The sequence below is a fragment of the Aurantimonas sp. A3-2-R12 genome, from assembly GCF_036016755.1.
Taxonomy (GTDB): domain Bacteria; phylum Pseudomonadota; class Alphaproteobacteria; order Rhizobiales; family Rhizobiaceae; genus Aurantimonas; species Aurantimonas coralicida_A.
In genome coordinates, this window is sequence record NZ_JAYXIH010000019.1 from 1 (window position 1) to 88,733 (window position 88,733).

An 88,733-nucleotide genomic window follows, 5' to 3' on the forward strand; every position below is an offset into this window, starting at 1 on the left:
GATGTCTTTCACCACCCGCTCGGCAGGAGCCTTCGCAGGCAATTTCGGCTTGGAGGATTTGGGTCTCATCTTCGTTCCTTCGTCACTACGACGAGACCCAAATCCTCCTCAAATCACAACCTCAATTCTGGGCCATAGGCCCTGACGGCGGACATATCATTATGCAAGGCGCCGGCGCGCGCACGCGATGCCATGTCGAACGAGGTGTATAAATCGTCCACGCCCAATGCTGCTATGGTCGTTACGAGAACGGCAAGCGCGCAAGAGACCCATTCCAAGGCGCGGAGTCGGAGCCGAAGTGTCACATAGATCGCAGCTCCGATAGGCAATACATGCAGGGCCATTGCGAGAACCGGCGACCTGACGGTGCCGGCGGCAAATATGATGCCCAGCGTAACGACAACTCCTCCCGAAATGCTCCGGAAAAGGCGGCCCGTAGTATAGATAAGAAGCGGTATCGAAACGAATATCCAAGCCAAAATGAGATCGGAACGAGTGGGGCCCGCAGCCTGAAAAAATCCACCGACTACCAATATTCCGATGACGGAGAATAGGAAAATCGCGCAGACCAGATCGAAACCCGCACTGTCGAGTTCAGTGCTTTCCACCAATTGTTGACCGGGGACTGGTCGCTGCGGGCGGGACGGCAGGCGCGCCTCAGGATGTGGCATGCACCGCCTCCACGATCGTATCCACAACTTCGTCTTGTTGTTCGCGCGTAATCCCGATCCACAGCGGTAAACGGAGGAGCCGTTCCGCCGAGGACTCGGTGACCGTCATTGAACCATGCACGCGGCCCAGCCTCTGTCCAGCAGGGGAGTTATGAAGCGGTACGTAATGGAACACAGCGCCTATCGCCCGTTCTCTCAGGAATTCGAGGACGCGGCCGCGGGACAGGCCGTCGCTGAGCAGCACGTAGTACATGTGAGCGTTATGCTCACATCCGGTGGGTATGATCGGCCTGCGAAGCAAGCCTTGCTTGTCGGCTCCCTCCAGCGCGGTATGGTAACGAGCCCAACTCGCCAGTCGGGTTTCGGTTATCTCACTTGCTTTCTCAAGCTGCGCCCATAGAAAAGCGGCCACAAGTTCGCTCGGCAGAAATGAAGAACCCGGCTCCTGCCAAGTATACTTGTCGACTTCGCCCCGAAAAAATCGACTCCGATCCGTCCCTTTCTCGCGGATGATCTCTGCCCGTTGCTGGAAGGCGGGATCGTTTACCAGAAGCGCGCCGCCTTCGCCGCTGATCACGTTTTTCGTCTCGTGGAAGCTGTAGGCCCCGAGGCATCCGAGACTTCCCAGCGCCAGGCCGTGATACTTCGACATGACGCCCTGGGCGGCGTCCTCGACGATCGCGACGCCGTGCCGACGTCCGATCTCAACGATCTTGTTCATTTCACACGCGACGCCCGCATAGTGAACCGGAACTATCGCTCGTGTGCGCGACGTAATAGCATCTTCGATCAAATTTTCGTCGAGGTTCAACGTATCTTGGCGGATGTCAACGAACACCGGAACGGCACCACGTAAGACGAACGCGTTCGCCGTGGATACGAAGGTGAATGACGGCATGATGACTTCATCGCCGGGCTGGATTTCGAGAAGCAAGGCCGCCATCTCGAGCGCCGCCGTGCACGAATGGGTCAACCTCACCATTCCCGATCCCGACAGCGCCTCAAGCCAGGCATGGCAGTTTCGGGTGAATGGACCATCCCCAGCGAGATGGCCATGGTCGTGAGCTTCGGAGATGTAGTGGATTTCGCGGCCTGTCAGGTAAGGCCAATTGAACGGGATGCCACGTCGCTTTTGAATCATGTACGCTTCATTCTTTACTGGCGACCAATGTCAGGAGGAGAGGCGGTGGCCCTCACCCACAGGCAGCAAAAATATGCGACCTAGGCCGCTGCCCCGTAGGCCACTTTCCTAAACCGATCAATCTCGTTGGAAAAGGCCAGAGGACAGAGCAACTTGCGATCAGTGTGCAAATCCGGGCGGAAATCGCCGGGGATGCCGAACGTCACTGTTGCTTGACGTATCGCACGCTTCATCTTCCGCTCGAACTTTCGAAAGACGAATTCGGGCCACCCATCGTTGGCGTGGGCAGAAGCGAGTAGCCTGCCAGTCCAGTCGGGCGGGTCGATTTTTTTGCGGCGCGGAAGAAATTCGGCCGTTGCGGTTCATGTTGCGGGCCGCTGCCTATATGGTCTCGGATCAGAAGTACCGCGAAAGGTCGTTTTCGAGACCGCGGTGCAGGGCGTGATGGTTCGGAGGCAAAATGTGCGGCATATGCGGTGAAATCCGGTTCGACGGGCAAAAGGCCTCGGCCGAGCGGCTTCAGCGCATGGGCGATTGCCTGGCTCCACGCGGTCCGGACGGCTCCGGCCAAGTGATGCGCGGCCGGGTCGGCCTCGGCCACCGGCGACTGAAAATCATCGACCTTTCCGAAAAGGCCGAGCAGCCGATGGTCGACCCCGAACTCGGGCTCACCATCGCCTTCAACGGCTGCATCTACAACTATCCGGAGCTCCGCAAGGAGCTCGAAGGCAAGGGCTATCGCTTCTTCTCGCATGGCGACACGGAGGTCATCCTCAAGGCCTATCACGCCTGGGGGCGCGATTGCGTCAAGCGCTTTCACGGCATGTTCGCCTTCGCCATCCACGAGCGCGACTCTGGCCGGGTGCTGCTTGCTCGCGACCGCTTCGGCATCAAGCCGCTCTACCTGTCGCAGAACGCCGGGCGCCTCTATTTCGCCTCCTCGTTACCGGCGATTCTCAAGACCGGCGACGTCGATACCGCGATCGACCGCGAGGCGCTGCACCACTACATGACGTTCCACGCCGTGGTGCCGCCGCCGCTGACTATTCTCAAGGGCGTGCGCAAGCTCCCCCCCGCGACAACCCGGCTGATCGAGGCGGACGGCAGCTTCGACGACGACATGTTCTGGGCGCCCGAATTCGGACCACGCCCCGGCGACGACAAGCTGTCTTCCGACGACTGGCGCGACATGGTGCTGGAATCGCTCAAGACCGCGGTCGCCCGCCGCATGGTCGCCGACGTTCCGGTCGGGGTGCTTTTATCGGGCGGCGTCGATTCCTCGCTGATCGTCGGGCTTCTGGCCGAGGCCGGGCAGAAGGACCTCAACACCTTCTCGATCGGTTTCGAGGATGCCAATGGCGAGGTCGGCAACGAATTCGAGTTCTCCGACCTGATCGCCAATCACTACGGCACCGAGCACCACAAGATCTTCGTGCCCGGCTCGGAACTGATGGAGCATCTACCCGGCACCATCGCGGCGATGTCGGAGCCGATGGTCTCTTACGACAATGTCGGCTTCTACCTCTTGTCGCGCGAGGTCTCCAAGCACATCAAGGTGGTCCAGTCCGGCCAGGGCGCCGACGAAATCTTCGGCGGCTATCACTGGTATCCGCCGATGGTCGGCGCCAATGATTCGCTCGCCGCCTACAGCCATGCCTTCTTCGACCGCTCGCATGAGCGGCTGCTGAGCCACATTTCGCCGGAATGGCACACCGAAACCGACGTCAGCCGCGAATTCGTCGAGCGGCATTTCGCCATCCCGGGCGCGGAAAATCCCGTCGACAAGGCCCTGAGGATCGATGCCCACGTCATGCTGGTGGACGATCCCGTCAAGCGGGTCGACAACATGACCATGGCCTGGGGATTGGAAGCGCGGGTGCCCTTCCTCGACCACGAACTGGTGGAACTCGCGGCGCGCGTGCCGGCGGCCGAGAAGCTGAAGCAGGACGGCAAGGGTGTCCTCAAGGAAGTCGCGCGTCAGATCGTCCCGTCGGCGGTGATCGACCGCAAGAAGGGTTATTTCCCGGTTCCGCAGCTCAAATACATCTCCGGCCCCTATCTCGACATGGTGCGTGATACGCTGACCTCCGAAAGCGCCAAATCGCGCGGCTTGTTCCGCGGCGACTATCTCGAAACGCTGTTCGCCGATCCGGCCGCCCACATCACGCCGCTGCGCGGCTCGGAACTCTGGCAGGTCGCGCTTCTCGAATTGTGGCTCCAGCAGCAAGGGATCTAGCGCCGCTATGGCAGATCACCGGCCCAGGACCCAGCCCAATATCGACCACCGGCTGAAGCGGATGCGCACCGACGGCATCAAGGCGCCGATCGGCCGGCACGATCCGAATATGCCGGCGGCCGAGAAAAACGCCTATCTCGATTGCGGATGGGGACGGCTGGTCTTCGCCCAGACCTTCGAAGACCCGACGGAACTCGTGCGCAGCCTGCGCGAGGAAGGCCCCGATCGCCGCGATATCGCGTTCTACGCGCGCGACCCGCATGTGCTCTTGAGCCACGCGCCGCAGGAGCTGTTCCTCGACCCCTCGCACACCTACCGCCTCGATCTTTCGACCTATCGCAGCGATCCGCGCCGGCCGCGCGGCTACTTCATCCGCCGCCTGTCCTCCGAGCAGGACGCGACCGAGGTCAACCGCATCTACCAGAGCCGCGGCATGGTGCAGGTGCATCCGTCCTTCTTCTGGTCCAACCGCGACAACCGGGCGTTGACCTATTTCGTCGCCGAGGACGAAACCACCGGCGCAATTCTTGGCACGGTCACCGGCGTCCACAATCGCCGCGCCTTTGCCGATCCGGAGAACGGTTCCTCGCTCTGGTGCCTTGCGGTCGACCCCCAGGCCACGCATCCGGGCATCGGCGAGGCTCTTGTGCGCCGGCTGGCCGAGCATTTCCAGGCGCGTGGCTGCGCCTTCATGGATCTGTCGGTCATGCACGACAACGAACTGGCGATCGGGCTCTATGACAAGCTCGGCTTCTACCGGGTCCCGTATTTCGCCGTGAAGCGCAAGAACGAGATCAACGAGAAGCTGTTCACCGGCTCGGGCGCCGATTACGACAGCCTGAACCCTTACGCGCGTATCATCGTCGACGAGGCGCGGCGGCGGGGCATCCATACCGAGGTGACCGATGCGGCCGGTGGCTTCTTTCGTCTGACTCAGGGCGGCCGCACGATCCATTGCCGCGAAAGCCTGTCGGAACTGACCTCAGCCGTAGCGATGTCGATCTGCGACGAGAAGTCGGTGACCCGCCGCATGGTCGAGGCCGCCGGCGTCGCGGTCTCCGATCAGATCGATGCCGATATCGACGACGAGGCCCTTGCCGCGTTCATCGCCGAGCATGGCCAGATCGTCGTCAAGCCGGCGCGGGGCGAACAGGGACGTGGCATTGCCGTCGGCATCGAAACCGTCGAGGACGCCAAGCGCGCGATTGCCGCGGCGCGCGAGCAATCGGACCGGGTGCTGCTGGAATCCTGCTTCGCAGGCGATGATCTCAGGCTGATCGTCATCGACTATCGCCTGGTCGCCGCCGCCCTGCGCAAGCCGCCGCAGATCACCGGCGACGGCCGCTCCAGCGTGCGCGAACTGATCGAACATCTGTCCCGGCGGCGCGCGGCGGCGACCGCCGGCGAAAGCCGGGTGCCGCTCGACGCGGAGACCGAGCGCTGCGTCAGGAATGCCGGCCACGCCCTGGACGACATTCCGGCGAAGGGCGAGCGGATCACCGTTCGCAAGACCGCGAATCTTCATACCGGCGGCACCATTCACGACGTGACCGGCGAGGTGCATCCGGTTCTCGTCGATGCGGCCGTCGCCGCTGCCCGGGCGATCGAAATCCCGGTGACGGGGATCGACCTGATGGTCAAGGCGCCGCACTTGCCGGACTACGTCTTCATCGAGGCGAACGAACGGCCGGGGCTCGCCAATCACGAGCCGCAACCGACGGCGGAGCGGTTCATCGACCTCTTGTTTCCCCTGTCGATTCCGTTTTCAGTGCGCGCCGCCAGGTCTCACAAACGTAAATCCAGGAAGGACGACTAAGTGCCAAGGCTTGCCATCGATGCGCAGTATCTGACGGACCAGCTGAAGGCGCTTCTGGATATCCCCAGCCCCACCGGCTACACGGATACCGTCGTTCGCCATGTCGCCAAGGAACTGGAGCGACTCGGGCTGACCGTCGAACTGACCCGGCGCGGCGCGATTTCCGCGCTCCGGCAAGGCTCGCGCCGGGCCTCGGCGCGGGCGATCGTCAGCCATCTCGATACGCTGGGTGCCCAGGTCAAACGCCTGAAGGAGAACGGCCGCCTCGAACTCGTGCCGATCGGCCACTGGTCGGCACGCTTTGCCGAGGGCGCGCGCGCGACGCTGTTCACCGAATCCGGCACCTATCGCGGCACGATCCTGCCGCTGAAGGCCTCCGGCCATACCTACAACGACGAGATCGACACCATGCCGGTCGGTTGGGACTTCGTGGAGTTGCGGGTCGACGCGCTCGGCCGCGACGCGCGCGAGTTGCAGGCGCTCGGCATCGAGATCGGCGATACCGTTGCGATCGACCCGCAGCCGGAATTTCTCGACAACGGCTTCATCGTCTCGCGTCACCTCGACAACAAGGCGGGCGTCGCGGTCATGCTCGCCGCGATCGAGGCGATGGAGCGCGCCGAGGCATCGACGCCCGTCGACATGCACTGGCTGTTCACCATCGCCGAGGAGGTTGGCGTCGGCGCCGCCTCTATCCTGACGCCCGACGTCGCCTCGATGATCGCGGTCGACAACGGCACGTCGGCGCCAGGCCAGAATTCCTCCGAATTCGGCGTCACCATTGCCATGGCCGACCAGACCGGCCCGTTCGACTATCACCTGACCAAGAAACTCGTCCGGCTCTGCCAGGAAGAGGATATCCGCTACCAGAAGGATATCTTCCGCTTCTATCGTTCCGACTCCGCCTCCGCGATCGAGGCAGGGCACGACGTGCGCACTGCGCTGATCACCTTTGGCGTCGACGCCTCGCATGGCTATGAACGCATCCACATGCATGCGCTGCGCTCGCTCGCCGAACTCGTCACCGCCTACGCCACCTCGCCGGTCGAGATCGAGCGGGATCGCAACCAGCATGCAGGTATCCAGGGATTCACCCGGCAGCCGGCGGTCGAGGCGGAGCAGGCGCTCGCGGAGGATTCCGACCTCGCCGAGTAACGCCATGCCGTCCCGCCGGATCCAACGGGCGTCGAACCTCTCGCTGTTCATAAGATCGCGCGACCGCGATAATATCGAATACCGGGGTCCGGTGTGGCACCGCGTCGTCGACAACAGGGGATGACAGGCATGACGTCCGAAAAAATCCTGACGCTGGCCGAGGCGTGGTGGCGCGATATCGAGGCGACCGCCGCGGCCTATCCCTCCATCGCGATCATGGGTCTGATCCTCGCCCTCCTGTCGCTGCTCCTGTCGCGAAGCCTGTTTGTTTTCATCGCCGCTGCGTTCCTCGCCGTTGCCGCCGTGCTTGTCACGGAGCCGGTCGCGGACCCGCTCAAGCGCGAGGTCCTGATCGGCGGATTCTTCCTGGCGATCGTCCTCGTCTCCGTCGTAGTCATGATGCTGCGGCTGCGCCTGCGTCAGGCACGCATCGATCTGCGCCGCACGGCAGCGGAAGCGAGCGAATGGCAAGCCCTCTATCAGGATGAGGTGCGCTGGCGGCAGGCCGGCGGCGATGTACGGGACCGGCTGCCGCCGGGCGGCTGAGGTCAACCGAGGCGCCGAGACCCGCTGCCGTCGTCAGACCCCATTTTTGACGGAGGCCTCGGCGCGATCGATCGGATCCGCTGCATCGCGCGTCGCCGCGTCGGACTCCACCAGGGTCGTCGCCACCTTCGAGGACGCCTTGAGCGTGCGGTGAACCGGGCATTTGTCGGCGATTTCCAGGACCTTGGCTTCAAGCCCATCAGGCACACCGCCCTCGATGTGGATGCGGCGGGTGAACCAATCGATCTTGCCGTCGCGCGCCCGCTCGTCCTCGGCGCAGGACTCACAGTCCTTGAAGTGCACCTTTTGATGCGCGACATCGACCGTGATCCGGCCGAGATCGAGCTTCTTGCGATCGGCGTACATGCGCAGCGTCATCGAGGTGCAGCTGGCCAGCGCCGCCGACAGGAAGTCGTAGGGCGAGGGTCCGCTGTCGAGGCCGCCGACGCTTTCCGGCTCGTCGGCCGTAAGCCGGTGACGCCCCGCATGCACCGCGTTCTGGAACGTGCCGCCGAGGGTCTCGCGCACGCCGACATGCTCGATCGCGGTCTCGCCCTGGGGCTTTTCCTGCCCGATGTAACGGGTCGCCCAGCCGGCGACGACCTCGGCCGCGAACTCGGCGTCGGCGCGCTTGGTCAACAGGTGATCGGCGCCGTCCAGCGACACGAAGCTCTTGGGGTGGCGCGCCGCGGTGAAAATCGCACTGGCATTGTCGATGCCGACGAACTCGTCGACCGGCGAATGCATCACCATCAGCGCCTTGCGCATCGTCGCGATGCGATCCGTCAAGCGGGTGCCTCGGATGTCTTCCAGGAACTGCCGGCGGATGGTGAAGGGACGGCCAGCCAGTTTCACGGCGACCGCGCCCTCCGCCTCGATGTCATCAACATGGGCCGCGAACTGCTTTTCGACGTGGCTGGCTTCGGCGGGCGCCGCGATGGTGACCACCGCCTTGACCTCGGGAATGTCGCGGGCAACGGCAAGAACGGCGGCGCCTCCCAGCGAATGGCCGATCAGGATTTTCGGCGCCGCGAAATTGGTTCGAAGATAGTCGGCGGCGCTTTTCAGATCGGCGACGTTGGAGGAAAAGTTCGTCGAGGCGAATTCGCCCTCGCTGGAGCCAAGGCCGGTGAAATCGAAGCGCAACACGGCGATGCCCTGCCCGGCGAGGCAATTGGCGATGGTCCGCGCCGCCTGAAGGTCCTTGGAACAGGTGAAGCAGTGGGCAAAGAGCGCATAAGCCCGCACCGGGCCCAGCGGCATGTCGAGCCGAGCCGATAGGGCGTCGCCGGAATGGCCTTGGAAGTCGACGCGCAGGATCGAATCGCTCATGCCGCTGAGACTCCGATGTTCTGTTACGATGAGCTGGACGATAGCCGCTTTCGGCGCGCCCCGGCAGTTCCCGACGATCAAATGATTTGGAAGGCTAGTTTTCGCATGGGCCCTCCCGCGCAGCGAACACGATCAGATGCGCGTAACCACCGATCATCCCGCCTCCTCTATCAACGGCCGGCCGATGCACCTACATGGCTTCGGTCCGCACGAATATCTCCGATTGGAAGCCACAATGGTCCAGCCCGACGATCTCTCCCAGCTCGGCCGCGACGCCCGCCCGGCGGCCTCGCCCGACGAAGCGGTTCTCGAAACCGTGCCCTATCGGCGCGGCGAGGGCGCGCCGACCATTGTCCGGTTCACCTGTCCGGAATTCACCTCGCTCTGTCCGGTGACCGGGCAACCGGACTTCGCCCATCTGGTGATCGACTACGCGCCGGACGAACGGCTGGTGGAATCGAAATCGCTGAAGCTGTTCCTCACCAGCTTCCGCAACCACGGCGCCTTTCACGAAGACTGCACCGTCGCCGTCGCGCGGCGCATCGTCGAGGCGACGAAGCCGCTCTGGCTCAGGATCGGGGGCTACTGGTATCCGCGTGGCGGCATCCCGATCGACGTGTTCTGGCAGACCGGCCCGGCCCCCGAAGGCGTCTTCCTCCCCGACCAGGGCGTGCCGCCTTATCGCGGCCGCGGCTGACGCCCCGCCCCTCGCCATTGAACGGCGCGCCGCTTCGGCTTAGGACGCTTCAACGGATTGATTGGGGGCAAACATGGAACTGGACAGCATCGAGGACGCGATCGCCGCGATCGCGGCGGGGGAACCGGTCGTCGTCGTCGATGACACCGATCGGGAGAACGAAGGCGATTTGATCATGGCCGCATCGAAGGCGACGGCCGAGCGGATGGCCTTCATGATCCGCCACACCAGCGGAATCATCTGCGTGCCGATGACCGCGGAACGGGCCGACAAGCTGAATCTGCCGCCGATGGTCGCCAACAATCTCGATCCGATGCGTACCGCCTTCACCGTTTCGGTCGACTACAAGGTCGGCATGACGACGGGCATCTCGGCCGAGGAGCGGACCAACACCGTCCGCGCGCTGGCCAACGACAATTGTGCCGGCACCGACTTTCTGAGGCCCGGCCACATCTTCCCGCTGATCGCGCGGGACGGCGGCGTCTTGACCCGCTCCGGCCATACCGAAGCCGGTACCGATCTCGCCAAGCTTGCCGGGCTGGAGCCAGCCGGCGTGCTCGCCGAGGTCGTCAATGACGACGGCACCGTCAAGCGCCTGCCCGAACTCATCCCCTTCGCGCGCGAGCACGGCCTGAAGATCATCTCGATCGAGGATCTCATCTCCTATCGCATCCGCCGGGAATCCTTCGTGACCTGCGTCAAGGAGGAGGCGATGACCGTCGGCGGCATGGCCGCCCAGGTGCGGATTTACGAAACCCCGTTCGACCAGATGCAGCATGTCGTCGCCGTCTTTGGCGACGTGCGCGACGGCGAAAAGGTGCCGACCCGCATCCATCGCGAGCAGCCGGTGCTCGACCTGTTCGGCCGCACCCGCGAGGCGAAGACCTGGGTGGAGGTCGCCGTCGACCAGCTGAAAAGCCACGGGCGCGGAGTTTTAATGCTGCTCCGGACGCCGAATGTCGACGATTTCGAAGCCGGCGACGCTGTAGCGGATCACGCCGATGGCGAACGCCACGGCAGCGCGTTGAAACGCCAGCAGCGCTGGCGCGAGATCGGCGTCGGCGCCCAGATCCTGCGCGACCTCCACATCCGGTCGATCTCCGTGCTGGCGACGCATGAACGCGCCTATGTCGGCCTCACCGGCTTCGGCATCGAGGTCGCCGGCACCATCCTGGTCGAGGACTGACCGGCGCTGCCGAGGGGCGGCGAGCCGCGCCCGCGTAGGATAGCGCCGGGCGGCCATTCGCGTTCGGCAAGGGTCTCGGAGACCGCGGGTTGCGAGATATGCGGCACCAGTGTCACATAGTCGTTCCAGGTTTGATGAGGGCGGCATGGGCGGGCAGCGGGACGATGGCAAAGGCGGGACCGATCGCGAATACCCCGACCTGACCACCGAAGGCCCAACGCTGCTGGTCGCCGACGCGGCGGCCTGGCGCCCCCATCCCGTCAGCAAGGAACTCGAGGTGCATTCGATCCATCCCGGCGCGACGCGCGTGGCGATCGCCGCCAGCTGCGGCTGGGACGTGCGCTACGCCGAGAATGTCGAGGAAACCCCACCACCGACTGACACGGAGCTTCCCACGTTGCGGGCGCTTAAGGCGCGGACCGCCGACGCCCCCCGGCGGAGTGCCGCGTGAGACGGATGGAGCGCACCCGCGTCGCCATTATTGGCGGCGGACCGGCCGGGCTTCTGCTGGCGCTCATCCTTCACCGCGCCGGGATCGACAGCGTCGTCATCGAGCGCAGAAGCCGCGATTACGTCTTGTCGCGCATCCGCGCGGGCGTTCTGGAAAAGGGCACGACGGATATTCTGAGGACCGCCGGCGTCGGCGCGCGCCTTGACCGGGAGGGGCTCGTGCATGACGGGCTCGACATCGCCTGGCGCGGCGAAGTCCTGCATATCGGCCTGCGCGAGCTGACCGGTAAGACCGTCACCGTCTACGGCCAGACCGAGGTTACCCACGATCTTTACGACGCGCTCGACGAAGCCGGCGTACCGGTTATCCACGAGGCCGAGGACATCCATCTGTGGGACATCACGACCGACACGCCGTTCGTGACCTTCCATACGCAGGACGGCGAGCACAGCCTCGAATGCGATTACGTCGCCGGTTGCGACGGCTTCCACGGCGTCTGCCGCCAGACCATTCCGGCCGATCTGCTGCGGACCTTCGAACGGGTCTATCCGTTCGGCTGGCTCGGTATCCTCACCCGGACGCCGCCAATCCAGGACGAGCTGATCTACGCCCATCACGCGCGCGGCTTTGCGCTCTGCTCGCTCAGAAGTCCGCAATTGTCGCGCTACTACCTCCAGTGCGACGCCGCCGACGACGTCGCCAACTGGCCGGACGAGCGCTTCTTCGACGAGCTCGAGGCGCGACTGCCGCCTCGGGTCGCCGCCCATCTCAAGCGCGGTCCCTCGATCGAGAAATCGATCGCGCCGCTCAGATCCTTCGTCGCCGAGCCGATGTGCCACGGCCGGCTGTTCCTGGCCGGGGACGCGGCGCATATCGTGCCGCCGACCGGGGCCAAGGGGCTGAACCTCGCCGTCTCCGACGTCCATTACCTGTCGCGGGCGCTGATCGCCCATTACCGCGACAAGGACGACCACCTACTGGAAACCTATTCCGAGACGGCGCTCGCCCGGGTCTGGAAGGCCGAACGCTTTTCCTGGTGGTTCACCTCGATGATCCACATGTTCGAGGCGGATGGCGCCTTCTCCCAGCGCATCCAGGAAGCCGAATTCGACTATCTCGCCTCCTCGCAAGCGGCCCAGACGGCACTGGCGGAGAATTATGTCGGGCTGGCGTATTGAGGACCGCTGCACACGTCTATTTTCTAACGGGTTCAGAAAAGGTCACTGTGATTTTGTCCAAGATTGAAAATAGTATTTCCACCGAGTACCCTACAAGAAAGCTCAGCGCGATCGGCTCCAGGCTCCATTCCGGAATTTCATTGCGATAGACCCATCCTATCGCAACTCCGGCAATCGCACCGACACAAAGCCTTAATATAAGAAGCGGCATCGATACATTAGATATTGAATAATTATAGACACCTAACGATGTTCTCCTCAATATATATACGCATGACCCCAATACAGCAGCTATTATTGGTATTATATATCCACCCATTCTCTCTTGATCAACCTTTGCGATCCATATTATTCTATCTGCGACCTCCGTCTCTCCGCCTATTACTTCATTACGCAATCTGTTTACCGCAGCCTCTTCAATTTCACTAATATCTTCATTCTTTTTTTTCCCCAAACGCTGCCTAAGATAGGGCTCTATTACCGGGTCTACTTGTCCATCATACCGGCTGTAAAGCCAGTTCATTATACGCTGATAGTCTTCTTTTATCGCTATTTTCGTTAACTCAATTTTTTTACTTGCTGTCTTAACATCGCTTCCGGACAAGCGAGTTTGTTCTAAACTATTATTATCGAGCGCAATTCTCTCTCTTCTAAGCGAATCTTCCCTTTGCATCGCGGTATTCAGCGCGCTGGCGTCTTGCACGTAGTATATCAATGTAAAGAAAAATATCAATGTAATCGATGAAACAAATACAATAAATATCCTAACGTCTCTGAATATCCACGTCGCCAGGTAGTAACTACCCGACTTACTTTCATCTACGAGTGGCGCAAGAATTTTTAGACTTTCGATTCGTATTGGCTTCGCCATCTCCGCAAGTTCGGAAAACTCTCTCCAAAACATCGCTTCATCGAAAGAAGCGATATCCTCCTTCTGTAAATCAAAACCTTTAAATATTATTGACTGCGTCTCTGCTCCAACTCTATGACCTGATCTAGCTAGATGCTCAATTAGAAGATACGCATCTCTCGCGTTTCTACGTATTATTTGTGATTTATCTCTTTCCATATCATTTTCCGTCTATCACTTAACGAAAACGACATATCCTGGCGTGCCGCCACCTTCTATAGTACACGGGACCGTGGAGTGGCAGAGGACGTCGTCGCGCGTCAGAGCTTCTATTTGTATCTTGATATAGTACCGCCCAGGATCGCTCATTCCATTTTCTTTTTTTGCATAAGTACGCCAGTCAAAATATTTCGGCTCGTTGATTTCCTCACTTTCCTTGCGGAACTCTACCTGTAGCTTATCCAAATCGATACCGCTTTTTAAAGGAAAAGTCTCTATTTCTGAAACCCCCATTATGTCACTTTTATATATAGATACAAATATTTTTGCTTCTTTTATACCATTGTTTTGCCATTTAGTCACCAGCTCATTGCTTCCTTGAAGGCGGAACCATATATATACCGGGCTGTCTACATCGATATATTGATACGAAAATCTATAATTATCTCCTCCTTTTGGGCATCTTTCCCTCGGTTCTTCCTCGGAAATATTTATTTCTGTTACCGTTATTTGATATCTATCTCGGTCTGTTTCGTCTGTACTGAAGTATTTCTGCTGTGGGCAGCTTGGCTCAGATGCCCCATCAGCGGTAGCCATCAGAACGACCGCCCATGCCGCTACTGATTGGATAGGGAACCGCCTCTTCGCCAGACACTTTCGTAGGCGCTGCATTTTCCGAACTCCTATCCACCATGGGTGCGTACTAAACTCCTACTTCTTCCTCTTGGTCAAGATAGGGACCAGAACCCGGCCTTGTAAGGTTGGGAGATTTTCTGGTCTATACTCCTAGGCTGTTCCTGCTCAATTATATCGCGTGCCGCGCACCATGGAACTTGAATTCGCATGTTGAACCTCACCACTTCGGCGCTGGAGGAGTGCGCAAAATTTCATCTCGCCATGACGACCGATCACAATGTATGCAGGTATGAAGTGAACCACGAGGACGACTACATGGACGAGCGCCCGTTCATCCGCGACGACGACCGATCCGACGATGGGATCGGCAAGCGCGAGCCTTTGCGCCCGGGGCGGATGGGGGAACTCGCCAGCCTGCCGGTGTTCTTCGACCTCGGCACCAAGCGTGTCGTCATGGCCGGCGGCTCGGCGGGCGCAGCCTGGAAGGCGGAGCTGCTGGCCTCGGCCGGGGCGCAGGTCGACCTCTATGCGCCGGCCGACGACCTCGACGCGGAGATGGCCGAGCTTCTTGCGGTGCCGCCGGTTTCGGGCCGCATCCTTCATCACGATCGGCCGTGGTCGGCCGACATCTTCGCCGGTGCGGCGATCGCCGTCGCCGACGTCGCGACCGAGGCCGAGGCACAGGCCTTCTATTGCGCGGCCAAGGCCGCGGGCGTTCCGGTCAATGTCGTCGACAAGCCGGCCTTCTGCGATTTCCGCTTCGGCTCGATCGTCAACCGTTCGCCGGTCGTCATCGGCATTGCCACCGACGGCGCCGCGCCGATCCTCGGCCAGGCGATCCGCCGGCGCATCGAGACGCTGCTGCCACCGGCACTCGCGGGCTGGGCGGCGCTCGCCTCGAAAATCCGCGCGGATGTGATGGACCGGCTGGCGCCGGGGCCTCTGCGTCGTGCCTTCTGGGAGCGATTCGCCGACCGCGCCTTTACGACTCGCGCGCCAGACGCCAACGCCGAGAGCGACGCCCAGGACTTCGTCGCCGATCTTGCCCGCTCTCCGCAAGCCGGCGGGCGCGTGACGCTGGTCGGCGCCGGGCCCGGCGAAGCCGAGTTGTTGACGCTGAAGGCCGTGCGCGCCTTGCAGGCAGCCGACGTCATCCTGTTCGACGACCTCGTGTCCGACGACATTCTGGAGCTGGCTCGCCGCGAGGCCAAACGGATGCTGGTCGGCAAGCGCGCCGCCCGCGAGAGCTGCCGCCAGGAAGACATCAACCGGATGATGGTGCAGTTCGCCAAGGCGGGCAAACACGTCGTGCGGCTGAAATCCGGCGATGTCTCGGTGTTCGGCCGGGCCGGCGAGGAACTCGACGAACTGCATCGCGAGAACATCCCGGTCGCGATCGTGCCGGGCATCACCGCGGCCTCGGCGCTGGCCGCGACGTTCGGCGTTTCGCTGACCCACCGCGACCGCGCCCAACAGGTGCGCTTCGTCACCGGGCACTCCAAGCAGGGCGATCTGCCGGAGGATCTCGACTGGCGGGCGCTGGCCGACGATCACGCCACCACGATCTTCTACATGGGCGGCCGGATGGCGCCGAAGATCGCCGCGCGGCTGATCGCCAACGGTCTGCCGGAGACGACGCCGGTGGCGGTCGCGGCGAATCTCTCCCGCGACGACGAAACCAAGGCCGCCGGCACGCTCGCCGATCTCGGCGCGATCGTCGCTCAGATCGGCGTCGACCGGCCGATCCTCATCGGCGTCGGCCGGGTGTTCGCCGAGCACGCGCGCGCCGCCGCGACAGAACACACGGAAGCCGCTGAAGCGATGTCCGGCTGACCGGTCTCGCTCGTCCGCGCTTCACACCCCCGGATCGATCTGCACCGTCGAGCGATCGAGGACTTCGCGCAACGCGAAGGACGAGTTGATCCGCACGACATGCGGAAACGCCGACAGATGGGTCTTGTGGATGCGCTCGTAGTCCTCCAGATCGCGGGCCGCGATCCGCAGGAGATAGTCGTATTCGCCCGACATCAAAAAGCAGACGATCACGTTCGGGCAGCGCTTCGCCGCCGCCTCGAACTCGGCCAATTGGCGCTCGCTCTGGCCGGATAGCCCGATATGCACGAGGACGGTGATCGGATGGCCGAGCGCGCGATTGGACAGCCGGGCATGATAGCTAAGAATTGCGCCGGTCGCCTCCAGCCGGTCGAGCCGGCGGGAACAGGCCGACGGCGACAAGCCGACCCGTTCGGCGAGGGTGTTGTTGGTCAGTCGCCCTTCGCGCTCCAAAGCACGCATAATGGCAAGGTCAAATCGGTCCAAGGCGTCCATGCACGGGATTTTTGCGCCTAACACCAATGTGACGCAAGTTCGTTGTGCAACCTCCCGTCAAACGCCTCAATTTCGAAAGGACATTGCGACCGCTTCCGGCGAAATCTGCGAGATCGCCCAGAGGAGGACCATCATGCGCGTCGGCTGCCCGAAAGAGATCAAGAACCACGAATACCGCGTCGGCCTGACGCCGTCGGCGGCCCGCGAATACGTCGCCCAGGGCCATGAGGTGCTCATCGAGACCGGCGCCGGAGCGGGCATCGACGCCAGCGACGCCGATTACCAGGCTGCGGGCGCGACGATCGCCGCCGATGCCGCTGAAATCTTCAAGGCCGCCGACATGGTGGTGAAGGTCAAGGAGCCGCAGCCGAACGAGTGGGCGCAGCTGCGCGAGGGCCAGATCCTCTACACCTATCTCCACCTCGCGCCGGACCCGAAGCAGACCGAGGGATTGCTCGCTTCGGGCGTGACCGCGATCGCCTACGAGACCGTCACCGACGGGCGCGGCGGCTTGCCGCTGCTGGCGCCGATGTCGGAGGTCGCGGGCCGACTGTCGATCCAGGCCGCGGCCCGGGCTCTCGAAAAGGCCCATGGCGGGCGCGGCGTGTTGCTCGGCGGCGTCCCCGGCGTCGCCCCCGGCAAGATCGTCATCATCGGTGGCGGCGTCGTCGGCAAGGAAGCGGCCAAGATGGCGATCGGCCTCGGCGCCGACGTCACCATCCTCGACCGTTCGATCCAGCGTCTGCGCGACCTCGACGACCTCTTCGCCGGCCGCGTCCATACGCGCTATTCGACCAAGACGGCGATCGAGGAAGAAGTGTTCGCCGCCGACGCCGTGATCGGCGCGGTGCTCATCCCCGGAGCCTCGGCGCCAAAGCTCGTCACCCGCGAGATGCTCTCCGGTATGAAAAAGGGCGCGGTGCTGGTCGATGTCGCCATCGACCAGGGCGGCTGCTTCGAGACCTCGCACGCGACGACTCACGCCGAACCGACCTTCGAGATCGACGGCGTCGTGCATTACTGCGTCGCCAACATGCCGGGCGCCGTGCCGATCACCTCGGCGCACGCGCTCAACAACGCGACGCTGCCCTTCGGCCTGGCGCTGGCCAACCGCAGGCTCGAGGCGTTGTCGGCCGACCCACACCTGATGCACGGGCTCAATGTCCATCGTGGTCAGATCACCAACCGGGCCGTCGCCGAATCGCTCGGCCGGGCGATGATCGACGCCAACCAGGCGCTAGCCGCCTGAGGCAGCGCTAAGCGGTCAGTCGGCCGGTTCGCGCGCCGTCATCTGCCGCTGGCGCTCGCGCAGCGCCGCGGCTTTCTCCCCGGTGAGGCGGTCGATGCAATGCGGGCAGGAGACGCCGTCCTCGTAGGCCGGCGATGCCTGATCGTCGGGCGAGAGGGGTGCCCCGCAGCCGAAACACGCGGCCCAGTCGGTCGCCTCCAGCCCGTGGCCGACGGCGACCCGCCCGTCGAAGACGTAGCAATCGCCCCGCCAGCGGCTGTCGTCTTCCGGCACCTCCTCGAGATATTTCAGGATGCCGCCCCTGAGGTGGAAAACGCTCTCGAACCCCTTCGACAGCATGTAGGCCGAGGCCTTTTCGCAGCGGATGCCGCCCGTGCAGAACATCGCAACCTTTCGATGGGCCTTCGGGTCGAGGCTGGCCGCGACGAAATCCTTGAATTCGGTGAAATTGTCGATGCCGGGGTCGATCGCCCCCTCGAAGCCGCCGACCTTGGTCTCGTAACGGTTGCGGGTGTCGACGACGACCACCTCCGGATCGGCAATCAGCGCGTTCCAGTCCTGCGCTTCGACATAGGTGCCGACTTGCATCGACGGATTGGCCTCGGGCGCGCGCATGGTGATGATCTCGGGCCGGATGCGGATCTTCAGCCGCGCGAAAAGCCAGACATCGGCTTCGGAGAATTTGACCTCGCCGCGCCGGATGCCGCAGCGGCGGTCGAGTTCGTCGATGATCGCGGCGATCGCCGGCTTCGTTCCGGCGATGGTGCCGTTGACACCCTCGGGCGCGATCAGAATCGTACCGCGTGCCTCGCGCTCGGCGCAAAATCGCGCGAGCGCCGACTTGAGCGACGGCAGATCATCGAGCGGGACGAACCGGTAGAAGGCAGCGACGGTGAACGGCATGCCGCCTCATAGCGCCACGAGTCGCGCCTGACAAATGCGCGGTCGCGCCAGCGTTCCTCCAGCGGTGTCGGCCTGTGTCCGGGCGATCGGCGAATTTTCTCCCGCGTTGCGGTGACGGCCGACCGGAAGATGATAAGAGAGGGAAACGAATCCCGCCACCTGCTCGCAACCCTTCGGAGTTCCATCGCCCGTGCTCGACCGTGTCATCGGCGTCGTGCTGATCGTCACCGCCTTTGCCGTCCTCCTGCGCGAATGGACCGGCGACGCGACGGCGTCGATGGTCGGCTCGGCAGGGATCGTGGCATTTCTCGCGCTTGCCGCGCCCCGCGCGCGTCCGTCGCGGCAGGCTTTCGTCGCGGCCGGCCTCGGCCTTGTCGCGGCCGCCGTCATTTTCCGGCCCGACTGGCAAGACATCGCGCTTCGCGGACTCGCCCAGGGATCGTTCATCGCGGCATTCTTCATCGCCCTCGCCTCGCTGCGCAATCCTGCCTCGACCTCGCCGGCGATCGCGCGCTGCGGGCAGTATCTGGCGACGCAGCCGCCGGGCAAGCGCTATCTGGCCCTGACGATCGGCGGCCACCTGTTCGCGCTCATCCTCAATTACGGCGCGATCTCGCTGCTCGGCGGCCTGACGGAAAGCATCGCGAATCGGGAGACCAACGCGCAGATTCGCGAGATCCGCAACCGACGCATGCTTTTGGCCATCCAGCGCGGCTTCGTCGCCACCCTGGCGTGGTCGCCGCTCGCCTTTGCCATGGCGATCACCACCTCGATCATCCCGGGCTCCTCTTGGAGCGGCGCGGCGGGCTTCGCGATTCTCAACGCCGTCCTGGTGACCTTCGTCGGCTGGGCGCTGGATTCGCTCTACAAGCCAAAGCTCTCGCAGCCGCGCCCGGCACGCGCGAAGCCGATCGGCAGCTGGCGCGACCTGAAGCCGCTGCTGGCGCTGTTGCTGCTGCTGTTTTCCGGCGTGGCGGCGCTCGAGCTTTTGACCGGCCTGCGGATGATCGCGGTGGTCATGCTGCTGGTCCCGACGCTGGCCGTCGGCTGGCTGTTCGTCCAGACGCGGGGGCCGGAGGGTACCGCGCGGCGCTGGCTCACCCATCTGCGGAACTTTACGATCGCTGAGGTACCATCCTACCATTCGGAGCTCGTCCTCTTGGTCATGGCAGGGTTCATCGGCACGGTCGGCAGCGCGTTGCTGCAGCCATTGATGGAAAGCCAACCAGCCGGTCTTGCCGCGCTTCCTGGCCCGCTCGTCCTGGTCGCATTGGTCTGGTTCATCCCGCTGCTCGGCCAGATCGGCATGAACCCTCTGCTGTCGGTTTCGCTGCTCGCCCCGTTGCTTCCGTCCGCCGAAGCCCTGGGGGTCTCGCCGAACGCCATCATCGTCGCGCTGACCGCCGGCTGGGCGTTGACCGGCGCGTCGTCGCCCTTCACGGCGACGACCATGCTGGTCGGCCGGCTTGGCCATGCCAGCGCGCTCCATGTGGGCCTGGTGTGGAACCGCGGCTTCAACCTCGTCGCCGGACTGGCGCTTTCGCTGTCGGTGCTCGTTGCGGCGATGCTGTGACTATTCCACTTTGGCCCGGATAGACGGCAAGCGCTTTCCCGCACGCGGCGATTGCACTACTTCAAGCGGCGTCCTGCACGCCGACGCCCAACCCCTCCGGTCGAGACGAACGGCTCCATATTTTCCCGAAAGCTTTCTTGGCGATGGAATTTCTGACGGCAGAATCCCTGACGGCGCTGGCGCAGGTCATCATGATCGATCTGGTGCTCGCCGGCGACAATGCCGTGGTGATCGGTCTCGCCGCGGCCGGCCTGCCAGCCGCGCAACGCGGCAAGGCGATCCTCGTCGGCATCATCGCCGCCACGGTGCTGCGCATCGGCTTCGCCACGGTCACGACGCAGCTGATCGAGATCGTCGGCCTGCTTTTGGCCGGAGGGCTGCTGCTGCTCTGGGTGAGTTGGAAGATGTGGCAGGAGCTGCGGGTGCCGGACCCCGCCGCCGAAGCCGCGCTCTATGGCGACAGCGCAAGCCTGGCACCGCGCAAGTCGCTCAGCCAGGCGATCTGGCAGATCGTCCTCGCCGACGTCTCGATGTCGCTCGACAACGTGCTCGCCGTCGCCGGCGCGGCCCGCGAGCACCTCTGGGTACTTGTGCTCGGCCTGATCCTGTCGATCGCGCTGATGGGCCTCGCCGCGACGCTGATCGCGCGGCTGCTCGGCCGCTATCGCTGGATCGGCTATATCGGCCTGGTGATCATCCTCTATGTCGCGCTGAAGATGATCTACGAAGGCTGGCAGGAGACTGCGCCGTACCTGCTGGGCTGAAGCCGGCGACAGGCGAAAGCGAGGCGACGGTCGGGCGCCCGTGGTGGCGTTAGCGGGTCCTGCGAGGTGAGCCGCCGAGGCCGGAAAACATGGCTAATCCTGAATTAATTTGCCTTTAACGAATCATCCGGTTGAACGGCGCGACTCGATTCGGCGCGGTTTTGTTCGAATGATGTTCTTGTTTCATTCTCAAAACCATGCTTACCTTGAGGCATTCTTGGTCAAGGCGGCCGTCTCACCGCTGTGGGTACAGGCCGCCGGTTCGAGGGGTGACCCCATGGTGTCGCGCGTCAAGACCGTCGCGTTTCAGGGAATCGAGGCCGTCCCGGTCGACGTCCAGGTCATGGTCGCCCCCGGCAAGGTCGGCATCCAGATCGTCGGCCTGCCCGACAAGGCCGTCGCCGAAAGCCGGGAGCGAGTCCAGGCGGCGCTGCACGCCTCGGGCCTGTCGATGCCGCCCAAGAAGGTCACCGTCAACCTCGCGCCGGCCGACCTGCCCAAGGAGGGCAGCCACTACGACCTGCCGATCGCGCTCGGACTGATGGCGGCGCTCGGCGCGATCCCCTCCGACGCGCTCGCCGGCTACGTCGTTCTCGGCGAATTGTCGCTCGATGGCATGCTGACGGCGGTGGCCGGGACGCTGCCGGCGGCGATCGGGGCCAACGCCATCGGTCTCGGGCTGATCTGCCCGGCCGATTGTGGCGCGGAAGCCGCCTGGGCAAGCGGCGACATGGACATCATTGCCGCCCGCAGCCTGATCCAGATCGCCAATCATTTTCGCGGCACCCAGATCGTCGCGCGGCCGGAACCGGCGGTCAGGGCCGCGCCCGCCAACCTGCCGGACCTCTCCGAGATCAAGGGGCAGACGGTCGCCAAACGGGCGCTCGAAATCGCCGCCGCGGGCGGCCACAATCTCCTGATGGTCGGACCGCCCGGCTCCGGCAAGTCGATGCTCGCCCAGCGGCTGCCCTCGATCCTGCCGGCGCTGACCCCCAAGGAACTTCTCGAGGTCTCGATGATCGCCTCGATCGCCGGAGAACTTTCCGGCGGCAAGCTCTCCGACCGGCGCCCGTTCCGCGCGCCGCATCATTCCGCCTCCATGGCCGCGATGGTCGGCGGCGGCTTGCGCGCCCGGCCCGGCGAGGTGTCGCTCGCCCATCGCGGCGTCCTCTTCCTCGACGAGTTTCCCGAATTCTCGCCGGTGGTGCTCGACTCGCTGCGGCAGCCGCTCGAAGCGGGTGAAAGTGTCATCGCGCGAGCCAATCACCGGGTGACCTATCCGGCCAAGATGCAGCTGGTCGCGGCGATGAACCCCTGTCGCTGCGGCATGGCGGGCGAGCCCGGCCGCTCCTGCGCGCGTGGGGCCCGCTGCGCGGCCGATTATCAGGCGCGGATCTCAGGCCCGCTGATGGACCGGATCGATCTGCGCGTCGACGTGCCGGCGGTCACCGCCGCCGACATGATCCGGCCGCAACCGTCCGAGACGTCAGAGGCGGTCAAGGCTCGGGTGGCGGCGGCCCGCGCACTCCAGATCGAGCGTTACGAGGCCGTGGGCCTGTCCGGAGCGACGGTCAACGCCCATTGCTCGGCCGCCCTCATCGAGACGATCGCCGAGCCCGACGCCGAGGGCCTGAAGCTTCTGCGGGACGCCGCCGAGCAGATGAAGTTCTCGGCCCGCGCCTATCACCGCATCCTGAAGGTCGCCCGCACCCTCGCCGATCTCGACCAGAACGAAACCGTCAGGCGCATTCACCTTGCCGAGGCGATCTCCTACCGCGTCGCAGGCGAGCGGCTGGCGGCGGCGGCATGAGCGCGGAAGCGCCATCGCCGGCAGCCGCCGAGGCCGTTGCCCGGCGCAGTCGCGCGTCAGCCGCGCAGCGTGCCGCCGGTGACTTTTTCGACCTGGGCGACGATCCTGGCCGAGACCGCTTCCAAATCTTCGTCGGTCAGCGTTCGGTCGGCCGGATTGAGCGTCACCTCGATGGCGACGGACTTCTTGCCTTCGCCGAGCGCCGCGCCCGAAAAGACGTCGAAGACGCGCACCTCGCCGACCAGCTTCCTGTCGGCGCCCTCGGCGGCGCGCACGAGCTTCAGCGCCTCCACGCCGGCATCGACGACGAAGGCGAAGTCGCGGCGCACCGGCTGGAACGGCGACAGGGTCAGCACCGGCTTGGTGCGGGTGGCCTTGCGCTTGGGCTCGGGGATCGCGTCGAGGAACACCTCGAAGCCGCAGAACGCGCCGGCAGCGTCGATCTGCTTCAAGGTTTTGGGATGAAACTCGCCGAACTCGGCGAGGATCACTTTCGGGCCGAGCTTGATACGGCCGGACCGACCGGGATGAAACCAATCGCTCGCGGGCGCTTCGATCATCAGCCGGTCGACGGGCGCGCCGGCCGCTTCCAGCGCGGCGATGGCGTCAGCCTTGGCCTCAAAGACGAAGACGGCGGGGGCGTTGCCATCCCAGGACCGTCCCGCGCCGCTGTGCACGGCCGTCCCGCGCCGCACGCCGCCGGCGACGCGCATCTGGCCGTCCGGCTCGTCGGAGGCGTAGACCGCCGCCACCTCGAACAGGGCGGTGTCGCCATAGCCCCGGGCAGCGTTGCGGCTTGCGGCCGCGATCAGGCCCGGCAGCAGCGAAGGCCGCATGTCGGACATGTCCGCCGAGATCGGATTTTCCAGCTTCAGCGCCTCAGTGCCGCCGCCGAAAGCCATGGCGTGGTTCTCGGGAATGAAGCTGTAGTTCACGGTCTCGACCATGCCGCGCGCGGCCAGCGCCCGGCGGGCGGCACGGTCGCGGATCTGCGGAACGGTGAGGATGCGGGTGTTGACGGAAGCCGCGGCCGCCAGCGGCTGGGGTTCGATCGTCTCGACGCCGGTGAGGCGCATGATTTCCTCGACCAGGTCGGCCTTGCCGTCGATGTCGGGCCGCCAACTCGGAACCGTCACGCTCGCCGCCGCGTCGTCGCTCGACACACCGAAGCCGAGCCGCTTCAAGATGGCCACCTGCTCGTCCGGCGTGACGGTCAGCCCGGTCAGCCGCTCGACTTCGCCGAAGGGCAACGGGATCGACAGCGTCTCGCGCTCGGCTTCAGCGACGATTGTGCGCTTCGAGGGCGTGCCGCCGCAGATGTCGAGGACCAGACGCGTCGCAAGATCCAGCCCCGGCTCCATGAAGGCCGGGTCGACGCCGCGTTCGAAGCGGTAGCGGGCATCGGTGATGATGCCGAGCGTCCGGCCGGTGCGGGCGATGTCGACCGGCTCCCAGAGCGCCGATTCAATAAGGACGTTAGTGGTCGCCGCGTCGCAGCCGGACTGCTCGCCGCCCATGATGCCGGCGATCGATTCCACGCCGTTGTCGTCGGCGATGACGCACATGCCGTCGGCGAGTGTGTAGGTGCGGCCGTCCAGCGCCAGCACCGCCTCGCCGGCCCTGGCGTCGCGCACGGTGAGGTCGCCCGCCACCTTGGCCGCGTCGAAGACGTGCAGGGGCCGGCCGCGGTCGAAGGTGACGTAGTTGGTGATGTCGACGAGGGCGTTGATCGGGCGAAGTCCGATCGCCCGCAGACGCTTCTGCATCCACTGCGGCGAGGCGCCGTTGGCGACTCCCGCCACCTGGCGGAGCGCGAAGCCGGTGCAGGTGGCGCTCTCGACACGAACGGCGACCGGGCAGTCGCCTTCCCCTTCGATCCGCTCCGACGCCTTCGTCTTCAACGTTCCGAGGCCGGAGGCGGCGAGATCGCGCGCGATGCCGGCAACGCCGGTCGCGTCGGGGCGGTTCGGCGTCAAATTGATCTCGATGACCGGGTCGGCGAGATCGGCATAGTCGGCGAATTTGGCGCCGACTGGTGCGTCTTCCGCCAGATCGATGATCCCGTCATGGCTGTCGGAGAGTTCCAGTTCGCGCTCGGAACACATCATGCCGTGGGATTCGACGCCGCGAATCCGCCCGATCGACAGGGTCGTGTCGATGCCGGGCACATAGGTGCCGGGGATCGCGAGGACGCCGACCAGCCCGGCGCGCGCGTTCGGCGCACCGCAGACGATCTGCATCGGCTTGCCGCCGTTGATGTCGGGTCCGGCCTCGACGGTCAGCACCTTCAGCTTGTCGGCGTCAGGGTGCTTTTCGGCGGAGAGCACCCGCGCGATCCGGAACGGCGCGAACACGGCGCGGTCGTCGACGGCCTCGACCTCCAACCCGATCATCGTCAGGCGTTCGCAGATCTCGGCCAGCGACGCGTCGGTGTCGAGATGGTCCTTGAGCCAGGAGAGGGTGAATTTCATGGGAAGCGATCGTCGGTTGGGTTGCGAGCGGGCCTTGCGGCGCGAAGGATGGATGTCTCGAAGAACGGAGCCGGCGCTCGGCGCAAAACACGCGTCGGGCGCGGCCCTGCTGCGTAGGACGCGAAGGTTGTCCGCGTCAACGGAAAGGTCGCCGGTGGGAGACCACCGGCAACACTCGCCCTACGAGTTCGGGCCGTCGGAGGAAGTGATCTCGCCGGCCACACGACGGACGGCAGCGTTGGCGTGGACGAAGCGATAGGTGAACAGCGCGACGACGGCGAAAATCACATAAAGGAACAACAGCGTTCCCCAACTGAGCGGGGAGTCGAAGCCGAATTTGTCGAGGATTGCCGGCAGGCCGACGCCGGTGAAGAACGAAGCGAGCGCGGCCGGCGTCGGCGGCATCGAGCGATAGTAGAAGGCGAACAGGCCGACGGTCACCAGCGCCACCACGATGCGGCCGAGCGACGACAGCAGCGCGAAGAAGGCACCATCGGCGAACAGCCAGTGGAAAAAATCGACGACAAGCAAGCCGATGATCGCGCCGGCGACGACGGCGATCACTTCGAGGACGATCATGCGCGGGGACATGGCGGGGTTCCGTTGTTGCCTTGAAGGATGTCCATCTGCGGCATTGCGTCAGAAATCAAGGCCGCTCTACGCTGAACCGCCGATATCGCGGCAGGCCATCCTCGATCGCCGGAAAATCCAGCGCCTCGCACAGAAAGGCGTGATGGGTCGGCGGGTAGCATTGCGGCGCGTCCATCGCTCCGAGAACGAAGTAAATGCGATCAGCCAGCCGATCGTCGCGATAGGCGATCGGCGTCCCGCATTCCGGGCAGAAGGAGCGTCTGGCCGGACTGTCGCCATAGTCCTTCTCGCCCGCCGCCTCGAAGGTGACGTCATCGCGGCAGAAGCCTACGAAAGCCAGGACCGGCGCACCGGACGCCTTGCGGCAGTCACGGCAGTGGCAATAGCTGGTGAAAATTGGGTCGGCCGAGGCACGAAAGCGGACGCGTCCGCAACGGCAGCCGCCAGCGTGGCGGACATCAGGGGGCGCTCTTTCGCTCACCTTCCGGCGGCCTTCACATGTTCGGCCAGAACCGCGTTGATCCGCGACTGCCAGCCCGGACCGCCAGCGCGAAAATGATCGATCACCGAGCGGTCGAGCCTCAGGCCGACGCGCTCCTTGGTCGGCGCTTTCTGGGAGCCGCGTTGAGCCCGAAGCCTGGCGAAGGCATCCACGAGCTCGGGATGGACTTCGCGTGCCCGTTTAAAGTGGCGAAAATCCTCCGCCGTCAGTTCGCGGACCTCGCCGTCCTCGTCGGTCAGCGGCGGCCTATCGTCCGGCAGTCTGCTCATAGTCCTCGATCTCCCGGCTATTGGCCTTTCGGAACGAAATGATCCGGACGCAGTCCCGACGGTACGTATAACAGACGACACATACGCGACCGCGGAAATAACCGGTGGAGATCATCCGTGCCTCGCCATAGGGACGCCGATTGTCCTCAACGGTCGTTGCCGTTTCGAACTCGAACTCCACGACATCCGCAAAGTCGAGGCCGCGTTCCAAAAGCGTGCGCCGCCGTTTTTCTTCGTCCCATTCAAGCTCCAATGGCGGCGCCCGTCAATCAAATCGTGGCCACAATCCGATCCGTCAAGAGCTCAAGCCTCCGAACAGGGTTGGCATGTCGAGCGGCCGGAAGCCGTAATGCTCGAGCCAGCGGATGTCGGCGTCGAAGAAGGCGCGCAGATCCGGCATGCCGTATTTCAGCATGGCGAGACGATCGATGCCCATGCCCCAGGCAAAGCCCTGATATTCGTCCGGATCGAGGCCGCCGGAGCGCAAGACGTTCGGATGCACCATGCCGCAGCCCAGGATCTCCATCCAGTCCGAGCCTTCGCCGAACCGCACCTCGCCGGGCTTGGACCGGTCGCACTGGATGTCGACTTCCAGCGAAGGCTCGGTGAACGGGAAGAAGGAGGGGCGGAAGCGCATGTTCAGCGACGGCACCTCGAAGAACGTCTTGCAGAACTCTTCCAGCACCCACTTCATATTGGCGACATTGGCTGTCTTGTCGACGACCAACCCCTCGACCTGATGGAACATCGGCGAATGGGTCGCATCGGAATCCTGCCGATAGGTCTTGCCCGGAATGACGATGCGGATCGGCGGCTTCTGGCTCTCCATGGTGCGGATCTGCACGGGCGAAGTGTGGGTGCGCAGCACCTTGCGTTCGCCCGCCGCGTTCGCCTTCAGGAAGAAGGTGTCGTGCATTTCGCGGGCCGGGTGGCCTTCGGGAAAATTCAGCGCGGTGAAATTGTAGTAGTCGGTCTCGATGTCCGGACCTTCGGCGATGGCAAAGCCCATGTCGGCGAAGATCGCGGTGATCTCGTCGACGACCTGGCTGATCGGATGGATGCGCCCGCGCGCCGCCGGGCTCGGACGCACCGGCAAGGTGACGTCGACCCGCTCGGCGGCGAGCCGCGCCGCGATCGCCACGTCAGCCAATTGCTCGCGCCGTGTCGCGATCGCCGCCTGGACCCTATCGCGCAGCCCATTGAGCCTGGGACCCGCCTCGCGGCGCTCCTCCGGGCTCATCTTGCCGAGGCCTTTCAGCATCTCGGAAATGCGGCCCTTCTTGCCGAGCTCGGCAAGCCGGATCGCCTCCAGCGCGGCCTCGTCGCCGGCCGCTGCGATATCGGCCTCGAGCCGTGCTTCGAACGCTTCGGTGTCGCTCACCTGTCACTCCATGCTTTGCCGCGCCGGCGGCCTGGCGGCCTGATTAGCGCTTGCGGCGCGCCGAGGGAAGTCGCCAGCGCCCTCCCGAAACGCGGAAGGCCCGCGCAGCGGTGCGGCGCGGGCCTTCCTGGCGTCATATGCGGCGTGGCTTCAGGCCGCGCGCTTCTCGCCGACGGCGCGCTCGTAGGCGCCTTCGAACTTGCTGTCCTTGAGATAGGCCAGCGCCGACTTCGCCTGCTCGCAGAGAACCGCGAAGGCCTCCGGCTCGTGGATCGCGATGTCGGACAGAACCTTGCGGTCGACCTCGATCCCGGCCTTGCCCAGACCGTCGATGAAGCGGCCATAGGTCAAGCCATGCTCGCGGACGGCGGCGTTGATGCGCTGAATCCACAAAGCGCGGAAATTGCGCTTCTTTACGCGGCGATCGCGCGTGGCGTACTGCTTCGACCGGTCGACGGCGGCCTTGGCGGCGCGGATGGTGTTCTTGCGGCGGCCGTAGAAACCCTTGGCCTGCTTGAGAACCTTCTTGTGCTTGGCATGGGACGTGACGCCCCGTTTCACTCTCGCCATGATCTTGCTCCTGGAATTCTAGAAATGCGCGACGCCGCTCAGCGGTCGTAGGGCATGTAGGTCTTGACGATCCGCTCGTCGGGCTTCGACAAAATCATCGTGCCACGCGAGTCGCGAAGGAAGTCGTTGGAGCGTTTGATCATGCCATGGCGCTTGCCGGCGGCACCCGCCTTCACGCGGCCGGAGGCCGTCATTCTGAAGCGCTTCTTGGCGCTCGCCTTGGTCTTCATCTTGGGCATTTTGCTCTCCTAACGTGAGGATCGCGACTAGACGGGCCACCGTTTCCGGCCTGCTCCGCTCCGGTCTCATTCGGAATTGTCGCGACAGCATTGAGAACCGCCACGGCATGCCCTGCCGGTCGGTTCGCTTGGACGACGGGCTTATAAGGCGCCTCGCAAGCCGACGCAAGAGCCCTCACGCGCGGGCCAACGCGGCGGGACGAAAATCCGCGCCCCTCGCTGGCTCCGATCGCTCCGCCGCTTCCTCGCTTTCCGGCGACTTCTACAACGCGGAATTGGTCCCTTGCCATCCAACACACTCGATGAAAAGATACTGGTGGGGCAAGGGATGGAGAGCAATGACGCTCATTCAATTTCCGGGGCGACTCGGCGATGTCCGGGAAAAAACCGCCCTGGCTTCGATTTGCCCCTGTCACTGGGCGGCGGTTCTAACCTCGTTGGAGCGACTTTTTCCCAGTGCCTCGGCTGTGCTGGAGCGTGTTGGCGCCGGCGCGGCTGATAGCGGGCGATTTTGCGCCGGCAATCCAACGTTACGCCGGATCGTCGGCGCACGATGGGATGCCCAGGGCCTCGATTACCTTTCCGTCGGCACGATCTTTCGGATGAGCGAATTGCCGGAGACCGGCCTGCCCTCGTCCCGGCGACGCGACGACGGCATCGCACATGGCGGGGCAGGGATTGTCCTTCATCGGCGAGCCTCCCGCCTGTGGGTTCTGTCGGTTCAGGTTCCGCTCCCGCTCGGCGATCGATACGACGCGGCCATCGCGACGCTTCTGCGCCGGTTGGCGCCGGATCTGCGACGGTCGTTTCTGATCTCGTACGGCCTTGGCACGACCGAGCAGCCCGACCGGGCGACGATCGAGTCGATCTGGGACGAACTGTCCGTCGGGGTCGTCTTATTGTCGGCAGGCCTGAGGCCCTTAGCCGTGAACACGGCCGCCGAGGAGATCGTCACCACCCGCCGGTTCTTTGCTCCGCTGGGGTGCCGCGGCTCGTTGCGGGCGGCCGTCAACAACGACAATGACCGCCTGCGTCTGGCAGCCAGCCGTATCGTATACGGGGAAAGCGACGTGGAGACCGTCGACCTCAAAGGGGTCCGATGCACGGCTCCGCTGCCTGTCACGCTTCGCGCCGTGGGGCGCGGGACTGGAAGCAGACGGTTCAACGCGTTGGCCAAGGGCGTCGAGGAAACCCTCGTGGCGATCATCGGGGATTGCGAACCATCATACGGCAACACGAATGCGCTGCGCGCCTCGGCGGCAAATCGATAGGCCCACCTAAGCGAAAGGCCGCCAGCGTTCGGCGCCACAGGATCAGGCCGGGATTTCGCCCGGGCGGTCAGGCGAGCGGCGGCAAGGTTTTACATTCCCCGCGCCGCAAGGTGTGTACCGCGGACCCGGATGAGCCGTTCAGCCTCGCGGTGCCAAGACCATCATCATCTGGCGGCCTTCAAGCTTCGGCTCGGCCTCGACCTTCGAGATTTCAGCCGTTTCCTCGCGAACGCGGTTCAGAAGCCGCATGCCGAGTTCCTGATGGGCCATTTCACGCCCACGGAACCGCAACGTGACCTTGACCTTGTCGCCCTCGTCGAAGAAGCGACGGACCGACTTCATCTTGGTCTCGTAGTCGTGTTCATCGATGTTCGGCCGCATCTTGATCTCTTTGACCTCGATGGTCTTCTGGCGCCGTCGCGTCTCAGCGGCCTTCTTCTGGCTCTCGTATTTCAGCTTGCCCAGGTCGAGAATCTTGCAGACCGGCGGATTGGCGGTCGGCACGATCTCGACGAGATCCAACCCCGCGTCCTCGGCCATCGTCAAAGCGTCCTGCGTCGCCACAGGCCCGAGGTTCGTCCCCTCGGTATCGATCAACTGAACCTGCGGAACGCGAATCTCCTTGTTGGAGCGCGGCCCCTCTTTCTGGGTCGGCGGTGCACGAAATGGTCTGCGAATGGTCGTTCTCTCCTGTTATTGACGATCCCGGGTGGGCCATGAAAACGCCAACGGCTGCCGGATTCCCCTGCCTTATGGGAAAACCGAACGTCAAAGTTTCATCACGCGCCCAATCAGCGGCGTCCTCTATAGCATCGACATCGGCGAATGGCACGCCCACCGCGATAAAAAGCTGCCATGACCGTCATGGCGACCCTTTCGCCAGCTCGTTCTTCGCGTCATTAGCGCACGGACGGTCACTGCCCGACACCATCGAACATGGAACCTGCCAACCGGTTTCGCCAGTACCGCCCATCAATCCGGCAACGAAAGGACCGCGACGATCATGCAGTCAGAGACCAAGGCGGAACAGCCGCGCACCATCACCGTCGGCTCCGGGTCGAGCGCCCGCACGATCGCCTTTCGCACCCAGGCGGGTGACGCGCCGGCGCTCGTCTGGCTCGGTGGCTACCGGTCCGACATGCACGGAACCAAGGCCGAGCACCTGGCGCAACTGGCCGAAAAACAGGCGCTCGCCTTTTGCCGGCTGGATTATTCCGGCCATGGCGAGTCCGGCGGGCGGTTCGAGGACGGCACGATCGGCCGCTGGACCGAGGAGGCCGCCGCGGTCATCGACGCCGCGGTCGACGGTCCGGCGATCCTGATCGGCTCTTCGATGGGGGCCTGGATCGCGCTGCGTCTCGTCCAGACGGCGCTGGCGGCCGGAAAGCCAGCCGAGGTCGCCGGGCTTTTGCTGCTGGCGCCGGCACCGGACTTCACTCATCGGCTGATGGAACCGAAGTTGCGCGACGACCAACGCGCGGCCCTTGAGCGCGACGGCTTCATCGCCGAGCCCTCCGACTACTCGCCGGAGCCGAACATCTATACGCGGAAGCTGTTCGAGGATGGCGCCGCAAATCTGGTCATGGAGGGGCTGATCGAAACGCGATGTCCGGTGACAATCATCCAAGGCATGGCGGATCAAGACGTGCCGTTCGCGCACGCGCTCGAACTGGTGACGCATCTGCCGTCGGAGGGCGTCATCGTAACCCTGATCCGTGACGGCGACCATCGTCTGTCGCGGCCGCAGGATCTCGAACTCATCGAGCGCGCCGCCCTCGATCTGGTTACCGCGGCGCGCGACGGCAGCTGACCAAAGGTTCCGTTCCAATCCTTCCGCCACGACTGTTGGCGGGCCGATGTCATATTTTTATCACTTGCGCCGCGGCCCGCCGCGACAATTCCCTTTTATTCCCTCGACTTAGTTGGCTGCGCTGGCGCGCGATTCCGGCCGTCGGCCGCGGGTAAACTCTCGCTATCGACGATGAGCCTTGAGTGGGGCTGGTCATTGAAGCTTCTGCAACCCTCTGAATGTGTTGACAGTTTTCACGATTGCTTCAACCATGAGCCATCTACGCATTTTTCGTACAAAGGGGAGTACGAAATGGGGGCCTTTCGCGCATTTGGCGCCACGGTACTGCTTTGTCTGTCGGTCACTGCCACTTCGGCGCGCTCGGAGCCGCGTGGCGCCTTCATGGGCCTCGGCAATCCCACCACACAACCGATCGGCCATCTGCTCTTCTGTCAGGAATATTCGCGCGAGTGCGAGCCGCCCGCCGCAGGGATCACCGCAGCTCCACTGAAGCTGAGCCGTCCCCTCATCCTGTCGGTGGCTGCCGTGAACACGACCATCAACGCCCGCATCAAAGCCCGTTCCGACTTGGATATCTACGGTGTCGAGGAGCGCTGGGCCTATCCGGCCGTCGAGGGCGACTGCGAGGATTTCGTCCTCTTAAAACGCCGTGTGCTCTCACAGAAAGGCATCGATCTCGCCAACCTGTTGATCACGGTCGTCCTCAGGCCGGACGGCGAAGGCCACGCGGTGCTGACGTTGCGAACGACGCAGGGCGACTTCATCCTCGACAATCTCGAATGGCGTATCCTGGCCTGGGCGGACACGCCCTACAAATATCTCAAACGACAAAGCAGCGCCGATCCCGGCCGCTGGATCGACATTGGGCACGGCGGGGACGTAATCGTCAGCGCCGTCGAGAAATGACCCCGAGGGCGTCAGGCATTGCCAATGAGAACGCCGGCCGCGAAGACCAGCGCTCCGCCCAGGACCACCTGTAGCGCCGCCCGCAGAAAGGGCGTGTCCATATAGCGGTTCTGAATGAAGGCAATTGCCCACAGTTCGAAGAAGACGACGACGAAGGCGATCGCCGTCGCGGTCCAAAAGTCCGAAATCAGATAAGGCAAGGCATGGCCGAGACCGCCGAGCGCGGTCATCACGCCGGAGGCGATGCCGCGGCGCATGGGAGAGCCACGTCCCGACAGCACGCCATCGTCGCTGGCCGCCTCGGTAAAGCCCATGGAGATGCCGGCACCGATTGATGCGGCAAGCCCGATCAGCAGCGTCTGGTGGCTGTCGTGGGTGGCGAAGGCGGCGGCGAAGATCGGTGCGAGCGTCGAGACGGACCCGTCCATCAACCCGGCAAGACCCGGCTGGACATAGGTGAGGATGAACGCCCGCCGCTCGGTCTCGGCCTCCTCCGACCGAACGCCTTCGGTGATCGTCTCATCGACAAGCGTCTGGGCGGTTCGCTCATGCTGTGCTTCGGCGGCGGCGAGATCGCCGAGCAATTGCCGAACGCCCGCGTCCTGACTGCGCTTTGCCGCCTCCCGATAGAAGGTCGCCGCCTGCCGTTCCATGTCAGCGGCCGCCTGACGCGCCCGCTCGATCCCGAGCGGGCGAACCAGCCAATCGGGCTTGCGTTGATAGAAGCCACGAATATCGGAGCGGCGCACCAGCGGGATTCTTTCGCCGAATTTCTCGCGGAACAGCGTGATAAGCCGACGCCGGTGCTCATCCTCCTCCTCCGCCATCGCCTCGAAAATCTTGGCCGACGCCGGATAGTTCTCGCGCAAGCCGTCGGCGAAGGCACCATAGATCCGGCCATCCTCCTCTTCCGCTCCGATGGCGAGTGCAAGAATCTCGGCTTCCGACAGGTCGTCGATGGTTCGGCGGGTGAACGCGGTCATACGGCTCAACATCGGCAACTCTTTCTTTAGAATGATTCCAATCTACTGATTGGTTCTCTCGTTCGCAAGCCGCGCGAGACCTCTGTCCGGCATCCCTATCCGCCTTGGCACCGCAACAGCGGCGAGGCGGCCGGGCAGTGTTCAGCCGACATTCATCATGATTACGAAAATATAAACACTTGAAAGACACGCCCGATTCATCGGCAGGCCCGATACATCGATCGGCCGTGTCAGTAGAAGGATGACCCATGCCTATCGACGACGACCGGCAGCTCGCCGAAGAGGTAGAAGCCGCGCTCAAGGCGCTCGGGATCGCCCGTCTGCGTTCGCGCTCGACAGGCCCCGTACAGCGCTATGTCATGGAATTGAGTGGGACAAAGCTGACCGAGACGCCGTCGCCGGACGCGCAAACACCCCGATCCAAAACCGATTCATCGATGCCCATCGCGCAAGACCAGGTCGGCTCTAGTCGGCGTCTCCTGCCTGCGGATCCGAGGGCACTTCCTCCGTCGCCGGAATGACGTAGCTCCCGCTCAGCCAACGATGCAGGTCGACGGTTTTGCAGCGCGCCGAACAGAACGGGTAGTTTTCGCGCCCCGCGGCACGGCCGCATTCCGGACAGCGCCGCTTGGGCCGGAGCGGCGTGACCGTGGCCGGACCGGGGCTCATGCGTCCTCCGTCGCGACCGTGGCGGCCTTCCACCGTGCATGGATGTCGTAACCCTCACCCGCCAGCAATGCCAGCGTTTCATAGAGCGGCAGGCCGACGACGTTGGTATAGGAGCCGACAAGCCGGACGACAAAGCTGCCCGCGAGCCCCTGGATGGCATAGCTGCCGGCCTTGCCTCGCCACTCGCCGGACGCGATGTAACTGTCAATGTCCTGGCGCGACAGCCGCTTGAAGCGGACCCGGGTCTCGATCAGGCGCTGGCGCAGCGCTCCCCGCGGGCCGATCAGGCAGACGCCGGTATAGACGCGATGGGTTCGCCCGGAGAGCGTCCGCAGATTAGCGACGGCGTCATCGACGAGTTCGCCCTTCGGCATGATCTGACGCCCCACGGAGACCACCGTGTCCGCAGCGACGATGTAGGATGGGCCGTCGATGTCGAGCTCGCGCAGCGCCTTGGCTGCGACTTCGGCCTTCGCCTTCGACAAGCGCTTGGCCAGCGAGCGGGGATGCTCGTTGCGCTGAGGGGTCTCGTCCAGATCGGCCGGCAGCAGGCGATCCGGCTCGATCCCGGCCTGATTGAGAAGTTCGAGCCGCCGGGGCGAACCCGAGGCGAGCACCAGGAGGGGGCGCGCTGACATCAAGTCGTCCGCTCGTCAGGCTATTTGAAACGATAGGTGATGCGACCCTTGGTCAGGTCGTAAGGCGTCATCTCGACGAGCACCTTATCGCCGGTCAGGACGCGAATGCGGTTCTTGCGCATCCGACCCGCCGTGTGGGCGATGATCTCATGCTCGTTTTCCAGCTTGATACGGAAGGTGGCGTTGGGCAGCAACTCGGTGACCGTACCGGGAAATTCGAGAACTTCTTCTTTTGCCATATGGTGTAGAGCCTTGAGCGATGTCGGAGCGGGAAGCGGAAGCTTCGCGGCGAAGGAAAGCCGCCCCGATCGGGCGGCGACGAATTGGAAATTCGCGCCATAAATCGGGGCAAACCGCCGAAAAAGCAATATGCCGCCACGATTTGGCGGCGCCGGTACCGTTCCGTCGGTGGGCGGCGATCCGGATGACGGTCGCGCGGCTCTTCTCCTACGCCGTTTTGGCGGCCGGATCGAGTCCCCGCCGCAGCGTCAGCCGGAAATGCGCTCGATGTCGGCACCGCAAGCGCCGAGCTTTTCCTCAAGCCGCTCGAAACCGCGGTCGAGATGGTAGACCCGACTGACCGTCGTCTCGCCCTCGGCGACAAGGCCGGCGATGACCAACGAGACCGATGCCCGGAGATCCGTCGCCATCACCGGGGCCCCCGCCAGACGCGGCACACCCTCAATCGTCGCGACCTGACCGGACAGGGAAATCTTGGCGCCAAGCCGCGCCAGCTCCTGAACATGCATGAAGCGGTTCTCGAAGATCGTCTCGGTGATATGGGACGTTCCCTCGGCGCGTGTCATCAACGCCATCAGTTGCGCCTGCAGATCGGTCGGAAAGCCCGGATAGGGGTCGGTCACGACATCGACGGGCGCGATCCCGCCGCCATTGCGATAAACACGGATGCCGTCCTCGACCGCATCGATCGTGACGCCGGCGCCACGCAGGGTCCCCAGCGCCGTCTGCAGCAATTCCACATTGGTCCCGGTCAAGGTCACGTCGCCGCCGGTCATCGCCACGGCCATGGCGAAGGTGCCGGTCTCGATGCGGTCGGGCAGCACCCGGTGGCGGGCGCCGGACAGGATCGGCACGCCCTGGATGGTGATCGTCGACGTTCCGGCGCCTTCGATCTTGGCGCCCATGGCGTTGAGACAACGGGCGAGATCGGCGATTTCGGGCTCACGCGCGGCGTTTTCCAAAACCGTCTCGCCCTTGGCGAGACTGGCCGCCATCAGCATGACATGAGTGGCGCCGACCGAGACCTTCGGAAACACGAAGCGATTGCCGACAAGGCCGCCCTTGGCCTCGGCGATGGCGTAGCCGGCCTCGATGTCGATCGTCGCGCCGAGCGCGCGCAAGCCGTCGATGAACAAATCGACCGGCCGCGTGCCGATGGCGCAGCCGCCCGGCAGCGACACCTTGGCTTTGTGCATGCGGGCGAGCAGCGGCCCGATCACCCAGAAGCTGGCGCGCATCTTCGACACCAGCTCGTAGGGCGCCGTGGTATCGACGATGTTGCGGGCGGTGAAGTGGATCGTACGACCAAGGCTGGCGTCCTGCCGCAGGCGCTTGCCGGTCACCGAATAATCGACACCGTGATTGCCGAGAATGCGGATCAGCTGCTCGACATCGGCCAGATGCGGGACGTTTTCGAGCGTCAGCGTGTCGTCGGTCAGAAGCGAGGCGATCATCAGCGGCAGCGCGGCGTTTTTCGCGCCGGAAATCGGTATTGTGCCGCTGAGCTCGTTGCCGCCGCGAATGCGAATGCGATCCATAAAGTCTTTGTCCAGCCTGTGTGCGTCCCCCGCAGGGCGCGTCTGTACACGAGAGGGACCGCCGATTCAAATGACCCTGCCGGGCCTGTTAGGACATTGTTAAGATTTGTGGCGGCACTTTCAGGTCCAACAGTAGTTTTTCGATAATCTCATCGGGGAGGAGTTTTTCGTGAGCGCCAAACGCGTCAATCCGATGCTTTTCATGCTTTCATGCCTGCTGGCCGGAAGCGCATTCATTCTCCCGGCGCTCACACCGCAACCCGCATGGAGCGAAGAGGGAGGCGACGGCGGCGACTCTGGCGGCTCCGATAGCGACTCCGGCGATTCGGGAAGCGACAGCGATTCGGGCGATTCCGATAGCGACTCTGGCAATGATTCCGACAGCGACTCCAATGACGACTCGGACGATAATTCCGCCTCCCACTCAGATGCCAGCGACGATGACGATGACGATGATCACGCGGGGAAGGTCGCGACCGAACGAGCGGCCTTTCTGAGTGCAAGTCCCGGTCAGACCCAGGCCTCCCGAATCGCCGCCGCGCGGTCAGCGTTGCGGTCCTTGGAGACGGCAGTAAAATCCGAAGGGATGACGAGCGTCTCGGCCTCGGAAGAACGGCAGGGGCTGAAGTCTGGATGGCAGTGACAATTCGCGCGTCAAAGGCAGCAATCAGCCTGGCGACAGCGCTGTTGATTGCCGGCTGCACGACGGCAGGCGCAAATCGCTCAGCCGTCATGGCGCTGACAGCGGCGGACCAATCCATCGCCGGGCAAGCGCGGCAGCAACTTTTAGAACGGCAACCCTCCGGTACAAGCCGAAGCTGGAAATCGCGTAGCGGGGCCCAAGGAACGATTACGGTCGTGCGGACCTACCGCGCGCAGGACCGCCGGTGGTGTCGCAAAACTCGGGAAACCGTTGCTCGCGGCAACCGGAAGGATGACTTGTCAGCGATCCTTTGCCGCAATTCCTCCGGTGTGTGGATCCCCTTAGCAACACAGGGGTGACCGCCTGATTGCAAGGGGCGCCAGTCTCGCACCTCACCCCTCCTTTCGTGCCTTAAACTTCATAAACTCCCCGGGCGCGTGGCTATCCATGGCGCCCTCACAGACCTGCAGCCGTTGTCACACGTGAATCGCGTGACCGAGCGCCTTGAAGGCGGCTTCCTGGAAGCCTTCCCCTTGCGTCGGATGGGCGTGGATCGTACCGGCGACATCCTCCAGGCAGGCACCCATTTCCAGCGCCAGCGAGAACGCCGCCGACAGTTCGGAAATGCCAGCACCGACCGCCTGGATACCAAGCACGAGGTGATTGTCGGCGCGCGCGACGATCCGGATGAAGCCGTCGTCACGGTCGAGCGTCATTGCCCGGCCGTTCGCCTGGAAGGGGAAGCTGCCGATCTTGATCTCAGTGCCCAACGCCTTCGCCTGTTCGGGCGACAGGCCGACGGTGACGATTTCAGGGTCGGTGAAGCAGATCGCGGGAATGGCGCGTTTGTCCCAGCTCCGGCGCAAACCGGCGACGATCTCGGCCACCATCTCGCCCTCGGCCATCGCCTTGTGAGCGAGCATCGGCTCGCCGGCGACGTCGCCGATCGCGTAGACGCCGCGCATCGCCGTGCGGCAGGTCTCATCAATCTTGAGGAATGGCCCCTCCATTTCCAGAACCAGTTCCTCGCGGCCCCAGCCCTCGGTCAGCGGCTTGCGGCCGACGGTGACGAGGACGCTGTCGGCGCCGATCCGGCGCTCCGAGCCGTCGGCCAGTTCGACCAGAAGGTCGCCATCCTCGCCGGCAAGCCCCTTCGCCTTGGCGCCGGTCAGGATGTCGACGCCGAGAGCGTCGAGCCGCGCCCGCACCGGCCGCACCAGATCGGCGTCGTAGGTCGGCAGGATGCGGTCCGTCGCCTCGACGATCGTCACCGTCGATCCGGCCTTGGCGAAGGCGGTGCCGAGTTCGAGGCCGATATAACCGCCGCCGACGACGGCGAGTCGTTTGGGTGGCGCGGCAAGACTCAGCGCTTCTTCCGAGGACATCACCTTGCCGCCGAAGGGCAGCATCGGCAGTTCGACGGGAACCGATCCGGTGGCGATGATGATGTTGTCGGCGGCGATGCGCTGAACACTGGTCTCGCTGGTCACCTCGACCGTCTTGCCGTCGAGAAAGCGGGCGCGGCCTGGAACGAGCTTGACCCGCGCCTTCTTGAGGAGGCCGGTGACGCCATTGGTCAATCGGTTGACGATGCCGTCCTTCCAGCCGACCACCTCCGCCCAGTCGAGGTCCGGCTCGGACGCCGAAATGCCGGGAATGCCGCGCTTCGCGGCGGCCTCGCGCATCGCGAAAAATTCGTCCGCCGCGTGGATCAGCGCCTTCGACGGGATGCAGCCGATGTTGAGGCAGGTGCCGCCCGGCTTGCGGTCATCGACGATGACGGTGTCGAGGCCGAGCTGTCCGGCGCGGATCGCGGCGACATAGCCGCCCGGACCGGCGCCGATGACAAGAAGCTGGCAGGAAATGTCGGCCATGGTCAGCGCCCCTCCTCGACGAAGATCATCGCCGGGTTCTCCAACAGCGCCTTGATCCGCTGGACAAAGCGGGCGGCGTCCCAGCCATCGATCACCCGATGGTCGAAGCTCGACGACAGGTTCATCCGTTTGCGGGGAATAAACCGGTTGCCGTCCCAGACCGGCCGGACCTCCATCTTGTTGACGCCGACGATGGCGACCTCCGGATGATTGATCACCGGCGTCGTCGCGATGCCGCCGAGCGCGCCGAGCGAAGTGATGGTGATGGTCGAGCCGGACAGTTCCTCGCGCTTGGCGGAGCCGGCCTTCGCCGCCTCGCCAAGCCGCGCCACTTCCGCGGCGCAGTCCCAGATGTCGCGGGCCTCGGCGTGGCGCACGACCGGCACGACGAGGCCGGCATCGGTCTGCGCGGCGATGCCGATATGCACGCCGCCATGCTGGTGGAGGATGCCCGCCTCGTCGTCATAGAGCGCGTTCAGCGCCGGCTGGTCGCGGATGGCGGTCACCATGGCCCGCATCAGGAACGGCAACAGTGTCAGTTTTGGGCGCCCCTCTCCCTGGCCCTCGTGACGGTCGCGGTTGAGGGCGGCGCGCAGCTCCTCCAGCGCCTCGACGTCGATCTCCTCGACATAGGTGATATGGGCGATGCGGCTTTTCGCCAGCGCCATCTTCTCGGCGATCTTGCGCCGCAGCCCGACGATCCTGACGTCGGTGACCGCCGTATCGGCGACCAGCCCGCGCCCCGCCGATGGCGCAGCACCGCCGTCGAGATAGCCGTCGAGATCGGTCTGCGAGATGCGCCCGGCGGGGCCCGAACCGGCGACGCGGCGCAGATCGACGCCCGCCTCCATGGCGCGGCGCCGCACGGCGGGCGAGGCCAGCGGTTTCTCGCCGGGTTTCCTCGGGAGACCGCCGCCTGCCGCCCCAGGACTTGTCGTCGGGCGCGCAGCCGCCTTTTCAGCGGGTCGGCCGGGGCTCCGGCTTGCCGCCTTGCCGTCGTCAACATCAGATGCACCGGTCTTTGGCGTCGCTGGCGACTCGTCGCCGGTTTTTTCCGTCCCCTCCGACGGGTCTTTGTCGGGTTCGTTGGTCCCGCCCTCCCCGGTAACGTCCAGCTTGACCAGCGCCGAGCCGACGGCGAGCGTATCGCCGACCTCGCCGCCGAGCCACTTGACTGTGCCTTCCACCGGCGAGGGGACGTCGACCGTCGCCTTGTCGGTCATCACCGCAGCGAGGATCATGTCCTCCTGGACCGGATCGCCGATTTTGACATGCCATTCGACGAGTTCGGCCTCGGCGACGCCCTCGCCGACATCCGGCAGCTTGATCGTGTAGGTGCCCACCGTCAGCCCTCCATCACCTGCTTGAGGGCGCCGCCGACCCGCGCCGGACCGGGGAAATAGTCCCACTCCTGCGCGTGCGGATAGGGCGTATCCCAACCGGCGACGCGCAGGATCGGGGCTTCGAGGTGATAGAAGCACGCCTCCTCGACCAGCGCGCAGAGTTCGGCGCCGAAGCCCGAGGTCATGGTCGCCTCGTGGACGACGACGCAACGGCCGGTCTTCTTCACCGACGTCTCGATCAGTTCCAGATCGAGCGGCACGAGAGTCCTCAGATCGATGATCTCGGCGTCCACCTCCGTCATCCGCGCCGCTTCTTCCGCGACATGCACCATGGTGCCGTAGGCCAGAACCGTGACGGCGGCGCCTTCACGACGGACGACGCCCTTGCCGAGCGGCACGATGTAGCGGCCCTCCGGAACCTCGCCCAGCGGGTGCTTCGACCAGGGCGTGATCGGCCTGTCGTGATGGCCGTCGAAGGGACCGTTGTAGAGCCGCTTCGGCTCCAGGAAGATCACCGGGTCGTTGTCCTCGATCGCCGCGATCAACAGCCCCTTGGCATCGTATGGGTTCGAGGGAACGACGGTCTTCAGGCCGGAGACGTGGGTGAACAAGGCCTCCGGCGACTGCGAATGGGTCTGGCCGCCGAAAATGCCGCCGCCGGTCGGCATTCTGACGACGAGCGGGGCGGTGAAGTCGTTGGCCGAGCGATAGCGAAGCCGCGCCGCCTCCGAAACGATCTGGTCGTAGGCGGGATAGACGTAATCGGCGAACTGCATCTCGACGACCGGACGAAGCCCATAGGCGGCCATGCCGATGGCGGTGCCGACGATGCCGCTTTCGTTGATCGGCGCGTCGAAGCAGCGGTTCTTGCCGAAGCGCTCCTGCAACCCCGCCGTACAGCGAAACACGCCGCCGAAATAGCCGACATCCTCGCCATAGACGACAACGCTGGGGTCTTCTTCCATCTTCACCGCGTGAGCGTCGCGGATCGCCTCGATCATGGTCATGCGCGGCATCAGGCGAGACTCCGCGTTGTGCGATGCGAGGCGCCATCCATATCGGCTTCGTCATCCCGGCCCCCGAGCCGGGATCCATGCCAAGCCACGGCAGCCGCCGGGGCGGTGGAGGAAAAGCAATCTCCGATCCAACGATTTTGCCGCGTTGGACGACTTGGAGTGGATCCCGGCTCAAGGCCGGGATGACGAGGTTGGAAGTGCGGCGTCCAATTCTGCAAGGTTTCCATCTTCAATACCCCGCCTGCTGGCGCTGGCGCCGAAGATGTGGCGGCATCGTCTCGTAGACGTCCTCGAACATGTCGCGAACCGACGGCTTCGGGCCGGTATGCAGCGTGCCGTGGGTCTCGGCTTCCTTCTGGGCGGCGAGGATTTCCGCGTCGATCTCGGCCTCGGCCTGGACGTGCCGCTCTTCGCTCCAGGCCTCGCGGGCAATCAGATGGTTCTTCAGCCGCTTGACCGGGTCGCCGAGCGGCCAGGCGTCGGTTTCCTCCTTCGGTCGATAGGCGGAGGGATCGTCTGAGGTCGAGTGGGCGGCGGCGCGATAGGTCACCCATTCGATCAGCGTCGGCCCGAGATTTCTTCGCGCGCGCTCCACCGCCCATTTCGAGGCCGCGTGGACGGCGAGATAGTCGTTGCCGTCGACCCGGAGCGAGGGAATCCCGAAGCCGAGCCCACGGGCCGCGAAGGTGCCGGAGCCGCCCCGCGCGATACCCTGATAGGTCGAGATCGCCCATTGGTTGTTGACGATGTTGAGAACGACCGGCGCCTTGTAGGTCGAGGCGAAGACCAGCGCCGAGTGAAAGTCGCTCTCGGCGGTCGAGCCGTCGCCGATCCAGGCGGCGGCGATCTTGGTGTCGCCCTTGATCGCCGAGGCCATCGCCCAGCCGACGGCCTGCACGAACTGCGTCGCCAGATTGCCGGAGATCGAGAAGAAGCCGTGCTGCTTCGACGAATACATGATCGGCAATTGCCGACCCTTCAGCGGATCGCGGCGGTTGGAATAGATCTGGCACATCATGTCGACGAGCGGATAATCGTCGGCGATCAACAGCCCCTGCTGTCGGTAGGTGGGGAAGTTCATGTCACCGGGGCCGAGCGCCTTGCGGAAAGCGCAGGCGATCGCCTCCTCGCCGAGGCACTGCATGTAGAACGAGGTCTTGCCCTGGCGCTGTGCCATCAGCATGCGGCGGTCGAAGGCGCGCACCCGCATCATCGTCTTGAGGCCGGAGAGAACCGCTTCGTCATCGAGGGTGCCGGCCCATTCGCCGATGGCTTCGCCGTCGCGGTTGAGCACACGGATGATAGAATAGGCGAGGTCGCGGATTTCGGCCGGGTCGACATCGACCGGCGGTCGCCGGACCGCGCCGGCCTTGGCGATCTTGACGCCGGAAAAGTCCGGCGTTCCACCCGGCCGAACCTCCGGTTCCGGCACATGCAGGCTGAGCGGTCGGTCGTCGGCCATAAGCGCATCTCCCTCGCGGCCGAAGAATCAAAGGCCGCGCCCACGATACAATCTAACGGGATTGGATCGGGAGGAAAGCCATGCGGACCGCCGTGGCGGTTATTCAGGCCGGATCAGCACCGCGAGGCTAAACAGCACCAGCGCGACGGCGGCGATTTTCCAGAAGTCGCCACGCTTTTTCAGCCCCGGCAGGCCGAAGGGCTTGATCAGGTGGGCCCCCATCAGAATCACGAACAGCAGAGAAAACAGCTTGGTCATCGCCAGAGCCAGTAGTGCATCCGGCACGCTGGCGCTACCGGACGCGGATGGTCAGATCGAATGCAACGCGCCCGAGGCGACGACCGGCCCGGTCGGAAGGCCGGTGGGCGAACCGCCCTCGGGCTCCATCGAGACCGCCAGCGCGGTCTCCGGAGCGTCGAGTTCGCCGCCCCTGAGCACCACCCGTAGCGGACGTTCCATGGTGATCAGCCCGAGCGATTGTGGTGCCCCACCGCCGGCCGGCAGCAGCCACAATTCCGGCACGCGGCCGGGTTCGGTGGCACCGGCGACCGGAATCAACGTCGCCGTCGCGGTGTTCATGTCGATCACCACCGTGACCAGCGGCGTGCCGGTATCGGAGGCGAGCGTCGCCGTCAGGGTTCCGTCCGTGGCGACGGGCGCGCCGAGGTCTTGCCCCGCGACAAAAATCAAAGCGGCGAGGCTCGCCGCCGCGAGCCCCATCGCGCCGATGCCGAGCCACTGCCAGATCGCTGACACCCGGCGCCCCTTTGGCCCGGAACGCTCGGTCGACCGGCGGGTGATGCGGTCGAGATCGGCGGCGATTCGCGGCCAAATTCCAACCGGCGGCTCCACGGGCGGAACGGCAGCTGCCAATGGCCCGAGGCGCTCGGCCCAGGCGTCGATCTCGGCGGCGAAGGCCGGATCTTTCGCGGCGCGGCGCTCGACCGACCGGCGCGTCGAACCGTCCAGCACGCCGAGCACATACTCGGCGGCCAGATCCGCGTCGTGCCGTTCCTGATCGAGCGACGAACTCATTGCGACAGGCATCCCTTCAACTTCATCAGGCCGCGCCGGATCACGCTTTTCATCGTTCCGAGCGGCACCTCGGCCCGCCGGGCGAGTTCGTCATAGGTCAAGCCACCGAAAAACGCCGCGGCGACCGCGTCCCGCGTCCGCTCGTCGAGTTCGCCGAGACAGGCGGCGAGTTGGCGGCCTTCGTCGGCGCGATGCAGCAATTCCAGCGCATCCGGATTTTTGTCCGCGACGTCCACCGCCTCGTCGACCGATCTGTCATGGGCGCGCGGCCCGATCTGACGCAGCCGGTCGATGGACCGGTTGCGGGCAATCGTCGCCATCCAGGTGATCGGGCTCGCCCGACCGGGGTCGAAGCTGTCCGCCCGATTCCATACGGTCAGATAAACGTCCTGCAACACATCCTCGGCCTCTTCGCGATTGCCCAAGATACGCAAGCATATACCGAAAAGCTTCGCCGAGGTGCGATCGTAGACCTCGCGCAAGGCCGCCTTGTCGCCATCGGCGACGGCGCGCAGCCTGTCCACGAGAAAGGCCCGGCCCTCGTCCGCGCTCACCGTGGTCATCTCGCCCGACTATCCGTTCGCTCGCCGATCATGCGACACAGCGGAACAACGTCGCCGCCGCATTGTCAACGCGCCGCGGGTGCGACATTCCGGCAGACGGGTCGCCCGTCAGTACGGCGACTCGGTGACGCCCATTTCGACATATACCGACTTCACCTGGCTGTAATGCTCCAGTGCCGCCCGCCCATTCTCGCGGCCAAGGCCGGAGCGCTTGACGCCGCCGAAGGGCATTTCCACCGGCGTCAGATTGTAGGCGTTGATCCAGCAGGTGCCGGCCTGGAGCTTCGCCACCACCCGATGTCCGCGCTGGATGTCCTTGGTGTAGACGCCGGCAGCCAGGCCAAATTCCGTGGCGTTGGCGCGCCGGATCGCCTCGGCCTCGTCGTCGAAGTCGAGAACGCACATCACCGGCCCGAAGATCTCCTCGCCGGCGATGCGCATGGCGTCGGCAACATCGGTGAAGACCGTCGGCTCGACGAAGCTGCCGTCGGCAAAGCCCTCGACCTGTGCCGCGTGGCCGCCGCAGGCAAGCGTCGCGCCCTCTTGCCGGCCGATCTCCAGATAGGACAGCACCTTGTCGAACTGGGCCCTGGAGACCAGCGGCCCGAGATCGGTATCCTCCTTCATCGGATCGCCGAGCTTGATCGCCTTCACGCGCTCGACCAGCTTTTCGACAAAGGCCGGCCGCACGGAGCCCTGGACGAAGACCCGGGTACCGTTGGAGCAGATCTGGCCGGTGGAATAGAAATTGCCGAGGATCGCGCCGGAGACCGCGGCGTCGAGATCGGCGTCGGCGAAGACCAGGATCGGCGATTTGCCGCCGAGTTCGAGCGTCACGTGCTTGGTCGTCGCTGAGGCGGCTTCCATCACCCGCGCGCCGGTCGGCACCGAGCCGGTGACCGAGACCTTGGCGATCTTCTTGTGGCTTGCGAGCGCGGCCCCGACGGCGCCCAACCCTTGCACGACGTTGAAGACGCCGGCCGGCACGCCCGCCTCGGTCAGGATCTCGGCGAGTTTCAGGGCGGAGAGCGGCGTTACCTCAGACGGCTTGAAGATCATCGCGTTGCCGCAGGCGAGCGCCGGGGCGGCCTTCCAAGAGGCGATCTGGATCGGGTAGTTCCAGGCGCCGATGCCGGCGCAGATGCCCAGCGGTTCGCGCCGGGTATAGGCGAAGGAGCCACCGAGATCGATGTATTCGCCGTTGATGTCGGCGGCGAGCGCGCCGAAATATTCGAGGCAGTCGGCACCGGAGGCGGCGTCCGCCACCAGCGTCTCGGAGAGCGCCTTGCCGGTGTCGAGGGTCTCCAGTTCGGAAAGCTCGCGGTTGCGATCGCGCATGATGCCGGCCGCCCGGCGCAGGATGCGGCCGCGCTCGGCGCCGGTCATCGCCGCCCAGACCGCCTGCCCCCGCTCGGCCGCCTCAACCGCCCGCTCGATCAGCGCGGGCGTTGCGGCATGCAGCCGGGCGATGGTCTCGCCGGTCGCGGAATAGGTGCTGTCGAAGACCGCGCCGGCCTCGTCCTCGGCATAGCCGCCGTCGATATAGTGGGAAGCGGTTGGCTGGGCGCGCATGGGCTGTGTCCTCTTCGTTGGTTGAACGGGTTCTAGCGGGCCGGACCCGGTTCGGCCGCTGCGGAAGGGGCGCTGGGACGAAACGCCAACTGACCGTGAACCACAGCCGGTCGCCGGCGACGAAACTCGCAAAGGCGGATGCCACTCTGACTGAGTGGTAGAATTCCTTTAGGGAATATGACAGAATGTCAGCGAAGCTTGGAGGCGCGACGATGCTAATCCGACTAGCGCTTATATACTTTTTATTTCTACCCCTGCTTTTGCCGTGGCGAAAACAACTTGCTTTGTCAGCCACCGCCCGCTTCTCTTAATTCGGAAGCACCGACCGAGGGGCGAAAATCGACAAAACCCCCTTCTGCCGACGCCGAGCAAGAATATCTCGCCACAGTCTCCCAAGCACCCCGCGAGACCAAGGAGGTCTTACCATGATCTGCAAACTTCTCGCTACCACCGCTCTCGCGACCGTTATCGCGACTGGCGCCTATGTGCGGGATGCCTTGAAATCCGACCAGGCGAAGATGCCGGAAGCTTCCGCGACGACCGAGACATCGATGCCGGTGGCTTCCAGACCTGACGCCAGCGCGCAGACGCAGCAGACTGCCGAGGCAGGCAGCCATCTTCAGAATCTCTCGGCCGATCAGTATCTGGTGTCCGACCTCTACGGCGCGTCGCTCTATGCAAGCGAAGCCGAGGACGCCGAGACCGTCGGCGAAATCCAGAATTTTCTGCTCAGCAATGATGGCACCATCGTCGCGGCCATCGTCGACGCGAATGTCGGCGACGAATCCAGGACGCTCGCCATCCCGTTCGACCAGATCACCTGGACGATGGGCAAGGACAACGAGCCCCGTGCGGTGTTGAGCCTGGGCGCCGAACAGATGACCAAGGCTCCAGCTTTCACCACGCCTGAGGAGCAGCAGACGGAGGCTTCAGCCGAAGGCAACGTCGCGGCACCAGCCGGTGAGGCGACGCCCGAGACCGCCGCGGCATCTGCGGCAGGCGTGGAATTCCCGACCAGGGTTGGTCCGGATCAGTATCTCTCGAAGGACATCATCGGCGCCGAAGTCTATTCGGGTCCGGGCGAGGACGCCGAGGAAATCGGCGAAATCTACGACCTAGTTCTGGCGTCGTCGGGTAAGATCGACGCTGGCGTGATCGGCGTCGGTGGGTTCCTCGGAATCGGTGAGAAAGACGTCGCCGTTCCCTTCGATCAGTTCCAGCTGACCCGAGAAGCCGACCACAAGGACGGCGTCCGCCTAACGCTCGCCGCGTCGAAGGAACAGTTGGAGAAGTCGACGTCCTTCGACGCCGAGCGTCCGGGGCAGATGGCCGCCACGGAAACCGGCGCGGTTGAGGCGACGGCGGAAACCCAGCAGGCGGCAAACGTCGAGGCCTCCACCGAGAAGTCGGCGGAGGCCACCATTTCCATACTCGCCACTCGAACCTTTGTCGGCCCCCACGACGTGCCGCCCACGGCAACAGCCGCGTACGGCATCGTAGCGTTTCCCAACCTTGCCATGCCGACGACGCGAGCCCGTTATTTGGCGGTTTGCCATGCCTATTGGGCAGCGATGCAGGAAAGCTCCGGCGCGACGGCACCGGTACGAGAGCAAATGGTAACGGTTTGGCCTGTCCAGTCCGAGCGCATAGCCGAGGAGATTATCTCGGATAACGATATGCTCGGGGGATGTCAGAGCGCGGTCGATCGCTACGATCTTGGCACAGGCCAGTTGGCCATTCGGCATGCGAACGTGGGCCGTCAGCCGGCATTGCGGGGAATCGGTCCCTACCTTCTCGCATGGTCGCCCTCGTCCGCGAAGGGGGATGCGGGCGTACCTATCCTGTTGTTAGACCTGTCGGGCGCAACGAATGAGACGCAGTTCCTAGACTACTTTACGACATGGAAGAATCAGATTGAGCTTCGTCCAGAGCTATGGGACGAAAATGATGGCTGGTGGCTTGAAGAGATAAGGCGCCGTTTCAGCGAATTTTCCGATGAAACGGGAGGCCCGTTCATAACCTTTTGGATGGGTGGGTCAAAATGAGCGAACTTCCGAGCTGGCTCGTCAAGACACAGCCTATCCCCCTGCTGCTTGGGCTGGCGGCGATGTGGTGGGTGGCGCCTACTACTGCCGCAGGCAAGGCTTTCGTCGTCATAACGGTCGTGCTCGCCTGCAACGCCGTTATCCAACTGTATCGCTGGTGGCGGCCGTCGCCAAAAGAGGTGAAGCCGACGGATCAAGACACGGCAGCGCCTTAACGGAATAACGGCATATTCGCGAAGGGACATGATCATGACCACCGACCTCGCCGAACGCACCAGAGAGCGCATCAGCATCGAGCCGGCCACGGGGCCGGTGACCGTCACCTTCCACGGCGCCGTCATCGCCTCGGCCGACAACGCATTGGTGTTGAAGGAAACGGGCTACGACCCCGTCCACTACATTCCCAAGGACCGGGTGGAGATGGCCTTCCTGCATCCGACCGACCGCAGCACGACTTGCCCGTTCAAGGGCGAGGCGCGCTACTGGTCGATCTCGGCCGAGGGCACAGCCGCCGAAAATGCGGTCTGGTCATACGATAATCCCCATGACGGCGTCAGAGACATCGCCGGCCATGTTGCCTTCGACAAACGCTTCGTGACCATCAACGCGGCGTGATCAGCGATCGTTGTGGCCGAGGTCGCGCGCCGGGTCGAGCCGGTTGCGCACGCGCTGCTTGAGGATTTTCGCCTCGGGAAACCCGCCGTCGGCCTTGCGCTCCCAGATCGTCGCGCCGTCGTAGCGGATTTCGAAGACGCCGCCCGTGCCCGGAACCAAGGCCACCTCACCAAGGTCTGACCCGAAGGTCGACAGAAGCTCCTGCGCCATCCAGGCGGCGCGGAGCAGCCATTGGCATTGCGTGCAATAGATGATGGTTATTCGCGGGGCGGTGTTCGTCTCGCTCATCGCTTCCTGGTTTCCCTCACGCCCGGCAGTGGACCATCGCATGTTAACGCCCCTTTGGTACCGACCGGTCCACACTATCGCTCCCCGAGACTAGACCGACGGCCCTGATGCTTCGAACGCTCCTTCCAGCCACCGACACGCATGGCCGAAGCCTCCGGACCCGTGTCACCCGGGCGCGGGTGAGGCTACGCCGGCTTTATCACGGCCATACGCGCAAGGCGCTGCGGTTCCAGATGGCGGTCCTGGTCGTCGATCTGGCCATCATCGCCCTGTTCATCGCCAGTCCGGTGCTGCGCGAGACGCCGGCGTTTCTCACGATCGACTTTACCGTCGCCGCGATCCTGGCGCTCGATATCGCCGGCCGCGGTTTTGCCGCGCGCGAGCCATTGCGGTGGCTGCGCCAGCCCTTCGTGCTGCTGGACCTGGTCATCCTGGCGACGCTGCTGATGCCGTTCTGGCTGATCAATTTCGGCTTCCTGCGCATCATCCGCCTGTGGTCGATCTCGCAGAGCGGCGTTCTGTGGCGGCCGCTGCGGCGGCACGGCTACCAAGAATGGGAGATCCCGGCCCGCGCCGTCGTCAATCTCATCACCTTCCTGTTTCTGGCGACCGGCTTCGTCTACACGACCTTCTTCCGCAAGGGCTCGGGCATCGAAGGTTATCTCGACGCCCTCTACTTCACCGTCGCGTCGGTGACGACCACCGGCTATGGCGACATTACCCTTGCCGGATCGTGGGGCAAGCTCACGTCGATCGTCATCATGATCATCGGCATCTCGCTGTTCGTGCGGCTCGCCCAGGCGGTGTTCCGGCCGAACAAGGTGCATTTCCCCTGTCCGCAATGCGGCTTGCAGCGCCACGAACCCGACGCCGTCCACTGCAAGGCCTGCGGTTACGCCCTGAAAATCCCCGACCACGAGCGGTAGGCGGCTGCTTCGAACGCATCGCCGATCCTCTCGGTACTGTGTCGCGGGTTTGCGCCGTCATTGTGATGTTACAAATATCGTTGTATTATTGCAGAATGGATGATGACAACGCTGTCGCGGCGCTCGCGGCGCTCGCTCATATCGATCGCCTTTCGGCCTTCCGGCTGCTGGTTAAGACGGGTTCGAATGGCCTAGCCTCCGGCGAGATTGCCGATCGACTGGCGATTCCGCCGACCCGCATGAGCTTTCATTTGACGGCGCTGGAGCGCTCCGGCCTTGTCCGCTCCCGGCGGGTCGGCCGGCACATCTTTTATGCCGCGAACTACGGCGCCATGCGCGAGCTGCTGGCATTTCTGACGGAGGACTGCTGCGGCGGCCGTCCGGAAATCTGCGGCGACCTCAGCGCGCTTCTGGGCGCATGTTCGAAGGAGGTCTGCCAATGACGCCCGACGCGCCGTTTAACGTTCTGTTCCTATATACCGGGAACTCGGCCCGATCGGTTCTGGCCGAGAGCATTATGAACTGCACTCATGGCGATCGCTTTCGCGCCTATTCCGCCGGCAGCGATCCACGCGGCGAAGTGCATCCAAAAACAATTGAACTGCTCCGCCGGTTGAATTTTCCAACCGAAGGCCTGCGATCGAAATCCTGGGACGAATTTGCCACGGGCGGGAAAACCGCCGTGCCGCTCGACTTCATCATCACCGTCTGCGACGACGCGGCCGGCGAGACCTGTCCGGTTTGGCCGGGGCATCCGATCACCGCGCATTGGGGCATCGAGGACCCGGCGGCGGAGAAACGCGGCGAAATGTGGGAGCGCGCCGCCTTTCTGCGAGCGTTCCATCATCTGCGCAATCGCATCTCCGTCTTCGCGGCGTTGCCGGTCGATAAGCTCGAGCGAACCAGCCTGACCGCCGAAATCCGCGCCATTGGCCGCCTGGACGATACGACCGCGTCCGTTCCCAAGGCAGCAGGGACCTCATGACTGTCACGATCTACCACAATCCCGACTGCGGCACCTCGCGCAACACCCTCGCCATGATCCGGCAGTCCGGCGAGGAACCCCGGATCATCGAATATCTGAAGGCCCCGCCCAGCCGCGAGACGCTGATCGCGCTTCTCGACCGGATGAAGATGACGCCGCGCGAGCTCCTGCGCGAGAAGGGGACCCCCTATGCCGAACTCGGGCTCGACGACCCGAAACTGCCGGACGAGGAAATCCTGGCGGCGATGATGGCGCATCCGATCCTGATCAACCGGCCGATCGTCGTTACGGACAAGGGCGCGCGGCTGTGCCGGCCGTCCGAGGCGGTGTTGGAGGTCCTGCCGGCCCCGGAGATCGGACCGTTCACCAAGGAGGACGGCGAAGTGGTCACCGCGGGCGGTGGCCGGTTCGACGACGGATGAGAAGACAGCGGCATTCGATCTGATCTTCTCTCCTCGTCCGGATAACGCCCGTGCTCGCCTTCGCGATCTTCCTCGCCACCCTCGTCCTCGTCATCTGGCAGCCGAAGGGTCTCGGCATCGGCTGGAGCGCGCTCGGCGGCGCGGCCGTGGCGCTCGCCGCAGGCGTCGTCGACCTCACCGACCTCGGCGTGGTCTGGGGCATCGTCTGGGACGCGACCTTCACCTTCGTCGGGCTGATTGTCATCTCGCTGGTCCTCGACGAGGCGGGCTTCTTTCACTGGGCGGCGCTGCATGTCGCGCGATGGGGTGGTGGCAACGGCCGGCGGCTGTTCCCACTCGTCGTCCTGCTCGGCGCGGTCATCGCGGCCTTCTTCGCCAATGACGGCGCGGCGCTGCTCCTCACCCCGATCGTTCTCGCGATCCTGCTGCGACTGGACTTTCGACCCGAGGCGGCGCTTGCCTTCATCGTGGCGACGGGGTTCGTGGCGGACACGACCAGCCTGCCGCTGATTATCTCCAATCTCGTGAACATCGTCTCAGCGAACTATTTCGACATCAGCTTCAACCGCTACGCGGCGGTGATGGTGCCGGTGGACCTCGTCGCCCTGGCCGCGACACTCGCAGTCCTCTGGACCTATTACGGCCGATCGGTCCCCGCATCCTACCCGGCGGAGGAACTGGAGGAGCCGCGTTCGGCAATTCGTGATCCGCTGGTCTTCAGGGCGGCATTTCCGCTGCTGGGGGTGCTTCTCGTCGCCTATTTCGCCACCGGCCCCTTCGACGTGCCGATCGCCTTCGTCACCGGCGCGGCGGCGTCCCTGCTCCTGGCCATCGCCGGCCGCTGGATCGGCAGGGGCGAGGCCGTGGTTCCGATCGGCCGGGTCCTCCGCAACGCGCCCTGGCAGATCGTCCTGTTCTCGGTCGGCATGTATCTCGTGGTCTACGGCCTCGGCAATGCGGGCCTGACCGAGCTGGCAGCCGATGTCCTCGTCTGGCTGAGCCGGCAGGGGATCGTCATCGCCACCGTGGGAACCGGCTTCGCCGCCGCGATCCTGGCCTCAATCATGAACAATATGCCGGCGACGCTGGTGGGCGCCCTGGCGATCGACCAGGCGAACGTTTCGCCGCTGACGCAGGAGCTGATGGTCTATGCCAACGTCATCGGCAACGATCTAGGGCCGAAATTCACCCCGATCGGCAGCCTCGCCACGCTGCTCTGGCTGCATGTCCTGGCTGCCAAGGGACATCGCATCACCTGGGGCCAGTACATGAAGGTCGGACTGGTGATCACGCCGCCGGTCCTGCTGGCGACGCTGCTTGCGCTGGTCGTCTGGCTCCCGCTTCTCGGCAGCAGCCAGACCGGATCAGACAGCGGGCCATTTGTGATGGAAGACGCCCTCCTTATCGAGCCGGCGGAAGGTGTGCGCCCCGAACAGGTCGCGCTGGGCCTGGGTCAGATTGGTCGTGCCCCGCGCCCGACGGTAGTCGTCGAAATAGGCCAGCGCCGCCGACAGGGCTGGCACCGGGATGCCGGCGAGAGCCGCCTTGGCGACGATGCGGCGCAGCGACGCCTCACCCGCCGCGACGCGGGTGACGAAGTCCGGCGCCTGCAGCAGATTGACCACGATCCCGGCGTCATAAGTCTTGGCGATATCGTCGAGAAAGCGCGAGCGGATGATGCAGCCGGCGCGCCAGATGCGGGCAATCTCGCCGAGCGGCAGGCTCCAGCCATATTCCTCTGAGGCCGCCGCCATTGTCGCATAGCCCTGAGCGTAGGCGATGATCTTGGCCGTTTCCAGCGCTTGTTCGAGTTCGGCGATGGGCTCGGCCGCGCCGCCGAATTCGACGTCGTCAATCTCGAGATCCCGATAGAGCGCGGAGGCCGTTTCGCGTTCGCTGCGCCGGGACGACACACCGCGCGCTGAAACCGCCGCCTCGATCGTCGTGGCGCCGACGCCGAGCTTTTGCGCCTCGATCACCGCCCAGCGCCCGGTGCCCTTCTGCCCCGCCTCGTCGACGATCACATCGACCATCGGCTGGTTGGTTTCCGGGTCGGACTCGGCGAGCGTCACGGCTGTGATCTCGATGAGGTAAGAGGCAAGGCCGCGGGTGTTCCAGTCGGCGAAGATTTTCGCCATCTCGGCTGGCTTCAGGCCGATGCCGTCGCGCATGATGCCGTAGATTTCGGCGATCATCTGCATGTCGGCATATTCGATACCGTTGTGGATGGTCTTGACGAAATGCCCGGCGCCGTCCGGCCCGAGCCAGGCGACGCAGGGCTCGCCCTCGTATTTTGCCGCGATCTTTTCCAGGATCGGCTCGAGCAGCGGATAGGTCTTTCTCGCGCCGCCGACCATGATGGAGGGCCCGTGTCGCGCGCCGAGTTCGCCGCCGGAGACGCCCATGCCGACGAAATGCAGGCCGGTTTCCTCCACGGCGGCCGAGCGGCGGACCGTGTCGTTGAAGTCGGCATTGCCGGCGTCGATCATCACGTCGCCGGGCGACAGCAGTGGCATGACCCGCTGCATCTCATCGTCGACGGGTTTGCCGGCGGTGACCATGAACAGCACCAGTCGCGGGCTCTTCAGGGCGGCGACGAAGTCTTCCAGCGTTTCCGTCGGCAGGATGTTTTTGCCGAGATCGGGATTGTCGTCGCGAAGCGCGAGGGCTTTCGCCGTGGTCCGGTTGTGGACCGCGACCGTAAAGCCCTTTTCGGCGATGTTGAGGGCGAGATTGGCGCCCATCGTGCCGAGCCCCAGAACGCCGATATCGGCCTGGCCGTCGTTCATCCCGTCCTCCTCCGCCTCGTCGGACCAAAACCCTTAAGCGCGGTCGCGCGCTGCTCAACTCTTCAATCGGTAACCGGTACGAAAGATCCAGCCGATGACCGCCAGGCTAACAACGAGAAACGCCAGTGTCATGGTCAGGCTGACGCCGATCGAGACGTCCGACGTGCCGTAGAATGCCCAGCGAAAGCCGCTGATCAGATAGACGACGGGATTGACGAGGCTGACGTCCTGCCAGAACTCCGGCAGCATCTTGATCGAATAGAAACTGCCGCCGAGAAAGGCGAGCGGCGTCACGATCAACAGCGGCACGATCTGCAACTTCTCGAAACCGTCCGCCCAGATACCGATGATGAAGCCGAACAGCGAGAAGGTGATCGCCGTCAGAACCAGAAAGACGATCATCCAGACCGGGTGCTCGATCCTGAGATCGACGAACAGCGCGGCCGTCGCCAGGATGATCAACCCGAGAATCACCGATTTCGTCGCCGCGGCGCCGACATAGCCGAGCACGATCTCGAAGGCGGAAATCGGCGCCGACAGGATCTCGTAGATCGTGCCGACGAATTTCGGGAAGTAGATGCCGAAGGCCGCGTTGGTCAGGCTCTGGGTCAACAGCGACAGCATGATCAGGCCGGGCACGATGAAGGCGCCGTAGGAGATGCCATCGATCTCGGTGATACGCGAGCCAATCGCCGCGCCGAACACGACGAAATAGAGCGAGGTCGAAATCACCGGCGAGATCACGCTCTGCATGACGGTGCGCCAGGTGCGGGCCATCTCGAACACGTAGATCGCGCGCACGGCCTGAAAATTCATGCCCGCTCCTTCACCAGATTCACGAAAATCTCCTCCAGCGTCGACTGCTTGGTCGACAGATCCCGGAACCGTAGGCCCGCGTCGGACAGCTTGGCCATCAACGTCGCGATCCCGGTCCGCTCGGCGTGGGTGTCGTAGGTGTAGGTGAGGCTTTCGCCGTCGGGCGCCAGGCTGAGATTATAGCCAGCCAGCGTCTCCGGCAGACGCTCCAGCGGCTCCTGCAATTGCAGCGTCAGCTCCTTGTGGCCGAGCTTGCGCATCAGTTCGGCTTTTCCCTCGACGAGGATCAGCTCGCCCTTGGAGATAACGCCGACGCGGTCGGCCATCTCCTCGGCTTCCTCGATGTAGTGGGTGGTCAGGATGATAGTGACGCCCGAATCGCGCAAGCGGCGGACGACGTTCCACATGTCGCGCCGCAGCGACACGTCGACGCCAGCGGTCGGCTCGTCGAGGAACAGCAGCTCCGGCTCGTGCGATAGCGCCTTGGCGATCAGAAGGCGTCGCTTCATGCCGCCCGACAGCGTCATGACCTTGGCGTCCTTCTTGTCCCACAGGGACAGATCGCGCAGCACCGACTCGATATGCGCCGGATCGCGCCGTTTGCCGAACAGGCCCCGTGAAAAGGACACCGTGTCCCAGACCGTCTCGAAGGCGTCGGTAGTGAGTTCCTGCGGCACCAGGCCGATCATCGACCGCGCGGCGCGATAATCCTTGCCGATGTCGTGACCGGCGACGCTGATGGCGCCTTCGGACAGGTTGGTGATGCCGCAGATGATCGATATGAGGGTGGTCTTGCCGGCCCCGTTCGGGCCGAGCAGCGCAAAGATCTCACCCTTGTCGATCGTCAGATCGATGTTCTTCAGCGCCTGAAATCCGCCCTCATAGGTCTTCGAGACGTTCCGGACAGACAGGATCGGGGACATGGAAGGCCTTGGGAAACCGGGCTGGCAGGGCGCCTGCGCCGCAAGACGCGGCACCGACGGGCTCGACATCATGTGTCGAGATAGCCCTTTCGTCGAACTTGGCCAGAGGTGAGCAGTGTCGCAGGGCACGCGCAGCCGTCCGCCGGTTCACGTGCTCCGCTACGACGGAGCCCAGTTACGGGACGATCGGCAGACGGTCAGCCCCAAGACTGGACGCGTCACGCGGCGGCGATGCCGCAGGCGGCATGCGGCCGGTCGTGTCCGGCCGAATCCCGACAGGACTTGGCTCAGAAGCCGTAGCCGCGCGGCTGGAAACGACCCTGGTCGACTTCGCGCATGCGACGCTCCAGATCGGCCATCGAGATGGACTGGTCGAGATAGGCGCGAACGCGCTCCTGCTCGGGATTGCGGCGGAATGCGCTGCGGATCTTGTCGGTGATGTTCATGGCATTCTCCTTTCCTGTTCAAGATGATCATTCTTGTGCAATGCAGCAATGGGCTGCCGTGCAACGCTGCCATGTCCTGCAGGCAGAGCGACGGTAAGGAAGAGCGACGGTAAGGATCTGTTAAGGATCAATGCATCGGCCGCAGCGGATGCCTTCGGGCGCTCAGCCAGTCTTCGCAGGCCACAGCCAGACTGCGACCGCCGCCAATCCGGCAAGCCACAGCGCGACGACAACCGCTGCCGCGGCGCGGCTGACGGGGCGGCCCGCCCGCGCCTCGGCCGCGATCCTGAACTCGGCCATCAGCGCTGGTGGCACCAGCCGAATGGTCAGCAAAATGCCGAGCGGCACAATCAGGAGATCGTCGAGATAGCCCAACACCGGAATGAAATCGGGAATGAAATAGATCGGAGATAAGGCATAGGCGGCGACCGAGGCGGCCAGCAGTTTCGCCAGCAGCGGCGTCCTACGATCGCGCGCGGCGATCCACAGCGCAACGACGTCACGCTTCAGGTCGCGCGCCCAAGCCTTCACGCCGGACCAGAGGGGTTTGCTCATGTTCCGCCCCGCAAGACTACTATCAGGAGAGGGACGACCCGCCCGCGCCGCCTTTGTTTCACGTGAATCGTTGCCGCGTCCGCCGCGCTTTATGCGATCGCGGCCTCAGCCTAATCCGCCATAATCTCGACGATCTCGGCATCGCTGGCGCCCGCCTTGACGACGTCGCCGAGCTCTTTTCCCATCAGGCTCTTGGCCAGCGGCGATATATAGGAGAGGAGGCCCTCGGCCGGGTCAGCCTCGTCGATTCCGACGATCTGGAACAGCTGCCTGCGACCATCGTCCCTCTCGATCGCCACGCGGCTTCCGAAGTGAACCGTCGCCACCGAGGCTGGCGGGACGACGATTTCGGCGGTCGCGTGGCGTGCCTGCCAGTAGCGAAGATCGCGGTTGATCGTGGCCATGGCGAGCTTGTCGCCGGCCGCGCGCGCCTCGTCCAATTGCTTTTCCAGCGCCGCGATCTCAGTGTCGATCAGTTTTAGGCCGCGCGTAGTGACCAGGTTCGGGTCCGAGCCCAGTTCACGGTCCGGCAGGACCTCGACCTGATCCTCATTGGGTTCCTTGACGAAGGCGACACTCATCGATCCATATCCTCGCGTTTCCAGAGATATGTAGGACTTATCGCGTGTTTTCCCACCATGACGGACTTGGCGGACAGTCCGACGCCACCCATGGTCGAGCGTCCGGCCCGCGACGACTCAGATATCCAGATTGGCGACCTGCAGGGCGTGTTCCTGGATGAATTCGCGGCGCGGCTCGACCTCGTCGCCCATCAGCCGCGAGAACAGCTGGTCGGCGTCGGTCGCGTCGGGAATCTTGACGACCACCAGGGTCCGCGCCTCGGGGTCCAGCGTCGTCTCCCACAGCTGCTCGGGGTTCATCTCGCCGAGCCCCTTGTAACGCTGTAGCGCCAATCCCTTGCGGCCGACATCGAAGACGGCGGTGAGCAATTCCATCGGCCCGGACAACTCGCGCGCGGTGTCGCGGCGGCGCAGCACCGGCAGGCCTTCGTAGGTATCCGCCAGATGCGAGGCGAGGCGATTGAGCTGCAAGGCGTCACCGGAATGGATCAGCGCCGCGTCGAGCGTCTGCACTTCGGAGACGCCGCGGACCGTGCGCAGGAAACGGTAGCCGCCATCCACTGACTCGCCGGTCCAGCCGCGCTCGGTTTCCTCGGCGACAAGATCCAGCCGCTCGGAAATCCGCTGCGCCATGGCGGGCCCACGCGCGGCATCGTCCGCGACCTCCGGCGTGAGGCCACCGCAGATCGCCGCCTGCTCGACGGCGCTGCGATGATAGCGCGAATGCAGCCCGCCCAATACCTGGCGCACCTGCAAGGCATCGTCGACGACCCCGCGCAGATCCCGGCCGGTCCGCACCTCGCCCGATGCAAGCGTCAGGCCGGCATCGTCGAGGCCACCCTCGATCAGGTAATTCTCGAGCGCCTTCTCGTCCTTCAGATACTGGCTCTGCTTGCCGCGGGTGACCTTATAGAGCGGCGGCTGGGCGATGTAGATATGGCCGCGCTCGATCAGTTCGGGCATCTGCCGGAAGAAGAAGGTCAGAAGCAGGGTACGGATATGGGCGCCGTCGACGTCGGCGTCGGTCATGATGATGATCTTGTGGTAGCGCAGCTTGTCGGCGTTGAACTCGTCCTTGCCGATCGACGTACCCAGCGCGGTGATCAGCGTGCCGATCTGGTCGGAGCCGAGCATCCGGTCGAAGCGTGCCCGCTCGACATTGAGGATCTTGCCGCGCAGCGGCAGGATCGCCTGGTTCTTGCGCGACCGCGCGCCCTTGGCCGAGCCGCCGGCCGAATCACCCTCGACGATGAAGATTTCCGACTTGGCCGGATCGCGCTCCTGGCAGTCGGCGAGTTTGCCGGGCAGCGAGGTAATGTCCAGCGCGCCCTTGCGCCGGGTCAGATCGCGCGCCTTGCGGGCCGCCTCGCGGGCGGTGGCCGCCTCGACGACCTTGCCGATGACGATCCGGGCTTCCTGCGGGTGCTCCTCGAACCAGGTCGACAGGGTCTCGTTGACCAGGCTCTCGACCACCGGACGCACCTCGGAGGAAACCAGCTTGTCCTTGGTCTGGGACGAGAATTTCGGGTCCGGCACTTTTACCGACAGGACGCAGGTCAGGCCCTCGCGGCAATCGTCGCCGGTCAAGGACACCTTTTCCTTCTTCAGGATGCCGGAGCTTTCGGCATAACCGTTCACCTGGCGTGTCAGCGCGCCGCGCAGGCCCGCCATATGGGTGCCGCCGTCGCGCTGCGGAATGTTGTTGGTGAAGCAGAGCACCGTCTCGTTGTAGGAATCGTTCCACCATAGCGCCGCCTCGACGGTGATCCCGTCCTTCTCGCCGATCAGGACGATCGGCTCGGGGATCAGCGGCTTGCGCGCCCGGTCGAGATAACGGGTGAAGGCCTCCAGTCCGCCCTCGTAGAAAAGCTCAGTGCGCTTTTCGTCGGCGTGCCGCTTGTCGGACAACAGAATACGCACGCCGGAATTGAGGAAGGCGAGTTCGCGCAGGCGATGTTCGAGCGTTGCATAGTCGAACGTCGTCACCCCCCGGAAGGTGTCGGTGGACGGCAGGAAGGTGATCGCCGTGCCGGTTTCGTCGCCGGCATCGCCCGTCACTTCCAGCGAGCCGTCGGGCACGCCGTGGGTGAAGGACATCTGATGCACCTTGCCCTTGCGCTTGATCGACATCGACAGCTTGGCCGACAGGGCGTTGACCACCGAGACGCCGACGCCGTGCAGGCCGCCGGACACCTTGTAGGAATTCTGATCGAATTTTCCGCCGGCATGCAGCTGGGTCATGATGACCTCGGCCGCCGAGACGCCCTCGCCGGTATGGATATCGGTGGGAATGCCGCGGCCGTTGTCGGTCACCGTGCAGGAATCATCGGGGTTGAGCGTCACGGTCACGCGCGTCGCGTGGCCGGCCAGCGCCTCGTCGATGGCGTTGTCGACGACCTCGTAGACCATGTGATGCAGGCCCGAGCCGTCGTCGGTGTCGCCGATATACATGCCCGGGCGTTTGCGAACCGCGTCCAGGCCCTTCAGGACCTTGATCGAATCGGCGCCGTATTCAGCCTCCGGGACGGGGTTCGTTTCGTTCGTTGCGGACATGCTGTTCCTTGGGTTCGGGCGGGGCGGAGGGCCGCGACGAATCGCCGTTCGCTCCCGACCTATATAAAGTGTCGGCTGTCGCGATCCAAGCCGGCCGGGAAAGCCCTGTGGGCCACGCTACGCTCGACGTCGATCATCCGCCAACCCATATCCCGTACGACACCATAAAGGACCGCCGGCTTCATGGATACGCAAATGGATAGGCCCGTCCGACCGTTTCGCCCGCCGGCGCCGATTCCGCACGCCGAACCCCTCGGTTTCGCGAGCTTCCTGAAGACGGCGTCTCGCAATCCGATCGAGATCTGGGGAACGCGCGCTTTCAAGGAGCCCTACATCCGCGGCACATGGCTGGGCGTGCCCAACATCGTCGTCAACGATCCGAAGGGCGTGCGCCATTGCCTGGTCGAGAACGCCGCCAATTACGTCATGCAGCCACTGCGCCAGCGCATTCTGCGCCCGCTGCTGCGCGACGGGTTGCTGACGGCGGAGGGCGCGCTGTGGCGGCGCACCCGCAAGGCCATCGCGCCGGTGTTCACGCCAAGGAACATCGCCGGCTTCACCGAGACGATGCAGGCGCGCTCAGAGGTCTTCGCCGAGCGGCTGGCCGGCCGGGTGGGCGAGACGGTCGACGGCAGCCACGAGATGACGCTGCTCACCTTCGATATCCTGCAGGCGACCCTGTTTACCGACGACATCGCCGGCGACGGCGAGACCTTCGCCACATCCACCCAGGCGTTTCTCGGCTCGATGGGCCGGGTCGACCCGCTCGACCTGCTGGGCGCGCCCGCCTTTCTGCCGCGCTTGCGCCGCCTCAGGGGTCGGCGGTCCATGACGTATTTCCGCAGCTTGATCGCGGCGACGATCGAAGGCCGCCGCGCCCAGATCAAGCGTGATCCGGCCGGCGCACCGAACGACCTTCTGTCGCTTCTGATCAAGGCCGACGGCCTGTCGGCGGACGAGATCGAGGACAATATCATCACCTTCATCGGCGCCGGCCACGAAACGACGGCGCGCTCGCTCACCTGGACGCTGTACCTGCTCAGCCAGGCGCCAGCCGAGCGGGCGGCGGTCGAAGCCGAGTTGGACAGCGTGCTGCCGACGCTGTCGCATCCGAGCGAATGGGTCGACCGCCTGGTCCACACACGGGCCGTGTTCGAGGAGGCGCTGCGGCTTTACCCGCCGGCCCCCTCGTTGAACCGGACCGCGCTGGCGCCGGACCGCGTCGGCGACGTCGAGATCCCGGCCGGGGCAACGGTTCTCGTCATGCCGTGGCTGATCCACCGCCACGAAATGCTCTGGGACCGGCCCGACCATTTCATTCCGAGTCGTTTTCTGCCCGGCAACCGCGAGACGATCGACCGCTATCAATACTTGCCCTTCGGCGTCGGACCGCGTGTTTGCATCGGGGCGAGCTTCGCGCTGCAGGAAGGCGTCATCGCGCTCGCCGCGCTGCTCAAACATCTGCGGTTCGACTACGCTGGAAGCAGCCCGCCGGAGGTGGTTCAACGAATTACGGTGCAGCCGCTCGGCGGCCTGCCGCTGCGCGTCGCCAGGCGATAGCAAGGAGGCCGGTCCCGCCGGTTCGCCACTCTCGACCTGTCTGCCACGGTCGCATTCGAACGGTGGCTCTTGCACTTGGACGCGTCAGAGGTCATAATCCTACTTCGGGTATTTGCAGACCCGGAGTCTGGCTGACGTTCCGCCACCGAAAAATCGGCGGTTTGCCTGGTTTTGCTGTGCAATGACCGGAGCGATGAGAACCAAACCTTTCGCCGAAACCGTGTGAAATTCCGAATCTCCGGCCGCAGCGTGTTGCTGTGTCCATACAACCATAGAAGTCTATCGCGTCGCGCGAAACTTCCAGCAGAGCCCAGACAGGGCAGCGACGAAAGGTTTATCCATGAGCCAGACCGGCACCGTCAAGTTCTTCAACGAAGCCAAGGGTTTCGGATTCGTTACGCCGGACGGCGGCGCGAAGGACGTTTTTCTTCACGTCTCCGCGCTTGAGCGCGCAGGCATCTCCTCGCTCAACGAGGGCGACAAGATCAGCTTCGACACCGAGCCCGACACCCGCGGCAAGGGTCCGAAGGCGATCAACGTCCAGCGCGCCTAACACGTTAAGGTACGACCGGCGGGGTCCGCTCCGCCGGTCGCACTGACCGAAACTTTATTTCGGGTCGCTCCGCGTCTCGGTGCCAAGTGATCGAAAGTCGAGATGATGGAGAATTCCCGAAAGGCGCGCGAGCGCGCCGAAGCAGCGCTTTCGGGTCCGCCGGAACGACCGGCCAAGGGTTCCGCGGTCGGCATCATCGCCGCAGAATCGCTGGCGACCCAGGAAAAGACGGCGCGGCTCAAGAAGCTCCGTATGGAGCGGGATGCCGCCGAGGCACCGAAGGTCGTCAAGGCGAAGACTACTAAGGCAAAGGCGAAGACGACTGCGTCGAAGCCACGCGCAAAGAAATCCGCCGGCTGACTGATCGTCGCCGGCCATGTGGCGGTCCCGCCCTCTCCCATTGCGAGGAGAAGCGGCGCGAGGCCCTTAATAACCGATCAGTGAGGAGTCGTTTTGAAAGTCGACGTCAGAGACAACAATGTCGATCAGGCCCTTCGGGCTCTGAAGAAGAAATTGCAGCGCGAAGGCGTCTTCCGTGAAATGAAGGCGCGCCGCGCCTATGAGAAGCCGTCCGAGCGACGCGCACGTCAAAAGCAGGAGGCCATTCGCCGCTCCCGCAAGCTTGCCCGCAAGCAGGCGCAGCGCGAAGGTCTCGTTCCCGGTCCGAAGCGCAAGCCGCCCCGCGCCGGCGCAGCGCGTCCAGGTGCCGCAGGGTCCGGCGGCGCGAGCACGGGCTATTCCGGTGGCGACGCCCCGCGGCCATACAACACGGCCGGCTGACCAGTCTCTTTTTTGGTTTGTCTATTCGATTGCCCGGTGGCCGCAAGGCTGACCGGGCAATCGCATTTTGAACGGTTGCATCGACGCCGTGGTCCGGCCACGCGTCACTGCCTACTCCTCGTCACCCAGCCCTTCGAACAGCGCCGTCGACAGGTACCGCTCGGCGAAGGACGGGATGATCACGACGATGTTCTTGCCCGCCATCTCATCGCGCCGGCCGACACGGATCGCGGCCGCGAGCGCCGCGCCGGATGAAATTCCCACCGGAACGCCTTCCAGCCGGGCGACCAGACGCGCCAGCTCAAAGGATTCCTCGTTCGAGACCTGGACGACCTCGTCATAGACCTCGCGATCGAGGATTGCCGGCGCGAAACCGGCGCCGATCCCCTGGATCTTGTGCGGACCGGGAGCGCCACCCGACAAAATCGGCGATGCCTCCGGCTCCACGGCGATGACCTTGAGGCCGGGCTTCTTCTGCTTCAGCGCCTGGCCGGCGCCGGTGATCGTGCCGCCGGTGCCGATGCCGGCCACCAGCACGTCGACCTCGCCCTTGGTATCGTTCCAGATTTCCTCGGCGGTGGTGACGCGGTGTATTTCCGGGTTGGCCGGGTTCTCGAATTGCTGGGGCATCACAGCGTCCGGGATCTCGGCGACGAGTTCCTCGGCCTTGGCGATCGCGCCCTTCATCCCCTTGGCGCCCTCGGTCAGCACCAGGTCCGCGCCAAGCAGCCGCAACATCTTGCGCCGTTCGACCGACATCGTCTCGGGCATGGTCAAGATCAACCGATAGCCCTTGGCGGCCGCCGCGAAGGCGAGCGCGATACCGGTGTTACCCGAAGTGGGCTCGACCAATGTCGTCTTGCCCGGCGTGATCCGGCCGTCGGCTTCGAGTTTCTGGATCATCGCGACGCCGATACGGTCCTTGACGCTGGCGATCGGATTGAAGAATTCGAGCTTGGCGAGAAGATGCGCCTTGACGCCCTTTTCCTTCGCCAGCTTGTCCAGGCGGACGATCGGCGTATCGCCGATGGTGTCGACGATGGAATCGTAGATACGCCCCCGCCCCCGCGTCCACGCCCTGCTGTCGTTTGCGGCTTTGTCCATGGCTTGGTTCTCCCTATCGCGTCGTGGCTCAGTCGCAGCCGGCCGCTCCATCAGCTGTAAAGCTTATGGCGAAAAACCACCGGATGTGAGGCCGTGTCATCCAAACCGCGGCCGTCCGATAAAAAAGCATACCCCAAGTGCGCCAAAGCGCCATCGAACCGATGGCACAATACGAGCGAAGCATCGAATTGTCCGGATCCCGCCAACGCGATCTTATGATAATTGCGGGAGAACGGAGGCTCGGTGCAGGTAAATCCGCCGGCCGAGAAACCAGCGAGATCACCGTTGCGCCCTGCCTTTGCCCATATCCGAACTATCTGCGGCGAATTTCTCGTGCTGGTCGCTGCGATGACGCTGATGTCGGGGACGGCGGGGTTCTATCTATTCCGCGGGTTCGGACAACCGGTCATGATGACGGCGGCGCTTTTCGCGTTCGCCGTGCCGCTGGTGACCGCCCTTCCCTATGTCGTTTATCTGGCTGTCCGGTTGAACAGCCTGATGTCGGACAATGCCGGCCTCCAACGCGCCGCCACGACCGACCGGCTGACGGGACTTCTCAACCGGGCCGGCTTCGAGGGCGAAATCCGACGCCACATCGCGACACTTGAGAGAAAGCAGCAGGGCGGCCTGATGCTGCTCGTCGTGGACGCCGACAATTTCAAGCAGATCAACGACCGGCTGGGGCATCCAACCGGCGATCAGGCCTTGAAGGCGATCGCGACCGAGCTGCGTCATTCGATCCGCGTCGGCGACGCCTTGGGCCGGATCGGCGGCGAGGAATTCGCCATCTCGCTGCCCTGCGCCAATATCGGACAAGGCCGGACGGTGGCCGAGCGCCTGCGGCTGGCCATCAACGCGATCAGCGTCGGTGAAGGTGACGACACCATCCGGCTCTCGGTTAGCGTCGGCGGCGCGTTTTCCGCGGCGCCGCAATCCTTCGATGTCATCTATGCAGCCGCGGACAGCAATCTCTACCAGGCCAAGCAGGCTGGCCGGAACCGCAGCACCATCTCGGCGATGGGGAACGCGCATGGCTATCTTCGCGACGCGGGAAAATCGGTCCCCGCCACCCCCTGACAGCCCCGGCCGGTCACCCGGTTCCCGTCGAACCGAAACCACCGTCACCCCGCTCGCTAACCGCAAGACTTTGTCGCTCACCGAACTCTGCCTGGACGACCGGCGCGACGACCATCTGCGCGATCCTGTCGCCGCGCGCGACGGTGAATGCCTCCTCGCCCAGATTGACGAGGATGATCTTCACCTCGCCGCGATAGTCGCTGTCGATGGTGCCGGGCGTATTGAGGACCGTGACGCCGTGCTTGGCGGCCAAGCCGGAGCGCGGCCGCACCTGAACCTCGTAGCCCGCCGGAATCTCGAAGCTCAGGCCGGTCGGCACCAGCGCCCGCGCGCCGGGAGCCAGGGTCAGCGGTTCCTCCAAGGCAGCGCGAATGTCCGCCCCGGCCGCGCCATTTGTCGCGTAGGCGGGAAGCGGCAGATCCGCGCCATGGGGCAGACGGCACATGCCGATCGTTGGCGCGCTCAAGGACGGTCACCCTCTGTCAGGCGGGCGGCGATCCATGCCGCAAGGCGCCGCGCGACTTCTGTCTTGTCGAGCTTGGGCCAGTCCTCGACGCCGTCCCGCGTGACGATATGCACGGTGTTTGCCATGCCCCCCATGACGCCGGTCGCGGCCGACACGTCATTGGCGACGATCGCGTCGGCGCCCTTTCTGTCCAGCTTTGCACGTGCATTCGCCAGGAGATCGTCGGTCTCGGCCGCGAAGCCGACAACGAGGCGCGGCCGCAATTGCGAGTGGCCGATGGTCGCCAGGATGTCCGGATTCTCCGTCAAGGCGAGCGCCGGCGGGCCGCCGTCGCCCTTCTTGATCTTGGCCTCACCCTCCGCGACCGTCCGCCAGTCGGCGACGGCGGCAACGAACACCGCGGCGTCTGCCGGAAGCGCCGCCTCGACGGCTTGCAGCATCTCGCGCGCGGTCTCGACACGGCGCATGGCGACACCGGGCGGATCTGCGATGGCGACGGGGCCGCTGACCAGCGTCACCTCGGCCCCCAATCCGGTAAGCGCTGCGGCGATGGCGTGTCCCTGCCGCCCGGACGAGCGGTTGGCGAGGTAGCGGACCGGGTCGATCGGCTCGTGGGTCGGGCCTGACGTGACCACGATGCGGCGACCCGCGAGCGGCTTGGCCCCACCGTCCAGCACAGCCTCCAGCGCCGCCGCGATCTCCATCGGCTCGGCCATGCGGCCAATTCCGGCCTCGCCCGCCTCGGCCATCTCGCCGGCATTCGGCCCGACGAAGCGGACGCCATCGGCGGCCAGCACCTGATGATTGCGGCGCGTCGCCGGATGCGCCCACATCGCCGGGTTCATCGCCGGCGCCATCAGGATCGGCGCCTTCGCCGCGAGCAGCACGGCGGTGGCGAGATCGTCGGCCAGGCCATTGGCGCAGCGCGCCATCAAATTGGCCGTCGCCGGCGCAACGAGAATCGCATCGGCCTCGCGGGCCAGACGGATATGGCCGACATCGTGCTCGTCCTCGCGGTCGAACAGATCGTCGAACACCTTGGAGGCCGACAGCGCGCCGACCGCGAGCGGCGTCACGAACTCCTTGGCCGCCGCCGTCATCACCGGCGTCACGCGCGCGCCGCGCTCGCGCAGGCGGCGGATGAGGTCCAGCGTCTTGTAGGCCGCGATGCCGCCGCCGATAATCAGAAGGACGCGCTTTCCGTCGAGCCCGCTCATGCCACCAGCGCCGGTTCGATGTCGGTGTGGAAGAAATCGTCGCCCTTGAACAGCAGCGGCGCGTCGAGCGACCGGGCCAGCGCATAGGAGAAGCAATCGCCGAAATTCAGCCGCGCCGGGCTGCCCGACCCGCGGCCGAAGCGGCGATAGGCCTCGATGGCAAGATCGGCCTGGCGGACGTTGAATGGATGTGTTCGCAACACCATATCCTCCATCATCTCATGCAGCCGACGCACACCTTGCGATCCATGCTGGCTGCGGATCACGATCGCTGTCTCGACGAACGTCGCTGCGGAAATCGAAACCTCGTCATCGTTCACGATCAGGCGTGTGATCCGCTCGGCCTCCGGTTCGGCATTTGTGACCGCCACGATCGCCGAACTATCCACGACGATCACTCGACGAAATCCCAAAGTTCGTCGGTGAACGTCTTCTGGTCGAAAGGCCGATCGGGCTTGCGTCCCAGCGACAGGATGCGCCGGACACGCGCCTCCCGCGCCTCCACGCTTTCCCCCTGGCCGGCAGGCCGCCCGTCGACCGAGGCGCCGAGAATCGTGCGCGCCTCTTCCTCCATGGACCGGCCGAGTTCGGCCGCGCGCATGCGCAGCTTCCGTTTCACGTCCGCATCGAGATTGCGAATCGTCAGGCTGGCCATCCTCGCCTCTCGTCTAGCTCTTACCAGCCAATCTAAGTTCCGGATGATTGCAATGCAATCAAAGGGGTAAGCCGGATCATCGGCATCCCGGTTGCGCTCAAAATATCATCGAGATCGCAATCGACAGCAGCGACACGGCGATCACCCATTGGGCGACACGACCACTGATGATGCTGGTTCGCTTCTCCGTGGCGAGGTCCGTGAGCGTATCGTCGTTCAGCCGGATACCGTTTTCGATCAGATCCGGCATCTGCTTGGCGAGGATTTCCAGCCCGACCGCGAGATCGGGCGCGCGGTGCAGCAGCCGCAGCATCGCATCGACACCTGCGCGGGCTTCCCGCAGCTTGGCCGCCGGCCCGAGCTCTTCGAGGATGTAGTCAGACACCACCGGCTCGGCGGCAACCCACATGTTGAACTTCGGGTCGAAGGTGCGTGCGACGCCTTCCACGACGACCATGGTCTTCTGCAACAAGACGAGTTCGGGCCGGGTCTTCATGTCGAACAGCTCGGTGACCTCGAACAAGAGCGCCAAGAGGTGGCCCATCGAAATCGTCTCGGCGGGCTGGCCATAGATCGGCTCGCCGATCGCGCGAAGCGCCTGGGCGAAGCTGGCGACGTTCTGGCTGCGCGGCACGTAGCCGGCCTCGAAATGCAGCTCAGCCACGCGCAGATAGTCGCGGCGAATGAAGCCGTAGAGGATCTCGGCGAGGAAGCGCTTGGATTCCGCGCTGAGCCGGCCGACGATGCCCAGATCGACCGCGATCACCGTGCCGTCCGGGCCGACGAACAGATTGCCCTGATGCATGTCGGCATGAAAGAAGCCGTCGCGCATGGCGTGGCGCAGGAACGATTGCACCACGGTCACGCCGATCTGCTTCAGATCATGCCCGGCCATCGCGATCGCGGCGACATCGCTCATCTTGATGCCGTCGATCCACTCCATGGTGAGGACGTCGCGGCCTGTGCGCTCCCAGTCGATCGTCGGCACCCGAAATCCGAAATCGTTCGCCGTGTTTTCGGCCATCTCCGACGCCGCGGCCGCCTCCAGCCGCAGATCCATCTCGATCCTTGTCGACTGGGCGAGCGTCTCCACCACCGCCACCGGACGCAGCCGGCGCGACGCGCGCACGTAGCGCTCCAAAAAGCGCGCGATGGAGGCGAAGGTCTCCAGTTCATGCAGAAAGCGGACACGGACGCCGGGCCGGACCACCTTGACGGCGACGAAGCGCTCGCTGCCGTCGGCGTCGCGAATACGCGCCTTATAGACCTGGGCGATCGATGCCGCGCCAACGACCTCGCCGAGCTCCAGAAAGAGTTCGTCGACGCGCCGCCCGAGCGTCGTCTCGATCTCGATCACAGCCAGCGCCGTATCGAAAGGCGGGACCTTGTCCTGGAGACTGCCCAGTTCGCGCGCCGCCGCAGCGCCGACAAGGTCCGGCCGGGTCGCCAGGAACTGGCCGAGCTTGACATAGGATGGTCCGAGACGGTTCAGGGCGCGCGACAGATTGTCGGAGCGTTCCCGATTTTCAGCCGAGCCCCGCTCGATCAATCGCGCGAAGCGGTGCAGCAGCGCCGGCCCGGGCGGCAGGCCCTCGGCGGGAAACGAGCCGATGACGCCCTCGCGGGCGAGAACAAAGACCGCGCGGACGAGTGCGATCGTGCCGGAAATGGGATTGGCCAAGAGTCTTTCCGCCCGATCGGTTCAGAGCTTCCAGCCGGAATGGATGGCGGCGATGCCTCCCGACAGGTTGCGATAGGCGACGCGCTCGAAGCCGGCGGCGCGAATGGCCGCAGCAAAATTCGCCTGGTTGGGAAAGCGCCGGATCGACTCGACCAGATACTCGTAGGATTCGCGATCGTTGGCGACGGCCTCGCCGATCCTCGGAATCGCCTTGAACGACCACGCTTCGTAGACCCGGTCGAGAACCGGCATGTCGACCTCGGAAAATTCCAGGCACAGGAACCGGCCGCCGGGCTTGAGCACCCGATACGCCTCGCTCAAGGCCTTGTCGATCCGCGGCACGTTACGAATGCCGAAGGCGATCGTGTAGGCATCGAAGCTCATATCGGGGAGCTTCAGTTCCTCGGCATTGCCTTCGACGAAAACCAGATTGCCGTCGAGCCGCCGCTTCGCTGCCCGTTCGGCACCGACGCCGAGCATCGAGGCGTTGATGTCGAGGACAGTGCCCTCGGCGCGCCGCCGCGATGCCTCGACAATGCGGAAGGCGACATCGCCGGTGCCGCCCGCCACGTCGACGAACCGCCAGCCGGCGCGATGCGGCGGCGCCAGCCAGGCGGCCATGGCGCTCTTCCAGGCGCGATGGAGGCCGGCCGACATCAAGTCGTTCATCAGGTCGTAACGCTCGGCTACGCGGTGGAAGACATCGTTGACGCGCGCCTGCTTCTCCTCCCGGCCCGCCACTGTGGCATAGCCGTAGGAGGTCTCCATCGCTTCGGCTCCGGTGACACGGGTTCGCGACATGGGACGGCCCCTTACATTGCATCGCATCGACCGGATGCGGATATTGGAACGGCGGACCCGCGCCGGTCCTGCGAGAGACAGGGAGCGGCGGAGTTCGACAGGCGCTTCGGTCGGAAGCGCTGCATCAATCAGGGACTTAATCGAAAATGCCGGAATTGCCAGAGGTGGAGACGGTGCGCCGCGGCCTTCTTCCCGTTGTCGAAGGCGCGCGAATCGAGCGGGTGGTGCTCGGGCGGCCCGACCTGCGCTTTCCGTTGCCGGCGCGATTCGCCGAGCGGCTGGGCGGCCGGCGGATCGAAAGTCTCGGGCGACGGGCCAAATATCTCGTCGCCGACCTGGAGGGCGGGCTGGTGCTAGCCATGCATCTCGGCATGTCGGGCTCGTTCCGGATCGAAGTGCCGCAAGGCGACAGCGTTCCCGGCGCGTTCGCGCATCCGCGGTCCGACGTCCGGCGCCACGATCATGTGCGCTTCGATATGATCACACGCGATCTCGCACCGGCCTCGATCATCTATAATGACCCGCGCCGCTTCGGCTACATGACGCTGATCGAGCGCGCCGAACTGGCGGAACACCCGCATTTTCGCGGCCTCGGCATCGAACCGACGGGCAACGGGCTGTCCGGACAGGCGCTCGCTCCGCTCTTTGCGGGCCGCAGCGCGCCGCTGAAGTCCGTGCTGCTCGACCAGCGGATCATCGCCGGCCTCGGCAACATCTATGTCTGCGAGGCGTTGTGGAGGAGCCGCCTGTCGCCGCGGCGGGCTGCCGGAACGCTGGTGAAAAAGGACGGCACCGCCAGCCAGCGGCTGGAAGCCCTCGCCCTCAATATCCGCGAAACGATCGCCGATGCCATCGCGGCGGGCGGTTCATCGCTGCGCGATTATCGCCAAGCGGACGGATCACTCGGCTATTTCCAGCATCGCTTCGCCGCCTACGACCGCGAAGGCGAGCCCTGCCGGCACGAGGCTTGCCGCGGGATCGTCAGCCGCATCGTCCAGTCGGGGCGCTCGACCTTTTTTTGCCCGGCCTGCCAGCGCTGACGACGATGCGAGAAGGCGGACGCAGCACGATGGTGCGGGCAGGTCGCGCGGCTCCAAGCCGGCTGCGCCTGGTTGCTGCCCAGTCCATCCGCCTTGCCGACGACCACATTCGCCGATCCGCCTTCGCGCTGGATATTGACGGCCCCCGACGCATCTGCCTATAAGGGCTCGACTTTCGGCGGCGCTTCATGGCGCGGCCCGTTTTTTCGTGCTGCCGCGTCGCTTGAAGGCGCAAGCCGCACTCCACCCGATCCGACCGACACGGTTACGATAGAGAGAGACGTTCCATGGCCAATACCCCTTCGGCCAAGAAGGCCACGCGGAAGATCGCGCGGCGTACCGCCATCAACACCAATCGCCGCAGCCGCGTGCGCACCTTCCTGCGCAACGTCGAAGAGGCGATCACCGCCGGCGACAAGGACGCGGCTGTCTCGGCATTTCGGATTGCCGAACCGGAACTGATGAGTGCCGTGTCCCACGGTGTGTTTCACAAGAACACGGCGTCGCGGAAGGTCTCCCGCCTTGCCCATCGCGTGAAGACGATCGGCGCCGCCTGATCTGAACGGCGCGTCACACCCGAGTCGATGACCGGGTGACTGGATGATGACAAAGCCCTGGCTTCGGCCGGGGCTTTTTGATTCCCAGGCCGAGACTGGCCATCCGATGACGATGCGAGCGGCCTCAGCGCGGATCACCGGATACCCACCTGCGGTGATAGGGACCTATTCGATGGGGCTGAACGGGCTTGTCCGGCCAGGAGCGGCGCGCAGTTCGATGCGGCGCATCGGGCAAGCGGTGCGACGCCGTCCGGCGAGCCCGTTCAGCCCCACCGAAGGCCGGGCGCTCGCCGCGCCTGGCTTCGTCGCCAAGGTGCGGGAAATGGCCGGTCCTATCACCGCAGGTTGGTATAAGGCCGACGGGGATCGACAGCGGGCACCCGCGCCGCGTCCCAGCTCGGCTCGCCACCCGCCCCTGGCCGTGGGCACCGCGACGATTCGACGGGCACAGCTCGCCCGTCGCCGTTGGCACATGTCCTGTTTTCGCGATTCGCAGCCGCATTCGCGGGCGTTTTGGTCGACTTATCACAGTGCTTTCGCACCCGGCGGACACCGAACCACGCCATCCACAAGACGGGTCCAGAAAAGTGTATCGATTCCAGTCGCTTGCAGAAGGTCAGTGAGCGCTTCTGTATTGGTGGCCCGAGAGCTTTTTGAGTTCCCGGGAGTCAAGCAGGCCCGCCACAATTTTTTCATATTTATTCTTCCCCTCCGAGGCGTCGACACCGGGATCGGGGAAAGCCCCGTGAGCAAAGTGTTTAGCGTGACATCGCCGCACGACCCGCATGGCGAGTCTGCAACAGGCGCCCTACTCGCATAACGATTCAGGCTGGACTCGGCTTGCTCACCGCCGCGCCGTTTCGTAGTTTCCCCCTCGAAGCAAGTGCGGGGAAAGACGAAATGCGGGGACAATCCAGGTTATCCAAAACTTCCTGGAATTTGTGGAAGGTTACGACCCTTAGGGTCGCTCCCGCATAAATTTAGTATCCGGTCTTTTCACGATTTATCCGAGTAAAAACGAGCGTTGGGCGAACCCTGGCGCAGCAAACTTCTGTGCCCATGCGGGACAGAGGCAGGGGACCTTTTTGCATGTCTAATGATTACAGCGGCGATGTTTCACCTGGGGAGTGCTGGTCAACGCTCGCAGAGAAACCCGACGCCCTGCTCGTCGACGTCCGCAGCACCGCCGAGTGGGCCTATGTCGGATTGCCGATGCTGGCTGCGCTCGGAAAGGCGCCACTGCTCGTCGAGTGGCAGAGCTTCCCTTCGATGGCGGTGGACCCGGCCTTCGCGGAGAAGCTCGCCGAGCAGGTCGAAAAGACGGGCGGAACTCCGACCTCGCCGATCTTCTTCCTCTGCCGGTCGGGCGTCCGCTCGATCGCCGGCGCGGTGGCGCTGACCGCCCACGGTTATGAGAATTGTTTCAACGTCCTCGGCGGCTTCGAAGGGCCGCCGGACGCGGAAGGACATCGCGGGCGGAAAGCCGGTTGGAAAGCGGAGGGTTTGCCTTGGGCACAGAATTGAGTCTTCGCCGGCGCGTAACAGCTGTGAGTCCGAATGGGGACGGGACCCACGCGCTGCGCCAATCACCAACCAACAACAATGATTTCGGGGCAGGTATGGACGGCGGCGCGAGGGGCACGGCAGAAATTATGGAGCGGGTGAACGCCCGGCTAAAAGCGCAACTCGGACAGGACATCTTCGCCAGCTGGTTCCAGCGGATGAAACTCGATTCGTCCGGGAAAGGCGTCTGCCGGATTTCGGTGCCCACGGCGTTTCTGCGCAGCTGGATTCAGTCGCATTACCACGACCTGCTGACCGAGATCTTCAGCGCCGAAGTGCCGGGAACGCTGCGCGTCGACATCGCGATCCGCAGCGCCGTTCGCGGTGGCGGCGTCACGATTCGCCAGGCGCGCATCGCGGGCCAGAGCGAGCCGCAGGTGGCGCGGGTTGCGGAACCGGCGCGCAGGGCCGTCGCCGGCTCCCCGGCACCAGCAAAGGCGTTTCCTGGCGGCGACGCTCGAACCCCCGCTCTATCCCAGAGCGCCGAGTTCGGCTCGCCCCTCGACCCGCGCTACGTTTTCGACACCTTCGTGGAAGGCGCCTCCAACCGGGTCGCCCTCGCCGCCGCGCGAGCGATCGCGGAGAACGGGCCGCAGTCGGTCCGCTTCAACCCGCTGTTCATCCACGCTGCCGTCGGCCTCGGCAAGACCCACCTTCTCCAGGCGATCGCCAATGCGGCCTCGCGCCGTGAGGACCGGCCGCGCGTCGTCTATCTGACGGCGGAATATTTCATGTGGCGTTTCGCGACTGCGATCCGCGACAACCGCGCCCTCGATCTCAAGGAGACGCTGCGCGGCATCGACATATTGATCATCGACGACACCCAGTTCCTGCAAGGCAAATCGATCCAGCAAGAGTTCTGTCATCTTCTGAACGCGCTGGTCGATTCGGCGAAACAGGTGATCTGCGCCGCCGACCGCCCGGCGATGGAGCTGGAATCGCTCGACCCGCGCGTCCGCTCGCGGCTGTCGAACGGCGTCACGCTTCAGATCGCCGTGCCGGACTACGAAATGCGCCGCTCGATCATCGGGAGCCGGGCCGCGGCGATGCGAGCCGAGGATCCGAGTTTCGATATGCCCGAACGGGTGATCGACACGATCGCCGAGCGCGTCGCCGGCTCCGGTCGCGATCTCGAAGGGGCGTTCAACCAGATCGCCTTCCGCCACTCCCTCGGCCAGCCGCTCTCGGCGGAACATCTGGACGATCTGCTCAACCAGCTGACCCGGGCCAATATCGAACGGCGGGTTCGCGTCGAGGACATCCTGAAATTCGTCTCGCGCCACTACAATGTGACGCGCACCGACCTTTTGTCGGCGCGCCGCACCCGGACCATCGTGCGGCCACGTCAGATCGCCATGTATCTCGCCAAGACCATGACGCCGCGCTCGCTCCCCGAGATCGGCCGGCGCTTCGGCGGCCGCGACCACACCACGGTGCTGCACGCGGTGCGCAAGATCGAGGGCGAGCGCGCCAATGACGAGAAGCTGTCGGAGGAACTCGATCTGATCCGCCGGATGATCGAGGAATAGGCCCCGTCCAGATCCCGGTCCGTTACCGCACGCGGCGGTCGGCGCGCGATGCAGCGCGCCGCTTGAGCTAGAAAGCCGCCGCTTTTGGCTTTCCATGTGCGGTGCAAATCATTAAGACCATCGAACCCGGAACCGGCGCCGCCTCCCGTGGCGCCTGCCCCGAACAAAACGGCCTTCGTCATGCGTATCATCATCGAACGATCCAACCTCCTGAAGTCGTTGGCCCACGTCCACCGGGTCGTGGAACGCCGCAACACCATCCCGATTCTTTCGAACGTGTTGTTGAAGACCGAGGACGGCGCGCTTCGCCTGAAGGCCACCGATCTCGACCTGGAGATCACGGAAAGCGTCGCGGCCACCGGCGAGCAGGAGGGCGCAACGACGGTCCCGGCGCATCTGCTCTACGACATCGTGCGCAAGCTGCCGGACGGTGCCGAGGTCAAGCTGTCGACCAATGCCGACGGCAATCAGATGACGGTCTCGTCGGGCCGTTCGAATTTCCGTCTCCAGTGCCTGCCCGAATCGGACTTTCCCGATATCACCGCCGGAACTCTGAGCCACGCCTTCACGATCAAGGCGGCGGAATTCGCGCGGCTGATCGACCGGACGCATTTCGCCATCTCCACAGAGGAGACGCGCTACTATCTCAACGGCATCTTCCTCCACACGATCGAAGCGGACGGCGACCTCAAGCTGCGGGCGGTTGCCACCGACGGCCATCGCCTGGCGCGCGCCGAGATGGCGGCGCCGGCCGGGTCGGAGGGCATGCCCGGAATCATCATACCGCGCAAGACCGTGGGGGAGCTGCAAAAGTTGCTCGGCGACGGCGAGGACGACGCGGCGATCGAGGTCGAACTGTCCGACGCCAAGATCCGCGTCACCATCGGCCCGGTCGTCCTGACCTCGAAGCTGATCGACGGCACGTTTCCCGACTATCAGCGCGTCATCCCGCAGAACAACGACAAGGCGCTCACCCTCGACCGGCAGAGCTTTTCGGCCGCCGTCGACCGCGTGTCGACGATTTCGTCCGAGCGCGGACGCGCGGTCAAGCTCGCGGTCAGCGATTCCCAGCTGACCCTCACCGTCAACTCGCCCGATTCGGGCACGGCGACCGAGGAACTGGCGGTCGGCTACGATTCAGATGACATCGAGATCGGTTTCAACGCGCGTTATCTTCTCGACATCACCGCCCAGCTCACCGGCGACGAAGCCGTCTTCATGCTTGCCGATGCCGGTTCCCCCACGCTCATCAAGGACGGCGGCGACGACGCCACACTTTACGTCCTGATGCCGATGCGGGTCTGACTGCCGCCACGGTCTTGACCGGGAAACCCCAAACCGGCGACGCGGCCGGGACACAATCCGGCTTACCGGTTGTCCGACTGAGCGAATTGCGGCTTGCCGATTTTCGCAATTACGAGACCCTGCGCCTGACCTTCGACCGGGGCTTCGTCGCCTTCGTCGGCGATAACGGCGCTGGCAAGACCAATCTCATCGAGGCGGTGTCGCTGCTGACACCGGGACGCGGCCTGCGCCGAGCGACCTATCAGGACATCGCGCGCAAGGGCGCCAGCGGCGGGTTTTCCATTCGCGCCGGGCTGGTTTCGCTCCACGGTGAGGCAGACGTCATCACCAAGGTCCAACCCGATCCGGCCGGTCCGGCGGCGCGGACGGTGCGGATCGACGAGACCGCGGCCAAAAGCGCTGACGAATTGCTCGACCTGTTGCGCATTCTCTGGCTGACACCGGCAATGGACGGGCTGTTTACCGGCCCGACGGGCGACCGCCGCCGCTTCCTCGACCGCATGGTGCTGGCGGTCGATCCGACCCACGGCCGCCGGGCGGTGGACTACGAGCGCGCCATGCGCTCGCGCAACCGGCTGCTTTCGGACAACCGCATGGATGATTCCTGGCTGAGCGGAATCGAGGCACAGATGGCCGAGCTCGGCGTCGCAATGGCGCTGGCGCGGGCCGAACTCGTCGGAATGCTGACCGGGATGATCGACCAGTCCGGCGCCGACAATCCCTTCCCCAGGGCAGGCCTCGATCTGGCGTCCGGCTATGGCGATAGCGATCTGTCCCGCCCCTCGGCCGATATCGAGGACGAGGCGCGCACGCGGCTGCGCGCCGGTCGCCATGCCGACCGGGCCGCCGGCCGTACGCTGCTGGGCGCCCACCGAGCGGACCTTTCGGTCGTCCACCTGGCCAAGGCGATGCCGGCGGCGCTGTCCTCGACCGGCGAGCAGAAGGCGCTGCTCATCGGCCTGGTGCTGGCCCATGCCCGGCTGGTCGCCGCCGTTTCGTCGCTGCCGCCGATCCTGCTACTCGACGAAATCGCCGCCCATCTCGATCCCGGTCGCCGCGCGGCGCTGTTCGATCTGATCGCCGAGCTCGGCGTGCAGGCCTTCATGACCGGCACCGATGCGAGCCTGTTTGACGCCCTCGGCGACAGAGCCCAGATGCTGGAGGTGGCGGCGGGCACGGTCCGCCCAGCCCCCGCGAGCGGTGCGACAAGTGCGGAATCGGAGCAAGGACGNCGCCCTCGGCGACAGAGCCCAGATGCTGGAGGTGGCGGCGGGCACGGTCCGCCCAGCCCCCGCGAGCGGTGCGACAAGTGCGGAATCGGAGCAAGGACGATGAGCGACAAGCCTCTCGACGCCCAGGAACTTGAACGCTATGCCCGCCACATCGTGCTGCCGGAAATCGGTGGGCCGGGCCAGCAGAAACTGAAACGGGCGCGGATCCTCGTCGTCGGCGCCGGCGGCATTGGCTCACCGGTCGTCTTCTATCTCGCGGCGGCCGGGATCGGCACGATCGGCATCGCCGACGACGACACGGTGTCGCTATCGAACCTGCAGCGTCAGGTGCTGCACCGGACCGCCGATGTCGGCCGGTCGAAGCTCGACAGCGCCACGGACGCGGTCGCGGAACTCAACCCGCATGTCACGGTCGTGGCCCATCCTCTGCGCCTCGACGCCGACAACGGCCGCGACATCGTCGCCGGCTACGACCTCGTCATCGACGGCTCGGACAATTTCGCCACCCGCTACGCCATGGCCGATGTGTGTGCGGCCGCGCGCCGGCCGCTGGTCACCGCCGCGGTCAACCGATTCTCGGGCTCGCTGACCGTGCTGAAGCCGTACGAGGCCAACACGGACGGGCAGCCGAATCCGGGCTATCGCGATCTCTTCCCCGAAGCGCCGCCGGCCGGGCTGGTGCCGTCCTGCGCCGAGGCCGGTATTCTCGGCGTCACCCCGGGCGTCCTCGGCACGCTCGCCGCCAGCGAGGCGATCAAGCTCGTCTGCGGGGTCGGCGAGCCGCTGGTCGGGCGGTTCCTCATGATCGATCTTCTGACCATGCGCATCGAGGAAATCCGCTACCGCCGGCGACACGGGCCTTCCGTGTCGCCGTAAGGAAACCTATCGGAATCGGACTCGGCGTCCTTGCGGATGCCGAGCCTTGGGTCGCCGTCCCTTGCCTCAGCGCAGGTGGTGGACTTCCTGCAGCCCGTAGACGGGCGTCTCGAGTCCCTCCATTCGCGCCTTCAACTGCAGCGACAGATAGAGTGAATAGTGCCGCGACTGGTGCAGATTGCCGCCGTGGAACCAAAGATTGTCTTGCTGCGTCGGCTTCCAGATGTTGCGCTGTTCGCCCTCCCAGGGTCCCGGATCCTTCGGCGTGTCGGAGCCAAGGCCCCAAACCTTACCAACCTTGTCCGCCACTTCCTGGCTGATCAGATCGGCGGCCCAACCGTTCATCGAGCCGTAACCGGTGGCATAGACGATCAGATCGGCCGGCAATTCCGTCCCATCCTTGAACGCCACACCGGTTTCGGTGATCTCCTCGATCTCGACGCCGCTCTTCAGCTTGATCTTGCCGTCGATGATCAACTGGCTCGCGCCGACATCAATGTAATAGCCCGAGCCGCGGCGCAGATATTTCATGAACAGGCCGGAATCGTCGCTCCCGTAGTCGAGCATGAAGCCCGCCTTCTCCAGGTCGCGATAAAAGTCCGCGTCGACCTCGCGGATCTTGTCGTAGACTGGAATCTGGAACTCGTGGAGAATCCGGTAGGGCAGCGACGCGAAGATCATGTCGGCCTTGTTGGTGGTGACGCCGCTCTCGACCGCCCGCTCGGAGTACAAATCGCCGAGGCCGTACTCCATCAGCGAGTCCGACCGCACGATGTGGGTAGTCGAGCGCTGCACCATGGTGACGTCGGCGCCGGCCTCATAGAGCGCGGCACAGATGTCGTGGGCGGAATTGTTCGAGCCGATGACGACGGCCTTCTTGCCCTTGTAGGCGTCGGGACCGGGATGCTTGGAAGAATGGTGCTGCTCGCCCTTGAAGCGGTCCATGCCCTTGAAGTCCGGGACGTTGGCCTTGCCCGACATGCCGGTCGCCAGCACCAGCTGCTTCGGGCGAAGCGTCACCTCTTCGCCATCGCGATCGACGACGACGGTCCACTCGCCGGTCGCTTCGTCGCAGGAAGCGCTCTTGCAGGTCGTCTTCGACCAGTAATTGAGCTCCATGATCTTGGTGTACATTTCCAGCCAGTCGCCGATCTTGTCCTTCGGCGCGAAGACCGGCCAGTTCTTCGGAAACTCCAGATAGGGCAGATGATCGTACCAGACCGGGTCGTGCAGGCAGAGCGACTTGTAGCGCTTGCGCCAGGAATCGCCCGGCCGATCGTTCCGCTCGACGACGATCGTCGGCACGCCGAGCTGGCGCAGCCGCGCGCCCAGCACGATGCCGCCCTGGCCGCCGCCGACGATCACTACATAGGGCTGCGTCTTGTAGCCGAGCTCGGCCGCTTCCTGCTCCTGCTTCTCGAGCCAGGATTTCCGGTTCATCGACGAGCCGTGCTCGGCGCCCATCGGCCGGCGATGGTGCATCGGCTCCTCGAATCCCTTCAGCTCGGTCATCGCGGTCAGCAGGGTCCAGGCCTTGCCGTCCTTCAACCGCAACAGGCCGTTGCCGCGCGCGACGCCGGTCTCGAAGGCGATCCAGGCCGTGGTCACGCCGCCATCCTCGGTCGGCTCCTCGGCGATCTGAAAGTTGTTCGGCTTCACCGCATCCAGTTGCGACGACAGCATGTCACGCACGCCGCCAGGCCCCTCGACGGTCTTGATGTTCCAGGTGAAGGTCACGAGATCGCGCCAGAAGCTCGTCGTCGCGAACAGATCCGCCGCCGCGTCGACATCGCCCGTCGACAATGCGCCTTCGAACGCGCTCAACCATCTTTCGACGGATTTTCGGGCTTCGCTCTTTCCGGCCGCCGGCCGTTCCAGCGTTTCGCTCATTGTTCCGCTCCCTGTTCCACCCGTGCCCTCTTCAAGAGTTCATCGCCGGGAGCGCGCTGTCCATCCGTTTTTGAAAAATGCCGCCGGGCCGTCCGCGCGGGGACGGACGTCACCGATCGGCAAGACTACTTCTCGCAGAGCTTGCGGCGGCCGCGATAGGGCTGGAACGTGCAATCGGAAGTCCGGAAGGACCGATAGGCCCGTGAACAGGCCCGGACGTTGCACTGCGGCGCCCCGGCGCTCTCGCCGGCGATCATGTCGGCGATGCTGGCCGGACGCGAAGGCGTCTCCGCCGCCGGTTCCGTCGGCGCAGTATCAGCAGAGGCGGTCGCTGGCGCGGCCACCGGTTGCATCGCTCCGCCCGCCCGCTCCATGAAGCTCTTCCAGATCGTCGCCGGCAATTGTCCGCCGGTCACGCCGTCCATCGGCGTGCCGTCGTCGTTGCCGACCCAGATGCCGACGGTCAGCGCCTCGTTGAAGCCGACGAACCAGGCGTCACGCGATTCCTGGCTGGTCCCGGTCTTGCCGGCGGCGAAGCCGTCGAGCGCCGCCGCCTTGCCGGTTCCCTTGTCGACAACGAGCTTGAGCAAGCCAACAAGCGGATCCTGCAAGGGTCCCAGTTCACGCTCCGGGCGCTTCGATGGGCCGATGCGAAAGCTCTGGCCGGCGCCGTCGACGGCGAAGGAGGCAATCCCCCAGGGCTCGATCGGCGTGATCCCGGCGCGCACCGAGGCATAGGCCCCCGTGAGATCGAGAAGCGTGACCTCGGACGCGCCGAGGGCAAGGCTCGGCGTTTCGGTGAGGTCCGCGTCGATGCCGAGATCACGAGCGGCGGCCGCGACCTTGTCGATGCCGACATCCATCGCGAGGCGCACCGTCGCCGCGTTCAGGGATCGGGCGAACGCCTCGGCCAGCGTGACCCTGCCGCGATATTTGCCGCTATAGTTCTCCGGCTTCCAGCCATCGATCTCGATCGGCGCATCCTCGATACGGTCATTCGGCGAGAGGCCGGCGCGCAGCGCGGCGTAATAGACGAACAGCTTGAAGGTCGAGCCTGGCTGACGCTTGGCGGCGACCGCGCGGTTGAATTTGGAAGCGGTATAATCGCCACCGCCGACCATGGCGACCACCGCTCCGTCGGGCCGCAGCGCGACGAGCGCTGCCTGGCCGACGCCCTTTTCGGCACCCCGCGCGGCGAGGGCCTCGGACACGACTTGCTCCGCGGCGGCCTGAAGCTCCGGGACCAGCGTGGTCTTGACCTCGATGCTGCCGCGAAACGGGCCGGCGATCTCACGAGCATCGGAGATCACCCAGTCGGCGAACCAGGAGCCGCCGCCCATGTCCGGCCGACTCGGGCTGAGCTGTGTCGAACCCAGTTTGGCCGCCGCGATTTCCGACGGCTCCAGATATCCGGCATCGCCCATCGCATTCAATACGACGCCAGCACGCTCCTTCGCTCCCTCCAGATTTTCCAATGGGTTGAGCTGCGACGGCGCCTTGATCAGGCCGGCCAGCATGGCGCTTTCGGCCAGTGTCAGTTCGCCCACCGACTTGTCGAAATAGACACGCGCGGCGGCCGGCATCCCGGTCGCGCCGGCGCCCAGATAGACATTGTTGAGATAGCGCGCGAGGATCTCGTCCTTGGACAGGCGCGTCTCGATCCAGAACGCCAGGAAGGCTTCCTGGATCTTGCGCTTCAGTGTGCGATCCCGCTCCAGATAACTGATCTTGAGGAATTGCTGGGTGATCGTGCTGCCGCCCTGCACCACCTCGCCAGCGAAGAGATTGCGGGTCAAAGCCCGCGCGACACCACGAAAATCAAGCCCCCAATGCCGGTAGAAGCGGCGATCCTCAATGCTGAGGACGGCCTCTACGAGATGATCGGAAAACTCGTCCAGCGGGGCGTAGCTGCCCTGATAGGGGCCCTGCTGCACCAGGGCTTGACCATCGGCCGCCTGCAGAACCACCACCGGCTCGCCAGTTCCCTCGGCGATTTCGGAGAACGGGACGTCGTAGAGCGCCCAGGCGGCGACCGCCGATACGACCAGGAATCCGGCGACCAAGAGGGCGCCCAACACGGGCACGACACGACGGGCGCTCCAAGGCCGGGCCGGCCGTTGACGCCAGTTCGCGCGGAACGTCTTCGCCCGCGCGCCGGTCGCGGCGGCCAGTCCACGCCAGTCCGTGTCTCGGAGCGATTGCGAGGTCCTGGCGCTGAACCGGGTCAGGCCCTGGCCTGTCTCACGTCCCAGCACGGCGGCCTTGGCGGCGAGCCACCGTCCGAGCCGGGCAAGGTCGGCCATCAGCGCCCTGCGAAAGACGGCAAAGGCCTCACCGGTCTGACCGGCCGGAACCGGCGCATTGTGATCGCTTTCGCTCGAACCGCTCTCCCCAGGGACCGGAGAGGAACCATGATCATCGTTCGCGTCCGGCATCAAATCTCACTCGTTTTACAGCCAACGCGGCATATGGCGTCCTTCACCGCCCGGCATAGTGACGGTTACGGGCACAAACCAGAGAATTTTACCGAGGCGACGTCGCCCGCGCGGCCGGTCCCGCCCAGCGGCAGCTCAAAAATCGCCGGGCAGGATGCGATCGGGAGGGCGATGGCCGTCCATCAGCGTGTGGATGTTGATGATGACCTTCTCGCCCATTTCGATCCGGCCCTCGATCGTCGCCGAACCCATGTGCGGCAGGAGGACGACGCGGTTCTCCTCAGCGAGCCGCACCAGCTTGCGATCGATCGCGGGTTCTTCCTCGAACACGTCGAGGCCGGCCCCGGCGATGCGATCCTCCTGCAGCAGCTTCACCAGCGCCCGTTCGTCGATGATCTCGCCGCGGGCGGTGTTGACGATGAACGCGTGCGGCTGGATCAGCGCCAGGCGCCGCGCCGACAGGAGATGGTAGGTCGCCGGCGTATAGGGGCAGTTCACCGAGAGGATATCCATGCGGGCGAGCATCTGGTCGAGGCTCTCCCAATAGGTCGCGCCGAGTTCGGCCTCGGTCTTGGGGTCAACCCGCCGCCGGTTGTGATAATGGATTTCGAGACCGAACGCCTTGGCGCGACGCGCCACGGCGGTGCCGATGCGGCCCATTCCCAAGATGCCGAGCTTCTTGCCCCAGATCCGCCGTCCGACCATCCAGGTCGGTGACCAGCCGGGCCAACGTTCGCTGCCGAGGAGGCGCGTGCCGCCCTCGACCAGCCGGCGCGGCACCGCGAGAATCAGCGCCATCGTCATGTCCGCGGTGTCCTCGCTGAGGACGTTCGGCGTGTTGGTGACGAAGAGATTGCGCGCCAGCGCCGCCTCGACGTCGATATTGTCGACGCCGTTGCCGTAGTTGGCGATCAGCTTGAGGCGCGGGCCGGCCTGTTCGATCACCGCGCGGTCGATCCGGTCGGTGACGGTCGGGACCAGCACGTCGGCCTCGCGGACGGCGGCGACCAGCGCATGCTGCTCCATCGGCCGATCGGTTTCGTTCAGCCGCGTGTCGAAGAGTTCGCGCATGCGCACCTCGATCGGCGCCGGCAGCTTGCGCGTGATGATCACCAGCGGCTTCTCGCGCTTCGTCATCGGTCGCAATCCTTTGCACTCAAGACGTTGTTAACCGAAACGGACGATCATTCGATCCGAGAGCCGAGGCCTCTCTCCTAGCAAGGCGGGGATGTGAAAACAAAGGGTTTCCCTCCGCCGGCAGAACAGCCTCGGCATCAGTTCGCGCATCGGCCGTCGGCCGTCCGAGCACCGCATCGTATTGTCCGGAGTTTCTCAATGCCGCTCGCAGCACCCATCCGTCGCTCGCTCCTATCTTTTATCGGCGCCGCCATGCTGGTGACCGGCGCGATCCCGTTTACGGCCGCGCAGGCGGTCGAGACCGGGCCCGTCTCGAAGCTGCCGCTGCCGCGCTACGTCAGTCTGAAGGCAAGTCGGGTGAATCTTCGCATCGGACCCGGCCGCGACTATCCGGTGAGCTGGCTCTATCTCAAAGTCGGCCTGCCGGTCGAAGTCATCCAGGAATACGACCTGTGGCGACGGATTCGCGATTCGGAAGGCACCGAGGGCTGGGTCTACTACTCGCTGCTGTCCGGTCATCGCACCTCCATCGCCGCGCCGTGGCTGAAGGGCAAGGCAACGCTGATCGACATCCACATGAGCCCGGCGACCGACGCGCCGCTGGTGGCGCGAATCGAGCCGGGCGTGGTCTCGGCCGTGTCGGAGTGCACGGCCGGTTGGTGCTCGGTCGAGGTCGCCGAGCGTAGCGGCTACGTGCGTCAGCAGGAAATCTGGGGGGTCTATCCGGACGAAACGTTCGAATAGGCGTGCGGTGCGGCCAACGCGCCGAAGCCCGGTATCACTGTTGCGGTACCGGGTCTGGCCGCCGCATCAGATCGGGCCGCGGGCGAGACATCTCGCTGCCGCGACACGAAACGGCAAACGGCCGCAGGTTCGGGAGTTCTATTCGGCGGCGATAGCGTCGGCCCGTTTGCGGCGGAGCCGGACGACCACATCGACATTGACGATTTCCATGCCTTCGGGCGCTTCGGGCAACTGCTCGAGTCGCAGGCCGCCATCGGGAATGTCGATCATCACGTTCTCGTCCTCGACGAAGAAGTGATGGTGGTCGGAGGTATTGGTGTCGAAATAGGTGCGCTGGCCTTCGGCCGAGAGCGGCCGCACCAGACCTGCGTCGGTGAACTGGTGAAGCGTGTTGTAGACGGTTGCGAGCGAAACGGGTTCGCCCGCCCCATGCGCCTCTTCGTGCAGCTCCTCGGCGGACAAATGCCGGTCACCGGAGCCGAACATCAGATTGCAGAGGGCGACGCGTTGCCGGGTCGGACGCAGCCCGACCGAGCGCAGACGCTCGAACACACAGAAGCTTTGGGTGCGCGGCCGGTTTTCCATCGCTGAATGCCACCAATTTTGTATCTTGTTCAAGCTCGGGAACGCGGCGTCTGCCACGCTCTTTCGGCTTATATACGTGATGTCGGGCGCCGCGACAAATGCCGCTCGGCATCTGATCCTGGGCAATCAGTACGGAATGCGAGCGGAAAGCCGGATACCATTTTTGGTCCCATGCTAGCCGCATGTCCGCCGCAGGTTGTCCAGCGCCTTGCCGGACCCGGTGAGCGGAATGGTGTAGCGGCCGGCCGGGCCGGAGATTTCCGCGCTGCGCCCCTTGCGCAACGCCGCGATCAATTCGGCGAGACCGGCGGGCGAGCCGCGACTGACCAGGACGGACGTTCCTTGCGCTTCGCCCTCGCGAGCGGTCGCCTCATACAGAAAGGCCGTTCCGTCGACGCTCACTCCGACCGTATAGCGGTCGCCATCCTGCAACCCGCCGGGAAACCCGGAAAAGATCATCGCGACCTTGCCATCGGGACCGCAGCGGAAGGACAGACCGGTATAGTCGCCCGCAACGGCGAAGCCCGCGGCTCCGTCCGACCCCGTCCAGCTCTGCGCCCTGGCCGGCAAGGCCGCGACCGCGGCGGCAACGATGACGGTACAGGCCAGAATGGCGAGGCCAGCCGTTTCGCGTCCTTTCACGGGCTTGTCTCCTTGGCGGCGGCATGAAATGCGACGTCGATACCCGACGCCTCTATCGAAGTTTGCCCGAGCGAGCATACATAGCGGCGACAATGAAGCGCGGCCGCGCCGGTCAGGTGCCGGTCGCTGATACGGGCGGTTTCCAGCCGCGCGGCATGCGTGCTAAGGGCGCATCCGAACCGGACGTCACACAGCCGGGAACTTGAGGGCGGATAGAACGGACCATGGCAACAGCAAAGACCTCCTTCGACTACGACGACATCATCGCCTGCGCCAACGGCCAGTTGTTCGGCGAAGGCAACGCGCAATTGCCGCTGCCGCCGATGTTGATGGTCCACCGGATCACGGACGTTTCGGAAACCGGCGGTGAGCACGGCAAGGGCTATATCCGCGCTGAGTTCGATGTCACCCCCGACCTGTGGTTCTTTCCCTGCCATTTCGTGGGCAATCCGGTCATGCCCGGCTGCCTCGGTCTCGACGGCATGTGGCAATTGACCGGCTTCTATCTGGGGTGGCTGGGAGAAAAGGGCCGTGGCATGGCCCTGTCGACTGGCGAGGTAAAGTTCAAGGGCATGGTCACGCCTGAGACGAAACTCCTCGAATACGGCATCGATTTCAAGCGGGTGATGCGCGGACGCTTGGTTCTCGGCATCGCGGATGGCTGGCTCAAGGCCGATGGCGAGACCATCTACCGTGCGAGCGACCTGCGGGTCGGCCTGGCACAAGACAAGGCGGACTGAAACGGGGACCCGGCGGTGATGGCAGTCGATCGCACTGTGGCAGGCGGAGTTCTGGCGCCAGCGGGACAAGCCGCCATCTCCCTCCATTCAAAAGGGCAAAAGACATGAGACGCGTCGTTGTAACAGGCATGGGGATCGTGTCCTCCATCGGGAACGATGCCGGCGAGGTTCTGACCTCCTTGCGAGAGGGACGCTCGGGCATCAGCCACGCGCCGGAATACAAGGAGCTCGGTTTTCGCTCCCATGTTCACGGCAAGCCGACGCTCGATCCGACGACGCTGCTCGACCGGCGGGCGATGCGGTTTCACGGCGGCGGTACCGCCTGGAACCACGTCGCCATGGATCAGGCGATCAAGGATGCCGGCCTTGAAGAGAGCGACATCTCCAATGAGCGCACCGGCATCATCATGGGCTCGGGCGGCTCGTCGACCCAGTCGATCGTCCAGGCCGCGGATGTGACCCGCGAGAAGGGACCCAAGCGCGTTGGCCCGACCGTGGTGCCGAAGGCGATGTCGTCGACGGCCTCGGCAACGCTGGCCACCTGGTTCAAGATCAAGGGCGTCAATTACTCGATTTCCTCGGCCTGCTCGACCTCGAGCCATTGCATCGGAAACGCCTGCGAGGCGATCCAGATGGGCAAGCAGGACGTCATGTTCGCCGGCGGCTGCGAGGATCTCCACTGGACGCTGTCGGTGCTGTTCGACGCCATGGGCGCGCTCTCCTCCGACTTCAACGACCGACCTGAGATGGCGTCGCGCGCCTACGACAAGGCGCGTGACGGGTTCGTCATCGCAGGCGGGGCCGGCGTCCTCGTATTGGAGGAGTACGAACGGGCCAAGGCGCGCGGGGCGAACATCATCGCCGAGATCGTCGGCTACGGCGCGACGTCGGACGGCGCCGACATGGTCGCGCCCTCCGGCGAGGGCGCCGTGCGCTGCATGCGCCAGGCGATCGCCCATCTCGACGGCCCGATCGACTACATCAACCCACACGCGACCTCGACGCCGGTCGGCGACCGCATGGAGATCCAGGCAATCCGCGAGGTGTTCGGCGACACCATCCCGCCGATCTCCGGGACCAAATCGCTCACTGGCCATTCGCAAGGCGCCACCGGCGTCCACGAGGCGATCTATTCGCTGCTGATGATGCGGCATGGCTTCATCGCCAAGAGCGCACATATCGATGAGATCGACCCGGAATTCGCCGATATTCCGATCGTGCGGGAACGCATGGACGGGGTGACGCTTGACCGGGTGCTGTCGAATTCGTTCGGCTTCGGGGGCACCAATGCTTGCCTCGCCTTCCAACGCGTGACGGACTGAGGATTGAAGAGCACTATGGGCGACCTCATGGCAGGAAAGCGCGGGCTCATCATGGGCGTCGCCAATCGCAACTCCATCGCTTGGGGGGCCGCCAAGGCGCTGTCGGCGCAAGGGGCCGAGATCGCTCTCACCTATCAGGGCGAGGCGTTCGGGCGGAGGGTGAAGCCGCTGGCCGAAGAGATCGGCTGCAAGCTGGTCATTCCCTGCGACGTCGAGGATACGGCATCCCTCGACGCGGTCTTCGACACGCTGAATTCGGAATGGGGCTCGATCGACTTCGTCCTCCATGCCATCGCATTTTCCGACAAGAGCGAGCTCAAGGGCCTTTACGCCGACACCACGCGGGAGAATTTCACCCGCACCATGGTGATCTCCTGCTTCTCGTTCACGGAAGTCGCCAAGCGCGCCGCCGCCATCATGCACAATGGCGGCGCGATGGTGACGATGACCTATGGCGGCGCCGAACGGGTCATGCCGAACTACAACGTCATGGGGGTCGCCAAGGCGGCGCTCGAGGCATCGGTGCGCTATCTGGCGGCGGATTTCGGTCCCCGCAACATCCGCATCAACGCTGTCTCGGCCGGGCCGGTCCGCACATTGGCCGGCGCCGGCGTTTCCGACGCAAGACTGATGTTCAACTTCCAGCGGCGCAACGCGCCAATGCGGCGCAACACCTCGATAGACGAGGTCGGCGGCTCGGTTCTCTATTTGATGTCGGAACTCTCCAACGGCGTCACCGGCGAGATCCACTATGTGGATTCCGGCTACAACATCATGTCGATGCCTTCGCTCGAGGAACTCAAGGAGCAGGAACATCGCAAGGCCGTCATCGAGGGCGATGACGAAGTCGCCGAAGGCGGCAGTTAGAGCGTCAGGCGATTAATCTGCAACATAGCCAGCGGCCTTGAGGTAGTTCCAACATTCTTCGGGCTCGAACAGGTCGCAGATGTTGCCGACTGCACGCCAGAGAT

General features: G+C 64.6%; 89 protein-coding genes and 2 pseudogenes. 42 read left to right on the top strand and 49 right to left on the bottom strand.

Features of this window, described 5'->3' with window-relative positions:
* Positions 1-113 precede the first annotated feature (113 nt).
* Both VSX60_RS11450 and rffA read right to left on the bottom strand, forming a co-directional pair.
* On the bottom strand, positions 114-671 hold the full coding sequence (locus VSX60_RS11450; RefSeq protein ID WP_327624317.1) for a hypothetical protein: 558 nt from the start codon (positions 669-671) through the stop codon (positions 114-116).
* Positions 658-1,812: a dTDP-4-amino-4,6-dideoxygalactose transaminase gene (gene rffA / locus VSX60_RS11455; RefSeq protein ID WP_327624318.1), complete on the bottom strand. Its 1,155-nt coding sequence runs from the start codon at positions 1,810-1,812 to the stop codon at positions 658-660. The genes VSX60_RS11450 and rffA overlap by 14 nt, the downstream gene beginning before the upstream one ends.
* 460 nt (positions 1,813-2,272) lie before the next feature.
* Here rffA and VSX60_RS11460 point away from each other — a divergent pair, with 460 nt between their 5' ends.
* The 4 genes from VSX60_RS11460 (at position 2,273) to VSX60_RS11475 (ending at position 7,565) form a co-directional block, all read left to right on the top strand.
* Positions 2,273-4,048 carry an N-acetylglutaminylglutamine amidotransferase gene (locus VSX60_RS11460; protein WP_327624319.1) on the top strand — a complete coding sequence of 592 codons (1,776 nt, stop codon included), beginning with the start codon at positions 2,273-2,275 and terminating at the stop codon, positions 4,046-4,048.
* 7 nt (positions 4,049-4,055) lie between these two features.
* Positions 4,056-5,864 (top strand): N-acetylglutaminylglutamine synthetase, encoded by a 1,809-nt coding sequence (gene ngg, locus VSX60_RS11465; protein ID WP_442873087.1) that lies wholly within the window; start codon positions 4,056-4,058, stop codon positions 5,862-5,864.
* Positions 5,865-7,019 carry an osmoprotectant NAGGN system M42 family peptidase gene (locus tag VSX60_RS11470; protein ID WP_327624320.1) on the top strand — a complete coding sequence of 385 codons (1,155 nt, stop codon included), beginning with the start codon at positions 5,865-5,867 and terminating at the stop codon, positions 7,017-7,019.
* 129 nt (positions 7,020-7,148) lie between these two features.
* Complete coding sequence (locus VSX60_RS11475) at positions 7,149-7,565, top strand: hypothetical protein (protein ID WP_327624321.1); 417 nt, start codon at positions 7,149-7,151, stop codon at positions 7,563-7,565.
* Positions 7,566-7,598: 33 nt separating this feature from the next.
* Here the strand turns inward: VSX60_RS11475 and VSX60_RS11480 are convergent, their stop codons facing one another.
* Positions 7,599-8,897 (bottom strand): bifunctional alpha/beta hydrolase/OsmC family protein, encoded by a 1,299-nt coding sequence (locus VSX60_RS11480; RefSeq protein ID WP_327624322.1) that lies wholly within the window; start codon positions 8,895-8,897, stop codon positions 7,599-7,601.
* Between the two features lie 235 nt (positions 8,898-9,132).
* Here VSX60_RS11480 and queF point away from each other — a divergent pair, with 235 nt between their 5' ends.
* The 4 genes from queF (at position 9,133) to pobA (ending at position 12,409) form a co-directional block, all read left to right on the top strand.
* Positions 9,133-9,594: a preQ(1) synthase gene (gene queF / locus VSX60_RS11485; RefSeq protein ID WP_327624323.1), complete on the top strand. Its 462-nt coding sequence runs from the start codon at positions 9,133-9,135 to the stop codon at positions 9,592-9,594.
* 73 nt (positions 9,595-9,667) lie between these two features.
* Entirely contained in the window at positions 9,668-10,780 is a 1,113-nt protein-coding gene (gene ribB, locus VSX60_RS11490; RefSeq protein WP_327624324.1) for a 3,4-dihydroxy-2-butanone-4-phosphate synthase, read from the top strand.
* 145 nt (positions 10,781-10,925) lie between these two features.
* The gene (locus VSX60_RS11495; RefSeq protein ID WP_327624325.1) at positions 10,926-11,231 is read left to right on the top strand and encodes a hypothetical protein; all 306 of its coding nucleotides are present in this window, start codon (positions 10,926-10,928) and stop codon (positions 11,229-11,231) included.
* A gap of 5 nt (positions 11,232-11,236) precedes the next feature.
* A complete protein-coding gene (pobA, locus tag VSX60_RS11500) occupies positions 11,237-12,409 on the top strand; it encodes a 4-hydroxybenzoate 3-monooxygenase (protein ID WP_327624401.1) in 1,173 nt (390 codons plus the stop codon).
* Between the two features lie 16 nt (positions 12,410-12,425).
* On the opposite strand, the gene VSX60_RS11505 is transcribed toward pobA, so the two are convergent.
* Positions 12,426-13,478, bottom strand: a complete 1,053-nt coding sequence (locus VSX60_RS11505; protein ID WP_327624326.1) for a hypothetical protein — start codon at positions 13,476-13,478, stop codon at positions 12,426-12,428.
* A 15-nt stretch (positions 13,479-13,493) separates the two neighbouring features.
* The gene (locus tag VSX60_RS11510) at positions 13,494-14,075 is read right to left on the bottom strand and encodes a hypothetical protein (RefSeq protein WP_327624327.1); all 582 of its coding nucleotides are present in this window, start codon (positions 14,073-14,075) and stop codon (positions 13,494-13,496) included.
* A gap of 435 nt (positions 14,076-14,510) precedes the next feature.
* Between VSX60_RS11510 and cysG the strand changes: the two genes are divergently transcribed.
* Positions 14,511-15,947, top strand: a complete 1,437-nt coding sequence (gene cysG / locus VSX60_RS11515) for a siroheme synthase CysG (RefSeq protein ID WP_327624402.1) — start codon at positions 14,511-14,513, stop codon at positions 15,945-15,947.
* A 21-nt stretch (positions 15,948-15,968) separates the two neighbouring features.
* Here cysG and VSX60_RS11520 read toward each other — a convergent pair whose 3' ends face one another.
* Entirely contained in the window at positions 15,969-16,442 is a 474-nt protein-coding gene (locus VSX60_RS11520; protein WP_327624328.1) for an Lrp/AsnC family transcriptional regulator, read from the bottom strand.
* Positions 16,443-16,575: 133 nt separating this feature from the next.
* Between VSX60_RS11520 and ald the strand changes: the two genes are divergently transcribed.
* Positions 16,576-17,691: an alanine dehydrogenase gene (ald, locus tag VSX60_RS11525; RefSeq protein ID WP_327624329.1), complete on the top strand. Its 1,116-nt coding sequence runs from the start codon at positions 16,576-16,578 to the stop codon at positions 17,689-17,691.
* A 15-nt stretch (positions 17,692-17,706) separates the two neighbouring features.
* Here the strand turns inward: ald and trhO are convergent, their stop codons facing one another.
* Entirely contained in the window at positions 17,707-18,594 is an 888-nt protein-coding gene (gene trhO, locus VSX60_RS11530; protein ID WP_327624330.1) for an oxygen-dependent tRNA uridine(34) hydroxylase TrhO, read from the bottom strand.
* Positions 18,595-18,784: 190 nt separating this feature from the next.
* On the opposite strand from trhO, the gene VSX60_RS11535 reads away from it, so the two are divergent.
* The 3 genes from VSX60_RS11535 to VSX60_RS11545 all read left to right on the top strand — a co-directional run bounded on the left by VSX60_RS11535 (position 18,785) and on the right by VSX60_RS11545 (position 22,741).
* Positions 18,785-20,167, top strand: coding sequence for a hypothetical protein (locus VSX60_RS11535; protein ID WP_327624331.1), 1,383 nt, complete (start codon positions 18,785-18,787; stop codon positions 20,165-20,167).
* 143 nt (positions 20,168-20,310) lie between these two features.
* Positions 20,311-20,931 (top strand): YjbE family putative metal transport protein, encoded by a 621-nt coding sequence (locus VSX60_RS11540; RefSeq protein ID WP_327624332.1) that lies wholly within the window; start codon positions 20,311-20,313, stop codon positions 20,929-20,931.
* A 277-nt stretch (positions 20,932-21,208) separates the two neighbouring features.
* Complete coding sequence (locus VSX60_RS11545) at positions 21,209-22,741, top strand: YifB family Mg chelatase-like AAA ATPase (RefSeq protein WP_327624333.1); 1,533 nt, start codon at positions 21,209-21,211, stop codon at positions 22,739-22,741.
* A gap of 56 nt (positions 22,742-22,797) precedes the next feature.
* Here VSX60_RS11545 and pheT read toward each other — a convergent pair whose 3' ends face one another.
* The 8 genes from pheT to rpmI form a co-directional block, all read right to left on the bottom strand.
* Positions 22,798-25,212: a phenylalanine--tRNA ligase subunit beta gene (pheT, locus tag VSX60_RS11550; protein ID WP_327624334.1), complete on the bottom strand. Its 2,415-nt coding sequence runs from the start codon at positions 25,210-25,212 to the stop codon at positions 22,798-22,800.
* A gap of 180 nt (positions 25,213-25,392) precedes the next feature.
* Positions 25,393-25,803 (bottom strand): hypothetical protein, encoded by a 411-nt coding sequence (locus VSX60_RS11555; RefSeq protein WP_327624335.1) that lies wholly within the window; start codon positions 25,801-25,803, stop codon positions 25,393-25,395.
* A gap of 55 nt (positions 25,804-25,858) precedes the next feature.
* Positions 25,859-26,284, bottom strand: a complete 426-nt coding sequence (locus tag VSX60_RS11560) for a GFA family protein (protein ID WP_327624336.1) — start codon at positions 26,282-26,284, stop codon at positions 25,859-25,861.
* Entirely contained in the window at positions 26,281-26,574 is a 294-nt protein-coding gene (locus tag VSX60_RS11565; protein WP_327624337.1) for a BrnA antitoxin family protein, read from the bottom strand. Before VSX60_RS11565 ends, VSX60_RS11560 begins: the two co-directional genes overlap by 4 nt.
* Positions 26,552-26,827 (bottom strand): BrnT family toxin, encoded by a 276-nt coding sequence (locus VSX60_RS22570; RefSeq protein WP_442873088.1) that lies wholly within the window; start codon positions 26,825-26,827, stop codon positions 26,552-26,554. The genes VSX60_RS11565 and VSX60_RS22570 overlap by 23 nt, the downstream gene beginning before the upstream one ends.
* Before the next feature lie 42 nt (positions 26,828-26,869).
* Entirely contained in the window at positions 26,870-27,955 is a 1,086-nt protein-coding gene (gene pheS / locus VSX60_RS11570; RefSeq protein ID WP_327624338.1) for a phenylalanine--tRNA ligase subunit alpha, read from the bottom strand.
* A gap of 150 nt (positions 27,956-28,105) precedes the next feature.
* Positions 28,106-28,525: a 50S ribosomal protein L20 gene (gene rplT / locus VSX60_RS11575; protein ID WP_327624340.1), complete on the bottom strand. Its 420-nt coding sequence runs from the start codon at positions 28,523-28,525 to the stop codon at positions 28,106-28,108.
* Between the two features lie 38 nt (positions 28,526-28,563).
* Positions 28,564-28,764: a 50S ribosomal protein L35 gene (rpmI, locus tag VSX60_RS11580; RefSeq protein ID WP_327624341.1), complete on the bottom strand. Its 201-nt coding sequence runs from the start codon at positions 28,762-28,764 to the stop codon at positions 28,564-28,566.
* Positions 28,765-29,102: 338 nt separating this feature from the next.
* Between rpmI and VSX60_RS11585 the strand changes: the two genes are divergently transcribed.
* The gene (locus VSX60_RS11585) at positions 29,103-30,035 is read left to right on the top strand and encodes a hypothetical protein (protein ID WP_327624342.1); all 933 of its coding nucleotides are present in this window, start codon (positions 29,103-29,105) and stop codon (positions 30,033-30,035) included.
* Between the two features lie 138 nt (positions 30,036-30,173).
* On the opposite strand, the gene infC is transcribed toward VSX60_RS11585, so the two are convergent.
* Entirely contained in the window at positions 30,174-30,713 is a 540-nt protein-coding gene (gene infC / locus VSX60_RS11590; protein ID WP_327624404.1) for a translation initiation factor IF-3, read from the bottom strand.
* 325 nt (positions 30,714-31,038) lie between these two features.
* Between infC and VSX60_RS11595 the strand changes: the two genes are divergently transcribed.
* Complete coding sequence (locus VSX60_RS11595) at positions 31,039-31,845, top strand: alpha/beta hydrolase (protein WP_327624343.1); 807 nt, start codon at positions 31,039-31,041, stop codon at positions 31,843-31,845.
* A gap of 195 nt (positions 31,846-32,040) precedes the next feature.
* Complete coding sequence (locus VSX60_RS11600) at positions 32,041-32,751, top strand: transglutaminase-like cysteine peptidase (protein ID WP_327624344.1); 711 nt, start codon at positions 32,041-32,043, stop codon at positions 32,749-32,751.
* An 11-nt stretch (positions 32,752-32,762) separates the two neighbouring features.
* Here the strand turns inward: VSX60_RS11600 and mbfA are convergent, their stop codons facing one another.
* Complete coding sequence (mbfA, locus tag VSX60_RS11605; RefSeq protein ID WP_327624345.1) at positions 32,763-33,746, bottom strand: iron exporter MbfA; 984 nt, start codon at positions 33,744-33,746, stop codon at positions 32,763-32,765.
* 236 nt (positions 33,747-33,982) lie between these two features.
* Here mbfA and VSX60_RS11610 point away from each other — a divergent pair, with 236 nt between their 5' ends.
* Positions 33,983-34,255: a hypothetical protein gene (locus VSX60_RS11610; protein WP_327624409.1), complete on the top strand. Its 273-nt coding sequence runs from the start codon at positions 33,983-33,985 to the stop codon at positions 34,253-34,255.
* Here the strand turns inward: VSX60_RS11610 and yacG are convergent.
* The 4 genes from yacG to murA all read right to left on the bottom strand — a co-directional run bounded on the left by yacG (position 34,200) and on the right by murA (position 36,819).
* On the bottom strand, positions 34,200-34,403 hold the full coding sequence (gene yacG / locus VSX60_RS11615) for a DNA gyrase inhibitor YacG (protein WP_327624346.1): 204 nt from the start codon (positions 34,401-34,403) through the stop codon (positions 34,200-34,202). The two genes, VSX60_RS11610 and yacG, sit on opposite strands and share 56 nt — an antisense overlap.
* Positions 34,400-35,041 carry a Maf-like protein gene (locus VSX60_RS11620; protein WP_327624347.1) on the bottom strand — a complete coding sequence of 214 codons (642 nt, stop codon included), beginning with the start codon at positions 35,039-35,041 and terminating at the stop codon, positions 34,400-34,402. Before VSX60_RS11620 ends, yacG begins: the two co-directional genes overlap by 4 nt.
* Positions 35,042-35,061: 20 nt before the next feature.
* A complete protein-coding gene (infA, locus tag VSX60_RS11625) occupies positions 35,062-35,280 on the bottom strand; it encodes a translation initiation factor IF-1 (protein ID WP_024349579.1) in 219 nt (72 codons plus the stop codon).
* Positions 35,281-35,529: 249 nt separating this feature from the next.
* Positions 35,530-36,819: a UDP-N-acetylglucosamine 1-carboxyvinyltransferase gene (gene murA / locus VSX60_RS11630; RefSeq protein WP_327624348.1), complete on the bottom strand. Its 1,290-nt coding sequence runs from the start codon at positions 36,817-36,819 to the stop codon at positions 35,530-35,532.
* Between the two features lie 169 nt (positions 36,820-36,988).
* On the opposite strand from murA, the gene VSX60_RS11635 reads away from it, so the two are divergent.
* A complete protein-coding gene (locus VSX60_RS11635) occupies positions 36,989-37,462 on the top strand; it encodes a hypothetical protein (protein WP_327624349.1) in 474 nt (157 codons plus the stop codon).
* Between the two features lie 476 nt (positions 37,463-37,938).
* Here VSX60_RS11635 and lpdA read toward each other — a convergent pair whose 3' ends face one another.
* From lpdA to betB, 8 genes are all read right to left on the bottom strand, one after another.
* Positions 37,939-39,336, bottom strand: a complete 1,398-nt coding sequence (gene lpdA, locus VSX60_RS11640; RefSeq protein ID WP_327624350.1) for a dihydrolipoyl dehydrogenase — start codon at positions 39,334-39,336, stop codon at positions 37,939-37,941.
* 2 nt (positions 39,337-39,338) lie between these two features.
* A complete protein-coding gene (locus VSX60_RS11645; RefSeq protein WP_327624351.1) occupies positions 39,339-40,679 on the bottom strand; it encodes a dihydrolipoamide acetyltransferase family protein in 1,341 nt (446 codons plus the stop codon).
* A gap of 2 nt (positions 40,680-40,681) precedes the next feature.
* Complete coding sequence (locus VSX60_RS11650; protein ID WP_327624352.1) at positions 40,682-41,695, bottom strand: alpha-ketoacid dehydrogenase subunit beta; 1,014 nt, start codon at positions 41,693-41,695, stop codon at positions 40,682-40,684.
* 229 nt (positions 41,696-41,924) lie between these two features.
* Complete coding sequence (locus VSX60_RS11655; protein ID WP_327624353.1) at positions 41,925-43,157, bottom strand: 3-methyl-2-oxobutanoate dehydrogenase (2-methylpropanoyl-transferring) subunit alpha; 1,233 nt, start codon at positions 43,155-43,157, stop codon at positions 41,925-41,927.
* Between the two features lie 99 nt (positions 43,158-43,256).
* Positions 43,257-43,415, bottom strand: a complete 159-nt coding sequence (locus VSX60_RS11660; RefSeq protein ID WP_327624354.1) for a hypothetical protein — start codon at positions 43,413-43,415, stop codon at positions 43,257-43,259.
* Between the two features lie 51 nt (positions 43,416-43,466).
* On the bottom strand, positions 43,467-44,192 hold the full coding sequence (locus VSX60_RS11665) for an anti-sigma factor (RefSeq protein ID WP_327624355.1): 726 nt from the start codon (positions 44,190-44,192) through the stop codon (positions 43,467-43,469).
* Complete coding sequence (locus tag VSX60_RS11670; protein WP_327624356.1) at positions 44,189-44,755, bottom strand: sigma-70 family RNA polymerase sigma factor; 567 nt, start codon at positions 44,753-44,755, stop codon at positions 44,189-44,191. Before VSX60_RS11670 ends, VSX60_RS11665 begins: the two co-directional genes overlap by 4 nt.
* A gap of 108 nt (positions 44,756-44,863) precedes the next feature.
* Complete coding sequence (betB, locus tag VSX60_RS11675) at positions 44,864-46,327, bottom strand: betaine-aldehyde dehydrogenase (RefSeq protein WP_327624357.1); 1,464 nt, start codon at positions 46,325-46,327, stop codon at positions 44,864-44,866.
* A gap of 497 nt (positions 46,328-46,824) precedes the next feature.
* Here betB and VSX60_RS11680 point away from each other — a divergent pair, with 497 nt between their 5' ends.
* Genes VSX60_RS11680 through VSX60_RS11690 form a run of 3 tightly spaced genes read left to right on the top strand, consistent with a single transcriptional unit; the run spans position 46,825 to position 48,987 of the window.
* Positions 46,825-48,372: a PRC-barrel domain-containing protein gene (locus VSX60_RS11680; protein WP_327624358.1), complete on the top strand. Its 1,548-nt coding sequence runs from the start codon at positions 46,825-46,827 to the stop codon at positions 48,370-48,372.
* On the top strand, positions 48,369-48,587 hold the full coding sequence (locus tag VSX60_RS11685; protein ID WP_327624360.1) for a hypothetical protein: 219 nt from the start codon (positions 48,369-48,371) through the stop codon (positions 48,585-48,587). Before VSX60_RS11680 ends, VSX60_RS11685 begins: the two co-directional genes overlap by 4 nt.
* Positions 48,588-48,621: 34 nt before the next feature.
* On the top strand, positions 48,622-48,987 hold the full coding sequence (locus VSX60_RS11690) for a DUF427 domain-containing protein (RefSeq protein ID WP_327624361.1): 366 nt from the start codon (positions 48,622-48,624) through the stop codon (positions 48,985-48,987).
* Here VSX60_RS11690 and VSX60_RS11695 read toward each other — a convergent pair whose 3' ends face one another.
* Complete coding sequence (locus VSX60_RS11695; RefSeq protein WP_327624362.1) at positions 48,988-49,275, bottom strand: SelT/SelW/SelH family protein; 288 nt, start codon at positions 49,273-49,275, stop codon at positions 48,988-48,990. It abuts the gene before it with no gap.
* 107 nt (positions 49,276-49,382) lie between these two features.
* Here VSX60_RS11695 and VSX60_RS11700 point away from each other — a divergent pair, with 107 nt between their 5' ends.
* The 5 genes and pseudogenes from VSX60_RS11700 to VSX60_RS11720 form a co-directional block, all read left to right on the top strand.
* Positions 49,383-50,201, top strand: a complete 819-nt coding sequence (locus VSX60_RS11700) for a potassium channel family protein (RefSeq protein ID WP_327624363.1) — start codon at positions 49,383-49,385, stop codon at positions 50,199-50,201.
* Between the two features lie 95 nt (positions 50,202-50,296).
* Positions 50,297-50,644, top strand: coding sequence for an ArsR/SmtB family transcription factor (locus tag VSX60_RS11705; RefSeq protein ID WP_327624364.1), 348 nt, complete (start codon positions 50,297-50,299; stop codon positions 50,642-50,644).
* A complete protein-coding gene (locus tag VSX60_RS11710; protein ID WP_327624365.1) occupies positions 50,641-51,186 on the top strand; it encodes an arsenate reductase ArsC in 546 nt (181 codons plus the stop codon). The genes VSX60_RS11705 and VSX60_RS11710 overlap by 4 nt, the downstream gene beginning before the upstream one ends.
* Complete coding sequence (arsC, locus tag VSX60_RS11715; RefSeq protein ID WP_327624366.1) at positions 51,183-51,608, top strand: arsenate reductase (glutaredoxin); 426 nt, start codon at positions 51,183-51,185, stop codon at positions 51,606-51,608. Before VSX60_RS11710 ends, arsC begins: the two co-directional genes overlap by 4 nt.
* Positions 51,609-51,658: 50 nt before the next feature.
* Positions 51,659-52,960 (top strand): annotated as a pseudogene (locus tag VSX60_RS11720) (arsenic transporter); the annotation flags it as partial.
* A 12-nt stretch (positions 52,961-52,972) separates the two neighbouring features.
* Here VSX60_RS11720 and gndA read toward each other — a convergent pair.
* The 7 genes from gndA to gyrB all read right to left on the bottom strand — a co-directional run bounded on the left by gndA (position 52,973) and on the right by gyrB (position 60,271).
* Positions 52,973-54,397, bottom strand: a complete 1,425-nt coding sequence (gene gndA, locus VSX60_RS11725; protein ID WP_327624367.1) for an NADP-dependent phosphogluconate dehydrogenase — start codon at positions 54,395-54,397, stop codon at positions 52,973-52,975.
* A 54-nt stretch (positions 54,398-54,451) separates the two neighbouring features.
* Positions 54,452-55,213 (bottom strand): ABC transporter permease, encoded by a 762-nt coding sequence (locus tag VSX60_RS11730; RefSeq protein WP_327624368.1) that lies wholly within the window; start codon positions 55,211-55,213, stop codon positions 54,452-54,454.
* Complete coding sequence (locus tag VSX60_RS11735; RefSeq protein WP_327624370.1) at positions 55,210-56,136, bottom strand: ABC transporter ATP-binding protein; 927 nt, start codon at positions 56,134-56,136, stop codon at positions 55,210-55,212. Before VSX60_RS11735 ends, VSX60_RS11730 begins: the two co-directional genes overlap by 4 nt.
* A gap of 287 nt (positions 56,137-56,423) precedes the next feature.
* Positions 56,424-56,582, bottom strand: a complete 159-nt coding sequence (locus VSX60_RS11740) for a DUF3563 family protein (protein WP_327624371.1) — start codon at positions 56,580-56,582, stop codon at positions 56,424-56,426.
* 162 nt (positions 56,583-56,744) lie between these two features.
* Positions 56,745-57,137: a YkvA family protein gene (locus VSX60_RS11745; protein WP_327624372.1), complete on the bottom strand. Its 393-nt coding sequence runs from the start codon at positions 57,135-57,137 to the stop codon at positions 56,745-56,747.
* A gap of 110 nt (positions 57,138-57,247) precedes the next feature.
* The gene (greA, locus tag VSX60_RS11750; protein WP_327624373.1) at positions 57,248-57,718 is read right to left on the bottom strand and encodes a transcription elongation factor GreA; all 471 of its coding nucleotides are present in this window, start codon (positions 57,716-57,718) and stop codon (positions 57,248-57,250) included.
* A gap of 117 nt (positions 57,719-57,835) precedes the next feature.
* Positions 57,836-60,271 (bottom strand): DNA topoisomerase (ATP-hydrolyzing) subunit B, encoded by a 2,436-nt coding sequence (gyrB, locus tag VSX60_RS11755; RefSeq protein ID WP_327624374.1) that lies wholly within the window; start codon positions 60,269-60,271, stop codon positions 57,836-57,838.
* Between the two features lie 195 nt (positions 60,272-60,466).
* Between gyrB and VSX60_RS11760 the strand changes: the two genes are divergently transcribed.
* From VSX60_RS11760 to rpsU, 4 genes are all read left to right on the top strand, one after another.
* Positions 60,467-61,831, top strand: coding sequence for a cytochrome P450 (locus VSX60_RS11760; protein ID WP_327624375.1), 1,365 nt, complete (start codon positions 60,467-60,469; stop codon positions 61,829-61,831).
* A gap of 340 nt (positions 61,832-62,171) precedes the next feature.
* Complete coding sequence (locus VSX60_RS11765) at positions 62,172-62,384, top strand: cold-shock protein (protein WP_163043081.1); 213 nt, start codon at positions 62,172-62,174, stop codon at positions 62,382-62,384.
* A 102-nt stretch (positions 62,385-62,486) separates the two neighbouring features.
* On the top strand, positions 62,487-62,744 hold the full coding sequence (locus tag VSX60_RS11770) for a hypothetical protein (protein WP_327624376.1): 258 nt from the start codon (positions 62,487-62,489) through the stop codon (positions 62,742-62,744).
* 93 nt (positions 62,745-62,837) lie between these two features.
* Positions 62,838-63,164, top strand: coding sequence for a 30S ribosomal protein S21 (gene rpsU, locus VSX60_RS11775; RefSeq protein ID WP_327624377.1), 327 nt, complete (start codon positions 62,838-62,840; stop codon positions 63,162-63,164).
* Positions 63,165-63,275: 111 nt separating this feature from the next.
* Here rpsU and cysK read toward each other — a convergent pair whose 3' ends face one another.
* Positions 63,276-64,268, bottom strand: a complete 993-nt coding sequence (cysK, locus tag VSX60_RS11780) for a cysteine synthase A (protein WP_327624378.1) — start codon at positions 64,266-64,268, stop codon at positions 63,276-63,278.
* Positions 64,269-64,553: 285 nt separating this feature from the next.
* On the opposite strand from cysK, the gene VSX60_RS11785 reads away from it, so the two are divergent.
* Positions 64,554-65,345, top strand: a complete 792-nt coding sequence (locus VSX60_RS11785; RefSeq protein ID WP_327624379.1) for a GGDEF domain-containing protein — start codon at positions 64,554-64,556, stop codon at positions 65,343-65,345.
* 13 nt (positions 65,346-65,358) lie between these two features.
* Here VSX60_RS11785 and dut read toward each other — a convergent pair whose 3' ends face one another.
* From dut to ubiE, 6 genes are all read right to left on the bottom strand, one after another.
* Positions 65,359-65,790, bottom strand: coding sequence for a dUTP diphosphatase (dut, locus tag VSX60_RS11790; protein WP_327624405.1), 432 nt, complete (start codon positions 65,788-65,790; stop codon positions 65,359-65,361).
* Positions 65,791-65,807: 17 nt separating this feature from the next.
* A complete protein-coding gene (coaBC, locus tag VSX60_RS11795; RefSeq protein WP_327624380.1) occupies positions 65,808-67,028 on the bottom strand; it encodes a bifunctional phosphopantothenoylcysteine decarboxylase/phosphopantothenate--cysteine ligase CoaBC in 1,221 nt (406 codons plus the stop codon).
* Entirely contained in the window at positions 67,025-67,426 is a 402-nt protein-coding gene (locus VSX60_RS11800) for a type II toxin-antitoxin system VapC family toxin (RefSeq protein WP_327624381.1), read from the bottom strand. Before VSX60_RS11800 ends, coaBC begins: the two co-directional genes overlap by 4 nt.
* Complete coding sequence (locus VSX60_RS11805; protein ID WP_327624383.1) at positions 67,423-67,683, bottom strand: FitA-like ribbon-helix-helix domain-containing protein; 261 nt, start codon at positions 67,681-67,683, stop codon at positions 67,423-67,425. Before VSX60_RS11805 ends, VSX60_RS11800 begins: the two co-directional genes overlap by 4 nt.
* Before the next feature lie 97 nt (positions 67,684-67,780).
* A complete protein-coding gene (gene ubiB / locus VSX60_RS11810; protein ID WP_327624384.1) occupies positions 67,781-69,364 on the bottom strand; it encodes a 2-polyprenylphenol 6-hydroxylase in 1,584 nt (527 codons plus the stop codon).
* Between the two features lie 21 nt (positions 69,365-69,385).
* Positions 69,386-70,165 carry a bifunctional demethylmenaquinone methyltransferase/2-methoxy-6-polyprenyl-1,4-benzoquinol methylase UbiE gene (ubiE, locus tag VSX60_RS11815; RefSeq protein ID WP_327624385.1) on the bottom strand — a complete coding sequence of 260 codons (780 nt, stop codon included), beginning with the start codon at positions 70,163-70,165 and terminating at the stop codon, positions 69,386-69,388.
* 146 nt (positions 70,166-70,311) lie between these two features.
* Between ubiE and mutM the strand changes: the two genes are divergently transcribed.
* The 7 genes and pseudogenes from mutM (at position 70,312) to VSX60_RS11850 (ending at position 78,267) form a co-directional block, all read left to right on the top strand.
* Positions 70,312-71,205, top strand: coding sequence for a bifunctional DNA-formamidopyrimidine glycosylase/DNA-(apurinic or apyrimidinic site) lyase (gene mutM / locus VSX60_RS11820; RefSeq protein WP_327624386.1), 894 nt, complete (start codon positions 70,312-70,314; stop codon positions 71,203-71,205).
* A gap of 287 nt (positions 71,206-71,492) precedes the next feature.
* Positions 71,493-71,762, top strand: coding sequence for a 30S ribosomal protein S20 (gene rpsT, locus VSX60_RS11825; RefSeq protein ID WP_327624387.1), 270 nt, complete (start codon positions 71,493-71,495; stop codon positions 71,760-71,762).
* A 1,089-nt stretch (positions 71,763-72,851) separates the two neighbouring features.
* Positions 72,852-73,286 carry a rhodanese-like domain-containing protein gene (locus tag VSX60_RS11830; protein WP_327624389.1) on the top strand — a complete coding sequence of 145 codons (435 nt, stop codon included), beginning with the start codon at positions 72,852-72,854 and terminating at the stop codon, positions 73,284-73,286.
* A gap of 95 nt (positions 73,287-73,381) precedes the next feature.
* The gene (dnaA, locus tag VSX60_RS11835) at positions 73,382-74,854 is read left to right on the top strand and encodes a chromosomal replication initiator protein DnaA (protein WP_327624390.1); all 1,473 of its coding nucleotides are present in this window, start codon (positions 73,382-73,384) and stop codon (positions 74,852-74,854) included.
* A 180-nt stretch (positions 74,855-75,034) separates the two neighbouring features.
* Complete coding sequence (gene dnaN, locus VSX60_RS11840) at positions 75,035-76,159, top strand: DNA polymerase III subunit beta (RefSeq protein ID WP_327624391.1); 1,125 nt, start codon at positions 75,035-75,037, stop codon at positions 76,157-76,159.
* A gap of 14 nt (positions 76,160-76,173) precedes the next feature.
* Positions 76,174-77,340: pseudogene (gene recF, locus VSX60_RS11845) on the top strand (DNA replication/repair protein RecF); the annotation flags it as partial.
* A 150-nt stretch (positions 77,341-77,490) separates the two neighbouring features.
* The gene (locus VSX60_RS11850) at positions 77,491-78,267 is read left to right on the top strand and encodes a HesA/MoeB/ThiF family protein (protein WP_327624406.1); all 777 of its coding nucleotides are present in this window, start codon (positions 77,491-77,493) and stop codon (positions 78,265-78,267) included.
* Positions 78,268-78,333: 66 nt separating this feature from the next.
* On the opposite strand, the gene VSX60_RS11855 is transcribed toward VSX60_RS11850, so the two are convergent.
* From VSX60_RS11855 to VSX60_RS11865, 3 genes are all read right to left on the bottom strand, one after another.
* Positions 78,334-80,157: an NAD(P)/FAD-dependent oxidoreductase gene (locus VSX60_RS11855; RefSeq protein WP_327624392.1), complete on the bottom strand. Its 1,824-nt coding sequence runs from the start codon at positions 80,155-80,157 to the stop codon at positions 78,334-78,336.
* A gap of 125 nt (positions 80,158-80,282) precedes the next feature.
* The gene (locus VSX60_RS11860) at positions 80,283-82,592 is read right to left on the bottom strand and encodes a PBP1A family penicillin-binding protein (protein WP_327624394.1); all 2,310 of its coding nucleotides are present in this window, start codon (positions 82,590-82,592) and stop codon (positions 80,283-80,285) included.
* A 135-nt stretch (positions 82,593-82,727) separates the two neighbouring features.
* The gene (locus VSX60_RS11865; protein ID WP_327624395.1) at positions 82,728-83,729 is read right to left on the bottom strand and encodes a 2-hydroxyacid dehydrogenase; all 1,002 of its coding nucleotides are present in this window, start codon (positions 83,727-83,729) and stop codon (positions 82,728-82,730) included.
* A gap of 198 nt (positions 83,730-83,927) precedes the next feature.
* Here VSX60_RS11865 and VSX60_RS11870 point away from each other — a divergent pair, with 198 nt between their 5' ends.
* A complete protein-coding gene (locus VSX60_RS11870) occupies positions 83,928-84,473 on the top strand; it encodes an SH3 domain-containing protein (protein WP_442872853.1) in 546 nt (181 codons plus the stop codon).
* A gap of 138 nt (positions 84,474-84,611) precedes the next feature.
* On the opposite strand, the gene irrA is transcribed toward VSX60_RS11870, so the two are convergent.
* Together irrA and VSX60_RS11880 are read right to left on the bottom strand one after the other, a co-directional pair.
* Positions 84,612-85,058 carry an iron response transcriptional regulator IrrA gene (gene irrA, locus VSX60_RS11875; protein ID WP_327624396.1) on the bottom strand — a complete coding sequence of 149 codons (447 nt, stop codon included), beginning with the start codon at positions 85,056-85,058 and terminating at the stop codon, positions 84,612-84,614.
* Positions 85,059-85,232: 174 nt separating this feature from the next.
* Complete coding sequence (locus VSX60_RS11880; protein ID WP_327624397.1) at positions 85,233-85,700, bottom strand: hypothetical protein; 468 nt, start codon at positions 85,698-85,700, stop codon at positions 85,233-85,235.
* 224 nt (positions 85,701-85,924) lie between these two features.
* Here VSX60_RS11880 and fabA point away from each other — a divergent pair, with 224 nt between their 5' ends.
* The 3 genes from fabA to fabI all read left to right on the top strand — a co-directional run bounded on the left by fabA (position 85,925) and on the right by fabI (position 88,629).
* Positions 85,925-86,440 (top strand): 3-hydroxyacyl-[acyl-carrier-protein] dehydratase FabA, encoded by a 516-nt coding sequence (fabA, locus tag VSX60_RS11885; protein ID WP_206453716.1) that lies wholly within the window; start codon positions 85,925-85,927, stop codon positions 86,438-86,440.
* 104 nt (positions 86,441-86,544) lie between these two features.
* Positions 86,545-87,762, top strand: a complete 1,218-nt coding sequence (gene fabB / locus VSX60_RS11890) for a beta-ketoacyl-ACP synthase I (RefSeq protein ID WP_327624399.1) — start codon at positions 86,545-86,547, stop codon at positions 87,760-87,762.
* A 15-nt stretch (positions 87,763-87,777) separates the two neighbouring features.
* Positions 87,778-88,629, top strand: a complete 852-nt coding sequence (fabI, locus tag VSX60_RS11895) for an enoyl-ACP reductase FabI (protein ID WP_327624408.1) — start codon at positions 87,778-87,780, stop codon at positions 88,627-88,629.
* The last annotated feature ends 104 nt before the right edge of the window (positions 88,630-88,733 follow it).

Excerpts from the sequence above, each read along its gene's own strand:
- VSX60_RS11520 (WP_327624328.1), bottom strand. The coding sequence starts at position 16,442 with ATGGACGCCTTGGACCGATTTGACCTTGCCATTATGCGTGCTTTGGAG.
- coaBC (WP_327624380.1), bottom strand. The coding sequence starts at position 67,028 with ATGAGCGGGCTCGACGGAAAGCGCGTCCTTCTGATTATCGGCGGCGGC.
- VSX60_RS11565 (WP_327624337.1), bottom strand. The coding sequence starts at position 26,574 with ATGAGCAGACTGCCGGACGATAGGCCGCCGCTGACCGACGAGGACGGC.
- ubiE (WP_327624385.1), bottom strand. The coding sequence starts at position 70,165 with ATGTCGCGAACCCGTGTCACCGGAGCCGAAGCGATGGAGACCTCCTAC.
- gndA (WP_327624367.1), bottom strand. The coding sequence starts at position 54,397 with ATGAACGACGGCCAGGCCGATATCGGCGTTCTGGGGCTCGGCACGATG.
- betB (WP_327624357.1), bottom strand. The coding sequence starts at position 46,327 with ATGCGCGCCCAGCCAACCGCTTCCCACTATATCGACGGCGGCTATGCC.
- infA (WP_024349579.1), bottom strand. The coding sequence starts at position 35,280 with ATGGCAAAAGAAGAAGTTCTCGAATTTCCCGGTACGGTCACCGAGTTG.
- queF (WP_327624323.1), top strand. The coding sequence starts at position 9,133 with ATGGTCCAGCCCGACGATCTCTCCCAGCTCGGCCGCGACGCCCGCCCG.
- VSX60_RS11670 (WP_327624356.1), bottom strand. The coding sequence starts at position 44,755 with ATGACCACGGTGAGCGCGGACGAGGGCCGGGCCTTTCTCGTGGACAGG.
- VSX60_RS11705 (WP_327624364.1), top strand. The coding sequence starts at position 50,297 with ATGGATGATGACAACGCTGTCGCGGCGCTCGCGGCGCTCGCTCATATC.
- VSX60_RS11555 (WP_327624335.1), bottom strand. The coding sequence starts at position 25,803 with ATGTCCCCGCGCATGATCGTCCTCGAAGTGATCGCCGTCGTCGCCGGC.
- ribB (WP_327624324.1), top strand. The coding sequence starts at position 9,668 with ATGGAACTGGACAGCATCGAGGACGCGATCGCCGCGATCGCGGCGGGG.
- VSX60_RS11830 (WP_327624389.1), top strand. The coding sequence starts at position 72,852 with ATGTCTAATGATTACAGCGGCGATGTTTCACCTGGGGAGTGCTGGTCA.
- dut (WP_327624405.1), bottom strand. The coding sequence starts at position 65,790 with ATGTGCCGTCTGCCCCATGGCGCGGATCTGCCGCTTCCCGCCTACGCG.
- cysK (WP_327624378.1), bottom strand. The coding sequence starts at position 64,268 with ATGGACAAAGCCGCAAACGACAGCAGGGCGTGGACGCGGGGGCGGGGG.
- VSX60_RS11665 (WP_327624355.1), bottom strand. The coding sequence starts at position 44,192 with ATGAGTTCGTCGCTCGATCAGGAACGGCACGACGCGGATCTGGCCGCC.
- VSX60_RS11850 (WP_327624406.1), top strand. The coding sequence starts at position 77,491 with ATGAGCGACAAGCCTCTCGACGCCCAGGAACTTGAACGCTATGCCCGC.
- VSX60_RS11655 (WP_327624353.1), bottom strand. The coding sequence starts at position 43,157 with ATGGCCGACGACCGACCGCTCAGCCTGCATGTGCCGGAACCGGAGGTT.
- VSX60_RS11760 (WP_327624375.1), top strand. The coding sequence starts at position 60,467 with ATGGATAGGCCCGTCCGACCGTTTCGCCCGCCGGCGCCGATTCCGCAC.
- mutM (WP_327624386.1), top strand. The coding sequence starts at position 70,312 with ATGCCGGAATTGCCAGAGGTGGAGACGGTGCGCCGCGGCCTTCTTCCC.
- VSX60_RS11620 (WP_327624347.1), bottom strand. The coding sequence starts at position 35,041 with ATGTCAGCGCGCCCCCTCCTGGTGCTCGCCTCGGGTTCGCCCCGGCGG.
- yacG (WP_327624346.1), bottom strand. The coding sequence starts at position 34,403 with ATGAGCCCCGGTCCGGCCACGGTCACGCCGCTCCGGCCCAAGCGGCGC.
- lpdA (WP_327624350.1), bottom strand. The coding sequence starts at position 39,336 with ATGGCCGACATTTCCTGCCAGCTTCTTGTCATCGGCGCCGGTCCGGGC.
- mbfA (WP_327624345.1), bottom strand. The coding sequence starts at position 33,746 with ATGTTGAGCCGTATGACCGCGTTCACCCGCCGAACCATCGACGACCTG.
- VSX60_RS11870 (WP_442872853.1), top strand. The coding sequence starts at position 83,928 with ATGCCGCTCGCAGCACCCATCCGTCGCTCGCTCCTATCTTTTATCGGC.
- VSX60_RS11585 (WP_327624342.1), top strand. The coding sequence starts at position 29,103 with ATGACGCTCATTCAATTTCCGGGGCGACTCGGCGATGTCCGGGAAAAA.
- VSX60_RS11710 (WP_327624365.1), top strand. The coding sequence starts at position 50,641 with ATGACGCCCGACGCGCCGTTTAACGTTCTGTTCCTATATACCGGGAAC.
- rpsT (WP_327624387.1), top strand. The coding sequence starts at position 71,493 with ATGGCCAATACCCCTTCGGCCAAGAAGGCCACGCGGAAGATCGCGCGG.
- murA (WP_327624348.1), bottom strand. The coding sequence starts at position 36,819 with ATGGATCGCATTCGCATTCGCGGCGGCAACGAGCTCAGCGGCACAATA.
- cysG (WP_327624402.1), top strand. The coding sequence starts at position 14,511 with ATGGGGGAACTCGCCAGCCTGCCGGTGTTCTTCGACCTCGGCACCAAG.
- VSX60_RS11460 (WP_327624319.1), top strand. The coding sequence starts at position 2,273 with ATGTGCGGCATATGCGGTGAAATCCGGTTCGACGGGCAAAAGGCCTCG.
- rplT (WP_327624340.1), bottom strand. The coding sequence starts at position 28,525 with ATGGCGAGAGTGAAACGGGGCGTCACGTCCCATGCCAAGCACAAGAAG.
- VSX60_RS11545 (WP_327624333.1), top strand. The coding sequence starts at position 21,209 with ATGGTGTCGCGCGTCAAGACCGTCGCGTTTCAGGGAATCGAGGCCGTC.
- VSX60_RS11730 (WP_327624368.1), bottom strand. The coding sequence starts at position 55,213 with ATGAATTTTCAGGCCGTGCGCGCGATCTACGTGTTCGAGATGGCCCGC.
- VSX60_RS11495 (WP_327624325.1), top strand. The coding sequence starts at position 10,926 with ATGGGCGGGCAGCGGGACGATGGCAAAGGCGGGACCGATCGCGAATAC.
- irrA (WP_327624396.1), bottom strand. The coding sequence starts at position 85,058 with ATGGAAAACCGGCCGCGCACCCAAAGCTTCTGTGTGTTCGAGCGTCTG.
- ngg (WP_442873087.1), top strand. The coding sequence starts at position 4,056 with ATGGCAGATCACCGGCCCAGGACCCAGCCCAATATCGACCACCGGCTG.
- VSX60_RS11860 (WP_327624394.1), bottom strand. The coding sequence starts at position 82,592 with ATGCCGGACGCGAACGATGATCATGGTTCCTCTCCGGTCCCTGGGGAG.
- VSX60_RS11745 (WP_327624372.1), bottom strand. The coding sequence starts at position 57,137 with ATGAGCAAACCCCTCTGGTCCGGCGTGAAGGCTTGGGCGCGCGACCTG.
- pheT (WP_327624334.1), bottom strand. The coding sequence starts at position 25,212 with ATGAAATTCACCCTCTCCTGGCTCAAGGACCATCTCGACACCGACGCG.
- VSX60_RS11690 (WP_327624361.1), top strand. The coding sequence starts at position 48,622 with ATGACCACCGACCTCGCCGAACGCACCAGAGAGCGCATCAGCATCGAG.
- trhO (WP_327624330.1), bottom strand. The coding sequence starts at position 18,594 with ATGCCGTTCACCGTCGCTGCCTTCTACCGGTTCGTCCCGCTCGATGAT.
- fabA (WP_206453716.1), top strand. The coding sequence starts at position 85,925 with ATGGCAACAGCAAAGACCTCCTTCGACTACGACGACATCATCGCCTGC.
- fabB (WP_327624399.1), top strand. The coding sequence starts at position 86,545 with ATGAGACGCGTCGTTGTAACAGGCATGGGGATCGTGTCCTCCATCGGG.
- VSX60_RS11595 (WP_327624343.1), top strand. The coding sequence starts at position 31,039 with ATGCAGTCAGAGACCAAGGCGGAACAGCCGCGCACCATCACCGTCGGC.
- VSX60_RS11610 (WP_327624409.1), top strand. The coding sequence starts at position 33,983 with ATGCCTATCGACGACGACCGGCAGCTCGCCGAAGAGGTAGAAGCCGCG.
- VSX60_RS11805 (WP_327624383.1), bottom strand. The coding sequence starts at position 67,683 with ATGGCCAGCCTGACGATTCGCAATCTCGATGCGGACGTGAAACGGAAG.
- ald (WP_327624329.1), top strand. The coding sequence starts at position 16,576 with ATGCGCGTCGGCTGCCCGAAAGAGATCAAGAACCACGAATACCGCGTC.
- VSX60_RS11695 (WP_327624362.1), bottom strand. The coding sequence starts at position 49,275 with ATGAGCGAGACGAACACCGCCCCGCGAATAACCATCATCTATTGCACG.
- VSX60_RS11480 (WP_327624322.1), bottom strand. The coding sequence starts at position 8,897 with ATGAGCGATTCGATCCTGCGCGTCGACTTCCAAGGCCATTCCGGCGAC.
- VSX60_RS11510 (WP_327624327.1), bottom strand. The coding sequence starts at position 14,075 with ATGGCTACCGCTGATGGGGCATCTGAGCCAAGCTGCCCACAGCAGAAA.
- VSX60_RS11685 (WP_327624360.1), top strand. The coding sequence starts at position 48,369 with ATGAGCGAACTTCCGAGCTGGCTCGTCAAGACACAGCCTATCCCCCTG.
- dnaN (WP_327624391.1), top strand. The coding sequence starts at position 75,035 with ATGCGTATCATCATCGAACGATCCAACCTCCTGAAGTCGTTGGCCCAC.
- VSX60_RS11770 (WP_327624376.1), top strand. The coding sequence starts at position 62,487 with ATGATGGAGAATTCCCGAAAGGCGCGCGAGCGCGCCGAAGCAGCGCTT.
- pobA (WP_327624401.1), top strand. The coding sequence starts at position 11,237 with ATGGAGCGCACCCGCGTCGCCATTATTGGCGGCGGACCGGCCGGGCTT.
- VSX60_RS11450 (WP_327624317.1), bottom strand. The coding sequence starts at position 671 with ATGCCACATCCTGAGGCGCGCCTGCCGTCCCGCCCGCAGCGACCAGTC.
- arsC (WP_327624366.1), top strand. The coding sequence starts at position 51,183 with ATGACTGTCACGATCTACCACAATCCCGACTGCGGCACCTCGCGCAAC.
- VSX60_RS11505 (WP_327624326.1), bottom strand. The coding sequence starts at position 13,478 with ATGGAAAGAGATAAATCACAAATAATACGTAGAAACGCGAGAGATGCG.
- VSX60_RS11735 (WP_327624370.1), bottom strand. The coding sequence starts at position 56,136 with ATGTCCCCGATCCTGTCTGTCCGGAACGTCTCGAAGACCTATGAGGGC.
- VSX60_RS11865 (WP_327624395.1), bottom strand. The coding sequence starts at position 83,729 with ATGACGAAGCGCGAGAAGCCGCTGGTGATCATCACGCGCAAGCTGCCG.
- VSX60_RS11540 (WP_327624332.1), top strand. The coding sequence starts at position 20,311 with ATGGAATTTCTGACGGCAGAATCCCTGACGGCGCTGGCGCAGGTCATC.
- gyrB (WP_327624374.1), bottom strand. The coding sequence starts at position 60,271 with ATGTCCGCAACGAACGAAACGAACCCCGTCCCGGAGGCTGAATACGGC.
- dnaA (WP_327624390.1), top strand. The coding sequence starts at position 73,382 with ATGGACGGCGGCGCGAGGGGCACGGCAGAAATTATGGAGCGGGTGAAC.
- VSX60_RS11740 (WP_327624371.1), bottom strand. The coding sequence starts at position 56,582 with ATGAACATCACCGACAAGATCCGCAGCGCATTCCGCCGCAATCCCGAG.
- fabI (WP_327624408.1), top strand. The coding sequence starts at position 87,778 with ATGGGCGACCTCATGGCAGGAAAGCGCGGGCTCATCATGGGCGTCGCC.
- rffA (WP_327624318.1), bottom strand. The coding sequence starts at position 1,812 with ATGATTCAAAAGCGACGTGGCATCCCGTTCAATTGGCCTTACCTGACA.
- VSX60_RS11855 (WP_327624392.1), bottom strand. The coding sequence starts at position 80,157 with ATGAGCGAAACGCTGGAACGGCCGGCGGCCGGAAAGAGCGAAGCCCGA.
- VSX60_RS11650 (WP_327624352.1), bottom strand. The coding sequence starts at position 41,695 with ATGCCGCGCATGACCATGATCGAGGCGATCCGCGACGCTCACGCGGTG.
- VSX60_RS11765 (WP_163043081.1), top strand. The coding sequence starts at position 62,172 with ATGAGCCAGACCGGCACCGTCAAGTTCTTCAACGAAGCCAAGGGTTTC.
- greA (WP_327624373.1), bottom strand. The coding sequence starts at position 57,718 with ATGAGTGTCGCCTTCGTCAAGGAACCCAATGAGGATCAGGTCGAGGTC.
- VSX60_RS11700 (WP_327624363.1), top strand. The coding sequence starts at position 49,383 with ATGCTTCGAACGCTCCTTCCAGCCACCGACACGCATGGCCGAAGCCTC.
- rpmI (WP_327624341.1), bottom strand. The coding sequence starts at position 28,764 with ATGCCCAAGATGAAGACCAAGGCGAGCGCCAAGAAGCGCTTCAGAATG.
- VSX60_RS11660 (WP_327624354.1), bottom strand. The coding sequence starts at position 43,415 with ATGACCAAGCTGTTTTCTCTGCTGTTCGTGATTCTGATGGGGGCCCAC.
- VSX60_RS11475 (WP_327624321.1), top strand. The coding sequence starts at position 7,149 with ATGACGTCCGAAAAAATCCTGACGCTGGCCGAGGCGTGGTGGCGCGAT.